Origin of the sequence: Pseudoxanthomonas sp. PXM01 (genome assembly GCF_014851815.1) — a bacterium.
Classification (GTDB): domain Bacteria; phylum Pseudomonadota; class Gammaproteobacteria; order Xanthomonadales; family Xanthomonadaceae; genus Pseudoxanthomonas_A.
Genome location: NZ_JACVAJ010000003.1, coordinates 1 through 114,416, shown reverse-complemented (window position 1 = coordinate 114,416; position 114,416 = coordinate 1). Strand labels below are relative to the sequence as shown.

The 114,416-nt window shown below is 67.0% G+C and carries 105 protein-coding genes and 1 pseudogene (1 of these 106 running past the window's edge); 48 read left to right on the top strand and 58 right to left on the bottom strand.

Going from position 1 to position 114,416, the window contains the following annotated elements:
• On the bottom strand, positions 1–17 hold the start of the coding sequence (locus IB230_RS17090) for an Lrp/AsnC family transcriptional regulator (RefSeq protein ID WP_192274074.1). The gene continues 463 nt to the left of window position 1, outside the view; the window shows 17 of its 480 coding nt (coding positions 1–17); its start codon is at positions 15–17; its stop codon lies beyond the left edge, outside the window.
• A gap of 127 nt (positions 18–144) precedes the next feature.
• Between IB230_RS17090 and phhA the strand changes: the two genes are divergently transcribed.
• The 8 genes from phhA (at position 145) to IB230_RS17050 (ending at position 8,398) form a co-directional block, all read left to right on the top strand.
• Positions 145–1,029, top strand: coding sequence for a phenylalanine 4-monooxygenase (gene phhA / locus IB230_RS17085; protein WP_192274073.1), 885 nt, complete (start codon positions 145–147; stop codon positions 1,027–1,029).
• A 45-nt stretch (positions 1,030–1,074) separates the two neighbouring features.
• Positions 1,075–1,530, top strand: a complete 456-nt coding sequence (gene azu / locus IB230_RS17080; RefSeq protein WP_192274072.1) for an azurin — start codon at positions 1,075–1,077, stop codon at positions 1,528–1,530.
• Positions 1,531–1,682: 152 nt separating this feature from the next.
• Positions 1,683–4,298 carry a Fe/S-dependent 2-methylisocitrate dehydratase AcnD gene (gene acnD / locus IB230_RS17075; protein ID WP_192274071.1) on the top strand — a complete coding sequence of 872 codons (2,616 nt, stop codon included), beginning with the start codon at positions 1,683–1,685 and terminating at the stop codon, positions 4,296–4,298.
• 43 nt (positions 4,299–4,341) lie between these two features.
• A complete protein-coding gene (locus IB230_RS17070; RefSeq protein ID WP_192274070.1) occupies positions 4,342–4,806 on the top strand; it encodes an SRPBCC family protein in 465 nt (154 codons plus the stop codon).
• A gap of 120 nt (positions 4,807–4,926) precedes the next feature.
• Positions 4,927–5,355, top strand: a complete 429-nt coding sequence (locus IB230_RS17065) for a hypothetical protein (protein ID WP_192274069.1) — start codon at positions 4,927–4,929, stop codon at positions 5,353–5,355.
• Between the two features lie 35 nt (positions 5,356–5,390).
• Entirely contained in the window at positions 5,391–6,584 is a 1,194-nt protein-coding gene (gene prpF, locus IB230_RS17060) for a 2-methylaconitate cis-trans isomerase PrpF (RefSeq protein WP_192274068.1), read from the top strand.
• Between the two features lie 81 nt (positions 6,585–6,665).
• Positions 6,666–7,772 carry a histidine kinase gene (locus tag IB230_RS17055; RefSeq protein ID WP_192274067.1) on the top strand — a complete coding sequence of 369 codons (1,107 nt, stop codon included), beginning with the start codon at positions 6,666–6,668 and terminating at the stop codon, positions 7,770–7,772.
• Positions 7,769–8,398: a response regulator transcription factor gene (locus tag IB230_RS17050; protein ID WP_192274066.1), complete on the top strand. Its 630-nt coding sequence runs from the start codon at positions 7,769–7,771 to the stop codon at positions 8,396–8,398. Before IB230_RS17055 ends, IB230_RS17050 begins: the two co-directional genes overlap by 4 nt.
• Positions 8,399–8,503: 105 nt before the next feature.
• On the opposite strand, the gene IB230_RS17045 is transcribed toward IB230_RS17050, so the two are convergent.
• On the bottom strand, positions 8,504–9,739 hold the full coding sequence (locus IB230_RS17045) for a DUF4010 domain-containing protein (protein WP_192274065.1): 1,236 nt from the start codon (positions 9,737–9,739) through the stop codon (positions 8,504–8,506).
• Positions 9,740–9,837: 98 nt separating this feature from the next.
• Here IB230_RS17045 and IB230_RS17040 point away from each other — a divergent pair, with 98 nt between their 5' ends.
• Together IB230_RS17040 and IB230_RS17035 are read left to right on the top strand one after the other, a co-directional pair.
• The gene (locus tag IB230_RS17040) at positions 9,838–10,869 is read left to right on the top strand and encodes a class 1 fructose-bisphosphatase (RefSeq protein WP_192274064.1); all 1,032 of its coding nucleotides are present in this window, start codon (positions 9,838–9,840) and stop codon (positions 10,867–10,869) included.
• Between the two features lie 34 nt (positions 10,870–10,903).
• Positions 10,904–11,611 (top strand): 2OG-Fe(II) oxygenase, encoded by a 708-nt coding sequence (locus IB230_RS17035; protein WP_192274063.1) that lies wholly within the window; start codon positions 10,904–10,906, stop codon positions 11,609–11,611.
• Here the strand turns inward: IB230_RS17035 and IB230_RS17030 are convergent.
• Both IB230_RS17030 and IB230_RS17025 read right to left on the bottom strand, forming a co-directional pair.
• Positions 11,594–12,142 carry a nucleoside 2-deoxyribosyltransferase gene (locus tag IB230_RS17030; protein WP_192274062.1) on the bottom strand — a complete coding sequence of 183 codons (549 nt, stop codon included), beginning with the start codon at positions 12,140–12,142 and terminating at the stop codon, positions 11,594–11,596. The genes IB230_RS17035 and IB230_RS17030 overlap by 18 nt on opposite strands.
• Positions 12,143–12,230: 88 nt before the next feature.
• The gene (locus IB230_RS17025; RefSeq protein WP_192274061.1) at positions 12,231–13,319 is read right to left on the bottom strand and encodes a PA0069 family radical SAM protein; all 1,089 of its coding nucleotides are present in this window, start codon (positions 13,317–13,319) and stop codon (positions 12,231–12,233) included.
• A gap of 66 nt (positions 13,320–13,385) precedes the next feature.
• Between IB230_RS17025 and cls the strand changes: the two genes are divergently transcribed.
• The 3 genes from cls (at position 13,386) to IB230_RS17010 (ending at position 15,931) form a co-directional block, all read left to right on the top strand.
• Positions 13,386–14,831 (top strand): cardiolipin synthase, encoded by a 1,446-nt coding sequence (gene cls, locus IB230_RS17020; RefSeq protein WP_192274435.1) that lies wholly within the window; start codon positions 13,386–13,388, stop codon positions 14,829–14,831.
• A 66-nt stretch (positions 14,832–14,897) separates the two neighbouring features.
• Positions 14,898–15,161 (top strand): hypothetical protein, encoded by a 264-nt coding sequence (locus IB230_RS17015; RefSeq protein WP_192274060.1) that lies wholly within the window; start codon positions 14,898–14,900, stop codon positions 15,159–15,161.
• Positions 15,158–15,931, top strand: a complete 774-nt coding sequence (locus IB230_RS17010) for a pyridoxine 5'-phosphate synthase (protein ID WP_192274059.1) — start codon at positions 15,158–15,160, stop codon at positions 15,929–15,931. The genes IB230_RS17015 and IB230_RS17010 overlap by 4 nt, the downstream gene beginning before the upstream one ends.
• Positions 15,932–15,961: 30 nt before the next feature.
• Here IB230_RS17010 and IB230_RS17005 read toward each other — a convergent pair whose 3' ends face one another.
• From IB230_RS17005 to dnaA, 12 genes are all read right to left on the bottom strand, one after another.
• Positions 15,962–16,363 (bottom strand): biopolymer transporter ExbD, encoded by a 402-nt coding sequence (locus IB230_RS17005; RefSeq protein ID WP_192274058.1) that lies wholly within the window; start codon positions 16,361–16,363, stop codon positions 15,962–15,964.
• A gap of 133 nt (positions 16,364–16,496) precedes the next feature.
• A complete protein-coding gene (locus IB230_RS17000) occupies positions 16,497–16,907 on the bottom strand; it encodes a biopolymer transporter ExbD (RefSeq protein ID WP_192274057.1) in 411 nt (136 codons plus the stop codon).
• Between the two features lie 3 nt (positions 16,908–16,910).
• The gene (locus IB230_RS16995; protein WP_192274056.1) at positions 16,911–17,336 is read right to left on the bottom strand and encodes a biopolymer transporter ExbD; all 426 of its coding nucleotides are present in this window, start codon (positions 17,334–17,336) and stop codon (positions 16,911–16,913) included.
• Positions 17,337–17,382: 46 nt separating this feature from the next.
• Positions 17,383–18,132, bottom strand: coding sequence for a TonB-system energizer ExbB (gene exbB, locus IB230_RS16990; protein WP_192274055.1), 750 nt, complete (start codon positions 18,130–18,132; stop codon positions 17,383–17,385).
• A 73-nt stretch (positions 18,133–18,205) separates the two neighbouring features.
• The gene (locus IB230_RS16985) at positions 18,206–18,883 is read right to left on the bottom strand and encodes an energy transducer TonB (protein WP_192274054.1); all 678 of its coding nucleotides are present in this window, start codon (positions 18,881–18,883) and stop codon (positions 18,206–18,208) included.
• A gap of 159 nt (positions 18,884–19,042) precedes the next feature.
• A complete protein-coding gene (locus IB230_RS16980) occupies positions 19,043–20,233 on the bottom strand; it encodes a tetratricopeptide repeat protein (protein ID WP_192274053.1) in 1,191 nt (396 codons plus the stop codon).
• A gap of 134 nt (positions 20,234–20,367) precedes the next feature.
• A complete protein-coding gene (locus tag IB230_RS16975; RefSeq protein WP_192274052.1) occupies positions 20,368–21,174 on the bottom strand; it encodes a M48 family metallopeptidase in 807 nt (268 codons plus the stop codon).
• Between the two features lie 69 nt (positions 21,175–21,243).
• The gene (locus tag IB230_RS16970; protein ID WP_192274051.1) at positions 21,244–22,080 is read right to left on the bottom strand and encodes a CPBP family intramembrane glutamic endopeptidase; all 837 of its coding nucleotides are present in this window, start codon (positions 22,078–22,080) and stop codon (positions 21,244–21,246) included.
• A gap of 10 nt (positions 22,081–22,090) precedes the next feature.
• On the bottom strand, positions 22,091–24,556 hold the full coding sequence (gyrB, locus tag IB230_RS16965; protein WP_192274050.1) for a DNA topoisomerase (ATP-hydrolyzing) subunit B: 2,466 nt from the start codon (positions 24,554–24,556) through the stop codon (positions 22,091–22,093).
• A 112-nt stretch (positions 24,557–24,668) separates the two neighbouring features.
• Entirely contained in the window at positions 24,669–25,775 is a 1,107-nt protein-coding gene (gene recF, locus IB230_RS16960; RefSeq protein WP_192274049.1) for a DNA replication/repair protein RecF, read from the bottom strand.
• Positions 25,776–25,973: 198 nt separating this feature from the next.
• Positions 25,974–27,074 (bottom strand): DNA polymerase III subunit beta, encoded by a 1,101-nt coding sequence (gene dnaN / locus IB230_RS16955; protein ID WP_192274048.1) that lies wholly within the window; start codon positions 27,072–27,074, stop codon positions 25,974–25,976.
• Between the two features lie 473 nt (positions 27,075–27,547).
• Entirely contained in the window at positions 27,548–28,876 is a 1,329-nt protein-coding gene (gene dnaA, locus IB230_RS16950; protein WP_192274047.1) for a chromosomal replication initiator protein DnaA, read from the bottom strand.
• Positions 28,877–29,146: 270 nt separating this feature from the next.
• Here dnaA and rpmH point away from each other — a divergent pair, with 270 nt between their 5' ends.
• The 6 genes from rpmH (at position 29,147) to IB230_RS16920 (ending at position 34,905) form a co-directional block, all read left to right on the top strand.
• Positions 29,147–29,287, top strand: coding sequence for a 50S ribosomal protein L34 (gene rpmH / locus IB230_RS16945; RefSeq protein WP_027083663.1), 141 nt, complete (start codon positions 29,147–29,149; stop codon positions 29,285–29,287).
• Positions 29,288–29,372: 85 nt separating this feature from the next.
• The gene (rnpA, locus tag IB230_RS16940) at positions 29,373–29,813 is read left to right on the top strand and encodes a ribonuclease P protein component (protein WP_192274046.1); all 441 of its coding nucleotides are present in this window, start codon (positions 29,373–29,375) and stop codon (positions 29,811–29,813) included.
• Between the two features lie 13 nt (positions 29,814–29,826).
• Entirely contained in the window at positions 29,827–31,533 is a 1,707-nt protein-coding gene (gene yidC / locus IB230_RS16935) for a membrane protein insertase YidC (protein ID WP_192274045.1), read from the top strand.
• A gap of 88 nt (positions 31,534–31,621) precedes the next feature.
• The gene (gene mnmE / locus IB230_RS16930; protein ID WP_192274044.1) at positions 31,622–32,962 is read left to right on the top strand and encodes a tRNA uridine-5-carboxymethylaminomethyl(34) synthesis GTPase MnmE; all 1,341 of its coding nucleotides are present in this window, start codon (positions 31,622–31,624) and stop codon (positions 32,960–32,962) included.
• Positions 32,963–33,195: 233 nt separating this feature from the next.
• Positions 33,196–34,185: an energy transducer TonB gene (locus IB230_RS16925; protein WP_192274043.1), complete on the top strand. Its 990-nt coding sequence runs from the start codon at positions 33,196–33,198 to the stop codon at positions 34,183–34,185.
• Between the two features lie 168 nt (positions 34,186–34,353).
• Positions 34,354–34,905 carry a porin family protein gene (locus IB230_RS16920; protein ID WP_192274042.1) on the top strand — a complete coding sequence of 184 codons (552 nt, stop codon included), beginning with the start codon at positions 34,354–34,356 and terminating at the stop codon, positions 34,903–34,905.
• 53 nt (positions 34,906–34,958) lie between these two features.
• Here the strand turns inward: IB230_RS16920 and IB230_RS16915 are convergent, their stop codons facing one another.
• The 4 genes from IB230_RS16915 to IB230_RS16900 form a co-directional block, all read right to left on the bottom strand.
• Positions 34,959–36,140, bottom strand: a complete 1,182-nt coding sequence (locus IB230_RS16915; protein ID WP_192274041.1) for an ABC transporter permease — start codon at positions 36,138–36,140, stop codon at positions 34,959–34,961.
• The gene (locus IB230_RS16910; protein ID WP_192274040.1) at positions 36,137–36,883 is read right to left on the bottom strand and encodes an ATP-binding cassette domain-containing protein; all 747 of its coding nucleotides are present in this window, start codon (positions 36,881–36,883) and stop codon (positions 36,137–36,139) included. Before IB230_RS16910 ends, IB230_RS16915 begins: the two co-directional genes overlap by 4 nt.
• A gap of 42 nt (positions 36,884–36,925) precedes the next feature.
• Positions 36,926–38,431 (bottom strand): alpha/beta fold hydrolase, encoded by a 1,506-nt coding sequence (locus IB230_RS16905; RefSeq protein WP_192274039.1) that lies wholly within the window; start codon positions 38,429–38,431, stop codon positions 36,926–36,928.
• A 91-nt stretch (positions 38,432–38,522) separates the two neighbouring features.
• The gene (locus tag IB230_RS16900) at positions 38,523–39,275 is read right to left on the bottom strand and encodes a ferredoxin--NADP reductase (protein ID WP_192274038.1); all 753 of its coding nucleotides are present in this window, start codon (positions 39,273–39,275) and stop codon (positions 38,523–38,525) included.
• Between the two features lie 99 nt (positions 39,276–39,374).
• On the opposite strand from IB230_RS16900, the gene IB230_RS16895 reads away from it, so the two are divergent.
• The 5 genes from IB230_RS16895 (at position 39,375) to IB230_RS16875 (ending at position 44,244) form a co-directional block, all read left to right on the top strand.
• Positions 39,375–40,343 (top strand): ABC transporter ATP-binding protein, encoded by a 969-nt coding sequence (locus IB230_RS16895; protein ID WP_192274037.1) that lies wholly within the window; start codon positions 39,375–39,377, stop codon positions 40,341–40,343.
• A complete protein-coding gene (locus IB230_RS16890) occupies positions 40,340–41,110 on the top strand; it encodes an ABC transporter permease (protein ID WP_192274036.1) in 771 nt (256 codons plus the stop codon). Before IB230_RS16895 ends, IB230_RS16890 begins: the two co-directional genes overlap by 4 nt.
• Positions 41,110–42,039: a 2-dehydropantoate 2-reductase gene (panE, locus tag IB230_RS16885; RefSeq protein WP_192274035.1), complete on the top strand. Its 930-nt coding sequence runs from the start codon at positions 41,110–41,112 to the stop codon at positions 42,037–42,039. The genes IB230_RS16890 and panE overlap by 1 nt, the downstream gene beginning before the upstream one ends.
• 93 nt (positions 42,040–42,132) lie before the next feature.
• A complete protein-coding gene (locus tag IB230_RS16880; RefSeq protein WP_225589649.1) occupies positions 42,133–43,656 on the top strand; it encodes an OmpA family protein in 1,524 nt (507 codons plus the stop codon).
• 72 nt (positions 43,657–43,728) lie between these two features.
• Positions 43,729–44,244, top strand: coding sequence for a hypothetical protein (locus tag IB230_RS16875; RefSeq protein WP_192274033.1), 516 nt, complete (start codon positions 43,729–43,731; stop codon positions 44,242–44,244).
• Positions 44,245–44,256: 12 nt separating this feature from the next.
• Here IB230_RS16875 and IB230_RS16870 read toward each other — a convergent pair whose 3' ends face one another.
• Positions 44,257–45,054 carry a TatD family hydrolase gene (locus IB230_RS16870; protein WP_192274032.1) on the bottom strand — a complete coding sequence of 266 codons (798 nt, stop codon included), beginning with the start codon at positions 45,052–45,054 and terminating at the stop codon, positions 44,257–44,259.
• Positions 45,055–45,217: 163 nt separating this feature from the next.
• On the opposite strand from IB230_RS16870, the gene hrpB reads away from it, so the two are divergent.
• Positions 45,218–47,704 (top strand): ATP-dependent helicase HrpB, encoded by a 2,487-nt coding sequence (hrpB, locus tag IB230_RS16865; RefSeq protein WP_192274031.1) that lies wholly within the window; start codon positions 45,218–45,220, stop codon positions 47,702–47,704.
• Positions 47,705–47,817: 113 nt separating this feature from the next.
• Positions 47,818–48,192, top strand: a complete 375-nt coding sequence (locus tag IB230_RS16860; RefSeq protein WP_225589648.1) for a hypothetical protein — start codon at positions 47,818–47,820, stop codon at positions 48,190–48,192.
• 23 nt (positions 48,193–48,215) lie between these two features.
• Here the strand turns inward: IB230_RS16860 and IB230_RS16855 are convergent, their stop codons facing one another.
• Together IB230_RS16855 and IB230_RS16850 are read right to left on the bottom strand one after the other, a co-directional pair.
• Positions 48,216–48,752 (bottom strand): pseudouridine synthase, encoded by a 537-nt coding sequence (locus tag IB230_RS16855; RefSeq protein ID WP_192274030.1) that lies wholly within the window; start codon positions 48,750–48,752, stop codon positions 48,216–48,218.
• Positions 48,753–48,814: 62 nt separating this feature from the next.
• Complete coding sequence (locus IB230_RS16850) at positions 48,815–49,678, bottom strand: class I SAM-dependent methyltransferase (RefSeq protein WP_192274029.1); 864 nt, start codon at positions 49,676–49,678, stop codon at positions 48,815–48,817.
• 143 nt (positions 49,679–49,821) lie between these two features.
• On the opposite strand from IB230_RS16850, the gene IB230_RS16845 reads away from it, so the two are divergent.
• Positions 49,822–50,850: an NADP-dependent oxidoreductase gene (locus IB230_RS16845; RefSeq protein ID WP_192274028.1), complete on the top strand. Its 1,029-nt coding sequence runs from the start codon at positions 49,822–49,824 to the stop codon at positions 50,848–50,850.
• 10 nt (positions 50,851–50,860) lie between these two features.
• Here the strand turns inward: IB230_RS16845 and IB230_RS16840 are convergent, their stop codons facing one another.
• From IB230_RS16840 to IB230_RS16825, 4 genes are all read right to left on the bottom strand, one after another.
• On the bottom strand, positions 50,861–51,763 hold the full coding sequence (locus IB230_RS16840) for a hypothetical protein (RefSeq protein WP_192274027.1): 903 nt from the start codon (positions 51,761–51,763) through the stop codon (positions 50,861–50,863).
• Positions 51,764–51,774: 11 nt separating this feature from the next.
• A complete protein-coding gene (locus IB230_RS16835; protein ID WP_192274026.1) occupies positions 51,775–54,480 on the bottom strand; it encodes a bifunctional acetate--CoA ligase family protein/GNAT family N-acetyltransferase in 2,706 nt (901 codons plus the stop codon).
• Positions 54,481–54,547: 67 nt separating this feature from the next.
• Positions 54,548–56,257 carry a bifunctional isocitrate dehydrogenase kinase/phosphatase gene (gene aceK, locus IB230_RS16830; RefSeq protein ID WP_192274025.1) on the bottom strand — a complete coding sequence of 570 codons (1,710 nt, stop codon included), beginning with the start codon at positions 56,255–56,257 and terminating at the stop codon, positions 54,548–54,550.
• Between the two features lie 30 nt (positions 56,258–56,287).
• Positions 56,288–57,166 carry a LysR substrate-binding domain-containing protein gene (locus IB230_RS16825; RefSeq protein WP_192274024.1) on the bottom strand — a complete coding sequence of 293 codons (879 nt, stop codon included), beginning with the start codon at positions 57,164–57,166 and terminating at the stop codon, positions 56,288–56,290.
• Between the two features lie 109 nt (positions 57,167–57,275).
• Between IB230_RS16825 and IB230_RS16820 the strand changes: the two genes are divergently transcribed.
• The gene (locus IB230_RS16820; RefSeq protein ID WP_192274023.1) at positions 57,276–57,515 is read left to right on the top strand and encodes a hypothetical protein; all 240 of its coding nucleotides are present in this window, start codon (positions 57,276–57,278) and stop codon (positions 57,513–57,515) included.
• Between the two features lie 122 nt (positions 57,516–57,637).
• Here IB230_RS16820 and IB230_RS16815 read toward each other — a convergent pair whose 3' ends face one another.
• From IB230_RS16815 to queF, 9 genes are all read right to left on the bottom strand, one after another.
• Positions 57,638–58,012, bottom strand: coding sequence for a gamma-glutamylcyclotransferase family protein (locus IB230_RS16815; protein ID WP_225589647.1), 375 nt, complete (start codon positions 58,010–58,012; stop codon positions 57,638–57,640).
• A 65-nt stretch (positions 58,013–58,077) separates the two neighbouring features.
• Complete coding sequence (locus tag IB230_RS16810) at positions 58,078–58,437, bottom strand: hypothetical protein (protein ID WP_192274022.1); 360 nt, start codon at positions 58,435–58,437, stop codon at positions 58,078–58,080.
• A gap of 54 nt (positions 58,438–58,491) precedes the next feature.
• A complete protein-coding gene (locus IB230_RS16805; protein WP_192274021.1) occupies positions 58,492–58,908 on the bottom strand; it encodes a roadblock/LC7 domain-containing protein in 417 nt (138 codons plus the stop codon).
• Entirely contained in the window at positions 58,901–59,452 is a 552-nt protein-coding gene (locus IB230_RS16800) for an ATP/GTP-binding protein (protein ID WP_225589646.1), read from the bottom strand. Before IB230_RS16800 ends, IB230_RS16805 begins: the two co-directional genes overlap by 8 nt.
• Complete coding sequence (locus tag IB230_RS19800) at positions 59,449–60,144, bottom strand: hypothetical protein (RefSeq protein ID WP_225589645.1); 696 nt, start codon at positions 60,142–60,144, stop codon at positions 59,449–59,451. The genes IB230_RS16800 and IB230_RS19800 overlap by 4 nt, the downstream gene beginning before the upstream one ends.
• Before the next feature lie 233 nt (positions 60,145–60,377).
• On the bottom strand, positions 60,378–62,603 hold the full coding sequence (locus tag IB230_RS16795) for an NADP-dependent isocitrate dehydrogenase (RefSeq protein WP_192274019.1): 2,226 nt from the start codon (positions 62,601–62,603) through the stop codon (positions 60,378–60,380).
• A gap of 255 nt (positions 62,604–62,858) precedes the next feature.
• Positions 62,859–63,341, bottom strand: coding sequence for a hypothetical protein (locus IB230_RS16790; protein ID WP_192274018.1), 483 nt, complete (start codon positions 63,339–63,341; stop codon positions 62,859–62,861).
• A 32-nt stretch (positions 63,342–63,373) separates the two neighbouring features.
• Complete coding sequence (locus tag IB230_RS16785) at positions 63,374–63,673, bottom strand: LysM peptidoglycan-binding domain-containing protein (RefSeq protein WP_192274017.1); 300 nt, start codon at positions 63,671–63,673, stop codon at positions 63,374–63,376.
• Positions 63,674–63,782: 109 nt separating this feature from the next.
• On the bottom strand, positions 63,783–64,601 hold the full coding sequence (gene queF, locus IB230_RS16780; RefSeq protein ID WP_192274016.1) for an NADPH-dependent 7-cyano-7-deazaguanine reductase QueF: 819 nt from the start codon (positions 64,599–64,601) through the stop codon (positions 63,783–63,785).
• A gap of 69 nt (positions 64,602–64,670) precedes the next feature.
• Here queF and IB230_RS16775 point away from each other — a divergent pair, with 69 nt between their 5' ends.
• The 4 genes and pseudogenes from IB230_RS16775 (at position 64,671) to IB230_RS16755 (ending at position 69,494) form a co-directional block, all read left to right on the top strand.
• The gene (locus IB230_RS16775) at positions 64,671–65,093 is read left to right on the top strand and encodes a protease inhibitor I42 family protein (RefSeq protein ID WP_192274015.1); all 423 of its coding nucleotides are present in this window, start codon (positions 64,671–64,673) and stop codon (positions 65,091–65,093) included.
• Positions 65,094–65,098: 5 nt separating this feature from the next.
• A complete protein-coding gene (locus IB230_RS16770; protein WP_192274014.1) occupies positions 65,099–65,770 on the top strand; it encodes a DUF6624 domain-containing protein in 672 nt (223 codons plus the stop codon).
• A gap of 275 nt (positions 65,771–66,045) precedes the next feature.
• Positions 66,046–68,051 (top strand): annotated as a pseudogene (locus IB230_RS19795) (lytic murein transglycosylase).
• Between the two features lie 198 nt (positions 68,052–68,249).
• Positions 68,250–69,494, top strand: coding sequence for a TCR/Tet family MFS transporter (locus IB230_RS16755; RefSeq protein ID WP_343227353.1), 1,245 nt, complete (start codon positions 68,250–68,252; stop codon positions 69,492–69,494).
• A 54-nt stretch (positions 69,495–69,548) separates the two neighbouring features.
• Here IB230_RS16755 and IB230_RS16750 read toward each other — a convergent pair whose 3' ends face one another.
• The 3 genes from IB230_RS16750 to IB230_RS16740 form a co-directional block, all read right to left on the bottom strand.
• Positions 69,549–70,007 carry a PepSY domain-containing protein gene (locus tag IB230_RS16750; RefSeq protein ID WP_192274010.1) on the bottom strand — a complete coding sequence of 153 codons (459 nt, stop codon included), beginning with the start codon at positions 70,005–70,007 and terminating at the stop codon, positions 69,549–69,551.
• Positions 70,008–70,136: 129 nt separating this feature from the next.
• A complete protein-coding gene (locus IB230_RS16745) occupies positions 70,137–71,315 on the bottom strand; it encodes a benzoate/H(+) symporter BenE family transporter (RefSeq protein WP_192274009.1) in 1,179 nt (392 codons plus the stop codon).
• 104 nt (positions 71,316–71,419) lie between these two features.
• Complete coding sequence (locus IB230_RS16740; protein WP_192274008.1) at positions 71,420–72,304, bottom strand: methylglyoxal synthase; 885 nt, start codon at positions 72,302–72,304, stop codon at positions 71,420–71,422.
• A gap of 143 nt (positions 72,305–72,447) precedes the next feature.
• On the opposite strand from IB230_RS16740, the gene IB230_RS16735 reads away from it, so the two are divergent.
• On the top strand, positions 72,448–73,500 hold the full coding sequence (locus IB230_RS16735; protein ID WP_192274007.1) for an NAD(P)-dependent alcohol dehydrogenase: 1,053 nt from the start codon (positions 72,448–72,450) through the stop codon (positions 73,498–73,500).
• A 47-nt stretch (positions 73,501–73,547) separates the two neighbouring features.
• Here the strand turns inward: IB230_RS16735 and IB230_RS16730 are convergent, their stop codons facing one another.
• From IB230_RS16730 to IB230_RS16675, 12 genes are all read right to left on the bottom strand, one after another.
• Positions 73,548–74,996, bottom strand: coding sequence for an FAD-dependent oxidoreductase (locus IB230_RS16730; protein ID WP_192274006.1), 1,449 nt, complete (start codon positions 74,994–74,996; stop codon positions 73,548–73,550).
• Positions 74,993–79,465, bottom strand: coding sequence for a glutamate synthase large subunit (gene gltB / locus IB230_RS16725; protein WP_192274005.1), 4,473 nt, complete (start codon positions 79,463–79,465; stop codon positions 74,993–74,995). Before gltB ends, IB230_RS16730 begins: the two co-directional genes overlap by 4 nt.
• A gap of 239 nt (positions 79,466–79,704) precedes the next feature.
• On the bottom strand, positions 79,705–80,070 hold the full coding sequence (locus IB230_RS16720; protein ID WP_192274004.1) for an I78 family peptidase inhibitor: 366 nt from the start codon (positions 80,068–80,070) through the stop codon (positions 79,705–79,707).
• A gap of 59 nt (positions 80,071–80,129) precedes the next feature.
• The gene (locus IB230_RS16715; protein WP_192274003.1) at positions 80,130–81,953 is read right to left on the bottom strand and encodes a carboxypeptidase regulatory-like domain-containing protein; all 1,824 of its coding nucleotides are present in this window, start codon (positions 81,951–81,953) and stop codon (positions 80,130–80,132) included.
• Positions 81,950–84,121 carry a hypothetical protein gene (locus IB230_RS16710; protein ID WP_192274002.1) on the bottom strand — a complete coding sequence of 724 codons (2,172 nt, stop codon included), beginning with the start codon at positions 84,119–84,121 and terminating at the stop codon, positions 81,950–81,952. Before IB230_RS16710 ends, IB230_RS16715 begins: the two co-directional genes overlap by 4 nt.
• Positions 84,118–85,284: a BatA domain-containing protein gene (locus IB230_RS16705; protein WP_192274001.1), complete on the bottom strand. Its 1,167-nt coding sequence runs from the start codon at positions 85,282–85,284 to the stop codon at positions 84,118–84,120. Before IB230_RS16705 ends, IB230_RS16710 begins: the two co-directional genes overlap by 4 nt.
• Positions 85,281–86,171, bottom strand: coding sequence for a DUF58 domain-containing protein (locus IB230_RS16700; RefSeq protein ID WP_192274000.1), 891 nt, complete (start codon positions 86,169–86,171; stop codon positions 85,281–85,283). The genes IB230_RS16705 and IB230_RS16700 overlap by 4 nt, the downstream gene beginning before the upstream one ends.
• Positions 86,172–86,184: 13 nt before the next feature.
• Positions 86,185–87,177, bottom strand: a complete 993-nt coding sequence (locus IB230_RS16695) for a MoxR family ATPase (protein WP_192273999.1) — start codon at positions 87,175–87,177, stop codon at positions 86,185–86,187.
• 103 nt (positions 87,178–87,280) lie between these two features.
• Positions 87,281–87,958, bottom strand: coding sequence for a DUF4159 domain-containing protein (locus IB230_RS16690; protein ID WP_192274433.1), 678 nt, complete (start codon positions 87,956–87,958; stop codon positions 87,281–87,283).
• A 217-nt stretch (positions 87,959–88,175) separates the two neighbouring features.
• Entirely contained in the window at positions 88,176–89,510 is a 1,335-nt protein-coding gene (locus IB230_RS16685) for a TldD/PmbA family protein (protein ID WP_192273998.1), read from the bottom strand.
• A 23-nt stretch (positions 89,511–89,533) separates the two neighbouring features.
• Positions 89,534–91,168 (bottom strand): TldD/PmbA family protein, encoded by a 1,635-nt coding sequence (locus tag IB230_RS16680; protein ID WP_192273997.1) that lies wholly within the window; start codon positions 91,166–91,168, stop codon positions 89,534–89,536.
• 171 nt (positions 91,169–91,339) lie between these two features.
• Positions 91,340–92,968: a TldD/PmbA family protein gene (locus tag IB230_RS16675; RefSeq protein ID WP_192273996.1), complete on the bottom strand. Its 1,629-nt coding sequence runs from the start codon at positions 92,966–92,968 to the stop codon at positions 91,340–91,342.
• A gap of 124 nt (positions 92,969–93,092) precedes the next feature.
• Between IB230_RS16675 and IB230_RS16670 the strand changes: the two genes are divergently transcribed.
• Together IB230_RS16670 and IB230_RS16665 are read left to right on the top strand one after the other, a co-directional pair.
• Complete coding sequence (locus IB230_RS16670) at positions 93,093–93,929, top strand: NYN domain-containing protein (protein WP_192273995.1); 837 nt, start codon at positions 93,093–93,095, stop codon at positions 93,927–93,929.
• A complete protein-coding gene (locus IB230_RS16665; RefSeq protein WP_192273994.1) occupies positions 93,929–94,528 on the top strand; it encodes a DUF938 domain-containing protein in 600 nt (199 codons plus the stop codon). The genes IB230_RS16670 and IB230_RS16665 overlap by 1 nt, the downstream gene beginning before the upstream one ends.
• Positions 94,529–94,531: 3 nt before the next feature.
• Here IB230_RS16665 and IB230_RS16660 read toward each other — a convergent pair whose 3' ends face one another.
• Both IB230_RS16660 and IB230_RS16655 read right to left on the bottom strand, forming a co-directional pair.
• Complete coding sequence (locus IB230_RS16660; protein WP_343227352.1) at positions 94,532–94,966, bottom strand: VOC family protein; 435 nt, start codon at positions 94,964–94,966, stop codon at positions 94,532–94,534.
• Positions 94,963–95,670: an iron-containing redox enzyme family protein gene (locus IB230_RS16655; RefSeq protein WP_192273993.1), complete on the bottom strand. Its 708-nt coding sequence runs from the start codon at positions 95,668–95,670 to the stop codon at positions 94,963–94,965. The genes IB230_RS16660 and IB230_RS16655 overlap by 4 nt, the downstream gene beginning before the upstream one ends.
• A 221-nt stretch (positions 95,671–95,891) precedes the next feature.
• On the opposite strand from IB230_RS16655, the gene IB230_RS16650 reads away from it, so the two are divergent.
• Complete coding sequence (locus IB230_RS16650) at positions 95,892–96,719, top strand: hypothetical protein (protein ID WP_192273992.1); 828 nt, start codon at positions 95,892–95,894, stop codon at positions 96,717–96,719.
• A gap of 45 nt (positions 96,720–96,764) precedes the next feature.
• Here IB230_RS16650 and IB230_RS16645 read toward each other — a convergent pair whose 3' ends face one another.
• Positions 96,765–100,472, bottom strand: coding sequence for an indolepyruvate ferredoxin oxidoreductase family protein (locus tag IB230_RS16645; protein WP_192273991.1), 3,708 nt, complete (start codon positions 100,470–100,472; stop codon positions 96,765–96,767).
• A 155-nt stretch (positions 100,473–100,627) separates the two neighbouring features.
• Here IB230_RS16645 and IB230_RS16640 point away from each other — a divergent pair, with 155 nt between their 5' ends.
• The 10 genes from IB230_RS16640 to IB230_RS16595 all read left to right on the top strand — a co-directional run bounded on the left by IB230_RS16640 (position 100,628) and on the right by IB230_RS16595 (position 107,407).
• Positions 100,628–101,260, top strand: a complete 633-nt coding sequence (locus tag IB230_RS16640; protein ID WP_343227351.1) for a tetratricopeptide repeat protein — start codon at positions 100,628–100,630, stop codon at positions 101,258–101,260.
• Positions 101,261–101,309: 49 nt separating this feature from the next.
• Positions 101,310–103,043 (top strand): gamma-glutamyltransferase, encoded by a 1,734-nt coding sequence (gene ggt / locus IB230_RS16635; protein ID WP_192274430.1) that lies wholly within the window; start codon positions 101,310–101,312, stop codon positions 103,041–103,043.
• A gap of 165 nt (positions 103,044–103,208) precedes the next feature.
• Positions 103,209–103,700: a hypothetical protein gene (locus IB230_RS16630; RefSeq protein WP_192274429.1), complete on the top strand. Its 492-nt coding sequence runs from the start codon at positions 103,209–103,211 to the stop codon at positions 103,698–103,700.
• Positions 103,701–103,760: 60 nt separating this feature from the next.
• A complete protein-coding gene (locus tag IB230_RS16625; protein ID WP_192273990.1) occupies positions 103,761–104,255 on the top strand; it encodes a hypothetical protein in 495 nt (164 codons plus the stop codon).
• A 129-nt stretch (positions 104,256–104,384) separates the two neighbouring features.
• Complete coding sequence (locus IB230_RS16620) at positions 104,385–104,852, top strand: hypothetical protein (protein WP_192273989.1); 468 nt, start codon at positions 104,385–104,387, stop codon at positions 104,850–104,852.
• 109 nt (positions 104,853–104,961) lie between these two features.
• The gene (locus IB230_RS16615; RefSeq protein ID WP_192273988.1) at positions 104,962–105,678 is read left to right on the top strand and encodes a hypothetical protein; all 717 of its coding nucleotides are present in this window, start codon (positions 104,962–104,964) and stop codon (positions 105,676–105,678) included.
• Between the two features lie 126 nt (positions 105,679–105,804).
• The gene (locus tag IB230_RS16610) at positions 105,805–106,047 is read left to right on the top strand and encodes a DUF1653 domain-containing protein (protein WP_192273987.1); all 243 of its coding nucleotides are present in this window, start codon (positions 105,805–105,807) and stop codon (positions 106,045–106,047) included.
• A gap of 7 nt (positions 106,048–106,054) precedes the next feature.
• Positions 106,055–106,300 (top strand): hypothetical protein, encoded by a 246-nt coding sequence (locus IB230_RS16605; protein WP_192273986.1) that lies wholly within the window; start codon positions 106,055–106,057, stop codon positions 106,298–106,300.
• A gap of 105 nt (positions 106,301–106,405) precedes the next feature.
• The gene (locus IB230_RS16600) at positions 106,406–106,951 is read left to right on the top strand and encodes a DUF1697 domain-containing protein (RefSeq protein ID WP_192273985.1); all 546 of its coding nucleotides are present in this window, start codon (positions 106,406–106,408) and stop codon (positions 106,949–106,951) included.
• A 33-nt stretch (positions 106,952–106,984) separates the two neighbouring features.
• Positions 106,985–107,407, top strand: a complete 423-nt coding sequence (locus IB230_RS16595) for a hypothetical protein (RefSeq protein WP_192273984.1) — start codon at positions 106,985–106,987, stop codon at positions 107,405–107,407.
• A 331-nt stretch (positions 107,408–107,738) separates the two neighbouring features.
• Here IB230_RS16595 and IB230_RS16590 read toward each other — a convergent pair whose 3' ends face one another.
• From IB230_RS16590 to zwf, 4 genes are all read right to left on the bottom strand, one after another.
• The gene (locus IB230_RS16590) at positions 107,739–109,463 is read right to left on the bottom strand and encodes an ExeM/NucH family extracellular endonuclease (RefSeq protein WP_192273983.1); all 1,725 of its coding nucleotides are present in this window, start codon (positions 109,461–109,463) and stop codon (positions 107,739–107,741) included.
• 334 nt (positions 109,464–109,797) lie between these two features.
• On the bottom strand, positions 109,798–110,316 hold the full coding sequence (locus IB230_RS16585; RefSeq protein WP_192273982.1) for a c-type cytochrome: 519 nt from the start codon (positions 110,314–110,316) through the stop codon (positions 109,798–109,800).
• Positions 110,317–110,451: 135 nt separating this feature from the next.
• Positions 110,452–111,165 carry a 6-phosphogluconolactonase gene (gene pgl, locus IB230_RS16580; RefSeq protein WP_192273981.1) on the bottom strand — a complete coding sequence of 238 codons (714 nt, stop codon included), beginning with the start codon at positions 111,163–111,165 and terminating at the stop codon, positions 110,452–110,454.
• 87 nt (positions 111,166–111,252) lie between these two features.
• On the bottom strand, positions 111,253–112,731 hold the full coding sequence (gene zwf / locus IB230_RS16575; protein ID WP_192273980.1) for a glucose-6-phosphate dehydrogenase: 1,479 nt from the start codon (positions 112,729–112,731) through the stop codon (positions 111,253–111,255).
• Between the two features lie 122 nt (positions 112,732–112,853).
• Here zwf and IB230_RS16570 point away from each other — a divergent pair, with 122 nt between their 5' ends.
• Positions 112,854–113,603 (top strand): GntR family transcriptional regulator, encoded by a 750-nt coding sequence (locus tag IB230_RS16570; protein ID WP_192273979.1) that lies wholly within the window; start codon positions 112,854–112,856, stop codon positions 113,601–113,603.
• A 412-nt stretch (positions 113,604–114,015) separates the two neighbouring features.
• Positions 114,016–114,416: putative Ig domain-containing protein (locus IB230_RS16565; protein ID WP_343227350.1), on the top strand; the 401-nt coding region annotated here is incomplete at its 3' end.

Genomic DNA, 114,416 nt, shown 5'->3' with positions numbered 1-114,416 from the left:
GTGGCCGATTCGGTCATATGCTGCACAGGATAGCCTATTCATGCACGATCATTGCGCCACCTGTCGGTATTCGCGCAACTTTGCAAGCCTGTTGCGTGGATCTACGGCTAGCATCGTCCTCTGACCAAGTTTCCGGGGGACCCCATGAACGAGCCGCGCCGCGTCGAGCACCAGCAGACCGACAAGGGCTACGTGCCGGTGTACACGACCGCCCTCGTGGATCAGCCCGCCGACTACCCGACCGACGACCACGCCACCTGGGGCACGCTGTATGAGCGCCAGCGGGCGCTGCTGGTCGGGCGCGCCTGCGACGAGTTCCTGCAGGCGCAGGACGCGATGGGCATGACCCCGGACCGTATCCCCCGCTTCGACGAACTGAACGACGTACTGCGCGCCGCCACGGGCTGGACGCTGGTCGGCGTGGAAGGCCTGCTGCCGGAGCTGGAGTTCTTCGACCACCTGGCCAACCGCCGCTTCCCGGTGACCTGGTGGATCCGCCGGCCGGACCAGATCGACTACATCGCCGAGCCGGACCTGTTCCACGACCTGTTCGGCCATGTGCCGCTGCTGATGAATCCGGTGTTCGCCGACTACATGGAGGCTTACGGCAAGGGCGGCGTGAAGGCGCATGGCATCGGCACGGACGCGCTGCAGCACCTGACGCGGTTGTACTGGTACACGGTGGAATTCGGCCTGATCAACACGAAGGACGGCCTGCGCATCTACGGCGCCGGCATCGTATCGTCGAAGGGCGAGTCGCTGTATTCGCTGGAATCTGACGCGCCCAATCGCATCGGTTTCGACCTGGAGCGGATCATGCGCACGCGCTACCGCATCGACACGTTCCAGAAGACCTACTTCGTCATCGACAGCTTCGAGCAGCTGATGAACGCGACCGCGCCGGACTTCACTCCGATCTACGCGCGACTGGAAAAGCAGGACGCGATCCCGGCCGGTGACGTGCGCGACGGCGACACGGTCTACACGCGCGGCACCGGTGAAGGCTGGGCGGACGGCGGCGACGTCTGACGCAACGCTTACAATCGCAGCATCCCTCGCCTCCGTGGATGCCCGATGCTCCGACGCCTGTTGCCGCTGATCGCGCTTTGCGCGCTGTTCTCCCTTTCCAGCGCCGCGTTCGCCCGCAACTGCGCGGTAACGATCGAGGCGACGGACATGATGACCTTCAACCTGAAGACCATCCGCGTGCCGGGCGACTGTGCGCAGCTGCGGGTGGTGCTGAAGCATGTCGGCCGCATGCCGGCGCAGGCGATGGGGCACAACTGGGTGCTGACGGAGACACGGCACCACCGCGAGGTCGGGCTGGCCGGCGGGCGCATGAAGCTGGCCGACGCCTACGTGCCGCGCAGCGATGCACGCGTGATCGCGCATACGCCGGTGATCGGCGGCGGACAGACGACCGAAGTCGTGTTCCCGACAGCGCGCCTGCGCAAGGGCGGCGACTACACCTTCTTCTGCTCGTTCCCCGGCCACTGGAACATGATGAAAGGCGCGCTGGTCTTCGAATGACCGTCCCACGTTGATGATCTCCATCAACGCATCGACGATTTCTTTCCGACGGTGGGTTGCCGTTCCGCTAGGGCGGGCAGGGGGTCCGGTAGCATAGTGATCACGCGCCGGGCTTGCGCCGCGCGCGCCTCGTTCACAGCTGACGGCACGCCATGAATACCGACTACCGTATCTCGCTCCCGGGCACCAAGCTCGATTACTACGACGCGCGCGCCGCGGTCGATGCCCTGCAACCCGGCGCCTGGGCCACGCTGCCGTACACGGCGCGCGTCCACGCCGAGAACATCGTGCGCCGCGCCGACCCCGCCCGTCGCGACGACTTCCTGCGGCAACTGGTCGAGCGTCGCCGCGACCTGGATTTCCCGTGGTTCCCGGTGCGCGTGGTCTGCCACGACATCCTCGGCCAGACGGCGCTGGTCGACCTGGCTGGCCTGCGCGACGCGATCGCAGACATGGGCGGCGATCCGGCGCAGGTGAACCCGGTGGTGCCTGTGCAGTTGATCGTCGACCATTCGCTGGCGGTGGAATGTGGTGGCTATGACCCGGATGCATTCGCGAAGAACCGCGCCATCGAGGACCGCCGCAACGAAGACCGCTTCCACTTCATCGACTGGACCAAGCTCGCGTTCAAGAACGTCGACGTGATCCCGCCGGGTAACGGGATCATGCATCAGATCAATCTGGAGAAGATGTCGCCGGTGATCTACACCCAGGACGGCGTCGCGTTCCCCGACACCTGCGTCGGCACCGACAGCCACACGCCGCACGTCGATGCGCTCGGCGTCATCGCGATCGGCGTCGGCGGGCTGGAAGCGGAGAACGTCATGCTCGGTCGCGCGTCGTGGATGCGCGCGCCGGACATCGTCGGCGTAGAGCTGAGCGGCAAGCCGCAGCCCGGCATCACTGCGACCGACGTGGTGCTGGCGCTGACCGAATTCCTGCGCCAGTCGAAGGTCGTCGGCGCCTACCTGGAGTTCCGTGGCGAGGGCGCGGCGGCGCTGACCATCGGCGACCGCGCGACGATTTCCAACATGGCGCCCGAGTACGGCGCGACCGCGGCGATGTTCTTCATCGACGACAACACGCTGGACTACCTGCGCCTGACCGGCCGCAGCGACGAGCAGGTCGCCCTGGTCGAAACCTACGCAAAGACCGCCGGCCTGTGGGCCGACGACCTGAAGACCGCGCAGTACGAGCGTACGCTGCAGTTCGACCTGTCCACCGTCGTGCGCAACATGGCCGGCCCGTCGAACCCGCACAAGCGCCTGCCGACCAGCGCGCTGGCCGAGCGCGGCATCGCCGACGAGGCCAAGCTGCAGGCGGGCAGGGGAGAGGAAGCGCAGGGCCTGATGCCGGACGGCGCAGTGATCATCGCCGCCATCACCTCGTGCACCAACACCTCGAATCCACGCAACGTCATCGCCGCCGCGCTGCTCGCGCGCAACGCCAATGCGAAGGGGCTGGTGCGCAAGCCGTGGGTGAAGTCGTCCCTGGCGCCGGGCTCGAAAGCGGTACAGCTGTACCTGGAAGAGTCCGGCCTGCTGCCCGACCTGGAGCAACTCGGCTTCGGCATCGTCGCGTTCGCCTGCACCACCTGCAACGGCATGAGCGGCGCGCTGGATCCTAAGATCCAGCAGGAGATCATCGACCGCGACCTGTATGCGACTGCGGTTCTGTCGGGCAACCGCAACTTCGACGGCCGCATCCATCCCTATGCGAAGCAGGCGTTCCTTGCGTCGCCGCCCCTGGTGATCGCCTACGCCATCGCCGGCACCGTGCGCTTCGATATCGAAAAGGACGCGCTGGGCGTCGATGCCGATGGCAACCCGATTACGCTGAAGGACATCTGGCCGAGCGACGAGGAGATCGACGCCATCGTCAAGGCCAGCGTGAAGCCGGCGCAGTTCCGCAAGGTCTATGAGCCGATGTTCAACGTGCGCGTGGAGCACGGCGGCAAGGTCGATCCGCTGTATGCCTGGCGCCCGCAGAGCACCTACATCCGCCGTCCGCCGTACTGGGAAGGCGTGCTGGCCGGCGAGCGCACGCTGCGCGGCATGCGGCCGCTGGCGGTGCTCGGTGACAACATCACCACCGACCACCTGTCGCCGTCGAACGCGATCCTCGCCTCGAGCGCGGCCGGCGAGTACCTGGCGAAGATGGGCCTGCCGGAAGAGGACTTCAATTCTTACGCCACGCACCGCGGCGACCACCTGACCGCGCAGCGCGCGACGTTCGCCAATCCGCAGCTGCTCAACGAGATGGCGGTGGTCGGTGGCGACGTGAAGAAGGGTTCGCTGGCGCGCATCGAGCCGGACGGGCAGGTCGTGCGCATGTGGGAAGCCATCGAGACCTACATGGACCGCAAGCAGCCGCTGGTGATCATCGCCGGCGCCGACTACGGGCAGGGCAGTTCGCGCGACTGGGCGGCGAAGGGCGTGCGGCTGGCCGGCGTGGAGGCGATCGTGGCGGAAGGCTTCGAGCGCATCCACCGCACCAACCTGATCGGCATGGGCGTACTGCCGCTGGAGTTCAAGCCGGGCGAGACGCGCAAGACCTACGGCATCGATGGCACCGAGACCTTCGACGTGGTCGGTGAGCGCCGGCCGCGCGCCGGGCTGACGCTGGTGATCCATCGCGCCAACGGCGAGACGGTGCAGGTGCCGGTGATCTGCCGCCTCGACTCGGACGAGGAAGTGTCGATCTACGAGGCGGGCGGGGTACTGCAGCGGTTCGCGCAGGATTTCCTCGACGCGTCGAAAGCGGCCTGACCCGTTCGTCGTCTCGGTACACCCACCGCACAGGAATCCGATCATGTCCGACAACAACGCCCCCGGTACCGTCCGCCTGCACCGCGTGCTGCGCGCGCCGCCGTCCCGCGTCTACCGGGCCTTCCTCGATCCGGACGCGATGGTGAAGTGGCTGCCGCCGCACGGCTTCACCGGCAAGATCCATTCGATGGATGCGCGCGTGGGCGGCGGTTATACGATGTCGTTCACCAACTTCGGCACCGGTTCCAGCCATTCCTTCGGCGGCACCTACGTGGAGCTGGTGGAGAACGAACTGCTGCGCTACACGGACCAGTTCGACAACCCCGGCCTGCCGGGCCAGATGCAGGTCACGGTCTCGCTGAAGCAGAGCATCGCCGGCACCGAACTGAACGTCGTGCAGGAGGGCATCCCCGCCGCGATCCCGGTCGACTTCTGCTACCAGGGCTGGCAGGAATCGCTGGAGCTGCTGGCGAAGCTGGTGGAGCCGGAGATCCCCGACGGGGCATGACACATGCGTCCAGGTGAGCTCATGATCATGGCTCGGCTACCCATAGAGATCGCTAGCGACGCACGGGCGGCGATGCACTCGGTGGGACTAAGCGAGGCACCTGAGGGCTCAGTCTGGCCCATGGAGAGCTATCACCAGTCGTTGTCCGTCAACCATCCGTCGGATCGTCGTGACGCGCTCGTTCGTGCACTGGATCGCGTGCGCATCCCTTCGTTCGACTTAGTGTTCAATCGGATCACGAGTAGCGGCACAGGCAGAAATATCCATTGGACGTTGCGCGCTAAAGGTCATCCTCCCGGCTTCGATCTTGCATTGAGAGCGGTGCGCCAGGCCATGCGAGATGAGTCCATCGACGACAGCATTGGACACGAGCCCCACATCACACTGTGCTATCGCGCGCCAAGTTCGTTCACAGGTTCTTTGAGTATCGAGCCGATTCTGTGGCGAGTTGATGCCATCGAACTGGTAACTGCCATTGCTGACCCTTACGGTTATGCGACGGTAGCAACGCGGACACTGCAGCCACCGGCGCAGCGATCGCTTCTGTAGGCCCCCTGTCATCCGTTCAAGAGTCTGAGAATTCCATGTCCCACGCCCCCCAGATCCGCATCCCCGCCACCTACATGCGCGGCGGCACCTCGAAAGGCGTGTTCTTCCGCCTGCAGGATCTTCCGGCGCGCGCACAGGCGCCCGGCCCCGTGCGTGATGCGCTGCTGGGCCGCGTAATCGGCTCGCCCGATCCCTACGGCAAGCACACCGACGGCATGGGCGGGGCGACATCGAGCACCAGCAAGGTGGTGATCATCGCGGCGAGCTCGCAGCCCGGGCATGACGTGGACTACCTGTATGGCCAGGTGCCGATCAACGAGTCCTTCATCGACTGGAGCGGCAACTGCGGAAACCTGTCGTCGGCGGTGGGTCCGTTCGCCATCGCCAACGGCTTCATCGACGCGGACCGCATTCCCGCCAACGGCACGGTCACGGTACGCATCTGGCAGGCCAACATCCACAAGACCATCGTCGCCCACGTGCAGGTGACGAATGGCGAAGTGCAGGAAACCGGCGACTTCGAACTCGACGGCGTGACGTTCCCGGCCGCGGAAGTGCAACTCGAATTCATCGATCCGGCCGACGAGGGCGAAGGCGAGGGTGGCGGTGCGATGTTCCCGACGGGCCATCTGGTCGACGATCTCAACGTGCCGAGCGTAGGCGTGTTCAAGGCCACGATGATCAATGCCGGCGTGCCGGTGGTGTTCGTCGAGGCCGCGGCGCTGGGCTACGACGGCACCGAGCTGCAGGGTGCGATCAACGAAGACAAGGCCGCGCTGGCGAAGCTGGAAGCGATCCGCGCGCACGGTGCGGTCCGCATGGGCCTGGTCGACAGCATCGAGGCCGCAGCGAAGCGGCCGCTGACACCGAAGGTGGCGTTCGTCGCGCCACCGAAGGATTACGTGTCGTCCAGCGGCAAGCCGGTGCAGGCCGGCGACATCGATCTGCTCGCGCGCGCGATGTCGATGGGCAAGCTGCACCACGCGATGATGGGCACCGCCTCGGTCGCCATCGCCACCGCGGCCGCCGTGCCCGGCACCGTGGTGAATGCGGCCGCCGGTGGTGGCACGCGCGAAGTACTGGTGTTCGGGCATCCGTCCGGCACGCTGCGCGTGGGTGCTGACGTGAAGCAGGTCGACGGCAAGTGGGCGGTGACCAAGGCGGTGATGAGCCGCAGCGCGCGCGTGCTGATGGAAGGCGCGGTGCGCGTGCCGGGCGACGCGTTCTGACGATCCCCGGTTGACCTGCCGGAAGTCACCACTTTCGTCCGAACCATTGCCTCGGCGCAGCGCGCACGACAGCATGGGCGCATGTGGACGCCCCTGACCCGACTCCGCGAACCCATGACCCTGGCGGGCGCGTTCACGCTCGCCGCCGTCGCGTTGGGCCTGCGCTTCCTGCCGTCCGACGTGCTGCCGGCCGCGGCAGCGGCGCTGGCCGCGTATGCACTGGGATTCCTTCTGTTCGCCCTGGCGCCAGAGACGTGGGAGCGCCCCCGGCAGTTGGCCTTGGTCGCGATGGCCGGCCTCGCACTGCTGCTGGGCTGGCTGACGCCGCGCATCGGTACCGCACAGGTGTTGCTGGTCGTCTGGGTCGCCTGCGCCACGAACCTCCTGTCGCCGCGCTGGTTGATCGGCGCAACGGCGCTGTTGAATCTCGGCTTCTACCTGATGATGGTGCACCATGAGTTCGGTGCGCCGTTCACGATGGTGCTGATCAACCTCGGCTTCCAGGCGCTCGCCGGGCTGTGCGTGCATTACGCACGGCGTGCCGAGGACTCCCGCGACACGCTCGCGCGCGTCAATGCGGATCTGCTGGCGACACGCGCCCTGCTGGCCGACAGCGCGCGCGATGCCGAGCGCCTGCGCGTCGCACGCGAACTGCATGACGTCGCCGGCCACAAGCTGACCGCGATGAAGCTCAACCTGCGTGCCCTGGCGAGCGATCCGGCGCTGGGGACACGGGAAGAGATCCGCATCGCGCAGCAACTTTCGACGGAATTGCTGGACGACATCCGCAGCGTGGTGCAGGCCATGCGCGACTCGCGCGGACTCGACCTGCAGACGGCGATCCGCGCGCTCGCTGCGCCGCTGCCGCGGCCGGCGCTGGACTTGCGTATCGAGGAGGGCGTGAAGGTCGATGATCCTGCCGTTGCCGAGTCGCTGCTGCGCATCGTCCAGGAGTGCCTGACGAATGCCGCGCGCCATGCCAGTGCGGAGACGCTGACCGTGTCATTGAAGAAGGAGGACGCAGGCATGCACCTGCAGATCGAAGACGATGGCCGCCTCAAAGGGCGTGTGCGCGAAGGCAACGGCCTGTCGGGCATCCGTGAGCGCGTCGCCGCTCTGGGGGGTGACGTGCAGCTGGGCAGCAGCGCCACAGGTGGCCTGCGCATAGACGTGAGGCTGCCCGCATGAGCGTGCGCGTCGCCCTGGCCGACGACCAGGCGCTGGTCCGCGCCGGCCTGCGCGCCCTGCTGAAGGCGCAGCAGGTCGAGGTGGTGTTCGAGGCCGATGACGGCGCCGATCTGCTGGCGAAGCTGGAGTCGCAACCGGTGGACGTGGTGCTCAGCGATATCCGCATGCCCGGCGTGGACGGCATCGACGCGCTGATCAAGCTGCGCGAACGCGGTGATCGCACCCCGTTCCTGCTGCTCACCACCTTCGACGACAGCGACCTGCTGCTGCGCGCCACCGATGCCGGCGCACAAGGCTTCCTGCTGAAGGACGCCGCACCCGAAGACCTGCACGACGCCATCCAGCGCGTCGCGGCCGGCGAGACCCTGCTGCAGCCGGTGAGCACCGATCCCGTGCGCGCACGCTTCCGTTTCCGCGACGAAGCGCCGCCGACCGATACTTTCAGCGAGCGCGAGGTCGCGATCCTGCGCCTGCTCGCCGGCGGCTACTCGAACAAGGAAATCGCGCGCACGCTGTTCCTGGCCGAGGGCACGGTGAAGAACTACGTCTCCACCATCCTCGACAAGCTGGGCACGCGCGACCGCACCCGCGCCGTGCTGAAGGCGATCACGCTGCGGATCATCTGAAGAGCGCCGACCTTGCTTCCTGTGGGAGCGACGTCAGTCGCGATGGACTGCCATGGGAAAAGCATCGCGACTGACGTCGCTCCCACACCCGGCATCACAGGCACCTCAGAACACCCACACCATCGCCGCACCCGCAGCGAGCGCGATCAGCAAACCTGCCGACACGCGCAGGCCATACGCCGCGCCTCCGCTGACCCAGGCGATCACCGACTTGGCAATCAGGCTGGCCGACAGCAGCGCCAGCATCCACCAGCGTGCCTCCGCCGCTTCAAGGCCGCCACGGGCGAACTGGTTGGCCAGTGTCGCCACCGCGGCATGCAGTTCCGCCGCAGCAGACAGCGCAGCCGCCGCCATCGCGCCGCGCGGGCCGATCCACGCCGCCAGCGCGGCCGCAACGAACGTCAGCACCGCGACCAGCAGGGCGAAACCCAGTGCCTGGCCGAAGCGGAACATGCGGCTTTCGGAGGTCGGCGGTTTCACCGTTTCGTCGCGGCCGGCGCGCAGGCCGACGAGGCCACCCGCCAGCAGGACCGCGCCGATCACGCACAGCTCAGGCAGCAGGTCGCGCACCAGCGGCGGCGACACCGCCCACAGGATCGGCACGCACAGCGTCAGCGAGGCGAGATTGGACAGCAGCGCGGCTGCCACGGCAGAACGCAGCAGCGCCGGGGTTTCCTTCGCCCGCTGGCCGAAGCCGATCGTCGCCGCGGTCGACGATACATAGCCGGCGAAGAAGCCGGCCGCTGCCAGTCCCCAGCGATTGCCGACCAGACGCAGCACGATGTGACCCAGCGCGCTGACCGCCATCACCAGCACGACCAGCTTCCAGATCGTCGCCAGGTTGATCGCCTCGAACGGGCCGATGGCGCGGTCCGGCAGGATCGGCAGGATCACCAGCGCCGACGCCAGCAGCAGCAGGCCGTCGAAGACTTCGCGCTCGCTGAAGGTCTCGCGGGTCAGTTCGTGCAGCGGCTGCTTGGCGTACAGCAGCACGGCGACGACGACCGCCAGCCCGGTCGCCAGCGCCGGCGTGCGCATCGCCATCGCGCCGAGCAGAAAGGTCACCACCAGCGTCACCTCGCTGGTCAGGCCGGGGTCGTCCCGGTGGGTCGCCCGGTAGGCCATTGCAGCAAGGACGCCGGTGATGCCCAGGCCGACCAGCAGCACCGGCTGGCCCAGCGAGGCGGCGACCGCCGCACCCAGCGCCACCAGCGCATGCGTGCGCAGGCCGGCGATCCGGTGGCCGCGCCCGCCGCTGCGTTCGCGCACCAACCCGATCAGCAGGCCCAGCCCCAGCGCCGAGGACAGGGCCAGCCAGGTCTGCGGGGTCGCTTCGTCCATCCGATCCTTCCTCGTTCAGGTCCGCAAGCATAGCGACTGGTCTTGCATTGGTCTCATTAACCCGGACAATGCGCGCCACCTTCGCCGTGGACCCCATCATGCCCGCTCCCGCTCCGTCCGCCGTCTCGCTGAGCCGCTACCTGATCGAAGAACAGCGCGCCGGCCGCATCAGCGCCGACCTGCGCCAGCTGATCGCGGTGGTGGCCCGCGCCTGCACCAGCATCTCGATCGCGGTCAGCAAGGGCGCCCTGGGCGGCGTACTGGGCGACGCCGGCACCGGCAACGTGCAGGGCGAGGCGCAGAAGAAGCTGGACGTGCTGAGCAACGACATCCTGCTGGAAGCCAACGCCTGGGGCGGCCACCTGGCCGCGTGCGCCTCGGAGGAAATGGACCACAGCCAGCCGATCCCGGACGCCTATCCGCGCGGCGGCTTCCTGCTGCTGTTCGATCCGCTGGACGGCAGCTCCAACATCGACGTCAACGTCTCGGTCGGCACCATCTTCTCGGTGCTGCGCAGCCCGGACGGCGTGACCAAGCCGGGCGACGAGCACTTCCTGCAGCCGGGTCGCGAGCAGGTCGCCGCCGGCTACTGTATCTACGGGCCCAGCACGATGCTGGTGCTGACCACCGGCAACGGCACCCATGCGTTCACGCTGGACCGCGAGCAGGGCGCCTTCGTGCTGACCCAGCGCGACATGCGCATTCCGGAGGAGACCAAGGAATTCGCCATCAACATGTCGAACCAGCGCCACTGGGAGGCGCCGATGCAGGGCTACGTCAGCGACCTGCTCGCCGGCAAAGAAGGCCCGCGCGGCAAGGATTTCAACATGCGCTGGATCGCCAGCATGGTCGCCGACGTGCACCGCATCCTGACCCGCGGCGGCATCTTCATCTACCCGTGGGACCGCAAGGACCCGGGCAAGGCCGGCAAGCTGCGGCTGATGTACGAGGCCAACCCGATGGGCATGTTGGTCGAGCAAGCCGGCGGCGCCGCCAGCACCGGCCGCGAGGACATCCTGTCGCTGCGCCCGACCCAGCTGCACCAGCGCGTGCCGGTGTTCCTGGGCTCGAAGAAGGAAGTCGAGGCGGCCGTCGGTTACCACCTGGCGCACGACACCGCGGCGGCGTGACGGGAGCGAACGCGTTGGCGGCTAGAATCGGGCGATGAACGCCACGGCCGCCGACTTCATCGAGGTCTACCCGGACGCACTGGACGCGGACACGTGCCGCGCCATCGTCGCCCGCTTCGACAGCAGTGGGCAGGACCGGCCGGGACACGTGGGCGGCGGCCACTATCCCGAGCTGAAGCACAGCCGCGACATCGGCATCAGCGGTGTCGCCGACTGGCGCGACGTGGAACAGCGCCTCAACCTGGCCGTGCTCAGCGGCCTGCAGCAGTACCTGCGCAAGTACCCCTTCAGCCTGATCGCACCGTTGATGCTGCAACAGCCGGATGCGGAGGGCGTGCTACGCCGCCTGCGCTACGACGATGTCGCCGGCATGGACGATGCCGCGCTGATGAAGCTGGTGATGAAGGTCTTCGTGCCCGGCAAGATCAACCTGCAGCGCTACGCCGCGGGCGAGGGCGGGTATCCGTACTGGCACTGCGAACTGTTCCCGAAAGCTGTGGATGCCGAGACCCTGCACCGCCATGTGCTGTGGACGATCTATCTCAACGATGGTTTCGGCGCCGGCGAGACCGAGTTCTTCCACCAGCAACGCAAGATCGTGCCGCGCACGGGCAGCCTGCTGATCGCGCCCACCGCATTCACCCATACCCATCGCGGCAACCGGCCGCTGCACGGCGACAAGTACATCGCGACCAGCTGGGTGCTGTTCCAGCGCGCGGAGCGGCTATACGGCAGCCGCTGACAGGCGCATCAGGCCTGCATCCATGTCGGCACGCATGCGCTGCAGGGCGACTTCCGCACCGCCCACGACGATCACGCTGGGCACGGCCAGCATCAGGTTGACTGGCAGGCCGAACTCCTCGAGCTCCCATCCAGACGCGTCGAGCCCGCCTTCCGCACCGAGATACTGGGGACACCGCTGGCGTATGCGCTCGGCCAGGCCACCACCTTCGGGCACGTAGCCGTAGACGGGCTTGCCGCGCGCGATCGCGTAGCCGACCTCGAAACAGGTGCCGCTGTCCGGCTCGGCGCCACGAAAAAAGTCGAGGTTGGCCAACACGGCGTCGGCGGCATCGAGCAGGCCGAGGTCCGCACGGTAGATCCAGCGTGCGGTCTCGCGCGGATCACCGGTGGCGTGGCCGGCGACCTGCGCGTCCAGCGGGAACAGCCCTTCGAAACCGTAGCGCGCGCACAACGCCTTGAGCCGTTCGCCATGCGCGACGGCATCGGGACGGAAGATGTCGGGACCGGCCAGGTAGAGCGACTGGATCATGGGGCACGCGCACGAACGGAAGCCTGCATTGTCGTCAGGCGCGTGGCGCTTTCGATGTGACCGATCGTCGCAGCGCGACGTCGAAGCCTCAGAACAGCTCGCCCTGCGGCGACGGCTCGCGTGGCGCGACGAAACGCGTGCAATCGAACGGCGGATGGCGCCGACCCTCGAAGCCGGAGCGCTTCAGTGCCAGCGCGAAGCGGCGCGCCAACAGGTTCGCGTACACGCCCTCGCCACGGAGCCGCGTGCCGAAGCGGCTGTCGTAATCCTTGCCACCCCGCAGTTGCTGGATCGTGCTCATCACATGCGCCGCGCGATCCGGCAGGTGCGTCTGCAACCAGTCGCGGAACAGCGGGGCGACTTCATGCGGCAGCCGCAGCAGCACGTAGCCGGCCGCGGTGGCGCCCGCGTCCCGGGCCGCATCGAGCACCGCTTCCAGCTCGTGGTCGTTCACCCACGGAATGACCGGCGCGAACATCACGCCCACCGGTATGCCGGCCTCGCCGAGGCGCTTCACCGCCCGCAGACGACTGTGCGGCGCCGAGGCGCGAGGTTCCAGTCGCGAGGACAGGCCGTTGTCCAACGTGGTGATGGAGAAGTAGACGTGCACCAGGTTCTCCCGCGCCATGGGCGCCAGCAGATCCACATCGCGCTCGATCAGCGCGTTCTTGGTGATCAGCGAGAACGGATGCTTCGTCTCGGCCAGCACCTCGATGATCCGGCGTGTCAGCTGCAGCCTGCGTTCGGTCGGCTGATAGGCGTCGGTGTTGATGCCCAGCGAGATCGGCTTCGGTTCGTAACCCCGCTTCGACAGCTCGCGCCGCAGCACGTCGGCGGCGTTGGTCTTGGCGAAGATCTTCGTTTCGAAGTCCAGCCCCGGCGATAGGTCGAGGTAGGCGTGCGAGGGGCGGGCGAAGCAGTAGGAACAGCCATGCTCACAGCCGCGATACGGGTTCAACGACTGGTCGAACGGGATGTCCGGCGACTGGTTGCGGGTGATGACGCTGCGTGCGACCTCTTCGATCACCTGGGTCTGCGGCGCGGACGCGATGTCGCCCTCGGTGTCGGCGTCATGCCAACCGTCGTCGACCGTCTCCGGCGTGGTCACGGCGAACCGGCCCGGCAGGTAGCCGGTGGAACCCCGTCCCTTGATACCCGGCCGTCCCCTCGTCGTCATGCGGGCAGCCTACGCTACCCCCGTCGCAGGCGCCGCGACACCGAATAGAATCCTCAGATGCACGACATGCTTGCCGCCTTGGGCGACTTCTTCTCTTCGCTGCCCCACCTCCAGTGGTGGGTGACGCTGGCGTGGCTGCTGTACCTGGTGCCGCTGTGCTCGTGGATCATCCTGCAGAAGCGCGAGCCGGTGGCCACGTTGAGCTGGCTGCTCTCGCTGGCGTTGCTGCCTTATGTGGGCTACCTGATCTACTTCCTGCTCGGTCCGCAACGCATCAAGCGGCACCAGCTGCGCCGCACGCGTTCGCGCGAAGGCGTGGAGAGTTACGAGGTCTTCGCGCCGGCGGATGGCAACAGTGCCGAGCTGCCGATGCTGGCCCAGAAGACCACCGGGCTGCCGCCGTCCACGGCGACGTCCGTGCAGCAGCTGGTGGACGGCTGTGCCACGTACCAGGCGATCCTCGACGCCATCGCGGTCGCGGAGAACCACATCCACGTGGAGTACTACATCTTCAACGGCGACCGCACCGGGCAGCGCGTGCTCGACGCGTTGGCGGTGAAGGCACGCGAAGGCGTGAAGGTACGGTTGTTGCTGGATGCGGTGGGCTCCAACCGGCTGAAGAAGCGCGCGTTGAATGCGCTGGTCGCGGCGGGCGGCGAGTATGCCTGGTTCCACCCGACGCGGTTCCGGCCCTTCACCCGGCCCTGGCTCAACCTGCGTACGCATCGCAAGATCGTCGTGGTCGACGGACGCATCGCCTTCACGGGCGGCATCAACGTCACCGACGACGAGGACGAGTCGCTGCGCGAGGATGCCTATCGCGACCTGCACCTGCGGCTGGAAGGCGAGATCGTGCGCAGCATCCAGCAGGTGTTCGTCGAAGATTGGGTCTACGCGACCGGACAGCAGCGCAAGGACTTCCAGGGCACGCGCCTGTGGAGTGCGAACGACGCGAACGTGCGTGGCGGCATCGCCGTGCAGGCGCTGGTCTCGGGACCGGATTCCGCATGGGAGCCGATCCATCGCGCGAAGGTCGCCGCGATCCATGAAGCCAGGCAGCGTGTATGGCTGGTGACACCCTACTTCGTGCCCGGCGAGGCCGCGCGGATGGCGCTGACCTCCGCCGCGCTCGGTGGGCTCGACGTGCGGCTGGTGGTGCCCAAGGTCAGCGACTCGCGTCTGGTCACGCTGGCGGCGCGCTCCTACTTCGAAGAGCTGCTGGCGGCAGGCGTTAAGGTGTACGAGTACGGGCCGCGGATGATGCACAGCAAGGCGCTGCTGTGCGACGACGCGCTGGCCATCATCGGCAGCGCCAACTTCGACCATCGCAGCTTCCGGCTGAACTTCGAGATTTCCATGATGTTTCGCGACCGTGGCGTCGCCGGCACGCTGGCGCAATGGCTGGAAGGCGAGATCGCTGCCAGCGAGCCCGTCCGGCTCCAGCGGCACCGCTCGCTCTGGCGCCACCGGCTGCCCGAGGCGTTGGCGCGTCTGATGTCGCCGCTGCTGTGAAGCACGGCCGTTTTTGCGCTGGAGGGGAAGCGGTAAGATGCGCCCACCAAGCCCCGGGGGTGGACGATGCACTGGCTTTTCCTGTTGATGGCGATCGGCTGCATGTTCATGGCCATGCGCACGACATCGCCGCTGCTGGCGGTCACGTTGCTGCTGGTGTCGCTGGGCCTGTTCGTGGCCTGGATCATGGGCCGGCACGCGCGCCGATTGGGCGAAACGAGCCGTGACCCCTCGATGATGATCGACCCCACCGAACTGCGGAGGCTGCGCGAGCTGGCCGAAGCACGCCGCAATGCAACGCCGCCTCCCACGGAGCCGCCGGCCCCGTGACCCTGCTCAGCGTCAACGTCAACAAGATCGCAGTCCTTAGGAATTCCCGGGGTGGCGCTGAGCCTGACGTGGTGCGCGCGGCGCAGGCCTGCCTGGCGGCCGGCGCGCATGGCATCACCGTCCATCCGCGACCGGATATCCGGCATATCCGGCCGGACGACGTCCGTGCGCTGTCCTCGCTGACGCACGCTCAGGGCGTCGAGCTGAATGTCGAAGGGAATCCTTTCGCGCCGCCTCGGCCGGGGTATCCCGGCTTCCTGGCGCTCTGCGATGAGGTGCGCCCCGCACAGGCCACACTGGTGCCGGATGGCGACGGCCAGATCACCTCCGACCATGGCTTTGATTTTTCCCGCGATACCGAACGCCTGCGACCACTGGTAGCCCAGCTCAAGGCGATGGGCTGCCGCGTCAGCCTGTTCGTCGATGCCGGCTGCGAGGGACTGGAGCATGCAGCGCATATCGGCGCGGACCGGATCGAGATCTACACCGGTCCGTTTGCCGAAGCGGCGCTGGCCGGGGATGCCACCGGAGCGCTTGCGTTATGCCAGCGGACCGCACGGGACGCCCGGGCGTTTGGCCTTGGGGTGAATGCCGGCCACGACCTCAGCCAGGACAATCTGGGTCAGTTCCTCGCCAACGTGCCGGATGTCCTGGAAGTCTCGATCGGCCATGCGCTCATCGGCGAAGCCCTGTATGCCGGACTGGACACCACCGTTCGCCGGTACCTCGAGATCCTGGACGGGCAGGCCGCCACCGGGCGCCGGGACTGACCCGACGCCCGTCCCGGGCTGCGGGACCACTCAGTACCGCATCACGATATTGTCGATACCGCTGGCCTCGGCCTGCGCCAGCGCGCTGACAAGCTGCTGGTAGTCCGCGCCTTCGGCCGCCTCGACGTGCAGGACGGTACGGGGGTCCGTGATGCGGGCGTCCTCGAGCTGCGCGCGCAGTTCGGCCAGCGTGAGCGGACGATCGTCCAAGGTGTAGGTACCTGACAGGCCGACCCGCAGCACCAGGTCATTGAGGGTCTCGACCGGCTTCACCGGGTGGGGCACAGGCTGCGGGAGCAGCGTTTCGATCGGACGCGACAGCACGGGCGCGGTGACCATGAAGATCACCAGCAGGACCAGCATCACGTCGACCAGCGGCGTGATGTTGATCTCGGCCAGTTCGGAACGGCTTGCGGGAGCGGAGAACGCCATGGCACACCTCCTTCTGTCGGGACCGTGCGCCTGACGCTACGCCCGTCCCCGGAACTTCGCAAGCGCACCGCCTCCGCCAAAGAAAAACGCCGCCCTGAAAGGGCGGCGTTCAAAGGTGTGTTACGCGTCAGGATTACTGCACAAAACCGATCTTCAACATCTGCGCGTTCTTGGCAGCGGCCAATACCTTGGCCATCACCTCGTAGTGCGCTTCCGAATTCGCTTCGATGCGCAATTCCGGCTGGTTGGTCGGATCGCGCTGCACTTCATTCTGCATCCGCTCCTGCAACTCGCCCACGTTCACCGGACTGTTGTTCCAGTAAACCGTGCCATCGGCGTTGATCTTGAGCTCGATCGGCGGAGGCGGTTCCTTGACCTGCGGCGGCGGGTTGATCACGCGCTGCGGCAGGGCCACTTCGATCGGGTACGTCATGATCGGGGCGGTCACGATGAAGATGATCAGGAGCACCAGCATCACGTCCACGAGGGGCGTGACGTTGATGTCGGCCATGGGACCCTTGCTACCACCACTACTGAATGCCATGGCTTACTCCCCCTTCACTTTCGTCGCTACGTAGCCGATGTCCAGCATGCCCTGGCCCTGCGCGATCTTGGTGACCTCGGCGATGACGCCCATCTTGGTCGTCCTGTCGCCACGCAGGTTGAGCTTGGGCTGCGGCTGCAGCTGCGCTGCACTCGACAGGCGCGACTCGAGGATTTCCTTGCTGACAGGCTCGTCGCCCCAGTACAGGTCACCATTCTCCTTGACGGAGATCGTGATCGGCGGGGTCTTCGGACCGTCGTCCGCTTCCTTCGCGATCTGGGCCGTTTCCGGCAGATCGATCTTCACCTTGTGCGACATCAGCGGCGCCGTGATGATGAAGATGATCAGCAGCACCAACATCACGTCCACCAGGGGCGTGACGTTGATCTCGGCCATCGGGCCACCGCTATTACCACTACTGAAAGCCATGACGGGCTCCGTCTAGAACGTTGCGTTGACTGCTTGTACCGCCGGCTCAGCGAACGCGCGAGCCGGTGGCGAAGAAGTCGTGCAGGTCGTGCGCGAACGTGTCGAACTTGGCGATGACGGCCGCATTCGTCTTGCTGAAGAAGTTGTAGGCGAACACCGCCGGGATGGCGACGAACAGACCGATGGCGGTCATGATCAGCGCTTCACCCACCGGGCCGGCGACGGCGTCGATCGAGGCCTGGCCGGTCGCACCGATGCGGATCAGGGCGCCGTAGATGCCCCACACCGTACCCAGCAGACCCACGAACGGCGCGGTCGCACCGACGGTGGCGAGCAGCGTCATGCCGCCCTGCAGGTTGGTGCTCTCGCGGGTCACGGCCTGGCGCAGGGCGCGGTCCACGAACTCGGAACGGCTCAGGGTCTCGCCCGAACCTTCCGAACGCTGGTGGTGGGCGGCGGCCTGGGCGGCGTCGAGCGCGATCTTGGAGAAGGGCTCGTTCTTCGGCTGCTCTTCCATCAGGCGGATGGCGTCCTGCGCGTTCGGGGTCTCCCAGAACGAGCTGGTCACGCGATCAGCCTGGCCCTTCAGGCGGGTGCTGCGCAGCACGTTGATGACGGTCCAGTACCAGGACATCGCCGACATGATGACCAGGGTGAGCAGCACGACCCAGGAGACGATGAACTCGCCCGGCTTGCTGATCATCTCGCTCATCATGTGCTCGAAGCCCATCTGCGACAGGGCATTCGCGGCGTTGGTGCCCCCGGCGGCGGCGGCGAAAAGGGTTTCCTGCAGCATGACGCTTACCTTTATATAAGTGTTGATTGAGGGTGTTGCGGGTTACGTTGGCGTCGGTCGATGCCTGGCGGCATCAACCACCGCCCATGTTGAAGTCGACCGGCACGCGGACGCGACCTGCCGCCTTCTGGCCATTGACGACGGACGCGTTGAAGCGCCACTTGCGTGCGGCATCCATGGCAGCGCGATCAAGATCGCGGTTGCGGCTGGACTTCTCCACGGACACGTTGGTCACGTTGCCGTTGGCGTCGACGTCGATGATCAGGATGACCGTGCCTTCGATGCCTGCGCGGATGGCAGCAGGCGGATAGCGCGGCGGGTTCATGTTCTTCGACGAGATGTCCACGCTGGCGCCGATGTCCGGCGTCGGGGACGGCGGGGCCGGCGGCGACGGCGGCGTCACGATGTCGGTCGGTCGCGGTTCGGCGACGTCGACCGGCGGCGCTTCAGGCGGCGGCGGCAGCGGCGTGGTGCGCGGCGGAGCCAGGTTCTTGACCGGCGGCGGCGGCGTGTCCTGCGGCGGCGGCGGCGGCGGCGGCGGGGGAGGCGGGGGCGGTGCGTCGACGATGACGACCGACGTCCGGCGCTCCTTTTCCTTTTCCGCCGGCGGAGCGACCGCCGGGATCAGCAGCGCAAGCAGCGCAGCTGCGTGCAACGCGATCACGAAGGCAATACCGATGATACGGGGCCAGTTGAGGCTGTTGTCCTCTTCCTGTTCCCGGTACCTGTTGATGACCAGTTGTTCAGCCATGCGCCAATTAACTCAAGGTTGATACGGGCGCCGGGGCGCCTCGTTGATTCTGGATCCTGCCGATGGTTTTCATCGGCGGAACCCCCAGCTTATACCAATCCGACACCCCGATGCCATCATCCAAACGGCTTTTTTGGCCTTCGGTGTCAGTGGATCCCGTTACGGCAGCGCGATGATCTTCTTCGCATCTTCCGGCTTCTTGATTCCCTTCTCCAGCGCCGCGCGGGCGGCGGTCTTGGCCTCGGGGATCCGGCCTTCCTGCCAGAACACGCGCGCCAGGTTGAGGTAGGTGTCGCCATTGGGGGCCAACGGAGCGGCCTTCTGCCAGGCATCGATGGCCTGCGGGATCTGCTCGGAGTAGTAGTACGCTTGCGCCAACGCGAGTTGGGTCTGGTAGTCCGGCTTCAGCGCCCCTTTCTGCAGGCCCTCGTTGACGACGGAGATGACTTCCTTCTCCTTGCCGTCCATGTTGGCGTACGTGACATAAAGCTGGCGGTATTCCTTTTCTTCGGTCAGCTGGCCGGCAGCGCGCAGCTTTTCCAGCGTGGCGGCGGCCTTGTCGAACTGGTCCGCCTGCTGGTAGGTGGCCACCAGGTTGAGCTGTGTCTTCTTGTCGCCCGGAGCCTTGGCCGCCATCTGCTCGGCGATCTTCACCGCGTCAGCGGGACGATCCGCACCGATCAGCGAGGCGAGCAGCAGGCTGTACCAGCTGTCCTTGGGCTCCGGCGTGGCCGCGATGGCTTTCTCGAGCACCGGAATGGCGTCGTTGAACTTCTCCATCTGGTACAGGGCCTGGCCCTTCTGGATCAGGTCTTCGGGCTTGCTGGACTTCGTTTCGGCCAGGTAGCGGTCGAGGTTGGCCATGCCCGGCTCGAACTCCTCGTCCTGCAGCTGCAGCTGCGCCAGCATCAGCAGCGACTGATAGTGACCGTTATTGTCGAGCGCGTTGAGGTCCACGGCCTGCTGCAGCAACTGCTTGGCGGTCGGCATGTCGTCGAGGTTGTAGGCGGCCTGCGCGCCCAGCTGCGCCGCCATCGCCTTGTCGTACTCGTTCGCGTTGGAATCGGCCAGCAGTTCCTTTGCCAGGGTGAGGGTCTCGGCCTCGTTGTCTTCCTTTTCGTATGCCTTGAAGAGCTTGCTCAGCTTGCCCTGCGCCTTGCTGGAACCCTTGGCCTTGGGCTCTTCGCGCGTCGCATCGGGATAACGCGCCTCGGGCTTGCTGCTGTTCTTGCGGCCACCACGATCGGCCGAGCGGGCGTCGTACGCCACGGCGTCGGCAACGACGGCGCCGCCGAAAGCGGCCAGCAACATCAGGCTGAGAAGGGTCTTCTTGGGCGTACGGTGCTTCATGTCTGAACCTCGTGGGGCCATGCAGAAGGAAGATCGTTCTTCCCGTCTGCGTGCGGGGCCGGCAAAACTAACAGAAACCTGGGGAAGGCGGATACCGTTTCAGGTGTTGCTTAGCAGCAATACCGTGGCGTGTGTCAGCCGCATTTCGGTGCGTTTCCAGCCTTCCTGGCTGCCTCGTAGGTGGGTACGAGGGAGGGTGCGTCGCGCTCCAGTTCCCGGATGCGGTTCGCTGGATCGGGGTGCGTCGACAACCACTGCGGCGAGCGCCCGCCGCTGGCGGCCATCATGTTCTGCCAGAGTCCGACGGCCTGGCGCGGATCGAAGCCGGCCTGTGCCATCAGCCGCTGGCCAACGACATCGGCTTCGCTTTCCTGCGTGCGCGAACCAGGCAGCAGGAAGGCCGCCTGCGCTGTCATGCCGCCCAACTGGTTGACGGTACTGGCGGCGCCGTCGCCGTAACGGGCACCGGCCAGCGCGCCCAGTACGCCCAGGCCGGCCTGGGCACCCATCTGCCGGGTGATGCGTTCTTCGTGGTGGCGCGCGATCACATGGCCGATCTCGTGGCCCAGCACAGCTGCCAGCTGGTCCTGATTCTTGGCGACGGTGAAAATGCCGGTGTTCACGCCCACCTTGCCTCCGGGCAGGGCGAACGCGTTGGGCTCGTTGTCGGTGAAGACCGCGGTTTCCCAGGCGACGCTGCGTTGTTCCGGCGGCAATTGCCGTACCAGCGCATTGACCACGCAGGTGACGTAGGCGTTCTGTTTCGCGTCCCGGTTGAGGGTTTCCTTCGCCTTGGTCTCGGCGAAGGCCTGTGCGCCCAACTGGTCGAGCTGCGCCTGCGACACACCGCCGACCATCTGCGTGCGGCCGGTGGGCGAGGTGGTGGTGGCGCAGGCCGTCAGGCCCAGCACCATGGCGGTTCCGAGGATCCGGAGTTTCATGCTCGCCCCCTGCGACATTGCGTGACACCAGAGTCTGGGCAAGCGCGTCTTAAACTTTCGTCAATCACATTAGACCGGCGCACCGCCGTAAACCTGCAGGACAGCCAGCGCTATCGCATTGTTCAGGATGTGGGCGGCGATGGGTGCCCACAGGGTGCCGGTCCGGCGGTACACCCAGGCAAAGATGGCGCCCATGCCGGCGTAGACCAGGATCAGGAACACCGTGCTGTCCGCCGGCTTGCCGTTGAGGCCGGGCAGCTCATGGACCAGCGCGAAGACCAGGCTGCTGAGGATCAGCCCGAGGACCGGCCAGCCGCCCTGCCAGAGTCGTCCGAACAGGACGCGGCGGAACAGCAGTTCCTCGTACAAAGGCGCCAGCACCACGGCGAACAGCGCCAGGAACACCGGGAACCGGGCGAATCCTTCCCGGATCAGGTCCAGGTTGCTGGGTTCGAGATCCAACCCCAGCGCGCGCCCACCAGCGCTCATCACTGTGCTGAAAAGAAACGTCGCCAGGCCCGCCACCAGCGCCCAACTCCAGGTCGCGGGAAGACGCAGGCGGTCAAGGGAGTCGCTCCGCTCCGCGGCAGTCGCGCGGCGGCGCCAGAAGTACAGCACAAGCGCCGTACCGCCCGTACTGACCAGCGTAGTGACGATCAGGAAGAGGACGGGCGGCGTACCGAGCTGCGCCTGCAAGGCCTGCGCATCCGGCGCTCCCCCTTGCTGTTGCGCAATCCGGATGCCTTGCCACGCGGCCCATCCGACAAGGCCCAGCATCAGCGTCGAAAACGACAGCGTGATCGCGAGCGCCACGTCGACAGCGAACGCCGACAGCACGCTGCGCAAGGGCAGGGGGGCCGGCTTCGCCCCGACGGCGTCGGGCGGCAGGGAGCGCACCTCGCTCATTCGCGCTGCGTCAGATGTCGAGGTTGGACACCTTCAGCGCGTTGTCTTCGATGAATTCGCGGCGCGGCTCGACGACATCGCCCATCAGCGTGCTGAAGATCTGGTCGGCGGCGACCGCATCCTCGATGCGCACCTGCAGCAGGCGGCGCGTGTCGGGATTGACCGTGGTGTCCCACAACTGTTCCGGATTCATTTCGCCCAGGCCCTTGAAGCGCTGGATGCTGCGGCCCTTCTTGGCCTCCTCCAGCAACCATGCCTGCGCATCCGCGAACGTGGCGACAGGCTGCGCCTTGTTGCCGCGGATGACCTGCGCGCCATCGCGCACCAGACCGTGCAGGAGTGCGGCCGCTTCGCGCAGCGGGCGCAGTTCGCCACTCTCGAAGGCCGACAGCGACAACACCTGCACCAGCTCCTCGCCCATGTGCCGGCGCGTGGCCAGCAGCGCAGCCGGGCGCTGTTCGGTGGCGGGCTGCAGCGTCAGCGCGTAGCGCGCACTGCCCAGGCTGCCACGGTTGAGCTTGGCTTCCAGCGCATCGAGTTCGTGGCGCTCGTCGATGTTCTGCTGCAGGTGTTCCGCATCGAGCGGCGTGAAGTCGATCAGCGATTCCAGCAGCACCGGGTCGTAACGGTGCGCATTGCGCGCGATCACGTCACGGGCGGTGGTGAACACCAGCAGCAACTTCTCCAGCGCCTCGCCGGAGATCGGTGGTTCGCCATCGGCAGGAATCAGCGACGCGCCTTCCACCGCGTTGTTCGCGAGATAGACATTGAGTGCCGCGTCATCCTTCAGGTACAACTCCTGCTTGCCCTGCTTGAGCTTGTACAGCGGCGGCAGGCCGATGTAGACGTGGCCGCGCTCGATGAGTTCGGGCATCTGCCGGTAGAAGAACGTCAGCAGCAGCGTGCGGATGTGCGAGCCGTCGACGTCGGCGTCGGTCATGATGATGATGCGGTGGTAGCGCAGCTTGTCCGGGTTGTACTCGTCCTTGCCGATGCCGGTGCCGAGCGCGGTGATCAGCGTGCCGACTTCGGCGCTGGCCAGCATGCGGTCGAAGCGCGCACGTTCCACGTTGAGGATCTTGCCGCGCAGCGGCAGCACCGCCTGGTTCTTGCGGTTGCGGCCCTGCTTGGCGGAACCGCCTGCGGAGTCACCCTCGACGATGAAGAGTTCCGACAGCGCCGGATCCTTCTCTTGGCAGTCGGCCAGCTTGCCGGGCAGGCCGGCGATATCCAGCGCGCCCTTGCGACGGGTCAGGTCGCGCGCCTTGCGGGCCGCCTCGCGCGCACGGGCGGCATCGACGATCTTGCCCGCGATTGCGCGCGCCTCGTGGGGGTGTTCCTGCAGGAACTCCTCCAAACGTGCACCGAACGTGCTCTCAACGACCGGCCTGACGTCAGAACTGACCAGCTTTTCCTTGGTTTGCGAGGAGAAGCTCGGGTCCGGCACCTTCACCGACAGCACGGCGATCATCCCTTCGCGCATGTCGTCGCCGGACAGGTTGACCTTGGCCTGCTTGGCGATGCCGTTCTGTTCGATGTAGTTCGTCAGCGTGCGCGTCAGCGCCGCACGGAAGCCGATCAGGTGGGTACCGCCATCCTTCTGCGGAATGTTGTTGGTGAAGCAGAACATCGTTTCCTGGTAGGCGTCGGTCCACTGCAGGGCGACTTCCACCGTGATGCCGTTCTGTTCGCCACTGACCGCGATCACGTTCGGATGCAGCGGTGTCTTGAGGTGCGCCAGATGCTCCACGAAGCTGCGGATGCCACCCTCGTAGTGGAAGTCGTCGTGACGGCCTTCGCCGCGTTCGTCGACCAGCACGATCTTGACGCCGGAGTTGAGGAACGACAGTTCGCGCAGGCGACGGGCCAGGATGTCGTAGTGGAACTCGACGTTGCCGTGGAAGGCCGTTACCGACGGCCAGAACCGCAACGTGGTACCGCGCTTCGTGCTGCTTTCAACCTGGTTCAGCGGGCCGAGGGCGGCGCCGTTGCTGTATTCCTGACGGTAGTGGGAACCGCCCTGGAAGATATCCAACTGCAGCTTCTCGGAGAGTGCGTTGACCACGCTCACGCCCACGCCGTGCAGGCCGCCGGACACCTTGTAGCTGTTGTCGTCGAACTTGCCGCCTGCGTGGAGGACGGTCATGACCACTTCGGCCGCAGAGACCTCGCGACCCAGCTTGGCGCTCATCTGCGCATGCTTGCCGACCGGGATACCGCGACCGTTGTCGGAGACCGAGACCGAGCCATCCGCATGGATCGTCACCGCCACGTGGTCGGCATGACCCGCCAGGGCCTCGTCGATCGAGTTGTCGACGACTTCGAACACCATGTGGTGCAGGCCCGTGCCGTCGTGCACGTCGCCGATGTACATGCCGGGGCGCTTGCGGACCGCTTCCAGACCTTCCAGGGCGGTGATGCTGTTCGCGTCGTACGTATTGCCGTTCGGTGCAGAAGAGGTCGTTTCGTCGGTCATTCGCTTCGGGTCGGCTGCATGGCGGACGCCGCGCCACCGGGTCGGTAGGCGCAATGCGCAGGCCAAAGGATCAATGCGGAATTATAGCACCGGTGGGCACTTAGCCCCGGGTTCAGGCACCCGGGACAGGCTGGACGGCCCCTTGTTCCACGTGGAACAGGGTTGGACGGATGCCAGTGTCGGTCAGCCCCATCGGACGCTCGGTCCCCGTGATGAAGACCTGTGCACCGCTGGCGAGCAGGCGTTCCAGGATTCGGCGCTGATGGTGCCGGTCGAGTTCGGACGCCAGATCATCCAGCGCCATGACCGGCCACTCGCCGCGACGACGGGCAAAGTCCTGCGCCTGCGCCAGCAGGCATGAAAGGGCGGTCAGCTTGGCCTGGCCACGTGACAGAGTTTCGCGTTGGGGCAGGGTGGAGTACTCGATACGCCAGTCGGCCCTGTGCGGCCCCACCGTTGTGTAACCGGCGGCACGGTCCCGTTCGCGGGACAGCAGCAACGCATCCGACAGTGAAAGCTCATGGCGGCGCCATCCCGGCAGGAACTGGAGCGTTGCAGCGCCGAGCGACGGGGCAAGTTCACGAACCACGTCCGCCAGATCGTCTTGGAGAGCGTCCAGATAGCGTTGACGGTGGCCGGTCAGCGGTTCGCCGACGTCCGCAAGTTCGTGGTCCCACGCATCCAGCTGCGTACCGCCGATGCCTGCCTTGAGCAGGCTGTTCCGCTGCTTCAATGCACGCGCGTATCGGCGCCACAAGGGGAGAAACCCCCCTTCACGGCCCTGTTCCACGTGGAACAAGCCCCAATCCATGAATCGGCGGCGCGGTTCGCCCCCGCCAGTGACCAGCGCGTGGCTGCCGGGTTCAAAGCTGACGACAGCCAGGGCGGCGCAGAGATCTCCCAGCTGAGCGACGTTCTCGCCGTCCAGCCTGCCGGTCCATGCCTGCCCAGTGTGTCGCAAGCCTGCCCGTCGATGACGGCCCTGGCTCGATTCACGCCATTCGACGAAAACCTCGACCGCCTCCGAGCCTGTCCGCACCAGCCCGTCCCGCACCCGGCCACGGAAGCTCCGGCCATACGCCATCAGATGCAGGGCCTCAAGCAGGCTGGTCTTGCCTGCGCCGTTATCACCGGTGATCAGGTTGAGACCGGCTTCCGGTGTCAGGGAGACTTGCGGAAATCGCCGCAGCCCGCTGGCTTCCAGTCGGGTTACCTGCATCGGAGACGCCTCGCGCAAGACCATGGACGCAGGCTGTCAGGGACCGGAGCAGAAAAAGGGCAGGAGACCACCAGCGTCATGGATCAAATTCTAGCGTGTGAGGTATCCGGGCCGGGCCCACATGAATCCTGCGGAACCCAAACGAAATCGCCCGGCCTGAGCCGGGCGATGCATTGTGTTCCACGTGGAACAGACATGTCAGAGACGCAGCGGCATCACGACGTGCCGCGACTTCTCGCTGCTGGCTTCGCGAACCAGGGCAGAGGAGTTGGCATCGCGCAGCTGCAGGACGATGTGCTCATCGCGTAGCGCCGAGAGCGCATCCAGCAGGTAGTTCACGTTGAAGCCGATCGCCAGGCCGTCGACCTTGGTGTCCGCCTCGATTTCTTCCTGGGCCTCTTCCTGTTCGGGATTGTGGGCGCTGATCTTCAGCTGGCCAGGCGAAACCTCGACACGGACGCCGCGGTACTTCTCGTTCGAGAGGATTGCGGCGCGCTGGAGGGCGGCGCGCAGGACTTCGCGGTCGAGCAGCACTTCACGGTCAGCACCGATCGGAATCACCGCGGCGTAATCCGGGAAGCGCCCGTCGATCAGCTTGGAGGTAAAGGTGACGTCGTCGCGCTTCACCCGGATATGGCTGCGGCCGACTTCCAGTTCCAGCGCACGGTCGCCACCTTCCAGCAGGCGCTGCAGCTCGGTCACGCCCTTGCGCGGCACGATGATCTGGCGCTTGCCGACAGGCGCGCCTTCCAGCTGCGACTCGCACATGGCAAGGCGATGACCATCGGTCGCAACGCAGCGCAGGGTGCGCTCGCTGAGGTCGAACAGCAGGCCATTGAGGTAATAGCGAACGTCCTGCTGGGCCATTGCGAACGAGGTGCGCTCGATAAGCTCCTTAAGCGTCGCTTCCGGCACCTCGATGCGCTCGGTAGCTTCCACTTCGTCGACCGACGGGAAATCGTTGGCAGGTAGCGTCGCCAGCGTGAACCGGCTGCGTCCGGCCTGCACTGTGACCTTGTCGCCCGTCTGACTGACGGTGACTTTGCTGCCGTCGGGCAGGGCACGAATGATGTCGAACAACTTGCGCGCCGGGATCGTGGTCTCGCCGTCCTGTGCGTCATCGACAGCACTGCGGGAAATCATCTCGACTTCCAGGTCCGTGCCCGTCAGCGACAACTGGCCGTTCTGCACCTGCACCAGGAAATTCGCCAGGACCGGCAGCGTCTGCCGGCGTTCTACCACGTTGACCACCTGGGCCAACGGCTTGAGGAAAGCTTCGCGCTGCAGACTGAAACGCATGAGTGTTGGAGCCCCTTAGCTTTGGATTTTTAAGACTAAAAGCTTAAAAGCTGGTGGTGATGGTAGGCCTGAAAATCCGGGAAAACCTACCTAACCCCATGAATTCGCTTTGTTTTTTCTTCCCCCAACCCGGTGGACAGGGTCGGTTGCAGCTGTGTCGGAACCTGTGGACAACTTTTGCCTCTGAAAGCGCGCACATCTTATCCACAGATCGTGCGCCCGGTTGCCCACGAAGTTATGCGTTGCCGTCTCCGAACCACTTGCCTACAGTGCGCTCCAGGTTGGGTAGCACGATCCTGCTGGCGACGTGAAACGGCGCCGCGATCAGCGCGAGCCTTACCGGTCCGGTACCTGCTCTCACTAAAGCCGGGTCCGCGAAAACCCCGTGTACCGCACAGCCACATGTATTGCCTGGACAGATAACGCACCGATCGAAGACTCGCGGATAGCGCAGCCCGATGTGGGGCCCACGCTTACTCGCTGAGTTTCCGGATCAGCTTGTCCCAGTCCTCGCGCAGCTTGCCGTCCGTCTCCATCAGAGTGCGGATCTGGCGACAGGCGTGCAGCACGGTCGTATGGTCGCGACCGGCGAACGCATCGCCGATTTCAGGCAGGCTGTGTTCGGTCAGTTCCTTGGCCAAGGCCATCGCCACCTGCCGCGGGCGCGCGAGTGAACGCGTGCGCCGCTTGGACAGCAGGTCCTTGACTTGCAGACCGTAGTAGTCTGCCACGGTCTTCTGGATATTGGGGATGCTGATGGCCTGCTGCTGCGCGCGCAGCAGGTCGCGCAAGGTTTCCTGCGCGAACTCGGTGGTGATGGCGCGGCCGGTGAAGTTGGCTCGGGCCGCCAGCGTGTTGAGCGCACCCTCCAGGTCGCGCACGTTGCTGCGCATCTTCTTGGCCAGCAGGAACGCCACGTCATCGGGGATCTGCGCGCCCCGCTCGTGCGCCTTGGCGAGCACGATTGCTGCACGCGTCTCGAAGTCCGGCGGATCGATCGCCACGCTCAGACCCCAGGCCAGGCGGGACTTCAGTCGTGGCTCCAGGCCTTCCACTTCACGCGGATACCGATCACAGGTCAGGATGATCTGCTGGCGGCCATCGAACAGCGCGTTGAAGGTGTGGAAGAACTCCTCCTGCGTGCGGTCCTTGCCCGCGAAGAACTGGATGTCGTCGATCAGTAGCGCGTCGACCTGCTGGAAGCGGCGCTTGAACTGGTCCATCGACTTTTCGATCAGCGCCTTGGTCATGGCACTGAAGAACTGCTCGCTGCGCAGGTACAGCACGCGCGCATTCGGATTCTGCCGGCGCATCTCGTTACCGGCGGCGAACATCAGATGGGTCTTGCCCAGGCCGGTGCCGCCGTACAGCAACAGCGGGTTGTGCGACCGGTCGCCCGGCTTCTGGGCGGCCTGCCAGGCGGCGGCGCGACCCAACTGGTTGCTGCGGCCCTCGACGAAGTTGTCGAAGGTGTAGTGCGTATCCATGTTGCCGGCAAACGGTTCGACCGGCGCGACCGCACTGGCGGCCGTGGGCGATGAAACCGGCGCCGCACTGTCCACCGGCTTGCTGCGCGAACCGATCTCCAGCGACACATCGTCATGGCCGGCGAAGTAATCCAGCAGCTCGCGGATGCGGCCGAGGTAACGTTCGCGAACCTGTTCGACGATGAACGCATTGGGTGCGTACAGCACCATCGCGTTGCTGCGCTGCTCGGCCTGCAAGGGCTTCAGCCAGGTATGTACATCCTCGGCCGGCAATTCGGCTTCCAGGCGTTCGAGGCAACGTGGCCAGGCATCCATCAGGTGGAACAACTCGCGTGTGGGGGAGAACAGGCCATCCCGCATTGCCGGGGGCAGCGCGGGGCGGAATCACTGGGGTCGGCCAGACTACCACCGGTGCCGGGACCCGCCAACGATCCTGTGCATAAGATGTGGATGACAGGACGAACGGCATCGCCTGACATGCGGTCTGCGCGGCATGTGTTTCGAAAGCACGCAGGGAGTTGACCCTAACCCGGTGGTTCCTATAGAATTTCCGGTTCTTTCCACCCGAACACGCCCGAGGGCCCCATGGCCACCAAGCGCACTTACCAACCCAGCAACCTCAAGCGCAAGCGCGATCACGGCTTCCGCGCCCGTATGGCCACCGCCGACGGCCGCAAGATCCTGGCCCGTCGCCGTGCCAAGGGCCGCAAGCGCCTGACCGCCTGATGGCTTGGCCGCATCGCGGCCATGCTTCCATGCGTTCCCTGCATCAAAAGGAGCCCGCCCGTTCACGAGCGGGCTTCTTGCTGAGATGAGCACGGCATTCCCGCGCAGCGCGCGGGTACGCGCAAGCGCCGAGTATGCGCGCGTGTTCGAACAGGCCCGCCGCACCTCCGATCCGCTGATGAGCCTGCACTGGCTCCCCGGCGAGGGTTCTGCACGTCTTGGGCTGGCGGTGTCCCGCAAGGTCGATACGCGGGCCGTCGGCCGCAATCGCATCAAGCGTCAGTTGCGCGAACACTTCCGTCGCCTCCGCGCCACGCTGCGGGGTGGCGACTATGTCGTTGTCGCCCGTGCGCCCGCGGCGAAAGCCGATCCCGCCCAGTTGCGCGCGACCTTCGAACGCGTGTTGGCGCGCGCCGGCGCATTGCCCGTATCGGCACCGGGCGGCACAATGCCGCCGGGCTTGAATTCCCCCGCGCCGCTACCCACTCCTTCTTCTTCGACCAAACCGGTTTCCGACGCCGGTTGAGATTGCCTGCCTGATGAACCAGACCCGTGTATTCCTGATCTTCGCCTGGCTGATGGTGGCGACCCTGTTGTGGTTCGAATGGAGCCGGGACAAGGCAGCACCTGCGGCGCCAGCGGTAGCGGCGCAGACCACCACGACCCCGGGCAGCACGGTCCCGACCGCGGTGGCGCCCAGCACCCCAACCTCCGGCAGCGTGCCCAGCGCGCCCACCGTGGCACCGATGCCTGCCACCGCATCCAAGGGCGTCGCGGGTCCACGCGTGACCGTGAACACTGACGTCCTGCGCCTGGTGCTGGACGGCGGCAGCGTGTTGGAAGCCGACCTGCTGCACTATCCGCAGAGCAAGACGCCGGGCAGCGGCCCGGTTCGGCTCTTCAGCGAAGATCCGCAGCATTTCTACACCGCCGAAAGCGGCTGGGTCAGCGCAGGCTCGAAGGCGCCGGACCACCATGCGTTCGTGCCGGAGAACGGGGCAGGCGAGGTTGAACTCGCGAAGGGTGCGGACAGCCTCATCGTGCCCTTCGTCTGGCAGGGCCCGGATGGCGTCACCGTCCGTCGCACCTACACCTTCAAGCGCGCCAGCTACGAAATCGAAGTCCGCGACCAGGTGGTCAATGCCGGTGCCGGCACCTGGCAGGGCACGGTCTATCGCCAGCTGCTGCGCACGCCGCCGCTGGTCAAGAGCGGCATGACCAATCCGGAGTCCTTCAGCTTCAATGGCGCCACCTGGTGGGATGGCAGTTACCAGCGCCGCAAGTTCAACGAGGACTACCTGGAGGACGGTCGCGTCAACCAGCAGGTCAAGGGCGGCTGGATCGCCATCCCGCAACACCACTTCTTCAGTGCGTGGATTCCGCAGGCCGAAGACACAACCACCATCTCGCTCGACAATCCGGACAACGGCACACGTGCGCTGATCCGCGAAATGGGCCCGGGCGTCAATGTCGGTCCCGGTCAACAGGCCACCACCACCGCCCGCCTGTGGGTCGGTCCGAAGCTGGTCGACAAGATCCACGCGATCAACGCGCCGGGTATCGACCGCGTTGTCGACTACAGCCAGTTCTCGGTCCTCGCGCTGCTGGGCCAGGGCCTGTTCTTCGTTCTCAACATGTTGCACGGCTTCATCGGCAACTGGGGCTGGGCGATCATCGGACTGGTGATCCTGGTGAAGCTGGCGCTGTATCCGCTGTCGGCGGCGCAGTACAAGAGCTTCGCGAAGATGCGCAAGTTCCAGCCGCGCATCCAGCAGCTGAAGGAGCGCTACGGCGACGACAAGCAGAAGTTCCAGGTCGCCATGATGGAGCTGTACAAGAAGGAGAAGATCAACCCGATGGGCGGCTGCCTGCCGATCCTCGTGCAGATGCCGGTCTTCCTGGCGCTGTACTGGGTGCTGGTGGAATCGGTCGAACTGCGCCAGGCACCGTGGTTCGCGTGGATCCAGGACCTGACTGCGCGCGATCCTTACTTCATCCTGCCGGTGCTCAACATGCTGGTGATGTGGCTGACGCAGAAGCTGACGCCGGCGCCGGGCATGGACCCGATGCAGCAGAAGATGATGCAGTTCATGCCGCTGGTGTTCGGCGTGATGATGGCCTTCTTCCCGTCGGGCCTGGTGCTGTACTGGGTCACCAACGGCGCGTTGGGCCTGCTGCAGCAGTGGTGGATGACCAAGCGCCACGGCGAATCGGCGACGCCGCCGAAGACCGCGATCGCGAAGTAATCCGCACCCGCCGCAACGCCACGAAGCCCGCCCTCCGGCGGGCTTCGTGTTTCCGCTACCCTGAAAACTCTTCCGCGAACCCGCAGCCATGCCGCCAGCCCAGGACACCATCGTTGCCATCGCCACCGCTCCCGGCGCGGGTGGCGTCGGCATCGTGCGCCTGTCGGGTCCGGCCGCAGCGGCGATCACGAACGCGATCTGCGCCCGCCCGCTGACACCACGCCATGCGCACCACGTGCGCTTCCGCGATACCGAGGGCGGCACGATCGACGATGGCATCGCGCTGTCGTTTCCCGGCCCCGCGAGCTTCACCGGCGAGGACGTCGTCGAACTGCAGGCGCATGGCAGTCCCGTCGTACTGCAGCAGCTCGTCGCGCGCGCCTGCGCACTCGGCGCACGGATGGCGCGTCCCGGCGAATTCTCCGAACGCGCCTTCCTCAACCGCAAGCTCGATCTCGCCCAGGCTGAAGCAATCGCCGACCTGATCGCCGCCGCCGATGCGCGCGCTGCCCGCGCCGCGCGGCGATCCCTCGATGGCGTGTTCTCCGAGCGCGTCGACGGCATCGGCCAGTCGTTGCTCGCCCTGCGGGTGCACGTCGAGGCCGCGATCGACTTCGCCGACGAATCGATCGACACGCTGGGTGGTGAACAGGTGCGCCTTCGCCTGGCCGACGCGCGGCAACGCCTGGACACGCTGATCGTTGACGCCGAACGCGGACGCAAGCTGCGTGACGGCGTGCACGCGGTGATCGTCGGTCCGCCGAACGCCGGCAAGAGCTCGCTGCTCAATGCGCTAGCCGGCAGCGATCGCGCCATCGTCACCGACGTCGCCGGCACCACCCGCGATACGTTGCGGGAGACGATCCGCCTGGACGGACTGGAACTGCACCTGGTGGATACCGCCGGCCTGCGCGACGGTGGCGACGCCATCGAGCGCGAGGGCATGCGGCGCGCGCGCGCCGAGCTCGCCCGCGCCGACGTTGCACTGGCGGTCGTCGACGCGCGTGATCCGGAGGCCGGCCGTGCGGCGGTCGCGGACAGCATCGATGGCGTGAGTACTGTCCTGTGGATCCACAACAAGGTCGATCTGCTGACCCACGTACCTGCGGAGGACGATGATCGTGTGTACGTCTCCGCCGCGCAGGGCTTCGGCCTTGATCGGCTGCACCGGCGCCTGCGTGCGCTGGCGGGTGGATCGGCCAGCGAGGGCGGCGATGGCGAGTTCTCGGCGCGTGCCCGTCACGTGGAGGCGCTGCACCGCGCCGGCGCCCATGCGTCCATGGCCGGCGACCAGCTGCGGCACGAACAGCTGGAACTGGCAGCGGAGGAACTCCGCCTGGCCCACGATGCGCTGGGCGAGATCACGGGTCGCCTCAGCGCGGACGACATGCTGGGGCACATCTTCTCCACGTTCTGCATCGGCAAATGACAGTGCTGCGGCGCAGTCCGCCAAAAGTGTGACAGAGATCAAGTGTGGGCCCAGAGGCGCCGACGTACTCTGGCGTCCGGGTAGGGGTACCCGGAAGGCATCGCGCCATTCCAGCCCGGACGGGGCCTGGCAGGTGGCGGGCCCGTGCTGATTCGCGACACCCGCCACCGCGCTTGCGCGCGGGTCGACGGCGTGTCGACAACATTAGAAACGTACTTGGGGGAGTTGAAACGATGTCCTTGATCCAGACCACCGGGCGCCTGCGCTACGCCGCGCCGCTGCTGCTGATCGTTGCGATGGCGGCGTGCTCCAAGCAGGACGAGGCCGCCGCGCCGGCGACCGCACCCGCGACCACGCCGGCTGCACCGCCGCCGCCGGCCGTGTCCGCCGAAGTCCAGGCAATGGATGCCGACAGCCTGCGCGACGCCGCCACCAAGGCGCTACGCGAGAACCGCATCTATGCGCCGGGCGGCGACAACGCCATGGAGTACTACCTGGCCCTGCGTGACAAACTGCCGAACGATCCGGGCGTCACCAGTGCGCTGACCGACCTGATGCCCTATACCTTGATCGCCGCCGAGCAGAGCATCGCGCGCGAGGAGTTCACCGAGGCCCAGCGCCTGTCGGCGATCATCGAGAAGGCCGATCCGAAGGCGCCCGCCTTGCCGCGCCTGCAGCAGAGCATCGCCGCCGCGCAGCAGGCGGTCGCCCAACGTGCGGTCACCGACGAAGCCGCCAAGACCAAGGCGGCCGAAGATGCGCGCCTGAGGGAACAGCAGCGACTGACGCAGGTGGCGGACCAGCAGCGCGCCAACGAAGCCGCCGCCGCCCAGCAGCTCGTCCAGCAGCAGGAAGCCGCCCGCGCCGAAGCTGCCCGCCAGGAAACCGAACGCCAGGCCGCCGCCCAGCGTGAGGCGGCCGAACGCCAGGCGGCTGCGGCCCGCGCCGCCGCTCCTGCCGCGGCGCCGTCGCAGGCCCTCCGCGCAGTGAGTACGCCCGCCCCGCGCTACCCGCCGGAAGCCCTGCGCTCGGGGACCCAGGGCGAGGTGCTCGTCGAGATCACGGTCGGTACGGATGGCTCGGTCACCAATGCCCGCGTCGTGCGTGCGACACCGGCGCGCGTGTTCGATCGCGAAGCGTTGAACGCCGTGCGTCGCTGGCGCTTCGAACCGGTGGATGCGCCGGTCACCACCCGTCGCACCATAGGCTTCAGCCCGGGCTGATCGCCCCCACAGGAACGTGATGCGAAACGCCGGCATGCAGCCGGCGTTTTTTTGCGCGAAAGGTCTCGCCTAACACTAGAGCGACAACACTGGACGACAACACGGACGACGCTTACTGTGCCGCCGCCCGCACGACGGGCGTACATCACAACAACACGGAAGGATTCCATGAAGCGATTCACCCTTGCCGGCGCCGTTGCGCTGGCGTGCCTCACGCTCTCGTCCACCGCCGCCGCCACCGAGGCCGGCCAATGGTATGGACGCTTCGAAATAGGCCACAGCGACCTGAAGATCGAGGTCGACGGATTCAGCGCCGACGATACCGACACCGTCTACGGCCTGCGCATCGGCCACTACTTCACCCCCAACGTCGCGATGGAAGGCTTCTATTCCATCCTCGGTGACCGCTCGGTCGATGGCGTGTCCCATGACATGGACGTCGCTGGTCTGGGCGTGGTGGGCAAGAAGAACTTCGGCGCCGACAACACCGGCTTCTTCATCGCCGGCCGCGCGGGTGCGCAGAGCGTCAACACCAAGCTGAGCGCGGGCGGCTACCGTCTGCGCGAGCGCTCGACCAAGCCGTACGTCGGCGTGGGCGCGGGCTACGACTTCGATCACCACAACGGCCTGAGCCTCAACTACGACTACAACACGGGCGACCTGTTCAACGCAGACGTCACCGCACACACGCTGACGCTCGGATACGAATACCGCTTCTGAAGAAAAAACGGCCACCGCGAGGTGGCCGTTTCCGTTCCAGGGAGGTGCGACGGTCAGCCGGCGATAGCCAGCTTCTCCTGGTGATAGCGCCGCACCGCCGCGAACCACAGCAACGCCGCTACACCGAACGCGGCAGCGATGTAGATGCCCCACGTCTGCGGCCCGATGTACTCGTTGCGGATCACCTTCAGCAGCAACTGGTTCTGCGCCAGGAACGGCACGGCGAACTGCCACGGCTGGCTCTTCAGCGGATTGGCCATCAGCGCGAACGTCGGGATCATCGGCAGCAGCATCAGCCAGGTCATGTGGCTCTGGGCTTCCTTCATGCTCTTGGCGGAGGCGGCCAAGTAGGTCAGCAGCGACGTGCCGATGAACAGCATCGGCAGCAGGATCAGCAGCATCTTGGCCATCGACAGGAACGACACGTTCAACTGACGACCCAGCGTGCCCGCGAACTGCGCGCTGAACTTGAACGCCAGCAGCGTCAGCAGCAGCGTGGCCAGGCCGATCACGCATGCGGCCGCGATCTTGCCGCTGACCACTGCACTGCGAGGCGCCGGCGTGGCCAGCAACGGCTCCAGCGATTGCCGCTCGCGCTCACCTGCCGTCGCATCGAGGATCAGGTAGGCGCCGCCGATGAAGGACGTCAGGATCAGCAGGTAGGGCAGCAGCACCGACAACAGCATGCCCTGCTTGGCCTCGGGCGTGGCCAGGTCCTGCATGCCCACGTTCACGGGCCGTGCGACCGACGCATCCACACCGCGCGCGAGCAGGCGCAACGCCCCAACCTGCTGGCTGTATGCCGACAGCGCGGCGTTGACGCGCTGGGTGGGAATGTCGGCATCGCGGCGCGTGCTGTCGCGGATGATCTCGACCAGCGCCGGACGGCCGTTGCGCCAGTCGTCGGCGTAGTCGGGGCTGATGCGCAACGCCACATCGATCTCCTGCGAACGGATCGCCGCGTCGAGATTGGCCGGCGCCTTCGCCGTGGTGATGCCGTTGGTGGCAAGGAACTTCACCAGGTTCGGCGCGTGCTCGGCGCCCACCATCGGAATCTCCAGCGTCTTGTCGACCTGGGTGCGGATGCGGTTTTCGGTCAGATAGCCCATGCCGAGCATCAGGGCGGGATACAGCAGCGGTCCGAGGAACAGCGCCAGCGCCAGCGTGCGCCGATCGCGCGACAGGTCGCGCAGTTCCTTGCGCATCACGGTAAAGACGGTACGGAACATGTTCATGCCAGCAGGCCCTCCTCCGAACCGATGACCTTGACGAAGGCATCCTCCAGGTTGTCCTCGCCCGCCTGCTCGCGAAGCTCATCGGCAGTGCCGGCGGCCACGACGGTCCCCTTCGCGATGATGACGATGCGGTCACACAGCGCAGCGACCTCCTGCATGATGTGGCTGGAGAAGATCACGCAGCGGCCTTCCTCGCGCAGCTGGCGCAGGAAGCCGCGCATCGCGCGGGTGGTCATCACGTCCAGGCCATTGGTGGGCTCGTCGAGGATCACGTTGCGCGGGTCGTGGACCAGCGCGCGGGCGATCGCGGTCTTGGTGCGCTGGCCCTGGCTGAAGCCCTCGGTCTGGCGGTCCAGGATGTCGCCCATGTCCAGTGCCTCGGACAACGCCTTCGTCCGTTCGGCGATCTGCTTCGACGACAGTCCGTGCAGCTCGCCGAAGTAGGCGATGTTCTCGCGCGCGGTCAGGCGCTTGTACACGCCGCGCGCGTCGGGCAGCACGCCCAGCGCGCGACGCACGGCGACGGGATCCTGGGTGGTGTCGATGCCATCGACCTTGATCTCGCCGCGGTCGGGCGTCATCAAGGTGTACAGCATGCGCATGGTGGTGGTCTTGCCGGCGCCGTTGGGGCCGAGCAGGCCGGTGATCTGGCCGTCGTGGGCGGTGAAGCTGACGCCATCCACGGCGGTGACCGTTCCGGTCTTGGTCTTGAAGGACTTGTGCAGGTCGTTGGCGATGATCATTCGGTCATGTCCATTGAAAGTGGCGGGCGCGCAAGGCGCGGCTCACGGCTCCCAGCCGTTGAAGCTGGTGAAGGGCGGCACGTAGTCCAGGCTGTCGAGGCACGTGGCGTCGAGATCCTTGGCGTTCGCCGTTTCCAGGAAACGTCCCAGCAGCTTGGGCATGCAGCCGACGGCGAACGTGCCGTGACCCTGGCCCTTCAGCGTGAGGTGTCGGCCGTTGGACAGCGTGCGCAGCACCTGGTCGCCGTAACGTGGCGGCGTCACCGGATCCAGCTCGCCCGAGCTGATCAGCGTGGGAATGTCGGACGTCCACGCCGTGTGGAAATCCGCAGGCCGCTTGCCCGTCGGCCACGCACCGCACTGCGCCTTCAGCGTATCGCCCAGCAGGCTGCCCAGCACCGTGTCGGCATCGCCGGGGTCTGCCTTCAGCAGGTCGGCGTCTTCGGCGCAGATCACCGACAGCTGCATGCCGTGCATGAACTGGTCGCCGACCTGCGTCTCCAACAGCTTGGACAGCGACATCAGCGAGCCGTAGCGGCCCTGCTGCGCTTCGTTCAAGACCAGCGGCAGCAGGGCGGCGCCCTGCGGATAGTACGAGTACATGCGGGTGATGCCGGCGACGGCACCGGCGGTGGCCTCGCCGGTGACGAGTTCACCTGTCGATGGATCGCGATACTCGGTGCTGACGGGCGTGGTCGCCAGACGCGTCATCAGCGTGCGCAGCTGGCCGCGCAGGTCGTCGCCGAAGCGCTGCTTGCAGCTCGGCGTCGCCTGGCAACGCTGGAACTGCAGGGTCAGTGCCGCATCGAGGTTGCGGGCGTGCTCGCTGCCCAGCACCAGTTCATTCGGCACCACGCCATCGATCACCACGGCGCGTGTGCTGTCCGGGTGGCGCATCGCGTACTGCTGGGCAACACGCGTGCCGTAGGAGCCGCCGACCAGGTTGATCTTCGCCGCACCCAGTGCCTTGCGTACGCTGTCCAGATCACGCACGGCATCGGTGGTGGTGTAGAAGCGCGGATCCGCTTTCAGCGAAGCGGCGCAATCGCGAGCGAACGCGATCGCCGCCGTTTCGCTCAGGTCCTCTGCATCGCTGTAGGCATTGCGGCCTTCCCCGTCCTTGCAGGACAGCGGATTCGACTTGCCGGTGCCGCGCTGGTCGACCAGCACGATGTGCCGCGACTTGCGCACGTCACGGAAAGCGGCGTCGATGGCAGGCCACACCTGCACCGCGGACTGGCCGGGGCCGCCGGCGAGGAAGAACACCGGGTCTTCCGTCGCGGAGCCCTCGTTGGTCGCCGGCAGCCACGCGATGTTCAACGCCACCTTGCGACCGTCCGGCTTGGCGGGATCTTCCGCGACGTCGTACGTGGCGCACTGCGCTTCCACCGTGGTCGTCAGGTAGGGCGCGGTGAGCGTGCAGGGCTCGAAGGCGATGTCGCCGTAGTGGCGCACGGCCTGCTGGTCGGGGCCGGTGGCGCTGCCGTTGCAGCCGGCCAGCAGCCCCGCGCCCAGCGCGATTGCAAGTGATCGATGAAGAAGTGCCATGTATCAGTTCCGTTGGAGGCGGGTCCCAGCATGCCATGACGATGCGGCGGGACGGATGTGACCAACGAACTGTACGAAGATGGATCCGGGCCTATTTGCTGGACACGTACTTCTCCCGCCTGATCTGCGGGATCGGCAGGCCATGTCCCTTCAGCGCCTCGAAGCAGGCATCCACCATGTCGGGGTTGCCGCACAGGTACGCGATGTCGCGCGCGGCGTCCGGGACGAACTCGCCCAGGTGCTGCTGCACGTAGCCCTGGCGCACGTCAGGATGGGGATCGGCAGGCAACTCCCGCGACAGGCACGGCACATAGCGGAAGCCGGGGTGCGCGTCGGCGAAGGCGCGGAAGTCCTCGCCGTAGAGCAATTCCGTCGGCGTGCGTGCGCCCTGCAGCAACACGACCTCGACGCCACGCTCGGCCATCAATGCTTCCAGCTGCGGCAGCATCGAGCGGTAGGGCGTCACGCCGGTGCCAGTGGCGATCAGCAGGTAGCGCGCGTTGCGGTCGCCGGGCATCAGGCAGAAGCGGCCGAACGGACCACTGGCTTCCACGTGGCCGCCTTCGGGCAGGCCTTCGAACAGCGCGGTCGCCGCGCCACCCGGGACGTAACTGACCGCGATCTCCACCGCTTCGCCCGGTCCCATCGCATGGTCGTGGATCGTCGCCAGCGAATAGCTGCGCTTGGTCGCCGTGCCGTCGGCGTAGGTGAAATGGACCTGGATGAACTGGCCGGGGATGAAGTCCAGCGGCTGGCCGTCGTCGCGGACGAAGCTGTAGTGGCCCACGCTGGGAGCCAGCATGCGGCGTCCAACGAGCTTCAGGGGGAAATGCGCGATCGCCAAGGCGGCTGGAACACTGTGTGACCCGGGGCGGCCCCGGCGGGACGCCTATAATAAGCGCTCGCCCTCCCACCGCGCCCCCGCGCGCACCGCAAGGCTCCCATGGCGTCTCTTTCCGCGGCATCGGCCGCAACTCCCGCGCTGGCCATTTCCGACCTGCGCAAGGTCTACGACACCGGTGTGCAGGCCCTCAAGGGCGTGTCGCTGCAGGTCGAACCCGGCGATTTCTTCGCCCTGCTCGGCCCCAACGGCGCCGGCAAGTCCACCCTGATCGGCATCGTCAGCTCGCTGGTCAACAAGAGCAGTGGCCAGGTCGGCGTGTTCGGCGTGGACATCGACCGCGACCGCGACGGCGCGATGCGCCTGCTCGGTCTCGTCCCGCAGGAAATCAACTTCAACATGTTCGAGAAGCCGCTCGACATCTGCGTGAACTACGCGGGCTTCTACGGCATCCCGCGCGCCGAAGCACTGGTGCGCGCCGAGGAGGAACTCAAGCGCGCGCAGCTGTGGGAGAAGGCCAACGTCATGAGCCGCACGCTGTCCGGCGGCATGAAGCGCCGCCTGATGATCGCCCGCGCCATGATGACCCGGCCGAAGCTGCTGATCCTCGACGAACCCACTGCCGGCGTCGACATCGAGATCCGCCGCGGCATGTGGAAGACGCTGAAGGAGATCAACGCGGCCGGCACCACCATCATCCTGACCACGCACTACCTGGAAGAGGCCGAAAGCCTCTGCCGCAACCTCGCCATCATCGACCACGGCATGATCGTCGAGCAGGGCCCGATGCGCGCGCTGCTCGCAAAGCTGGACGTGGAAGGCTTCCTGTTCGACATCGACGGCGACCTGCCGGCGCAGCTGCCGGTCATCGAGGGCACCACCCTCGTCGCTACCGACGCGCATACGCTGGACCTGGACATGCCGCGCGCGATGGACCTCAACCGCGTGTTCGCCGCGCTCAACGACGCCGGCATCCGCGTGCGCTCGATGCGCACCAAGAGCAACCGCCTGGAGGAGCTGTTCGTGCGCATGACGGGCAATGGCGACGCCAACAAGGAGAAGGCGGCATGAGCCACCCGAACATGGTCGCGCTGGGCACGATCGTCCGCCGCGAAGTCGCCCGCATCCTGCGCATCTGGGGCCAGACCCTGGTACCGCCGGCGATCACGATGACGCTGTACTTCCTGATCTTCGGCGGCCTGATCGGCAGCCAGATCCGCAACATGGGCGGCTACAGCTACATGGAGTTCATCGTGCCGGGCCTGGTGATGATGAGCATCATCCAGAACAGTTACGGGAACATCTCGTCCTCGTTCTTCGGCGCCAAGTTCGGCCGCCATGTCGAGGAGCTGCTGGTCAGCCCGATGCCGAACTGGGTGATCCTGCTCGGCTACGTGGCCGGCGCCGTGCTGCGCGGCCTGATGGTGGGCGCCATCGTGCTGGTCATCGCGATGTTCTTCACCAAGGTGCGCATCCCGCATCCGCTGGTGACCATCAGCACCGTGCTGCTGGGCGCGACGATCTTCTCGCTGGCGGGCTTCGTCAACGCAGCCTATGCGAAGAAGTTCGACGATATCGCCATCGTGCCGACCTTCATCCTCACGCCGCTGACCTACCTGGGCGGCGTGTTCTATTCGGTGACGCTGCTGCCGCCCTGGGCGGAAGCACTGACCCACGCCAACCCGATCTTCTACATGGTCAACGCGTTCCGCTACGGCCTGCTGGGTACCAGCGACGTGTCGCTCGGGGTGTCGTACGCACTGATGATCGGCTTCGTCGTCGCCCTGGCCGCGCTCGGCCTGTGGCTGTTGAAGAAAGGCGTGGGGCTGCGCAGCTGATGCGCCTGCTCGTGCTCGGCGCCGGCGGCACCGGCGGTTACTTCGGCGGACGCCTCGTGCAGGCGGGTATCGACGTCAGCTTCCTGGTGCGTCCCGCGCGCGCGGCGCTGCTGCGCGAGCGTGGGCTGCGCATCCGCAGTCCGCTCGGCGACGCCGACGTGCCGGTGCAGGTGCTGACCGCGGACGAACTGGCCGACGCCGCCCTGTTCGACCTGGTGCTGCTGAGCGCCAAGGCCTACGACCTGGACAGCGCGCTGGACGCCATCGCGCCCGCCGTCGATACAGGCGCCCGCGTGCTGCCGCTGCTCAACGGCCTGCGCCACTACGATGCGCTGGATGCGCGCTTCGGGTTCCAGCACGTGTTGGGTGGGCTGTGCTTCATCAGCGCAGCGCTGGGCGCGGACGGTGAAATCCTGCACCTGGGCAAGCCGGCATCGATGACGTTCGGCGAACGCGCGGGCCAGCCGCCGGACGCACGGCTGCAGGCGCTGGCTGCGGCCTGTGCGCAGGCGGGCATCGATCACGTGCACACACCGGACATCGCCCAGGCGCAGTGGGTGAAGTACAGCTTCCTCACCGCGCTGGCGGCCGGCACCTGCGCGATGCGCGCGCCGATCGGCACGATCGTGGCGGGCGAGGGCGGTGCGGACCACATGGCCGCGCTGCACGAAGAGTGCCTTGCCGTGGCCGCCGCGTCCGGCCAGCCCGTGCCCAACGCGGCGCAGGTGACCGCGCGCGAGACGCTGACGGCGGCCGGCTCGCCGATGAAAGCCTCGATGCTGCGCGATCTCGAAGCCGGCCAACGGGTCGAGGCCGCCCATATCGTCGGCGACATGGTCCATCGCGCGGGCCTGCACGGCATTGCCGTTCCCCGTCTGCACGCGGCCTGGGTGCACCTGCAGGCCTACGAAGCGCAACGCGCCGGCTGATCGTCGTCCTGGCGCGTTTCCACGAACGCTGAACATCCATCGGTTACGCTCGCCGCTCCCACAGAAACTCAGGAGCGAGGACGAATGCGGAGCATGATGCTGGCCACAGCCTGCGCCACGGTGCTGGTGCTGTCGGCATGCGGTAGCAAGGACACGGAAACCCCGCCGGCGGCGACCGACGCCGCACCGACGGAAACGCCCGCAATGCCTGCGCCCGATGCACCGACGTCCGCCAGCGGGACGGCCGACGGTCAGCTGCGGGACAAGCAAGGCAATCCGATCCCGCTCGTCCCGTTCGATCTCGCCAGCGTGCCCGTCAGCACGCAACCGCTCGGCAGCGAGCTGCCATTCTTCTCGATGCCGACCGGTTACGGTCCGGTCAATCGTGTGGAGAAGCGGGCGTACGCGCGCTTCCCGTTCCGCCTGGGCGACGGCCTGCACTGGGTCGAAGGCCCAAGCTGGAGCACCCGCATCGGCATCGACGACGATGTGGCGCCGGACAAGGAGTACTCGGCCCTTGAGTTGCGCCGCAATCTGGAGGCGGTGCTGGAACAGGCCGGTGCCAGGAAAGTGTTCGAAGGTCCGTTGAAGCGTGATCTCTACTACGGAGAACAGCTGGAAGACGAGATCGGCGGCGGCTTCATCGATGCGGTCAACATGGGCGAGGACACGCCGACGCTGGTCTACGTGCTGCGCCAGGCGGATCGTACCGTCTGGATCCAGATGGCGATGGACGGCTACTCCACCGGCATGGCGATCGTCGAAGAGCGACCGTTCGTCGCGACCGCGCGCTGGCAGGACGCGTTCCCGCACCTGGTGCCGCCGACGAACTACGAGGATGGCAACCGGCCGAAGCAGCGCGACTTCGACGCCTATCCGTTCTGGACAGGCACCGCGTTCGAGAACGTGGAAGGCAAGACCTACGTCGCGTCGATCAAGGCGAAGGAAGGCCAGCACTCGATGCACGAGGTGCGCCGCAACCTGGAAGCGATGATGGCCGAGGCCGGCGCGACCAAGGTCTTCGACGGCCGCATCCCGAAAGAGGCGGCCGAGAGCATCACCTTCGAACAGAAGAGCCCGTACAGCGATGGCACCAGCTTCGGCTGGGAAGGTTACGACTCGCTGATCTACCGCGCCGACCTGCCGGATGGTCGCCAGGTGTGGGTGCATGCGCGGCTGGAATACCTCAGCGCGGGCTGGGTCGTCGTCGAGCGCAAGGGCCTGGTGCAGACCGCCGCGCTGCTGCCGGCCGACGCGCTGAAGAAGCAGCTCGATACCAGTGGCCGTGTCGCGATCCAGGTGAACTTCGCCACCGACAAGGCCGACATCCTGCCGGATTCCAAGCCGCAGCTGGACCAGGTGCTCGCGCTGCTGAAGCAGGATCCGTCGCTGTCGTTGTCGGTCGAAGGCCATACCGACAACACCGGGACTGTCGAGCGCAACCGCACGCTGTCGACGGCGCGCGCGACGTCGGTCGTCTCGGCGCTGACCGGCCAGGGCATCGAGGCGAAGCGGCTGACGCCGGCCGGCTTCGGCCAGGACAAGCCGGTGGCCGACAACGGCACCGACGCAGGCCGTGCGAAGAACCGGCGTGTGGAGCTGGTCAAGAAATCCTGACCCCGACGGGCTTCACGCGGTACCGACGGGGAGGATCGCCATGCTGCGCCACCTTCCCCGTCCGAGGCGTCCATGAAGCATCTCAGCGCGGTGTTCCTGGTCGGTCATGTCGTCATCGTCGCGCTGTTCTTCGTGTGCGCGCTGTCGCTGGTGGTGCTGGCCGGTGGCGAGCTCTGGCACGGCATGCTGGCCGCGGGCCAGGACGTCGGCCTGCGCCAGCGCTTCGACAGCCTGCTCGAGAGCATCGGCATGCTGACCATCGCGCTGGTGGCGCTGGAACTGGCGCAGACGGTGTTCGAGGAAGAGGTGCAGCGCGACGTCAAGGTCAGCGGGCCGACCCGCGTGCGCCGCTACCTGTCGCGCTTCCTCGTGGTCATCGTCATCGCGCTGTCGATCGAGACGCTGGTCGCGACGTTCGAACTGATGCATGAGGATCCGCGCCAGCTGCCGTACGTCATCGCCATCGGCGGCTCGGCGGCGCTGCTGCTGGTGGCGTGGGGCGTGTTCGTCCGCCTCAACCGCAGCGCGGAAGAACTCGAACCCGAGGCGATGCAGCAGGCCAAGTCCGAGGACAGCAAGGTCGAGTGAGCCGTCGCTGTCTTACGCCGGCGTCGGCAGCCGGAAGAACGCACGCGCCGTCGCCGTGGTCGCGGCGGCGGTGACCTCGATGTCCTCGCCACGGTCGCGCGCCAGCTCGGCGACGATGTGGGCGAGGTACATCGGTTCATTGCGCCGGTGCGAGGGCTGCGGCTTCACGGTACGCGGCAGCAGGTAGGGCGCATCGGTCTCGATCATCAACCGGTTCGCCGGGATGTTCTTCACCAGCTCGCGCAGGTGCAGGCCGCGGCGCTCGTCGCACAGCCAGCCCGTGATGCCGATATGCCAGTCCTGGTCCAGGCAGTCGAACAGTTCCCTCTTCGTGCCGGTGAAGCAATGCACGACTGCCGGTCCCAGCTTGCCCTCGAAGTTCTTCATCATCGCCACGAAGTCGTCGTGCGCGTCGCGCTGGTGCAGGAACAGCGGCTTTCCGGTGTCGACCGCGATCTGCAGCTGCCGCTCGAACGCCTTGCGTTGCGCCGGACGCGGCGAGAAGTCGCGGAAGTAGTCCAGCCCGCATTCGCCGACAGCCACGACTTCGGGATGCGCATGCAAAGCACGCATCTCGGCGTCGCATTCGTCGGTGTACTCGGTGGCGTGGTGCGGATGCACGCCGGCGGTGGCGAACAGCTCGCCCGCGTGCGCCTGCGCCAAGCGCAGCGCCGTCGGCGAGTGCTCACGGCTGGCGCCGGTCACCACCTGCTGCACCACGCCGGCCTCGCGCGCGCGCTGGAGCACCGCGTTGCGGTCGTGGTCGAAGCTCTCGTGGGTAAGGTTGGCGCCGATGTCGATGAGATCCATGGCGCCCATTTTAAGCCCCCCGGACCGTTGGTTGGGCTCGCGATGTCAGGTGTGGGAGCGACGTCAGTCGCGAAAGACCGCCGGTAAACCTCCATCACGACTGACGTCGCTCCCACACCGATTTTCATGGATCGATCCGCGCAGGCCTTATCCTTTCCTCCGCATGCCGTCGCCCACCTTCCCGATCACCCCGCTGCTGCCGGACATCGTCCGCAGCCTGTCCGAGCACCCGCGCCTGGTGCTGGAGGCGCCACCGGGCGCCGGCAAGACCACGCAGGTGCCGCTGGCGCTGCTCGACCAGCCGTGGCTGCAGGGCCGCAAGATCGTGATGCTGGAACCGCGCCGCGTGGCCGCGCGCGCCGCCGCCGGCTTCATGGCGAAGCAGCGTGGCGAAGCCGTCGGTGGGACGGTGGGCTACCGGATCCGCTTCGAGAACAAGGTCGGTCCCGGTACCCGCATCGAAGTGGTCACCGAGGGCATCCTGACCCGGATGATCCAGGACGACCCGATGCTCGAGGACGTCGGCGCGATCCTGTTCGACGAATTCCATGAGCGTCACCTCGCCGGCGATCTCGGCCTGGCGCTGGCGCTGGACGTACAGACGCAGCTGCGCGAGGACCTGCGCCTGGTGGTGATGTCGGCCACGCTGGATGGGGAGAAGCTGGCGCGTTTCCTCGATGCGCCGCGGTTGAGCAGCGAGGGACGCAGCTATCCGGTCCAGGTCGCGCACTTCCCGCCACGCCGCGACGAGTCGCTTGAGGTGCAGATCCGTCGCGCGATCGAACATGCGGTGCAGTCGCATCCCGGCGACGTGCTGGTGTTCCTGCCGGGTCAGCGCGAGATCGCGCGCGTCGAGGCGATGCTGGCTGACGTGCTGCCGCGCGACGTGGTGGTGCTGGCGCTGCACGGCGAGCTACCGGTCGAGAAGCAGTCCGAAGCGCTGCAGCCCGATCCGCAAGGCCGCCGCCGCGTGGTGCTGGCGACCAACGTGGCCGAATCCTCGGTGACCCTGCCTGGCGTGCGCGTGGTGATCGACAGCGGTCTCGCACGCGAACCCTCGTACGATCCCAACAGCGGATTCTCGCGGCTGGAAGTGGCCAGCATCTCGCAGGCGTCCGCCGACCAGCGCGCGGGTCGCGCCGGCCGCGTCGCCGACGGCTGGGCCTACCGGCTCTGGCCGCAGTCGCAGCGGCTGGATCCGCAGCGGCGGCCGGAAATCGCGCTGGTCGAGCTCGGCGCGCTGGCGCTGGAACTGGCCGCGTGGGGCAGCGACGCGTTGCGCTTCGTCGACGCACCGCCCCCGGGCGCGATGAGTGCAGCGCGCGACCTGCTGCGCCGACTGGGTGCGCTCACCCCGGCGAACGCCATCACGCCGCTCGGCAAACGGATGCTGGCATTGGGCACGCATCCGCGACTGGCGGCGATGCTGCTGTCGGCGGGCGAGGGCGATGACCGCGCGCTTGCGTGCGACCTGGCGGCGCTGGTCGAGGCACGCGATCCGCTGCGCATGGGTGGCGACGCGCTGGCGGCGCGCTGGCGGGCGCTGGCGGCGTTCCGCACGGGACGTACGCCGGGTGAGGCCAATCGTTCGGGACTGGCGGTCATCGATGCCGCCGCCAAGCAGTGGCGTCGCCGCGTCCGCGAGAACGCGACACCGCCCGGCACGGTCGAAGCGCATCGCCTCGGCGACGTGCTGATGCATGCGTTTCCCGACCGCATCGGTTTCCAGCATCCGCAGGACGCACGCCGTTACCTGCTGGCAAACGGCCGCAGCGCGAAGCTGTTCGACGACAGCGCGCTGTTCGGCGAACCGTGGATCGTCGTCAGCGAGCTGCGCCATGAGGCGCGCGATGCGCTGGTGCAGCGCGGTGCGCCGGTGGATGAGCAGCGATTGCGCCGCGAGTTCGCCGATCGCTTCGTCACCGAGGACACCGTGCGCTGGGATCCGGCGCGCCGGGCATTGTCCGCCCAGCGCGAATCGCGCTTCGACCAGATCGTGTTCGACGCGCGCCCTGCGGGCCGCGTGGATCCGGTGCTCGCTGCCGCGGCGCTGACCGACGCGGTGCGCGATCTCGGCCTGGAGGCACTCGCGTGGCCGGAGTCGCTTCAACAGTGGCGCGAGCGCGTGCGCTGCCTGCGCGACTGGATGCCGGACTTCGGCCTGCCTGACCTGTCGAACGACGCGCTGATGGCGACCCTGGACGACTGGCTCAAGCCCGCGTTCGCCGGCAAGACCCGGCTGGACGCACTGGGAGAAGACGATCTGGCGAACGCGCTGAAATCCGGTATGGAGTGGGCGCTGCGCCAGCGCGTCGATCAACTTGCGCCGACCCGAATCACCGTGCCCTCGGGCATGGAGCGGCGCATCGAGTACGCGCACGGGCAGCCGCCGGTGCTGGCGGTGAAGCTGCAGGAGCTGTTCGGCCTGGCCGACACCCCGCGCGTCGCCGACGGCCGCGTGCCGGTGCTGCTGCACCTGCTGTCGCCCGGCGGCAAGCCGCTGCAGGTCACCTCGGACCTGCGCAACTTCTGGAACTCGACCTACGCCGAGGTGAAGAAGGAAATGAAGGGGCGCTACCCGAAGCATCCGTGGCCGGACGACCCGTGGAGTGCCCAGGCGACCCATCGGGCGAAACCTCGCGGTACCTGATCTCTCGTCGAGCTTCGTTCAGCGCACGGCCAGCGCCGGTCTACCGAACTAACACCGCGTAAACATCCCCGCCCCGACACTGGCTACCTACCCATCTTTCAGGGAAGACCCCCATGAGCAAGCTGACCACCATCACCGACCGCGCACTCGAACTCGCCAGCCAGGCGGGCAGCAGCCTCAAGCATGCCGTGCCGAGCGCAGACAAGCTGCTGCAGACCGGCGCCGCGCTGGGTGTCGCCAAGACCGGTGGCAAGCTGGCGGTGAACTTCGTCCGGCGCAATCCCGCGGTCGCGGTCGCCACGGGCATCGGTGTCGGCCTGCTGGCGCTGGTGGCCTACCGCAAGCGCAAGAGCGATCAGGCGAATGGTCCGATCGAAGGCAAGTCGCGCCGCGTGGAAGCGCGCAAGGTCAACGGCAAGGCCTCCACGGCGCGCAAGACGGGCACGCCGCGCAAGCCGCGCAGCACCGCACGTTCCGCCGAAAGTTGATCTGATCCGGGTGGCGCAGCGCGTCAGAGCGCGCGCCACGCCCCGGGGACGAGGTCGCCCAGGCGCGCCTCGCCCATGGCCGTGCGCACCAGTCGCAACGTCGGTAAACCGACCGCCGCGGTCATGCGGCGGACCTGTCGGTTGCGACCTTCGGTGATCGTCACCGACAGCCACGCGTCCGGCACCGTCTTGCGGAAGCGCACCGGCGGGTCGCGTGGCCAAAGAGCGGGTGCAGGCTCGAGCCGTTCAACCAGCGCGGCCCGTGTCGGGCCATCGTTCAACATCACGCCACGACACAGCGCATCGAGCTGCTCGTCCGTTGGCGATCCTTCCACCTGCACCCAGTAGGTCTTGGGCTGCTTGTGGCGCGGATCGGTCAGCCGGTTCGCCAGCGCACCGTCGTCGGTGAGCAGCAGCAAACCCTCGCTGTCGTAGTCCAGTCGACCCGCCGCATACACGTCACGCGGCAGGCCGAACTCCGCCAGCGTCCGCCGCGGCGGATCGCTGCGGTCGGTGAACTGGCAGAGCACGTTGAATGGCTTGTTGAACGCGATCAGCATGGAAGCCCGGGAAACGGCAACGCCACACCCCGGTGGAGTGTGGCGTCATCCGAACGGCATGATCAGTGGTGCGGCTTCACGAACCGCAGCGTCATGCGGTCGCTCTCGCCGATGGCCTGGTACTTCGCGCGTTCGGCTTCAGGATGGTTGTTGGACGGTGGCAGCGTCCACACGCCGTTCGCGTAGTCCTTGGTGTCCTTCGGATTCGCGTTGACCTCGCTCTTCGCGTCGAGGCGGAAACCCGCGGCCTCAGCCAGTGCGATGACCTGCGCTTCGCTGACATAGCCGGTGTCGTCGTCGGCCGCCACGTCCTTGTTCGCACGATGCTCGACCACGCCGAGCACGCCGCCCGGCTTCAGCACGGCGAAGAAGCCCTTGAACATGCCGCCGGCCTGGTCGGCCTTGCGCCAGTTGTGCACGTTGCGGAACGTCAGCACCACGTCCGCGGAGGCCGGCGCTCCGAACACCGGCGCCGCGGGGTCGTACTTCACCGTCGTCGCCTTGTCGTATTGCGCGGCACCGTCCGTGAACTTCTTCTGCAGGCCGTCGGCGCTGCGCTGGTAGTAGTTGCGGCTCTTCTCGGCGACGCTGGCCGGATCGACCACGGCGGCGACATAGGTGCCGCCGGCTTTCAGGTAGGGCGCGAGGACTTCGGCGTACCAGCCGCCACCGGGAGTGATCTCGACCACGGTCTGCGTCGGCTTCACGCCGAAGAACGACAGCGTTTCCTTCGGATGGCGGTAGATGTCGCGCGCGGCATTCTTCGGATCGCGCCATTCGCCCTTCAACGCAGTGTCGAGCGCCGCCGCATCGGCGGCGGGCAGGGCCTGCGTGGCGGGCGCGGGCTTGACCGGCGATGCGGCGAACGCCGGTTGTGCGGCGGCGAGTGCGGCCACGATGGCCAAAGAAAGCGAAATGCGGGTCATGCGTCAGCCCTCCAGAAAGGTGCGCGGAGCCTAGCATGCGGCATGTTCACCCCGCATGGCGGCTGCCGCAGGTCCTGCACGCTTCACCGCATGGATGTGTACCGTGGCTAGACTGCAGGCATCGACGGCATCGGAGACCAGGCATGAGCAGCCACGACGCAGACCACAACACCCGCATCGTGCTGGCCGCGCGCCCGCAGGGCGAGCCGAAAGCGGAAGATTTCCGTCGGGAGCAGGCGCCGCTGCCGACGCCCGCCGATGGCCAGGTGCTGCTGCGCAATCGCTACCTGTCGCTGGACCCGTACATGCGTGGCCGCATGAATGCAGGGCGTTCGTATGCCAAGCCGGTCGAGATCGGCGAGGTGATGGACGGCGGCACGGTGTCGGAGGTGATCGAATCGCGCCATCCCGGTCTGCAGGTCGGTGACCTTGTGCTCGCGCACGGCGGATGGCAGACGCATGCCATCGCCGATGGCGGAACGCTGAAGCGCAAGCTCGATACCAGCCTCGCGCCGCTGACGACGGCGCTCGGCGTCTACGGCATGCCCGGCTTCACCGCTTACGCCGGCCTGCACGAAATCGGTCAGCCGAAGCCGGGCGAGACCGTGGTGGTCGCCGCGGCCAGCGGACCGGTCGGCGCGACCGTCGGCCAGATCGCGAAACTGCAGGGCACCCGCACCGTCGGCATTGCCGGTGGCGAGCGCAAGCGCGCGTACTTGCAGGACGAACTTGGCTTCGACGTCGCGCTGGACCATCGCGCGACGGATTTCGTCGAGCAGCTTCGCGCGGCCTGTCCTGAAGGCATCGACGTCTACTTCGAGAACGTCGGCGGCGCCGTGTTCGACGCGGTGGTTCCGCTGCTCAACGATTTCGCCCGCATCCCGGTCTGTGGTCTGGTCGCGCACTACAACGACAAGGCGCTGCCGTCCGGACCCGACCGCATGCCGTGGCTGATGAGCCAGATCCTGACCCGCCACCTGACCGTGCGCGGTTTCATCCAGCACGATTTCATCGCGCTGTATCCGCAGTTCCTGCGCGAGATGGGTGGCTGGCTGGCGGACGGAAAGATCCGCTACCGCGAGGATCTGGTCGAAGGACTGGAGAACGCACCACGCGCGCTGATCGGCCTGCTGCGCGGCGAGAACTTCGGCAAGGTGGTGGTGAAGCTCTGAAGGCCGCTACTCAGCGCTCGATGCCGTTCTCGGCTTCGTACTTCTGCATCGTCGCGATGGCGTCCAGCAGGTACGCGTACCAGGCTTTCTCGACGTCCTCGATGGGACCCACCAGGCGCTCGAAGTCGGGCGTCGACGCGCCAAGCGAAAGCAGTTGTTTGTAGGCGTTCGCATACCTGCCGTTCTCGTAATGGAACAGGAAGTGCGTCAGGCCCCAATAGTGCAGGTAGTAGAGATTCACGTGCTGGTTGATGTCCGGCCCATGACCCTCCAGCAGGTCGCGCAACGGGATGAAGCGGACGGCGGCGACGTCCGCCTGCAGGCTTCCCGTCAGCTTCATCCGCGACAGCCACCAGATCGGGTACGTGTCGGGATCACTGCGACCCGGCGTCAGTACACCGTCCTCCAGCCAGCTCGCGCCAAGATAGCCTGCGACCCCTTCATTGGCCCACGCAGGCAGGCGCCAGCCGGCGACTTCGGTGTTCAACTGGTGCACGGCCTCATGGAGCATCCAGTGGTGCGGGTTCGCCTTGCCGCCGCCGTAATAGGCGTAGCACGCAGGTCGCAGGTAGTACGCCTCCGCCCAGGGCCGGCTGCGGTTGTTGCGCTGGAACTCGTCGCGGTCTGCATACAGCACCAGCGTGAGCGGTCGCGAAGAAGGGCGGACCTTGTCGGCGAACAAGGCCATGTACGCGGCGTGGAGGCTTTCGACCGCGTCCGCCACCTGTCGAGTCTGCTCCGGGGCGGCGGTACTGTGGATGCGATAGTGCGGCGTTTGCAGCAGTGTGGCCGTTGCGGGAATGCGCGCGGCGGGTGCCGGGACGGGTACTGGCGCAGGCGCAGGGCGCGCATGCTGCCATCCGATGATGCCGCCGACCAGCGCCAGGGACGCCAGGACTGCGGCGATGAGCAAGCTACGCCGCGTCATGCCACCGGCGGTACCGGCAGGCTGACATTCATCAGCGTGGGATCGTCGGGGTCGAGTTTCACCGCGAAGCCCAGGCTTTCGCACATCGCCAGCATGGTGCGGTTCTCGCGCAGCACCTGGCCTTCGATGATCTTCAGGCCCTGCCACTGCGCGTACTCGATCATGATCTGCATCAGCTTCCAGCCGATGCCGTGGCCCTTCAGGTCGGAACGCACGAGGATGCCGTACTCGCCCTTCTCGTAGTTGGCATCGGCGTGCAGGCGCACCGCGCCGAGCATCTCGTGCGTGCCGGGATGCACGGCCACCAGCGCGATCGAGCGCGCGTAGTCGAGCTGGGTGAGGCGGGCGATGAACTCGTGGCTGAAGTGGCGGACCGACTGGAAGAAGCGCAGGCGCAGGTCTTCGTCGGTGATGTGGGTGAAGAATTCGCGGAACATCGCGTCATCCTCCGGTCGCACCGGCCGCACCAGCGCGGGCTGGCCGTCGGCCAGCAGGATCGTGCGCTCCCATTCGGTCGGATACGGGAAGATCGCGAAGCGTGGATGGCCGCGGCCCTTGTGCAGCGCACGGCCGCGCGCGACGGCGATGCGCGCGTCCACCGCGACCACGCCGTCGCGGTCGGCCAGCAGCGGATTGATGTCGAGCTGCTGGATCTCAGGGATGTCGGCGGCCAGCTGCGCCAGCTTCACCAGCACCAGGGCGACGGCGCGCTCGTCCGCGGCCGGCACGTCGCGATAGGCCTTCAGCACACGCGAGACGCGCGTGCGTGCGATCAGTTCGTGCGCCAGCCGCAGGTCCAGCGGCGGCAGTGCCACGGCCTGGTCGTTGATCACTTCGACGGCGGTGCCACCACGTCCGAACGCGATGACCGGACCGAACACCGGATCGTCGGCGATACCGGCGATCAGTTCGCGCGCTTTCGGCCGCAGCAGCGTGGGCTGCACCAGCACGCCTTCGATGCGCGCTTCCGGCCGGCGTTCGCGCGCGCGCTGCAGGATGCCGGCGGCCGCTTCGCGCACGGCGTTGGCATTGGGCAGGTTGAGGCGCACGCCGTCGACGTCGGACTTGTGCGGGATGTCGGGCGACAGGATCTTCACCGCCACCGTTGCGCCTTCGGCCAGCAACGCGGCGGCGATACGGGCGGCATCGTCGGCGTCTTCCGCGCGCCACACCGGTGCCATCGGGATGCCGTAAGCCGCCAGCAGCTGCGTGGTGGCGAGCGGATCCAGCCACGTCTGGCCGGCATCGAGCGCGGCGTGGACCAGCGCGCGGGCGGTGGCGACGTCCGGACTGAAATCCTCGGGCAGGCTGGGCGGCGTCTCCATCAACGCGGCCTGCACCTCGCGGTGGCGGACCAGATGCATGAAGCCGGCGACGGCATCGGACTCGTTCGGATAGCGCGGGATCTGCGCGGCATCGAGCACCGCTTCGGCCTGCGGATCGTTGCCCAGCCAGACGGTGAAGACGGGCTTGCGCGCGCTGTGCGCCGGCCGCTGCGACAGCACGCGGGTCACGGCATGCGCGGCTTCCGACGACGACGACAGTACGGTCGGCACGTTGACCGCCAGCAGGGCGTCGTTCTCCGGATCGGCGAGCAGTGCCTCGATGGTGGCCGCATAACGGTCGGCGTCGATGTCGGTCAGCAGGTCGACCGGATTGGTCCGCGACCAGCCCACGGGCAGGGTGCGGTCCAGCACATCGCGCGTGGCGTCCGATAGCGTTGCCAGCGTGCCGCCCTGTTCGTACAGGTGGTCGACGGACAGCGCACCGACGCCACCGCCGTTGGTCAGGATCGCGAGGCGGCGGCCGTTGAACGGACGGACCTGGCCCAGGGTGCGTGCGGCGGCGAACAGTTCGTGCAGCGAGCGCACGCGCAGTAGGCCGGCACGCCGGAATGCGGCGCCATACACCGCGTTCGGTTTCGCCAGATTCTGGGTATGCGTGCTGCCTGCCGGCGTGGAACGGGCAGGCACGCCATGGCCGGACTTCACCACGACGACGGGTTTGGTGCGCGCCGCGGCGCGCGCGGCCGACATGAATTTGCGCGCATCGCGGATGGCCTCCACGTACAGCAGGATTGCGCGCGTGCGATGGTCGGTGGCGAAGTAGTCGAGCAGGTCGGCGAAGTCGACGTCCAATGCATCGCCCAGCGACACCACCGCCGAAAAGCCGACCGGCTGGCTCATGCTCCACTCGACCAGTCCGCCGGAGATGGCGCCCGATTGCGAAATCAGCGCGAGGTCACCGGCCTTCGGGAAGCGGCTGGCGAGGCTGGCGTTGAGGCGCGCATGCGGCGCGATCACGCCCAGGCAGTTCGGGCCGAGCACGCGCAGGCCCTTCTCGCGCGTCAGGGTTTCGAGCTGCGCCGCGGGCGAACCCGGTCCGCTGCCCATCGCCGCAGTCAGCACGACGATGGCGGCTGCACCTTTCTCCGCCGCCTCGGCGGCGAGATGCGGCACGGTCGCCGCCGGCGTGGCGATGACCACCAGGTCCGGTGTCCACGGCAGGTCGCGCAACTGGCGCGCAATGGTGACGCCGTCCATTGGGGTCGGATGCTTGTTCACCAGCCCGATCTGTCCGTCGAAACCCGCCGCCAGCAGGTTCTCGATCACGGCGCGGCCGACCGAGCGCGGCCGCGACTGGCTGCCCACCACCGCGACGGCGCGCGGCCGGAAGATGGAATCGAGGCGGTAGGTGCTCATGACGGGACAGCGTTCTCCGGATGGCGGCAAGGGTAGCGCGATGCGCATTGCGTCCGCATGCGCGCGATCACGCCAGCTTCAACGCATCCGGATACGGTGCAGTATCCGGGTATTCGCCCGCGGCGAGATGCGACTGGAGGTCGCGCCACCATACGGGCCGGAACAGCTCGCCATGTGCGGCCTTCAGCGCCTTTGCCAGCGCATCGGGCAGGCCGAGGAACTGGGGGAAGCGTTCGGGGAAGACATCGCCCGCGTCCACGTGGAACCATGGGCCATCGGCCATCTGTTCTTCGTACGTCGTCGGCTGTGGCCAGTCGCGGAACCGGCAATCGGCCACCAGCCGCAGTTCGTCGTAGTCGTAGAACACCACCCGGCCATGGCGTGATACGCCGAAGTTCTTCAAGAGCATGTCGCCCGGAAAGATGTTGTTGCGCGCCATGTCCTTGATCGCCTGCCCGTAATCGAGCGCGGCGGTGCGCGCCGCGTCGGCCTTCTGCTCGCGCAGGTACAGGTTCAGCGGCCGCAGGCGTCGCTGCACGTAGCAGAGGTGGATGACCAGGTCGTCGCCATCTTCGCTGAGGCTTTGCCCGCAGCTCTCGCGCAGTTCCTGCAGCAGCTCGGGCGAGAAGCGTGCGCGCGGGAAGCGCAGGAAACGGAACGCCTGCGTGTCCAGCAAGCGACCGACGCGGTCGAGGTGGAACACCAGATCGTACTTGTCCTCCACATCCTGCCGGGTCATCGCCTTGGGATACGCGAAGCGGTCGCGGATCACCTTGAACACCAGCGGATAGCTGGGCAGGGTGAACACCGCCATCACCATGCCGGGCGTGCCCTCGGCATGGACCAGCCGTTCGTCCGGATGCGCGTGGAAGTGGTGGAAGAACGTGCGGTAGCGCTCGGTCTTGCCCTGCTTGGCGCGGCCGAGCACGGTGTAGATCTCGTCGATCGGCTTGCCGGGCAGCAGCGAGCGCAGGAATACCACCGCATCGCCGACCGTCGTCAGGTCGGCATGGAAGTAGCTGCGCGAGGTCCCGAACAGGTGCGCCACGTCGCCCCGGTGCGTCAGTACGGCTTCCGCTTTCAGCCGGCCGCCGTCGTTGACCAGCGCGATAACGCAGGGCGAGAACCGGTGCTCACCGAACACGCGCCCCACCAGATAGGCGCGCCGCTCGCGGTAGAACACCGTGTCCAGCAGTTCGATGCCGCGGACCGGATGGGCGCCCCAGTGCGCCAGGTCGTCCTGCAGCCGCACCGCGATCGCCGCAGCGCAGCGGGTACGGTGGGCGTAGGGCACGTCGAACCCGTAGTCGCCGAGCACGCGCGCGAAGGTATCGGTCGGCCGCTGTTCCGACACGGCATAGCTGTGGCGGGCGACCGGATGGGTGATCGCATCGGTGGGTTCGACATCGAGCGCCACGAATTCCAGTGCGGGATCGACGCCGCGGATACGAAGGAAGCGGCGGCAGAGCGTGTTGTAGAACGTCTTGTAGAGCTCGCGGTCGATCTGTCCCGCGACCAGCGCCTCGAACGCGGCGCGCGCGGTGATCCACAGCGTCCGGTCATGGGCTTGGCCCAGGAGCGCCGATTGCAGGCGCAGCGCGCATTCGGCAATGCACTGGTCGTACAACTCGATGCGTTCGACCGCGTCGGCACGCGCACCGGCCCAGTCCATCGTTTCGAACCGGCGTTTCGCGCGCTGCGTGATCTCCGCGAACCGTGCGTGGTAGTCCGCGAACGCGTCGTGGATCAGGCGGGCGATGGCATCGTCGTGGACCATGCGACCGATGTTAGCCGGCGCGCGCTGGAGTCATCGCTCCACCGCGATGCCGGCCTGCTCCAGCAACCAGCCGCGCACCTTGCGGAAGCCGGGATGCGAGAGGCTGCGCTCGGGATAGACCAGGTAATGCGCGAAGTCGGCCTGCAGCCGCTTCTTCGTCAGCGTGACCAGCCGGCCCGCTTTCACCAGCGGCTCGGCCAGCGTCCAGCGCGCCAGCGCCACGCCCACGCCCTGCGCCGCGGCCTGGTGCAGCGTCTCGGTGTCGTCGAACTGCGCCACGTAGCGCGCCGGCGCTTGCCCGCCGAAATGCTCGAACCAGTCCTTCCAGCGGTTGGCCGGATCGCCGAGCAGCGGCAGCTTCGCCATCTGGTCCGGCGCCGGCTTGCCGTGCTGCTTCACCAGCGCGGGACTGGCCACCGGCGTGATCCATTCGTGGAACAGGAACTCCGCATGCACGTTCGGCCAGCGTCCGCCGCCGAGGCGCAGCGCCAGATCGACCGGCTCGCGTTCGAAATCGACCACGTGCGTGCTCGACTGCAGGTTGAGGCCCAACTCCGGATGCGCGGCGAGAAATGCGGGCAGCCGCGGCACCAGCCAGGCCGTGGCCATCGACGGGATGAGGCTCAGCGTGACCGTGTGGTCGTTGCGCAGCGTTGCGCGCCGCAGTGCGTGGTCGATGGTATCCAGCGGACCCGAAATAGCATCGAACAGGCGCTGGCCGTCCGGCGTGAGTTCCACTCCGCGCGGGCCGCGCGCCAGGAGCTTGTGGCCGAGCCGCTGTTCCAGCAGCCGCATGCGGTGGCTCAACGCACTGACGGTGAGGTGCATGGCCTCCGCCGCACGCGTCAGGTTGCGCAGGCGCGCGGCCGTAACGAAGGCATCCACCTGGTCCAGCGGCAGCCGGCTCATCTTGAATCCACCTCAAGGTAGGTTTGCGGAGCTTTCGCTTTTTCAGGGCTGATGATGCGCCTAGCTTGGTAACCCTTCAAGCCGGATACCGGCGCCGCGGAGCAGTCCCATGCAGACCGAAGCCAAGAAGCAGTGGTGGCAGCAACTGGGTGGCATGAGCCAGGGCATGTTGTTCCTGCATGGCCATGTGGTCCCTCCCGTCGAGGTGGCGCAGATGCAGGAAGAGCGCCGTCACCATGTGCACGACGCGAGGGGCAAGGTGAGGCATCAGCGTGCGGTGCAGCGGCTGAGCGCGCGACGCCTGGGCATGATCGTCGCGTTGCTGTCGGCCGAGCGGCCTGTGCCCTGAAGGGATTCTCCTTTGTAGGAGCGACGTCAGTCGCGACCGCAAGCGTCGAGCGTCTGGATGTCGCGGTTCATGCGAGCTCTTGTCGTGCGGTCGCGACTGACGTCGCTCCTACAGCGTCTCCGTCAAGCCTTCACGTACACCCAGGCATCGCGCCCGGACTTCAGGCGCACTTGCACCCGCGTGTAGTCGGCGACTTCATAGCGGTCCGCGGCAGCGAGTTCATCGGCACTGATGTGGAAGACCGTGCCGGTCACTTCGTCGGCAGGATCGCCGCTGGGGCTGACGATCGGATGGAAGCGCTCGCCGCTGGCAGCCAGCACCTCCGGGTCGGTGATCTCCACCATCGTCCGTGCATAGCCCGTCATCGCATCGGGCTCACCGTCCAGGCGGCGGCCGAACGAGGACACCTGCACGCTTTCCAGCTGCAACGTGCCATACGAGAAGAGCAGGATGCTGTGGTCGGTCATGGTCGGGCGCTCGGCGGGGAACCACAGCATGCGGTTCCCGCACCGCTGCCGCAACGCGGGATGGCCGGGTGACGTGCGTCGCCTGGCTTGTCCTGTCAGATCGAGAGCTGGCTTTCCACGTCGAGCACCTTGCGGCGCGCCAGCGCCAGGTTCGACTTGTTGCGGTCGAGCACCACGTAGAAGAACAGGCCCGGCTTGGCCGCCACCGGACGCATGATGTGGTACGCCTTGCCCAGCGAGATCAGGATGTCCTCGATGGTGTCGTTGAGCTTCAGCGCACCGGCGGTCTTCATCTTGGCGCGGATCACTTCGGTGTTGCCCGCCGCCGCCACTTCCATGTCCATGCCGCCCCCGGCCTCGCCCAGCAGCATGCCGCTCTCGTAATCCACCAGGGCGACGGCCTGCGCGCCGTCGATGGTCATCAGTTCGTTCAACGAATCGCCAAGTCCCGCCATGTCGCACCCCTGTCGTTGGAAGTAAGAGCCATGCATGCCTCGGTACGGGCCGGCTCAGGACCCGTCGAGTTCGGCCAGGACGTTCCGGCCGCATTCCTTCGCGCTCCACAAGACGTTGCCGATCACGCTGCGGTGGTCGCAGGCGGCCATCAGCAGGAACGGCTCGCGTTCCGTGCGCAACGACAGCATCAACACCTTGCCGTGCTCCGATTCCAGCATCAGCACGCCCAGCTGGCCCAGCGACAGCTCGCGGCCGATCGCCGCGGCCAAGGCCAGCATCGCGCTGGTCATCGCCGCCAGGCGCTCGCCGTTCGCCGAGGCGGGGTTGGACTGCGCCAGCGCGAAGCCATCGACACTGGCGACCACGGCGGTGCGGACACCGTCGACTGCGTCGGAGAACTCGCGCAGGCAGCGCTCCACCTTGGCGCGCTCCTGTTCGCCGAGTCCGCGATGACGCTGTCCGTCAGCCATGCGCAGCGACCAGGTCGAAGGCTTCGATCTCCGACATCAGCACATCCATCAGCAGCATCACCGACGCGTCGGAGCGCGGATCGAACGGCACGACCGGCAATGCACGCAGCAGTTCGCTGGCGCGCGTCGCGAGCGCGTCGATGTCTACGTGCGGGGCGAGATCCAGTTTCGACAGTCCGATGGCCGTCGGAGCGTCGGGCGCGTGATCGTGCAGCGCCAGCAGGTAGCGATCCAGCTCGTCCACGACGGCGCGTGCGCTTGCGTCGGCCAGGACCAGTACGCCGCTGGCGCCCTGCAGCAGCACCGGCCAGATGAAGTCGAAGCGCGCCTGGCCCGGCGTGCCGTACAGGCGCAGGCGGTCGCCATTGGGCAGGTCGATATCGGCATAGTCCATCGCCACGGTGGTCGACAGCTTGTCGGAGGCACTGTCGGTATTGGCGACGTCGGTATCGACGACCCGGTCACCCGCCAGCGCCCGTACCAGCGTGGACTTGCCGGCACCCATGGCGCCGAGCACGACGATCTTGTGCTCGCGCGGGCTCAAGCAGTCTTGCTCCGCAGGCCGCGCCACATCCGTGCCAGCAACGAACCGGTGATGGCCGGACGTGATGCGGGCGCGTCCGCCACGACCGCGTCGGGCGTCTCCACCATCGCGTAACCGCACAGATAGGCCGAACGGACGAAGGCCAGCACGGTGGCGGCATCGAGATCGAGCAACTGCTGGCATTCGTCCACCGAACATGCGCGCTTGAGCAGCAGCGAGCACAGGCGGAAGCCGTCGTGCTGGTGTGCCAGCAGGCGGAAGTCCGGCCAGCGCAGCAAGCGGATGCGCGCATGCCGGAACAGCCGGTGATCGAGGTCCTGCCAGTCGCCGCCGTGCTGTGCGATCTGCCACAGGATCGGCCGCAAGGGTTGATGGAACTGGTGCCTGGCAAGCGTCTCGAAGCGTTCGGCAGGCAATGCCTGAAAGACGATGCGGCCGAAGCCTTCGCCCAGCACATGCGCCAATGACGCCGGCGATGCCGCGATGTTCGCCGAGAGCGGTACGCCGTGATCGTGCGCGAAATCGAGCAACAGGCGCGGTTGTCCATCCAGCGAGAGCAGCGCGTGGCCGCTTTTCGCCCACAACTGTTGTCGCAGGCGACGCGTCAGCGGCTTGCTGCCGGTGATAGCCGGCGACGATGCGGAATCCAGCCGCTCCCGATACTCCGGTGCGGCAACAGAAATACTGGCCATGCTCTTTCCCCTGCCAGAAAGCACTGCCGCTGCGTGGACGTGGTGTGCGACCTACGGTATGCAAACCTCCGCGCACGATTCGTGCGGAGAACCACAGAACCGCGCGCTGCACGCCACGTATCTGCATGAACCTGACGCGCGGCACGCACGCAAAGAAAAACCCGCGCCGGAGCGCGGGTTTTTCCTGACAGGGAAAACCGTACAGCGATGCCGTTACGGCATCGCCGCCGCGATTACAGCGCAGCCAATGCGTCGTTGAACGTCTTGCTGGGCCGCATGGCAGCGGAGGTCTTGGCGATGTCGGGATGGTAGTAACCGCCGATATCCAGCGCCTTGCCCTGCGCGCCGTTCAACTCGCCGAGGATGGTCGACTCGTTGTCGACCAGTGCCTTCGCCAGCGGCGCGAACTTCGCCTTCAGTTCAGCGTTCTCGTCCTGCTCGGCCAGGGCCTGCGCCCAGTACTGCGCCAGGTAGAAGTGGCTGCCGCGGTTGTCGAGTTCACCGACCTTGCGCGCGGGCGAGCGGTTCTCATCGAGGATGCGGCCGTTGGCCATGTCCAGCGCGTTGGCCAGCACTTTGGCCGGCGTGTTGAGGTAACGCTGGCCCAGGTGTTCCAGCGACGCCGCCAGCGCGAGGAACTCGCCCAGCGAATCCCAGCGCAGGTAGTCCTCTTCCAGGAACTGCTGCACGTGCTTCGGCGCGGAACCGCCGGCGCCGGTCTCGAACAGGCCGCCACCGGCCATCAGCGGCACGATCGACAGCATCTTGGCGCTGGTGCCCAGCTCCATGATCGGGAACAGGTCGGTCAGGTAGTCGCGCAGCACGTTGCCGGTCACCGAAATGGTGTCCTCGCCCTTGCGGGTGCGCTCCAGCGACACCTTCATCGCCTCGACCGGCGGCAGGATGCGGATGTCCAGCGCGTCGATGGTGTAGTCCTTCAGGTACTGCTCGACCTTGGCGATCACCTGCGCGTCGTGCGCGCGCGCCTTGTCCAGCCAGAAGATGGCCGGTGTCTTGCTGAGGCGCGCGCGGCCGACGGCCAGCTTCACCCAGTCCTGGATCGGCGCGTCCTTGGTCTGGCACATGCGCCAGATGTCGCCGGCTTCCACCTTGCTTTCGAACACCACCTTGCCGGCATCGTCGCTGACGCGCACGGTGCCATCCGCCGGGATCTGGAAGGTCTTGTCGTGGCTGCCGTACTCCTCGGCCTTCTGCGCCATCAGGCCGACGTTGGGCACGCTGCCCATGGTGGCCGGATCGAACGCGCCGTTCGCACGGCAGTCGTCGATCACCGCCTGGTAGATGCCGGCGTAGCAGCGGTCCGGGATCACCGCCTTGGTATCCTGCAGCTTGCCCTCGGCGTTCCACATCTTGCCGGAGTCGCGGATCATCGCCGGCATCGAGGCGTCGACGATGACGTCGCTCGGCACGTGCAGATTGGTGATGCCCTTGTCCGAGTTCACCATCGCCACCGCGGCGCTGTCGGCATACACGGCCTGCAGGTCGGCCTTGATCGCCTCCTGCTGGTCGGCAGGCAGCGAACCCAGGCGGCCGTACAGATCGCCGATGCCGTTGTTGGCGTCGAAGCCGATCTGCTCCAGCACGGCGGCGTGCTTGGCCAGCGCGGCCTTGTAGAACTCGTTGACCACCACGCCGAACATGATCGGGTCGGAGACCTTCATCATCGTGGCCTTCAGGTGCAGCGAAAACAGCACGCCCTGGGCCTTGGCATCGGCGATCTCGGCAGCGACGAACGCGGCCAGCGCCTTGCGACTCATCGAAGCGGCATCGACGATCTCGCCAGCCTTCACCTTCACCTTGTCCTTGAGCACGGTGACCGTGCCGTCGTTGGCGACCAGTTCGATCTTCAGCGCGCCGTCGGCGGCCAGCGTGGCGGACTGCTCGCTGCCGAAGAAGTCGCCGGCGGCCATGTGGGCGACGTGCGACTTAGATTCCGTGCTCCACGCGCCCATGCGGTGCGGGTGCTTGCGGGCGAAGTTCTTGACCGACAGCGGCGCGCGGCGGTCGGAGTTGCCTTCGCGCAGCACCGGGTTCACCGCGCTGCCCTTGACCTTGTCGTAGCGGGCCTTGGCGTCCTTCTCCTTGTCGTCCTTCGGCTCATCCGGGTAGTCCGGCAGCGGATAGCCCTGCGCCTGCAGTTCCTTGATCGCGGCCTTCAGCTGCGGCACCGACGCGCTGATGTTCGGCAGCTTGATGATGTTGGCTTCCGGCTGCGTCGCCAGCTGGCCCAGCTCGGCCAGGTCGTCGCTGATCTTCTGCGCGTCGCTCAGGTATTCGGGGAACTGCGACAGCAGGCGGCCGGCGAGCGAGATGTCGCGGGTCTCCACGGCGATGCCGGCCGGCGCGGTGAACGCTTCGACGATCGGCAGCAGCGACTGGGTGGCGAGGAACGGGGCTTCATCGGTGAGGGTGTAGATGATGCGGGGCGTATCCGACATGGGGATCAGGACTCTCGACAAGGGGGCGATGGGGAATTCAGCGCGCCATTGTCGCGCGCCAGCGCACGCAGGGCAAAACGAGGGGGTATGGATCGCAGTGTGTCGCAGGGTCATGTCCCGGGACACGGCGGCGAGCGCGACATCGTTGCAACGGGAACGACCAGAGTCAGGAAACGCGCAAAAAAAGCGGGCGTGGATCACTCCACGCCCGAGCTTGCCCCACACACGTGGGAGAGAGCCTTGGTCTTGCGGGGATTACTTGACTTCGATTTCCTGCGTGATGCCGACCGGCTGGCCGTTCAAGGTCACGTCGACCTTGTACTTGCCGGCGGGCCAGTCGGTCGCCTTGGTGAATTCGACGTTGGTGGTGTCGACGCCGCCGGCGACGACGTTGGCCGTCTGCTGACCGGCCACCTGACCGTCCTGGAACGTCAGCTTGGCGTCGATCACGGCATTGGCCGGCGTCGCAGCGTCGGTCTTCACCGACACGATGATCTTGTCCTTCACGCCGAACATGCCGACAGCGGCCACGGACTTGTCGGCTGCAGCCGTGTTGCCCACGGTGACGCTGGTCGCGCTGACAGGTGCCGGCGCGGGAACAGGCTCGACAGGCGCGGGCGCGGGTTCGACAGCGGCCGGCGGCGCGACGACGGGTTCTTCCTTCTTCTTGCAGCCGACCAGCGCGACGGTGCCGACCAGCGCGGCGGCCAGGGCATAGGAGATGCGGTTGTGCTTCATGGGTTCGGTCCTTGTAATGAAGTGGGAGGCGATCAGGCTTCGGCAGGCTTCGGCGGCAGCTTGATGACCTGCCCCGGGAAAATGCGATCCGGATCGTCGATGACGTCGCGGTTGGCTTCGAAGATCTGCTTCCACGCATTGGCACTGCCGTAGTGCGTCTTGGCGATCTTCGAGAGCGTGTCGCCCTTCTCGATGGTGTAGCTTTGTTCGCCGACGATTTCAGCAGTACTGTCGACGCGTGCGGTCACGTCGGAGAAATCCGCTGCTTTCTCAGCAGTGGAGTCCACCTTGGCGGTGACGTCCGAGAAATCCGCTTTCTTTTCTGTGCTCATTGCAACCACCCTTCCTGGCGGGCCGTTGGGATGCGCAAAGCGTTGCACGCGCTCTGTTAAGAATCCATAGCGCGCACGTGAAACGGGCTCTATTGTTACGTGAGTAACCTTACTGTCGTACGTCGCGCTTCATGAGCGGGACATTCATGTCGGCGGTGGCGCGCCAGGGATTGATATCCAGGCCGCCACGCCGCGTGTACCGCGCTTCGACCGACAGCGAGGCTGGACGGCAATGCGCCAGCAGATCGTGAAAAATCCGTTCGACGCACTGCTCGTGGAACTCGGCGTGGTCGCGGAAGCTCACCAGGTAACGCAGCAGCTCGACGCGGTCGATACGCGGACCGGCGTAGAGGATGACGACGGTCGCCCAGTCCGGTTGGCCGGTGACCGGGCAGTTCGATTTCAGCAGCTCGGACGACAGTACTTCCTCGACCTGCTCTTCCGGATCGGCGGCCAGGAACTCGGCGCGCGGCGGACCGTAATGGTCGATCTCGACGTCCAGGCCGTCGATCGATTCGCCCTCCGGCGCATCCGCCATCGGCGGCAGGCCGAACACCACCTGCACGTCCGCGCCCGCGCGCGCCGACAGGTCGGTGGCGATGCGTTCGAGCACGGCGGCATCGCTGTTGAAGCGGGTGCTGTTGAGCGAGTTGAGGTAGAGCTTGAGCGACTTCGATTCGATCAGGCACGGCGAGGTGCACGGCACCGTCAGCGTGGCCGTCGCCACGCGCGGCTTGCCGCGCGCGTCGAGCCAGCTCAGTTCATAGCCATGCCAGCGGTCGTGGCCGACGAAGGGCAGGGCATCGGCGGCGATGCCGATCTCGTCGCGCGCGCCCTGGCGCGGGATCGGGAACAGCAGGGTCGGGTCGTAGTGCGCGGGATACGCGACCTCGCGACCCAGCGAGGAGTCCTGGGGGGTGTTGTTCATGCCGCCATTTTACGGACGCGCCCTAAAGCCGGGGTGTATAACGGCGGCGTCTCCAGGGAGGACGCGACCATGCGATCACTGCTGCTGCCCGGCCTGTGCGTCCTGCTGTCCGCCTGTGCGAGTAGCCCCGCGACCGGTAGTGGTCCGCCTCCGGCCGCCCCGCCGGACGACGGCCTGGTCCGCCCCGAGGGCAAGGGACCGGTCTCGATGCGGGTGGGCCAGGTGCTGGAGATCGCGTTGATGGCAAACGCGAGCACGGGCTACCAATGGGAGTTCACTTCGGACGGCGCCCCGGTACTGTCGCGCACCACCGGCCCCGCCACGCCGCCGCCGATGGATACCCAGCCGCCGATGCCGGGCGCGCCCTCGATGGCACGTTGGTGGTTCCGTGCGGACAAGGCGGGGGAGACAAAGGTGCGGATGGTGTACCGGCGCTCGTGGGAGACGGTGCCGCCGGTGGAGGTGGTGGAGTACGTTGTCCTGGTGAAGTAAGGAGCATGATCGCGATGGGTGCAAGAAAAGGACTTCTCTCGGCAGGCTGGCTTCTGCTCACGGTGCCGGTGTCTGCGTCCGCCGGCTCCGGCGCCCCGGTCGACTGTGCGCCAGCGGCACTGCGGCACGAACTGCTGCAGCGCCGCGATGGAGACCAAGCAGCGCGCAACGCATTGACCGCGTCACCAGAATCGAAGGTGGCACTGGACAAGGTACTGGACATCGACGCGGACAACGCCAAATTCATGCGGGGTGTCGTCGGCTCGTGTGGCTGGCCGAAGCGTTCGGCCATCGGCGAGGAGGCGGCGAAGGCGGCGTGGCTGCTGACCCAGCATGCCGACATGGATCCGCAGTACCAGGCATCGGCCGCCCAGCAGATGAAGCAGGCTGTCCTGGCAGACGAAGCCGACGGCAGGCAACTGGCATCGTTGGTCGACAGGAATCGTCGCCTCACCGACCAGGCCCAGGTGTACGGCATGCAGTACTTCAGGAATGGCCAGGGTGTCGTCGAGTTCTACGACATCGTGACGCCCACGAAGCTGGACGAGCGCAGACAGGAGATTGGGCTGGAAAGCTTCTACTGCTGGGCGCAGCGGGTTTCGTCATCCACTGGGACGGCCGCTCTGGTCTGGCCGGAGGACGTGCTGTTCCAGCCTTCATCGTGTCCGGCTGACTGAGGCGGTTCTGGTTTGACCTTGCGAGCCGCATCTCGCGCTGTCTTCCCGAAGGATTCCGCGCGATGCCCGCCTGCGACTTGGCTTCGATGGCGTCGCGAGGCAAAGTGAGCCCTCCCCCGAAGGCCAGGGAGGCCGTCATGATCTCGCGCGCATCCATTCTCTGGCTTACGTTGATGGCTGCAACTCCTGTCGTGGCACAGACCCTGCCCGCGGTGCCATCGCCCGTCGCGCCGCCAGCTACTGCTCCCGCTGCCGACCCGGTTTTCATCGCCTGCATGGCCAGCCTGCGCAGCGTCGCCGAGAAGCAGGGCATCACCGCGACCACGTTCGATACCTACACGAAGGACCTGGTCGCCGACATGAGCGTGCTGGACCTGCTGGATGCGCAGCCGGAATTCACCACGCCGCTTTGGGACTACCTGGCGGCGCTGGTCGACGACCAGCGCGTCAGCGATGGGCAGGCGATGCTGACCACGCATGCCGAGCTGCTGGGTCGGGTGTCGCAGGCCTATGCCGTGGATCCCGCCACCGTCGTCGCGGTCTGGGGCGTGGAGAGCGATTACGGCCGCGTGTTCGGCAAGCGGCCGCTGCTGGTGTCGCTGTCCACGCTGTCGTGTTTCGGCCGGCGGCAGGCGTTCTTCCGCGGCGAGTTCCTGACCACGCTGAAGCTGTTGCAGGCGGGCGACGTGCGGGTGGATGGCTTGAACGGCTCCTGGGCCGGCGCGTTCGGGCATACCCAGTTCATGCCCAGCACCTACCAGCGCATCGCGGTCGACTTCGATGGCGATGGGCGACGCAACCTGATCGACAGCATTCCCGATGCGCTCGCATCGACCGCCAACTACCTGGTGAAGTCCGGCTGGAGTACCGGCGAACCGTGGGGCTACGAGGTGAAGCTGCCCGCCGGCTTCGACATCGCCCAGGTCGGGCGCACCAGCCGCAAACCGCTGACCCAATGGGTGGCACAAGGCATCGCCCGCGTCGACGGCCAACCGTTGCCGGCCGACGACCGCAACGCCGCGGTGCTGGTGCCGACCGGCGTCAATGGCCCGGCCTTTGTGGTGTTCAAGAACTACGACGCGATCTATTCCTACAACGCCGCCGAGAGCTACGCCCTGGCCATCGCGCTGCTGGCGGACCGCCTGCGTGGCGGCACGGGGCTGGTCACGGCCTGGCCGACCGACGATCCCGGGATCGGGCGTCCGCAGCGACGCGAACTGCAAACCCTGCTGCTCGCCCGTGGCCATGCCATCGGCACCGCCGACGGCATGATCGGTACGCAGACACGGCGGGCCATCGTGGTTGAACAGCAGCGCCTGGGCCTGCTGCCGGCGGACGGCCGCGCAGGCACCAAGATCCTCGCGGCGCTCAAGGCGGAAGGGCCGCCGGTCGCGCCACCTGCGGCGGTCAAACCATGAACGCGCTCCCCGAAGGCGTCGTCCGCGAAACCTGGCAGGACATCGACGTGCTGCGCGTGGAGACGCCGTTCTCCGTCGCGCGCATCAGCCTGCACGGCGGCCAGCTGCTGTCGTTCGTGCCGGCCGGCTTCGACGACCTGCTGTGGGTGTCGCCGACGACGTCGCGGCCACCGAAGGCGATCCGCGGCGGCGTGCCGGTCTGCTGGCCGTACTTCGGCAAGCAGGGGCAGCTGGACGATGCCATCCAGCACGGCCATGCACGCATCTCGCGGTGGCCGCTGACCGAGGTGAAGCGCGAAGCGGATGGCACTGCCGTGCTGAAGCTGGCGCTTCCGCTGCGCGATGGCGTGCCACTGGAACTGCACATGTCGATCCATGTGGGTCGCGAACTGCGACAAAGCATCGACACGCTGCATCGTGGCGATGCGGCCTACCGGCTGACACAGGCCCTGCACACCTACTTCCGTGTCGCCGACGCGGCGCAGGTACGGGTCACCGGCCTGGATGGGCTGCGCTACGACGACAAGTACGACGGTGGCACGCATGTGCAGTCCGGCGAGTGGTCGCTGCACGATCCGCGCGATCCCGGCCGCAGCGACCGTATCTATGCCGGCACCGGGCACCGCTTCGATCTGCTCGATCCCGCCGGTGGTCGCCGTATCCGCCTGGACACCTTCGGCAGCCGTTCGCTGGTGGTGTGGAATCCGGGTGAGGCCGGTGCGGCCGCCATCGCCGACATGCCCGACGACGGCTGGCGGGCGTTCGTCTGCCTGGAGGCGGCGAACGCCAGCGACGATGCCATCGAGCTGGAACCGGGCCAGCGTCACCGGCTGAGCCAGGTGATCTCGGTGAGCACACTGTAGGAGCGACGTCAGTCGCGACCGCAGGCTCGCCCCGTACGTGGTGCCGGATGTGTCGAAGTGCATCCTGGCGGTGACCATCGAACAGCACGGACCGCCCTGGTCCGCGGTGGCGACTGACGTCGCTCCTACAGGGGTTGGCAGGGCGCCGGACGCGTCGGCGATGCCCTACACTTGCGCACCTTTTCGCCGGTTCCTTCCGTGAACGCCGAAGCTCCCGCACACGCCGGCCGTCGCGCCGCCCTGGTCTTCATCTTCATCACGGTGCTGATCGACATCCTGTCGTTCGGCGTGATCATTCCGGTGCTGCCGGATCTGGTGAAGCAGTTCACGGGCGGTGACGCGGCGCGCGCAGCGATCTGGGTCGGGGTCTTCGGTACCGTCTTCTACGCCATCCAGTTCATCAGCTCACCCGTGCAGGGTGCGCTGTCCGACCGTTTCGGACGCAGGCCGGTGATCCTCTTTTCCTGCCTGGGACTTGGCGCCGATTTCGTCCTGATGGCGGTCGCCGGCACGTTGCCGTTGCTCCTGCTGGCGCGGGTTTTCTCGGGCGTCTTCTCGGCAAGCTTCACCACGGCGAATGCGTACATCGCGGACGTCACCCCGCCCGAGCGGCGCGCGCAGGCGTTCGGCATGATCGGCGCGGCATTCGGCGTGGGATTCGTGATCGGTCCCCTGATCGGTGGCGCACTCGGCGACATCGACCTGCGTCTCCCGTTCTGGTTCGCTGCCGCGTTGGCGACACTGAACTTCCTTTATGGCTGGTTCGTGCTGCCTGAATCGCTCGCGCCGGAGAAGCGGACCCCACGCATCGACTGGAAGCACGCCAATCCCTTCGGTTCGCTGGTATTGCTGAGGCGCTACCCGCAGGTGTATGGCCTCGTCGCAGTCGTCTTCATCGCCAACCTCGCGCACTTCGTGTACCCGAGCGTGTTCGTGCTGTTCGCCGGCTACCGCTTCCAGTGGGGACCGAAGGAGGTCGGCTGGGTGCTCGCAGCGGTCGGCGTCCTGAGCGTGATCGTGAACGCCCTGCTGATCGGCCGCGTGGTGAAACGACTCGGCGAACGCAGGACGTTGCTGTTCGGGCTGGCGTGCGGCGCGCTCGGTTTCGTCGTCTACGGTTGGGCGCCGGTCGGCACGGCATTCCTGCTCGGATTGCCGATCAGCGCGTTGTGGGCACTGGCGACACCTGCAACACAGTCGCTGATCACGCGCGAGGTGGATGAGCGTGAACAAGGGCGCATGCAGGGTGCGCTGATGAGCCTCGCGAGTCTGGCGGGCATCATCGGCCCACTGCTGTTCGCCGGTACCTTCGCGCTGTTCATCGGCAAGGAAGCGCCTGCCCATGTCCCTGGCGCGCCCTGGTACCTGGCGGCGCTTCTGCTGGCCTGCGGGTTCCTGGTGGGCTGGCGCTTCGCACGGCCTCCGGCGCGTCAGGCGTCCTGAACGAGGAAGGCCGTCCGAGGACGGCCTTCCGGGTGCGCCACTTGGCGTGACCGATCAGTCGTTCTCGACGTGGATGATCTCACCGGTGTTGGCGGCCAGGTGGATCTCCACATCGTTGCCGTCGGCACGCTCGGCCTCGGCCTTCCACACGCCGTCATCGAAATCCACGTCGTGGATCTTGGAGTAGCCGGCGGCGGCCAGCTTGGCCTTGACGTCGTTCTCGCTCAGGTTCGACACCAGCTTCTCGGCGACGATATCGCCGGTGGCCGGGTTGATGCGTACGTCGACGCGCTCACCGTTGGCGCTGGTCGCATCGGTCTCCCACTGGCCATCCTCGAAGTCGAGATCATCGACCTTGGTGTAGCCCTTCTCGGTCAGCAGTGCGCGCACCTGCGGTTCCTTCAGCGCGTCCTTGCCCGTCGTCGGCGAGGGCGCCTGCGCGAACGCGGCGCCGGACAGGGCGGCGAGCGTGGCCAGGGTCAACAGGCGATGGCGGAGGCGGATGGTCTGCATGGGGGAAATCTCCTGCGAGGGTGGAGCGCCGATCCTGACGACGCCCGCATCACCTGCAAGTGAATCCCGCGCGCTGGAACTGAACGCTCCACATCGCGTTCACCTGCATGAGCCATAGAGGAATGCCGCTCAGCGGCGACGCAGTACCAGCAGAGTGACGACGCCGGCCACCAGCCCCCAGAACGCCGACCCGATGCCGCCCAGCGACAGCCCCGATGCAGTGACGAGGAAGGTCACCAGCGCCGGTTCGCGATCCGCTTCCTCGCGCAGCGCGGCGGCCAGGCTGTTGCCGATGGTGCCGAGCAGGGCGATGCCGGCGATGGCGAGGATCAGTTCCTTCGGGAACGCCGCGAACAATGCGGCCACCGTCGCACCGAACAGGCCGACGAGCAGATAGAACACGCCGGCCGCGATGGCCGCGACGTAACGGCGCGACGCGTCCTCGTGCGCTTCGCGCCCCATGCAGATCGCCGCAGTGATCGCCGCCAAGTTCAGTGCGAACGCACCGAACGGCGCCAGCAACAGGTTGGTCACGCCGGTCCAGCCGACGACAGGCGAGATCGGAATCGCATAGCCGGACGCGCGGATCACCGCCACGCCGGGCACGTTCTGCGACGCCATCGTGACGATGAACAGCGGCAGCGCGATGCCGACGATGGCGGCGAACGAGAACGTCGGCGTCGTGAAGATCGGTTTCGCCAGCTGCAGCGACAGCCCCTCCACGTGCAACAGACCAAGGCCTGCCGCGAACGCGATGCCCACCAGCAACGTCAGAATCACCGCGTAACGTGGCAACAGGCGGCGTGCGAGCAGGTACACCGCGAACATCGTCAGCACCATGCCGAGCTGGGTTTTCATGGCCGCGAACGCATCGATGCCGAACCGCAACAGCACCCCCGCGAGCATCCCGGACGCCAGCGACACGGGGATGCGGCTGATCATCCGCTCGAAGAAGCCCGAGAAACCGCAGATCGCGATCAGCAGCGCCGACAGCAGGAACGCACCGATGGCGTCCGACAGCGGCAACCCGGCCGCGCTGCTGATCAGCATGGCCGCGCCCGGCGTCGACCACGCGGTCACCACCGGCATGCGGTAGCGCAGCGACAGGCCGATACAGGTCAGGCCCATGCCCAGGCCGAGCGCCCACATCCACGAACTGATCTCTTCCGGCGTTGCGCCCAGCGACTGCGCCGCCTGGAACACGATCACCGCCGAGCTGGCGAAACCGACCAGCACGGTGACGAAGCCCGCGGCGATGGCGGAGAGGGAGAGGTCTTTGAGCAGGTGGCGGGGTGCGTTGGAGTTCATGAGCTCATCTGTCCTGTGGGAGCGACGTAAGTCGCGAACGCTTCTTCACCCGTTCCTTGTCACCGATGCCACTTCGCTTTCGATGGTTACCGCGCTTTCGCGACTTACGTCGCTCCCACAACGGCGAGGCGCTTGTTTACCGCCTCGCACCATCGCTTCGCCACTGCCAGTGACGTCGTGCAGACGGCTTCGTCGGTGACGGTAGTCACCGCGCGCTCCAGCAGCTGGATGTCGGCTTCGTGCTGGCGTGCGACATGCGGGTCCTCGAAGAAGATCACGCGCTGGCAACGATGCTCCAGCACGCGATCTGCGATCTGCGCGTCGCCGCCCAGCGGACCACTCTGGAAACGCTCGACCCATGGCGTGTCCTGCGGCCAGCCGCGGCTCCAGGCCAGTTCATTGAGGCGCTGGCCGGTGGTGCCGGTCGCCATGCGGTGAGCGAAGCGCGACAGCACGTCGAAATGGGTGTCGGCGAAGGCGAGCATCTGCGGCTTCACCGCATCGTGCGCGATCAGCGCCAGCGTCTGCGATTCCAGGGCGTGGAAGCGGTCCGCGCCGCGGTCCGGCGCGAAACCGGCGTGGATGCGTTCCATCTCCACCCAGTCGCGTGCCGACGCCACCGTCGACAGGAACGGCTTGCCGTGGATCACGCACTGGCGTTTCAGTGCGGTCGCTTCCGGGAAGATCGACGACGGATCGACCGGATCGATGAAGTAGATCGCGCCATCGAGGCTGCGCTCCGCCCCTTCCAGCCCGACGACCTCCGCCACCAGCTTCATCAGCCCGCCATCGCGGCCGTAGGGATAGCGCCTGAGGCCGTCGTAGCCGCGCAGCATGCCGGCGGCGGCAATCGCATCGTGCGTGCGGCCCACTGCATGCAAGGCGAGCTGCAGTTCGCGAATGCCGGGTTCGCAGGCGCGCAGCCAGCGGAACAGCGCGGCGTCTTCGGTGTGGTGATGCAGGCGGTTGGCGGCCAGGCCCAGGCGCATGACGGAGCGTAAGTCGTGGGTGGAACGACAGTCTAAGCGAGGGTCGAGGTCGATTGGGACAGTGAAACCCATGAGCGACGGGTTGTGCCGTCATCGACGGCGTCTAGAATTTCCGCCTCGTTCCATCCCCCGGAGAATCCCCCATGAGCCAGGCCTACGGCTATGCCGCGCTGTCGTCCGACCAACCGCTGACCGCGTTCGCATTCGAGCGTCGCGAACCCGGTCCGGACGACGTCCGCATCGAGATCCTCTACTGCGGCGTCTGCCATTCCGACTTGCACACCGCGCGCAACGAATGGCAGAACACCCTGTATCCGTCCGTGCCCGGCCACGAGATCGTCGGTCGCGTCACCGCCGTCGGCGGCAACGTCAAGGACTTCAAGGTCGGTGACCTAGCCGGCGTCGGCTGCATCGTCGACAGCTGCCGCAGCTGCGCTTCCTGTAAGGAAGGCGAGGAGCAGTACTGCGAGAACGGCTTCACCGGCACCTACAACGGACCGCTGTTCGGCGGCGAGAATACCTACGGCGGCTACTCCGACCAGATCGTCGTTGATGCCAAGTACGTGCTGCAGATCCGCCATGACGAGGCCCAGCTTGCCGCGGTGGCGCCGCTGCTGTGCGCCGGCATCACCACCTACTCGCCGCTGGCGCACTGGAAGGTCGGGCCGGGCAGCAAGGTCGGTGTCGTCGGCCTGGGTGGCCTGGGCCACATGGCGGTGAAGATCGCCAAGGCGATGGGCGCGCACGTGGTGCTGTTCACCACCTCGCCGAACAAGCGCGACGACGCCTTGCGCCTGGGTGCCGACGAGGTGGTGGTATCGAAGGACGAGGCGCAGATGGCCGCGCAGGGCAGCACGCTCGACTTCATCGTCAATACGGTGGCCGCGCCGCACAACCTGGATCCGTTCCTCAACGCCCTGAAGCGCGACGGCACGATGGCTCTGGTCGGCGCGCCGGACCAGCCGCATCCGTCGCCGGGCGTGTTCAACCTGATCCTCAAGCGGCGTTCGATCGCCGGCTCGCTGATCGGCGGTATCCGCGAGACGCAGGAGATGCTCGATTTCTGCGCCAGGCACGGCATCGTGTCCGACATCGAGACGATCCGCATGGACGCGATCAACGACGCCTACGAGCGCATGCTGAAGGGCGACGTGAAGTATCGCTTCGTCATCGACATGGCGACGCTGAAGGCCTGAGCGACAAGGCCACAGAAAAGAGCCGGGCATCGCCCGGCTCTTTTCGTTTACGGCGTCAGCAGGAGCTGCGCGATGCTTCCCGCCGCGTCGCGGCCTTCGGCCACGGCGGTGACCACCAGATCCGCACCGCGTACCGCATCGCCACCGGCGAACAGCTTCGGGTGTGTCGTCTGGAACGGCAGGCGGTCGCCACCCCCGGCCACGATGCGGCCGTTCGGCGTGCCTTCGACGCCGACATCGGCCAGCCACTCCGGCAGGGTGGGCGAGAAGCCGAACGCGATGATCACCACGTCCGCTTCCAGCACCGACTCGCTGCCCTCGATCGCCACGGCGTTCTGGCGGCCGCGTTCGTCGGGTTCGCCCAGCTTCGTTTCCACCACCTGCACGCCGGCGACGGTGCCGTCGTCACCCGCCACGATGGCGAGCGGCTGGCGGTTGAACAGGAAGCGCACGCCCTCCTCGCGCGCATTCGCGACTTCGCGTGCGGAGCCGGGCATGTTGGCTTCATCGCGGCGGTAGGCGCAGGTGACCTTGGCGGCGCCCAGGCGGATCGCGCTGCGCACGCAGTCCATGCCGGTGTCGCCACCGCCCAGCACGACCACGCGCTTGCCCTGCAGGTCAGGCAGTTGCAGCTTGTCTTCCCAGCCGGCGATGGGACGGCCCCACGGATCGTTGCCACCGACGATGCGGCCGTTCTGCACCAGGAAGGGCAGGGCCGGCAGTACGCCGTCCAGGTCCTGGCCGGGCAGGCCGCCATCGGTATAGCGATAGGCGCCGGTGCCGAGGAAGACGGCGTCGTATTCCTCCAGCAGCTGCGCCAGGGTGATGTCGCGGCCGACCTCCACGCCGAGGCGGAACTCGATGCCCATGCCTTCCAGCACCTCGCGGCGCGTGGCGATGACGCTCTTGTCGAGCTTGAAGCTGGGGATGCCGAACTGCAGCAGGCCGCCGATCTGTTCGTAGCGGTCGTAGACCACCGCCTGGATGCCGGCACGCGCCAGGCGATCCGCGCAGCCGATGCCGGCTGGTCCCGCGCCGATCACCGCGACGCGCTTGCCGGTCGGCTGCACGTCGCTGAGGTCGGGGCGCCAGCCGTTGGCCAGTGCGGTGTCGACGATGTACTTCTCCACCGCGCCGATGGTGACCGCGCCGAATTCCTCCAGCGTGCAGCTGCCTTCGCACAGGCGGTCCTGCGGGCACACGCGGCCGCAGACTTCCGGCAGCGGGTTGGTGGAATGGCAGAGCGTCGCGGCTTCCTCGATGCGGTTCTCCTGCACCAGCTGCAGCCACTGCGGGATGGCGTTGTGTACCGGGCACTTCCAGCTGCAGTAGGGATTGCCGCAGTCGAGGCAACGACCGGCCTGGTACTGCGCATCGTCCTTGCCGAACTTGCCGTACAGCTCGCCCCAGTCGCCACCCGTGCGCAGCTCCAGCGGGATGCGCTGCGGCATCGTCCGCGGCAGGTCGAGGAACTGGAATACCTGCTTCTTGCTCATGCGGCCCTCCGCAGGGTCTCGTTCAACGAGTCGATGCTCGCGGCCTTCGGCTTCACCAGCCAGAACTTGCCCACGTAGTCGCGGAACTCGTCGAGGATCTGCTGCGCCCAGATACTGCCGGTCAGTTCGCGGTGGCGGCTGATCAGCGTGTGCAGGTGCTGGCGGTGGCTCTCGAAGCCTTCCGGGCTGATGCGATGGATGTCGATCAGCTCGTGGTTGTAGCGGTCGACGAAATCGCGGTCCAGGTCGAGCACATAGGCCAGTCCGCCGGTGAAGCCGGCGCCGAAGTTCAGGCCCACCTTGCCCAGCACCAGCACGATGCCGTCGGTCATGTACTCGCAGCAGTGGTCGCCGGCGCCTTCGATGACGGCCAGCGCGCCGGAGTTGCGCACGCCGAAGCGCTCGCCCGCGCGGCCGGCGGCGAACAGTTCGCCCCCCGTCGCGCCGTACAGGCAGGTGTTGCCGATGATCGGCGTGTTGCGGGCCTCGAAGCGCGCGCCGCGTGGCGGACGCACCACCAGCCGGCCGCCGGCCATGCCCTTGCCGACGTAGTCGTTGGCTTCGCCCTCCAGCTCCATCTGCAGGCCGCCGGCGTTGAACGCGCCGAAGCTCTGCCCGGCGGTGCCGCGGAAGCGCAGGTTCAACGGCGCGTCGGCCATGCCCAGGTTGCCGTGCTGGCGCGCGATGGCGCCGGACAGGCGGGTACCGATGCTGCGGTCGGTGTTGTGGATCAGGAAGCGATGGTCGCCACCGCTCTTCTTGCGGATCGGTTCGGCCAGCAGGCCGTCGAGCTGGGTGGCCAGGCTGTCCGGCGATTCGTACAAGCGCTGCGCCGCGCAGGTGCTGCTGTCGAACTGCGCGCCCTTCAGCAGGCGCGACAGGTCGACCTTCACGCCTTCGCGCGGCGAGGCGTCGATCTGCTGCAGCAGGTCGGTGCGGCCGACGATCTCGTCCAGCGAACGCGCCCCCAGGTAGGACAGCCATTGCCGCACTTCCTCGGACAGCAGGCGGAAGAAATTCTCCACGCGCTCCGGCAGGCCGGTGAAGTACTGCGTGCGCAGGCGATCGTCCTGAGTGGCGACGCCGGTGGCGCAGTTGTTGAGGTGGCAGATGCGCAGGTACTTGCAGCCCAGCACGATCATCGGGCCGGTGCCGAAGCCGAAGCTGTCGGCGCCGAGCAGCGCCGCCTTGACCACGTCGAGGCCGGTCTTCAGGCCGCCATCGGTCTGCAGCACGGTGCGGTCGCGCAGCTGGTTGACCACCAGCGCATGGTGCGCCTCGGCCACGCCGAGTTCCCACGGCACGCCGGCGTAACGGATCGAGCTGACCGGACTGGCGCCGGTGCCGCCGTCATGGCCGGAAATGGTGATCAGGTCCGCACCGGCCTTCACCACGCCGGCGGCAATCGTGCCCACGCCCGCATGGCTGACCAGCTTCACCGAGACCAAGGCCTTCGGATTGACCTGCTTCAGGTCGTAGATCAGCTGCGCGAGGTCTTCGATCGAATAGATGTCGTGGTGCGGCGGTGGCGAGATCAGGCCGATGCCGGGCTTGGCGTAGCGCAGTCGCGCGATCAGGTCGTTGACCTTGTGGCCGGGCAGCTGGCCGCCTTCGCCGGGCTTGGCGCCCTGCGCGACCTTGATCTGCAGCACTTCGGCGTTGACCAGGTATTCCGGGGTCACGCCGAAGCGGCCCGAGGCGACCTGCTTGATCTTGCTGCGCTTCTCGGTGCCATAGCGCGCAGGGTCTTCGCCGCCTTCGCCGGAGTTGCTGCGGCCGCCGAGGCGGTTCATCGCGATGGCGAGCGCTTCATGCGCCTCGGGCGACAGCGCGCCGAGCGAGATCGCCGCGGTGTCGAAACGGCGCAGCAGGTCGGATGCGTCGGCCACGTCGTCCAGCGGCGTCGGTGTGTCGGCCTTCTTCAACTGCAACAGGTCGCGCAGCGCGGACGGCGGCCGCGAGTTCACCGCGTCCGCGTAGGCCTGCCAGTCGCGGGCGTCGCCGGTGCGCGTCGCGCGCTGCAGCGTCATCACCACGTCCGGGTTGTACATGTGGTACTCGCCGCCATGCACGTACTTCAGCAAGCCGCCGACTTCCGGGGCCTCGCGGTCGTTCCAGGCGCGCGCATCCAGCTGGCGCGCTTCCAGGTCGAGCCGTTCGAAGCCGACGCCGCCGATGCGCGACGGGGTTTCGGCGAAGCACAGGTCCACCACGTCCGGGTCGAGGCCGACGATCTCGAACAGCTGCGCGCCGCGGTAGCTGCTGATGGTGCAGATGCCCATCTTCGAGATGATCTTGGACAGCCCCTTGTAGACACCCTTGCGGTAACTGCGGCCGATCTGCGCCTGTTCGCCGCCCTTCTTGATCTGCAGGATGCCGCGGCGGCCCAGGTCGAACAGCGTCTGGTAGGCGAGGTACGGATACACCGCCGTCGCGCCGACGCCGATCAGGCACGCCATGTGGTGCGGGTCGCGCGCGGTGCCGGTCTCGACGATCAGGTTGGCGTCGCAGCGCAGGCCCACGCGGCACAGGTGGTGGTGCACCGCGCCGGTGGCGAGCAGCGCGTGGGCCATCGGCCGGCCCGGCTGCGGGTAGCGGTCCGACAGCAGCAGCATGACGTCGCCGTCGCGCGCGGCCTGCTCGGCTTCGCGGCAGATCCGTTCCAGGCCCGCCTTGAGGCCTTCCTCGGGCGCGTACGACAGGTCAATCAGGCGGTTCTTCTCGACGTACTGCGGCATCTTCAGCAGCTGCCGCAGCTTGCGCTGGCTCAGCACCGGCGAGTTGAGGATGACGTGGTTCACCGTCTCCGCGCCGGCGTGGAAGATGTTGGTCTCCCGGCCCAGCTGCGTGGTCAGCGACATCACGCAGTCTTCGCGCAGCGGGTCGATCGGCGGGTTGGTGACCTGCGCGAACGCCTGGCGGAAATAATCGTACAGCGGCCGCGTCTGCCGGCTGAGGACCGCCATCGGCGTGTCGTCGCCCATCGAGCCGGTGGCTTCCTGTTCGGTTTCCGCGAGCGGGCGCAGCACCTGCTCGACTTCCTCGTTCGTCAGCTGGAACAGCTTGTGGTAACCGCGCAGCGTCTTCTCGTCGAACGGCTCCTCGACCAGCGACGGGTCGATCAGCTCGGTCTGCAGGTAGGTGACGCCCTGCTGCAGCCACTGCTTGTACGGCGCGCGTCCGCGGTTGATGCGGTCCACCGCCTCGCTGTCGAGCAGGTCGCCGCGACGCAGGTCGATCGCCATCATTTCGCCCGGACCGAGCTTGCCCTTGCGGGTCACGCGCTCGGCCGGCACTTCCCACACGCCGGCTTCGCTGGCGACGATGAAGTGGCGGTCGCTGGTCAGCATCCAGCGGGCGGGGCGCAGGCCGTTGCGGTCCAGCGTGCACGCGGCGTAGCGTGCGTCCATCGAGACGATGCCGGCCGGACCGTCCCACGGTTCGGTGTTGAGCCCGTAGAACTCGTAGAAGGCAGCGAGGTCGGCGTCCTTGAACTCCAGCGACTGCGTCGCGGGCGGTACCAGGATGCGCAGCGCCTGGATCAGCTCCATGCCGCCGGCGACCAGCAGCTCCAGCATGTTGTCCAGGCTCTGCGAGTCGGAGCCATGCATCGAGATGACCGGGTCGAACTCGGCGATGTCGAAGCGCGGCGTCTTCCACACCTTGCTGCGCGCCTGCGCCCAGCGGCGATTGCCTTCTATGGTGTTGATCTCGCCGTTGTGCGCGAGCAAACGGAACGGATGCGCCAGCGGCCAGCGCGGCAGCGTGTTGGTCGAGAAGCGCTGGTGGAAGACCACCGCGCTGCTGGCCAGGTCGGCGCGTTGCAGATCGGGGAAGAACACCGCCAGCTTGTCCGGCAGCACCATGCCCTTGTAGCCGATCGCGTGCGGCGACAGCGTGACCACATAGAAATCGGGCACCGACACGCGCAGCTGCTGTTCGCTGCGGCGGCGCGCGAGGAACAGGGCCAGCCCGAAGGCTTCATCCTTCTGGTTTTCGCCCGCCTCGACGAACACCTGCTCGATGCGCGGCAGTGTGTCCTTCGCCAGCTGGCCGCAGACGCTGTCATTGGTCGGCGGCACGCGCCAGCCCTTCAGCGTGGCGCCGGCGCGGAACAGTTCGGCTTCCAGCGTGGCGCGGCACTGCGCGGCCTGGGCTTCGTCGTGCGGCAGGAACACCAGGCCGGCGGCGAAGCGCGCACCGACCGCGATATTGGCTTCCGCGGCGAGTGCGCGGAGGAAGACGTCCGGTTTGCGGATCAGCAGGCCGCAGCCATCGCCGGTGAGACCGTCGGCGGCAACACCGCCACGGTGGGTCATGCGCGAGAGCGCGGCGATGGCGGTATCGACCAGCGCGCGCGAGGGCTGGTCGTCGAGTTGCGCGATCATGCCGAAACCGCAGGCGTCGCGTTCGTCGTTCGGGTCGTACAGACCGTTGTCAAAGCCGCCTTGGCGATTGCGAGGGGCCATGTGTTGCCTCAAACCGGAGTGACGGCGACACCGTGCCCTGCCCACGCAGCGGCACTTCGAAATGTCACCGGAAACCCGACTAAATCACAGTTGTTGCGATGCCGCAACAACACCTATTCCACGCCAGTGGTTGGTTGCAACGGCAACTTTTTCGGCGGTGTCGGCATGCGATCACCGCGCATGAAAAAGCCGCCTGTGCAGGCACAGGCGGCTCGTCTTCGAAACCTGTCGTGACGCGGTCAGCCGCAGTTGACCGAAGCCGCCGCGCCCTTGTCGTCGAGGATGATGTTCAGACGGTTCGGATTGAAGTCCATCGTCGCCGCGTCGCCTGGCTTGAGCGCGCGCACGGCCTCGGACTTGCTGTCCGTCTTCGCCTGCTCGATGTCCTTCTCGGTCGCGGTCTTGCCGATGATCCACTGCGCCTGGGTGTCGTCGCAGGTGCCGGCGAGTTCGGTCGATGCCGGTTCCGCGGGCGCCGGTTCGGCGGCTTCGGTGGCGGCAGCCTGGGACTGTTCGGCGGCGGCGGTCTGCTCGTCGGCATCGGGCGCGGAGCACGCGGCCAGCGACAGGGTCAGCAGCAGGGCGGGGATCGCGGTTCGGATCATGCGGAACTCCGGAAGAAGGGGACTGAAGGAAGAATTACGCATCGGACATTCGGGACTCGTTAACCGGCGGCCGGACGACGACGCTCCAGCCACCACAGCAGGCCGGCGGCAGCCAGGAAACCGAGGAACCACGGCCATGCCGGCCAGCGTGTGCCTTCCTTGGTGGATGTGGCGGCGCCGGTCGGACGTCGCGACGCCAGCTGCTGCGTCTGCTCGCGCACGGCCATGGCGTGGAGCGTCGGTGCGTCGTCCGCTGCCCGCACGTGGAACGGCGCCGTCGTCTCGCCGATGCCCAGCTGATGCCAGCCGGCGGCGCGCGGCCAGAAGCCGGCGCACTGCGCGGCGCCGCTCGCCGAATCACGCTGCAACCGGGTAACGTCGCCATCCGGTGCGGTAACGCGGGCTTCGTCGGCGAGATCGCAGAGCACGACCCGCTGCGCGACGCGTGCATCGTCCGCCAGGGAATGCGACGCCTCCGCCGTCGTACGCGCGAGCATGCCGACCGCCTGCGACCACAGGGCGGCATGGGCATCGGGGTGTCCGGCCAGCACCAGCGCATAGGTATCGGTCGGCGTCCACGCGCCGATCCGTCCGCGGCCTTCGGCGCGCCGCCAGGCGACCGCGGTGCCATCCGCATCGCGCAACAGCGGGATCGCATCCGTCGACGCCGTGCGCAGCGCACGACGCGACAGGGTTGGCAGGCCTGCCGGTACGGCGTCGGCGTCGACTGGCGTGTCGGTCGTACCGGCGCCGCGGCGGGCGCGCCATGCGTCGTCATCAGGCGCCGGACGCGGCAGGTGGAATTCGGCTTCGTCATTGCCCGCCAGTGACAGGCCCAGCATCCGCTGCACGGCCGGCGACAGCGCGCCGTCGGTGCGGACCAGCACGCCCAGGCCATCGCGCACCGCGGCGGCGAGCGCCGCGCGCTGCCCGTCTCCCAGCGCCGCCGCGCTGCGCGCGTCCAGCAGCACCAGGTCGAAGCGGCGCAGCGTGTCGGCCGTCATCGGCAGCGGCGCGTCGCCGAGCTGCAGGCCGCCGCCCAGGCTGACCTGCAGGTGCAGCGGAACCCCGGCATCGGTAGCCCAGCGGCGCAAGTACTTCCACTCCGCGTTCGGCGCACCGGCCAGGGCCCAGACGCGCGGCGGCGCGTCTGCCTGCGTCCATACCGGCACCGTGGCCGTGTCGACGACACTGCGCGCCGCATCCAGCACCTCGAGGCGGAACACCGCGGGTCCCGGCAGGCGGGCGAGTCCGGTGACGCGGAAGCCGCCCTGGGCATCAGGCACCGACGCCGCAATGCGTTGGCCGGCAGGATCACGCAACACCACGGTCGCGCTCGGCACGCCCTGCACGCGACCGCTGACGTCGAACGGCGCGCCCGGTGTCGCGGTCGCGACCGGCGACAGCTGCACCAGCCCGCGCGGCAACGGCGTCGGAGAAAACGCGAGTCCGCGATCGCCGACGGCATCGCGGTCACGCGCTTCCAGACCGGCGCCGACGACATGGATGCGGTGGATCTCCGGATGCCGGCGCAGCGCGGTGCCGAGGTCCGGCACGCGCTCGGCATCGGCCATCGCAGGGGCTTCCGGCAGTGCCACGCGCGGTTGGCCCTGAAGGTCGGCGGGGAGCGCCACACGATCCGCTTGCGCCGTCATCACCACCAGCGTGCCGGTGGTCGCCGCCTGCCGCGGCGGCAGCAGGGTGAAGTAGAGCAGCCCTGCGACCACCGGTTGCAGCAGGCAAAGCAGGGCGAAGCGCACGGGTGACCCGCGTCGGTCATGTGGCGCACGACCACGCCATAGCGCCAGCCGCACCCACGCCATCACGACCGCGAGCGCGAGCAGCCCGGCCAACAGCGACGGCAGCGCCGCGGTGAGGGTCATCGCGCGGGCTCCTGCCGCAAGGCGTCGAGGTAACGACGACCGGCCGCATCCGCTGCACCACGGCGCGGGACCTGCGCCGGCGGTTGCGGCGAGGCCGACCACAGCAGCGACCGCAGGCGCTGCCGGCAGCCCGTGCAGGCGGGGTTGCCGCGCACCTCGTCGATCGCGGCGAACAGGTCCAGGGCGTCCGGCACGCGCGCCTCGTTGGTCCGCAGCCAGACCTGCAAGGCATCGAGATCGGCGGTGTCCGCGGGTGAGGTGTCGTTGGCCAGCGCTGCCCAGACGCGTGCCGGTGCGGCATCGTCGTCTTTCGATGAAGCGAGCGCGCCCAGCGCGCGCGGCGCGATGCCCTTGCGGTCACCGCCGAGCCGGCGGGTTTCGTCGATCGGCGGCAGCTCCGGTCCCACGCGCGCCAGGTAGATGCGCGTGGCCTGCTGCACCTGCTTGATGTACTCCAGCGCCTTGTAGGCGAATGGCAGTGCCTGGTCGGGATGACCCTGGCGCAGGTGCAGTTCCGACTGCCACATCTGGTCCAGCGCCTTCTTCAGCGTGGCGCGTGTTTCCGGGTCGAGCAGGGTCGCCGCTTCGGCATGGTCGTGCGTGTGGCCGTACGCCTCAAGCACGTCGGCCTCGCGACCGAAGCTGGCGCCGGTCGCGCTGGTCGCTTCGCCGTGACCATGGCCATCGTCGGCCTGAGCGGTTTCGCCGGCATGGTCGTGGCCATCGCCTTCCGCATGATCGTCGTCGGCATCGTTGGTCGGCGGGGGCTGCGGCTCCCCTTCGGCTTCCTCGCCGAGGAACTGCCCGTAGCGCAGCCGCAGAATGCGCTGGTCCACGCCGATCGCGTCGGAGCGGGTGACGAATGTATCGGCCGCCAGGTTGCGCTTCTGCTTCTGCAGCGCTTCGGCGTCGATGATGATCTGGCGCTGGCTGCGGAAGTAGGCTGGCATCACCTTCTTCACCAGTCCCTCAAGCCCGGTGCTTTCCTGGCCGAGGTCCGCCGGCCATCGCAGGATCAGGCCGGGACTCTGCGCGCGCTGCGGCGACGGCGAGCGGTTGTCCTGCACGGTCAGCTGCGCGATCAAATCGTCGCCCACGGCCATGCCCAGCGCCTTCAGGTCCAGCGAGGCGGTGAAGCGGCGCGCCTTTGCCGGACCGGTGCCGCGCAGTGTCATCACCTGTTCCTTGAACGCGATGTTCTCGCCGCTGCCCTGTGCCAGCGTCAGCTTCAGCGTCGCGGTCGGAGCGATGCCGTAATCGTCGCGTGCCTCGAACGTGAGCGCCCAACGCGTCTGCCCGACCGTCACCAGGCTGAGCCCCCGGTCCGGCGCCAGCACCTTCACCTCCGGTGCGCGATCGGGAATCGCGTCGAGCCGTCGCAGCTTGGTCGGCGGTTGGCCTTCGGTGCCGGCGGCGACCACGCGATACAGCGTCGACTTCGCCAGTACATGCGTCGCTTGCCAGGTGTCACCGTCCCGCGACAGCGCGATGCGCTGGCCGTCGTGGAAGACGAGCGCGGCGGCGACCGGTTGCGGCTCGAAGCGCAGCGTCCACGCCAGCCGCGAGCCGACCGGCGCCTTCGCGTCGAGCGTGGCTTCGTCGTGTGCGGCGATGCCGGTGTAGGCGGGCGGTGCGACATGCAGGCGCTGGGCGACCAGATGCGGGATGCCGGGCGCCGTCGGCACCGGTTCGTCGGAAGGCGTGAGCGCGCCGGGTTCGTCGGTGCGTGAGGGCCAAAGCATCGTGGTCGCGATCACGAGCGCCGCGGCGATCCACAGGGCGACGATGCGCGCCCACGGCCAGGGCGTACGCAGGTCTGGCGCGGGTTGCGTGCGCAGGCGCTCGCGCACGCGGGCCTGTTGCAACTGCTGCAATGGCGTCAGAGACGCCGGCGGCGCCAGCAGCAGGTCGGCGCTGTCGTCGAGATCCTTGCGTCGTGCATCGAGTTCGCGGATCAGCCACGGCGTATCGAAGGCGCGCGTCCGTCGCCAGGCGAGGAACGCGAGCAGTGCGATACCCGTGACGGTAATGGCGATCGCGGCGCCGGGCGAGGTCACTCGCCACAGTACGGCGCCCACCGCCACCGGGATCGCCGCGCCCAGCAACAGCTGGCCGAGCCCTGCGTGCCGGCGTACCTGTGCGAGACGTTCCGTTGCCGACAGGGTCATGGCGCCACGTTCCGTGTGCGTCGCGTCGCCATCCAACGCTCGACCAGCACCAGCAGCGCGATCAGCAGCGCGAGCCAGGGCTGCAGGTCGCGCGGCGCGACGGGATAGGTCGCACCACCGGTCATCGGGGCGTAGTCCTTGGCAAGTACGCGGGCAGGCAATACTGCGGGTGTGTCGAACAGCGCACGCAGGTGTTGCGGGAAATCGGCTTCGACCAGCGCCGGCATTACGTCCGGGCGCAGCGGACGGGTGAAGCGCAGCACGCGGCCTTCGCCGCGCGTGCCTGCCTCGACCAGCGTGGTGCCGTCGTCGTCGCGCCATGGCGTCGAGGTCGGCGCGAAGCCGTCGAGCGTGCTGTCGTTGGCCAACAGGATCGTGCCGCCGGACTCGATCCACTGCATGACCTGCGCCGGCACCGGCCCCGGCACCAGCCATACCGACGCTGTCGTCGTGGCAGGCAGGGGCTGGTCCTGGGTGCCGACCTGCTGGGTCGACGACGACGACGACGAAGCCGTTTGCCATGCCAAGGCGGCGGCGCGCAGGTAGCGCAGGCCCATGTCGTTGCCCGCGGCGTGGCGGACGACGAGCGCGGGTGGCGGCGGCACAGGAGAAGACACCGACGCCATCGCGCCGTCGACCACCGTCCATGACACCGCGCGGGACAGTACCGGGCGTTCGGCATCCGCACCCTGCAGCGTTGCCGGCACGACGACGGTCAATGGGATTCCCGACGGCAGCTCGGCATCCAGCTGACGCAGCAGGCTGCCGATGGCAGGGGCGTCCGCAGGCGAGGGTACGTCCAGTGACGGGAAATCGGTCGCCAGCCAGTGCAGTCGTGCGTGCGTGTCGCCCGCCTGCTCGCGCACCGTCGCGGCATCGACGCCGGGCACGGCGACGATCCACGGGCGTGCGTCGTCCGCGCCGGACAGCACCGGCTTCGCCAGCCACAGCGCGATCAGCGCCAGCAGCAGCAGGCGAAGCAGCAGCAGCGGCCATTCGTCGAAGCGGATGCGGTGGCGCGGCTTCGGCTTCTGCCGCAGCCAGCGCAGCGCGGCGAAGTCGGTCGGTGTCTGCTCGTGGCGGCGCGCGAGATGCAGCAGCAGCGGCAGCAGCGCGGCGGCGAGCGCGGCCAACCCGGCGGGCAACAGCAGAGCCAGATTCATGCGTACTCCGCCGCGTCGCGCGCACCGAACAGCCGCCGCAGCGGCAGATCCAGCGGCTGGTCGGTGTAGTAGCGCGCGTGGCGGATGCCGCTGGCATCCAGTCGCGCATCGAGCAGGCGTTGCGCCTCGGCGAAACGTTGCAGGTAATCGGCGCGCAGCGCGACGGCGTCGCCGAGCAGCTCCTCACCGGTCTCCGGATCGCGGAAGCGATGGCCGCCGGTGAACGGAAAGTCGCGTTCCTCGGCGGTGAGCAGCTGGATCGCCAACACTTCGCGGCGTGCCGAGGCCAGGCGTTCGATCAACGCGACCATCGCCTCGTCGAACCCGTCGCTCAACGCCAGCACCAGGTCGCCGGCGCCGATGCGTTCCCAGACCGGAGAGAGCTTCTCGGCGGCGGGAAACATGCCGCCTGCTGTCAGTCCACGCAGTGCCAACAGCAGCTGATCGCGCTGGCGCGCGCCGTTGCCGGGCGACACCAGCCGCACGCCATCGCCATGCAGCACCAGCAGGCCGAAGCGGTCGCCCTGCCGCAGCGCCAGTTCGGCGATGCAGGCGGTCAACCGCCGCGCCGCATCGAAGCGGGTGCCGCGTTCGCCATCGCGCTGCGTCATTGACGCAGTTGCATCGAGCACGATCCACACCGTCAGCGGACTCTCGCGTTCGGCCTCGCGGACAAAGAAGCGGTCCGAGCGCGCGTACAGCTTCCAGTCGATCTGCCGCAGTTCGTCGCCGGGTTCGTAGGCGCGGTACTGGGCGAACTCCAGTCCGGCGCCGCGGCTGCGGCTGTGGTGCACGCCGATCCCCTGCGCGCCGATGGCGCGGCGCGCGGTCAGCCGCAGGTCCTTCAACCGGCTGCGGACGTCGGCGGGGATCAGGTCGTGCGCCACGGCGTGTGAACGGTCAGGCGGCGAACGGCACGCCGCGCAGCAGCGCGGCGATCACGTCGTCCGCACTGACGTGCTCGGCCTCGGCAGCGAACGACAGCAGCAGGCGATGGCGCATCACCGGCTTGGCCAGCGCGAGGATATCCTCGCGCGTCGCCGCCAGACGGCCGTGCAGCAACGCGCGTGCCTTCGCCGCCAGCACCAGCGACTGGCCGGCGCGCGGGCCCGCGCCCCAGCGCACGTACTTGCGGATCTCCTCGGGCACGCCGTCGCCGGGCCGGCTGGCGCGCACCAGCCGGGTGATCCAGCGCAGCAGGTCGTCGCTGACGTGCACGTCGCGCACGTGCTTCTGCAGTGCCAGCACGGCCTCGCCTTCCATCACGCGTGGCACGTCGCCGCCGGCACGGCCGGTGGTCTGCGTCAGGATGTCGTGTTCTTCCTGCTCGGTCGGATAGTCGACGCGGATGTGCAGCAGGAAGCGGTCGAGCTGCGCTTCCGGCAGCGGATACGTGCCGGCCTGCTCCAGCGGGTTCTGCGTGGCCAACACGAAGAACGGCGACGGCAGTTCATGCGTGGTGCCGGCGTAGCTGACGGTGCGTTCCTGCATCGCCTCCAGCAGCGCGGCCTGCGTCTTCGGCGGCGTGCGGTTCAGTTCGTCGGCCAGCAGCAGATTGGTGAAGATCGGGCCGGGCTGGAAGCGGAAATGGCGGTGGCCGGTGCCGTGGTCCTCTTCCAGCAGCTCGGTGCCGAGGATGTCGCTGGGCATCAGGTCGGGCGTGAACTGCACACGGCGGAACTGCAGGTGCAACGCCTGGCCCAGTGACCGTACCAGCAGCGTCTTGCCCAGGCCGGGTACGCCTTCCAGCAGACAGTGGCCGCCGGCAAGCAGGCCGATCAGCAACTGCTCCACCACGTCCTGCTGGCCGACGATGGCCTGGCCGATGGCGGCGCGGAGGTCGCCCAGCTTCGCGAGCTGCTGCTGGAGGTCGGATTCGGTGATGGCGTTCATGCGGTTTCCGTGGAGGTCGTAGAGCGGAGCTTGCTCCGCTGCGGTATCGATGGTGCTAGCCGGAAGAGCAGCGGAGCAAGCTCCGCTCTACGGAGAAGAGAGATCATGTCGTCAGCGCGTAGATCACGAGGTTGACCGCGAACTTGGTGTTGTCCTCGGCCAGGAAGCGCTTGTTGCGCCAGTCGTAGTCCCACTCGCAGCCGTAGTCCTTGTTGCTGTAGAGCACGCCGAGGCGGCCGTTGATCTCGATGCCATGCAGGTATTCGTGCACGAGGTCGTCGCCCCAGCCGTTGAGTTCGAAGCTGGTGGCCGGCGGCCCGTCGAATTTGAAGAACGAGGAATAGATGCCGTGCGTGTTCGGCAGCTTCTTCATCGCCTTCGCGCCGAAGATCGCCGCCATCTGCGCTTCGAACGACTTGGCGAACAGACCGTCGATGTCGTGGTTGCAGTCGTCGACGAAGATGAAGCCGCCGTTGCGCACATAGCGCTCGAAGTTGCGCCGCTCGGCGGGATTGAAGTCCACCAGCTTGTGCCCGGCCAGGTAGCAGAACGGCGCGGCCAGCATGCGTGGGTCGGACAGGGCCAGCACGTGTTCCTTCGGGTCGACGCGCAGGCTGGTGTAGTCGATCAGCGAAGTGATGACGTTGGACGGCATGCGCGCATCCACGTCCCAGTCGCCGGAGTCGTACTTCAGGCGGGTGAACCAGAAGTCGTAGTTGCCCGCCGCACGCGCGTTGCGCGGCGCACCGGCCAGCAGCGCGCCGGCCAGGCCGCCGGTCATCAGGCGGAGGAACTCGTTCCGGGTCACGGCGCCAGCAGACCGCCCCTTCCCCCGCGTGCGGGGGAAGGCTGGGATGGGGGCAAGGGCAGAAGGGGTTTCATCGAAAGGCGTCGAGAGAAAGAGCGGGCGTCGGTGCGATCCGTGGCGCGGAACGCAGGCGGCTTCGTCGGGCCCCCACCCCAGCCCTCCCCCGCAGGCGGGGGAGGGGGCAGAACACTTACACCGCGTCCGACAGCGAGGTGAAGGTGAAGTCGCGAAGCTTCATCGGCGGGATCATCATCACGAAGCTGGACTCGTCGCCGGCCACGCGGACGGGCCTGCCGAGTTCCTCGATGTTGTTGAGCATGATCACCGGCGATTCGTTGAAGCGGAAATTCTTCACCGGGTGCTTGATCTGGCCGTTCTCGATGTAGAAGGTGCCATCGCGGGTCAGGCCGGTCAGCAGCACGGTCTGCGGATCGACCATGCGGATGTACCAGGTGCGCGTGACCAGGATGCCCTTCTGCGTGCCGGCGACCAGCTCGGCGGTGGACTTGGTGCCGCCGGCGAACAGCAGGTTGCCCGGCGAACCGATCGCGCGCTTGCCCTGCTTCTGCGCCCAGAAGCGCGAGTACTCCAGGTTGACCACCTTGCCGTTCTCGACGATGGCCATCTTCTCGCGTGGCAGGCCTTCGTTGTCCCACGGCATCACTTCGGCGCCCGGGTGCCACGGGTCGGCGCTGATGTTCACGCGCGGGTCGTAGACCTGTTCGCCCAGCTTGTTGCCGCCGCCCTTCTTGGACAGGAAGCTGCGGCCTTCGTCGGCCTGGCGCGCGTCGAAGAAGTTCATCATGAAGGAGATCAGGCCGGCGGCCGCGGCCGGTTCCAGGATGACCGTGTACTTGCCCGGTTCCAGCGCCTTGGCCTCGGCCGATTCGCTGGCCTTGCGCATCGCGGTGCGGATGTCGCTGTCGGCCTTGAATGCGCTGGCATCCTTCAGGTTGCGGCCGACCCAGCCGGAACCGCGACCATCCTCGGTGCGTACCGTGCAGGTGTAGTTGAACGCGGTGGCCTTCTGGTAGCCGAAGTTGCCCTTGCTGTTGGCGAAGGCGACGAAGCTCTGGCCGTCTTCCAGGAAGCCGGCGGCGATCAGCTTCTCGGCCTTGCACGGGCCGATCGAATCGGCGGCCACCTGCGCGCGGAACTCCGGCGTGATGGCGGCGGTGGAGTCGCTGAAGGTCGGTGACGCCTTGTAGGCCTGCTTCTCGACGGCCGGCATGAACTCCGGATTCTCCGGGGCCAGGCGGGCGAGGTCTTCGGCGCGTCGCACGACACGTTCCAGTGAGGCGTCGTCGAACTCGTTGATCGTCGCCACGCCGGTGCGCTTGCCGAACGCGACCTGCACGGCGAGGTCGGTGTTGCTGACGATGCCGCTGGTGGAGACGTTATTCAGCGCGAAACGGATGTTGCCTTCGATCGAGCCGGTGAGGGATGCGGTGCACTCGTCCGCCTTGGACAGCGCAAGGACCTTGTCCAGGATGGCCTTGGCCTGCGCTTCGGTGAGGATGCTCATGTTCTAGGGTCTCCTTGCGCCGGTCAGCCGAGCGAGCGGGCGGTGTTGATGACGTTCATGCCGTTGAAGCGCGCGGTGGACGACCCGTGCGACACCGCGGATACCTGGCCGGGCTGGCCCTTGCCGTCGAAGAACGAACCGCCCAGGCGGTAGTCGCTCTCGTCGCAGATCGCGGTGCAGGCGTTCCAGAATTCCGGCGTGCGGATCTGGTAGGCCACGTCCTCGAGCTGCTGGGTGATCTTGCCGTTCTTGATCTCGTAGAACAGCTGGCCGCCGAACTGCGCGTTGTAGCGCTGCTGGTCGATCGAGAACGAGCCGTCGCCGATGATGTAGATGCCGTTCTCGACGTCCTTGATCATGTCGGCCACCGACAGCTTGGTCTTGCCCGGGGCCAGCGAGACGTTGGCCATGCGCTGGAACTGCACGCTGCTCCACGAGTCGGCGTAGCAGCAGCCGTCGGATTCGTCCTTGCCCAGGATGTGGGCCTGGTCGCGGATGGTCTGGTAGTCGACCAGCTTGCCTTCCTTCACCAGGTCCCAGCGCTTGGTCTTGACGCCCTCGTCGTCGTAACCGACCGCGCCCAGGCTGCCGGTCTGCACCTTGTCCGCGAACAGGTTGACGATGCCGCTGCCGTACTGGAACGCGTCCTTGCGCTTGTCCAGCGTGGCGAAGCTGGTGCCGGCGTAGTTGGCCTCGTAGCCGAGCACGCGGTCCAGTTCGAGCGGGTGGCCGACGTTCTCGTGGATGGTCAGCCAGGTATGCGACGGGTCCAGCACCAGGTCGTACTTGCCGGGCTTCACCGACGGGGCGGTCAGCTTGGCGCGCGCCTGCTTGGCGGACGCGATGGCGTCCTCCTTCATGTCGTACGACAGGCCGTAGTTGATCACGCCGTTCGGCGTGGCGTACTTCTGCGAGGCGTCGCCGTCGAGGTACTCATAGCCCATGCCGACCGGCGAGGACAGGCCGTCGCGGGTGCGGAACTTGCCGCTGGCCTTGTCGATGGCGGTGACCGTCATCGGCACCCAGATGCGGTGCACGTCCTGGTCGATGTAGGAGCCGTCGGTGCTGGCGAAGTATTTCTGCTCGTTGACCACGAACATCATCGAGTTGACGAAGTCGGCGCCGGCGTTGATCGCCGCCGCGTTGACGCCCAGCAGCAGGTCGACCTTGTCCTTGATCGGAACTTCCATCGCGTTCTTCTTGATCGGCGTCTTCCACGACACCTCGCCGAAGCCCGGCGCCTTGGCCAGCTGCACCGGCGCGGTCTGGGTCTTGCTGTTGGCGGTGGCGATCGCGGCGGCCTGGCGCGCGGCGGCGGCCACGCCCTCGGCGGTCAGCGTGTTGGTGGCGGCGAAGCCCCAGGCGCCGTTGGCGATCACGCGGATGCCGGCGCCGGTGGACTCGGTGTTCACCACGTTCTGCACCTTGTCTTCGCGGGTGATCACGAACTGGCGCAGGTAGCGGCCGATGCGCACGTCGCAGTACGTGGCGCCGGCCTGCTTGGCGGCGGCCAGCGCGGCGTCGGCGAGGCGCTTCTTGAACGCGACATCGAGGGTGGACTGGAGTTGCTCGGCGGCGATCGCCTTGCCGAAGTAGGACGGCACCATCAGGCCGCCCACGGTGAGGCCGGTCAGGGCCAGGAAGTCACGACGTTGCAAGGCTGTTCTCCACCATTGGGCCTGCGCGGGGCAGGCGGGGGACTGCGACGGACGCGTTGTGGCCCGCGCCATGTCCACCGCGCGGGTCGTCCCCGATTCTTGCGCCGCGGTGGAGACAGCGTCAAATGACTTTCGGCATACACACCGCGTCGCGATGCCCGGATCGCGCGATCAACCCAGGCTGCGGGCCGTGTTGATGATGTTGATGCCGTTGAAGCGCGTGGTCGCCGAGCCGTGCGAGACCGCAGAGACCTGGCTGGGCTGGCCCTTGCCGTCGAAGAACGAACCGCCGAGGCGGAAGTCGCGCGCGTCGCAGATGGCGGTGCAGGCGTTCCAGAACTCCGGCGTGCGGATCTGGTAGGCGGCGTCCTCGATCTGTCGCGTCACCTGGCCGTTCCTGATCTCGAAATACAGCTGGCCGCCGAACTGGGCGTTGTAGCGCTGCTGGTCGATGGAATACGAACCACGGCCATGGATGTAGATGCCGTTCTCCACGTCCTTGACCATCTCTGCCACGGTCAGCGGCGTCTTGCCCGGCGCCAGCGAGACATTGGCCATGCGCTGGAACTGCACGCTGCTCCACGAGTCCGCATAGCTGCAGCCGTGCGAGGCGTCCTCGCCCAAGATATGGACCTCGTCCCGCGTGGCCTGGTAATTGACCAGCACGCCGTCCTTCACCAGGTCCCAGCGCCGAGTCTTGACGCCTTCGTCGTCGTAGCCGACCGCGCCGAGGCTGTGCGGCTCGGTCTTGTCGGCGGTGAAGGTCACGATCGGGCTGCCCCACTGGAAGCGCTGCTCGCGCTTGTCCAGTGTGGCGAAGCTGGTGCCGGCGTAGTTGGCTTCATAGCCGAGCACACGGTCGAGCTCCAGCGGATGGCCGACGTTCTCGTGGATGGTCAGGAACAGGTTGGACGGGTCCAGCACCAGGTCGTACTTGCCGGGTTTCACCGACGGCGCGGTCAGCTTGGCCCGCGCCTGTTTCGCCGCGGCTACGATGTCGTCGCGCAGGTCGTACGAGGCGCCGTACGCCACCACGCCACCGGGCAGCGCGATCTTGTCGGCCGGGTTGGCGTCCAGGTATTCGTAGCCCATGCCCATCGGCGCGGACAGGCCGTCGCGCGTCTTGAACCTGCCGGTCGCCTTGTCCACCACGGTCACGGTGAAGGGCACCCAGATGCGGTGCACGTCCTGGTCGATGTAGGAGCCGTCGGTGCTGGCGAAGTACTTCTGCTCGTTGATGACGAACATGCGCGAGGCCGCGAAGCTGGCGCCGGCCGACAGCGCGGTGGCGTTGGCGCCCAGCAGCAGGTCGACCTTGTCCTTCACCGGCACCGCCATCGCGTTCTTGACGATCGGCGTCTTCCACGCCACCTCGCCGGTGCCGGTCAGTGGCGCGAGCTGCACCGGCTTGCCCTGGATGCGCGCATTGGCGCGGGCGATGGCAACGGCCTGCCGCGCGGCGGCCGCGACGCCGTCCGGCGTCTGGTCGTTGGTCGCGGCGAAGCCCCAGGCGCCCTGCGCGATCACGCGCACGCCGATGCCGGAGGACTCCGTGTTCACCACGTTCTGCACCTTGTCCTCGCGGGTGATCAGCGACTGCCGCAGGTAGCGCCCGATGCGCACGTCGCAGTAGGTCGCGCCCGCGGCGGTCGCCGCTGCCAGCGCGGCATCGGCCAGGCGCTTCTTCTTCGCCACGTCACCGGGTTCCAGCAGGGCTTCGGCGGCGATGACGCGCGTGCCGGGCAGTGCGAGCCCCGCGAGGGTGAGGCCACCGAGGGCGAGGAAGTCGCGTCGTTGCATCGATCGGGTCCTGGAGCGGAAGCCTCCGGACTGTCGTCGGCACACGCGGCAACGTCAAGTGACGCCGGTCATGCCGCGGCGACGTGGTGCACAATGCACCCGATCCTGCACAGGAATGGCGCACATGAAATCCCGTCCGGTCGCCCGGCCCGAAAACGACGACGAACAGCCGCGGCTGGCCGTGCTGATCGACGCCGACAACGCGCAGCCCGCCGTCATCGAAGGCCTGCTGGCGGAAACCGCCAAGTACGGCGTCGCCAGCGTCAAGCGCATCTACGGCGACTTCACCAGCACGCGCATGACCCAGTGGAAGCAGGCGCTGCTGAAGCATTCGATCAACCCGGTGCAGCAGTTCGCCTACACCAGCGGCAAGAACGCCACCGACAGCTCGCTGATCATCGATGCGATGGACCTGATGTACACACGCCGGTTCGACGGCGTCTGCCTGGTCTCCAGCGACAGCGACTTCACCCGCCTGGCGCAGCGCCTGCGCGAGGAAGGGCTGACCGTGTACGGTTTCGGCGAGCGCAAGACGCCGGACGCCTTCGTGCAGGCCTGCGACAAGTTCATCTACGTCGAGGTGTTGCGCAGCGAAGTACCGGCACCGCCTGCGCCGCCGTCGCCACCGAAACCCGCGAAGAAGGCGGCCAAGCCGGCCGCGAAGAAGCCTGCCGCGCAGGCGGAACCGACCGCCGCACCCGTGGTGGAGGCAGGCAGGCACGAATCGTTGCCGCTGCGGCTGATCCGTCAGGCCATCGAAGAGGCCAGCGATGACCAGGGCTGGGCCTTCCTCGGCAGCGTCGGCAGTTACCTCAACAAAGTGCGCCCCGATTTCGACACCCGGCTGTACGGGCACAAGAAACTCAGCGACCTGCTGAAGGCGCATCCGCGCCACTTCACCGTCGAGGAGCGCGGCGGCGACAATGGCCTGAAGCGCATCTACGTGCGTTCTGCCGGCTGATGGCGGCGGAGAAACCATTCGCGCCCTCGTGCGAACGCAACCAGGGACCGATCCTCGACGTCCTGCAGCGCCATCTAGGCGACACGCGCCGCGTGCTCGAGGTCGGCAGCGGCACCGGCCAGCATGCCGTGCACTTCGCGGCGGCGATGCCGTGGCTGACTTGGCAAACCAGCGATCGCGCCGATAATCTCCCGGGCATCACGGCCTGGCTCGACGACATGGCGTTGCCGAACACGCCGCCCACGATCGAACTCGATGTCGACGGCCCGTGGCCTGACGCGACCTTCGATGCGGTGTTCACCGCCAATAGCCTGCACATCATGGGCTGGCCCCAGGTCGAGGCATTCTTCGCCGGCGTCGGCGAGGTGCTTGCGAAGAACGGCCTGCTGATCGTCTACGGCCCCTTCAACTACGACGGCGACTTCACCAGCGACAGCAACCGCGCTTTCGAGCAGTGGCTGAAGGATCGCGATCCCGCGTCCGGCATCCGCGATTTCGAGGCCGTCGATGCGCTGGCGCGGGGCATCGGCTTGGTGCTGATCAAGGACAACGCGATGCCGGCGAACAACCGCTGCCTGGTCTGGCGACGCGGCGGCTGACGCTCAGGGAATGAAGGTCTGCTCGGGATCGTCGAAAGACTTGAATTCGAGCGCGTTGCCGGAGGGGTCGAACAGGAACATGGTGACGTGCTGGCCGGGCTTGCCCTTCAGGCGCAGGTGCGGCTCCTCATGGAACGGAATGCCGGCGGCCTTGAGCCGCATGGCCAGCGCCTCCCACGCAGCACGGTCCAGGTTCATGCCGAAATGCGGTACCGGTACCGCCTCGCCGTCGAAGCGTCCGTTGTGCAGCGGCCGGCCGTCGGCGCCGATGTGCGCGACCAGGTGGTGACCGAAGAAATCGAAGTCCTGGTACGAGGTATCGCGGCGGCCCATCGTGCAGCCCATCACGCCGCCATAGAACCCGCGCGCCTCGTCCAGGTCGCGGACCGGGAACGCGAGATGGAACTGGGCGATCGATGCCTCTGCCACCGCGTTCACGACGCGACCTCCAGCGGCGGTGCATACGCGTCCAGGATGTTCTGCCAGAACAGGTTCCAGGCGGTGATGCTGCGCTCGTAGCCGCGTGCCAGCTCGGGCAGCACGCTGGGGTCGTCGCGCAGGTATTCGTCGATGGCGGCGCGGGTCAGCTCGCCGTGGATGATGTCCTCCTCGCCGGTGTGGATGGTCCAGAACTCCCAGTCGATCGTGTCGGCGTTCGCCTGCAGGTAGGGGTGCGTGCGCATGTGCTCGAACATCACCGACAGGTAGGTCTGGCAAAGGCATTCGCCTCCCATTCCGCGCAGGCCCACGCCGTAGGCGACGGGGTGGCGGGTCATGTCGCGCGTCAGTCCCTGCAGGATGCGCTCGTTGGCGGGCAGCACGTTCGACAGGTCCTGGCGGTCCACGCCGATGCTGGTGAGGAAGCGGTCGTACACCGTCGGATGCGCGCGTGCAGGATCGCCTTCGCCCAGCTCCTCGGTCAGGATCTGGCCGAGCAGGCTGCGCAGGCCGCCGAACGGCAGGCGTGCGACCAGCAGTGCGAGGTCGCTGATGTAGTCGATGGTGAAGAAGCGGTACTGGATGCAGAAGCCGCGCAGCGCCTCGACATCGAGCTCCGGCAGGATCTTCATGCGCTGGGCGGCCAGCGCTTCGGTGGATTCCTTGGCGGCGTCGGCGAAACGCCAGAATTGCTCCCGGTTCATGGGCTGCGCATGCATCGATGGACTCCTGCGGATGGGGCGCGACGCATCACCAGCACTCATGCGCACGAGCGCGCCGTTCCTCCGGATGATGGTGAGCGCAGGCGTGAGCAGCGCGTGCAAAGAGGGAATGAACAGGACGTGCCGCTGCGCGATTAATGCAATGCGAAGCAATGTGAAGAGAAGCTGCGGCCACCTGCGCGTGCGCTTGCTAGCATCCGGCCATGACGTCGCTACACCACGTGTCCCTGCTCGAACGCGCATCGCCCGTCGTCGACGAAGGCGTACGCCTGTTGTGGACCAGCGGTTGGGATTCGACGTTCCAGCTGCTTCGTCTGCTGCTGAAGCACCGGCTGGTGGTGACGCCCTATTACCTGGAGGATCCGACGCGGCCCTCCACGGCCACGGAACTGCAGAGCCTGCAGCGGATCACCGAGGCATTGCATGCCCGGCATCCGCATACGCGCGACCTGCTGCGGCCGCTGCGGCGGTTCCGCGTTGCGGAACTGGATCACGATGCCGACATTGCAGACGCATTGCGCAGGGTGCGACGGCACATGTACATCGGCAGCCAGTACGCCTGGCTTCCGCAATTCTGCATACAGCACGGCATCGACGGCATCGAGCTGAGCGTGCACGTGGACGACAAGGTGCAGGCACTGCTGTCGTCGAAGGTGGAGGCGTTCGAACAGGCCGGCACCTACCGCAGCTTCCGGCTGTCCGTGCGCCATGCGGGCACGCCGGAGTACACCTTGTTCCGCCACTTCAGCTTCCCGCTGTTCCCGATCGACAAGCGCGCGATGCAGGACGAGGCCGCGCGCGAAGGCTGGAGCGCGCTGATGGACATGACGTGGTTCTGCCATCGTCCGTTGCGTGGCCGACCCTGCGGCGCTTGTGCGCCATGCGTGTACACGATCGAGGAAGGCCTCGCGTGGCGCGTGCCGCGGACGCGCCGCGCGCTGTCCTTCGTCTACCGGACACTGGCGTTGCCGCTGAAGCCGCCGTTGCGCAGCGCACTGGCCACGCTCGGGTTAAGAGGCGCGCGCTCCTAGCCCGCACACAGGAAAAACCCCGCCGGAGCGGGGTCTTCTGTCTGCTTACGCCGCCTGCACGATGTGCAGCGCCTTCGGATTGCGCCACAAGCCCAGCAGCTCCGCTTCACGCGCCTTGGCGGCGTGCTGGTGCTTTTCCTTGACGTGGCCGTAGCCGCGGATGTGCTCGGGGATGCTCGCGATCTCCACGGCCAGGCCCAGCTTGCCGGCATCCAGCGCGGCCAGCAGCTCGCCGATGGTCTTCTCGTAGTCCGCGATCAGCTGGCGCTCCCCCTTGCGCTCGTCGGTGTAGCCGAACACGTCGAAGGTGCCGCCGCGCAGGAAGCGCAGCTTCGCCAGCAGGCCGAACGCCTTGAACACCCACGGACCGTATTCCTTCTTCATCAGGCGGCCGTGCGCGTCCTTCTTGGCGAACAGCGGCGGCGCGAGGTGGAAGTGCACCTCGTAGTCGCCGTCGAACTGCTGTTGCAGGCGCCGCTGGAACTCGCCGCTGGTGTACAGGCGCGCGACTTCGTACTCGTCCTTGTACGCCATCAGCTTGAAGAAGTAGCGGGCCACCGCCTCGGTCAGCGCGGTCGAACCGGGCGCCCGGGTGTTCTCGGCGCTGCGCACCTGCGTCACCAGATCGGTGTAGCGGCGGGCGTAGGCGGCGTCCTGGTACTCGGTCAGGAACGTGGTGCGGCGTGCGATCAACTCGTCCAGCGAACGCGACAGGCGCAGGTCGTCCAGCGGCAGGAAGGCGACGTCCGCGTCGCCCGCGCCGTCTTCCGGCAGGCCGCGCAGCTCGCTCTCGTTGCCGGGATTGCGCGGTGCCGCGTTGGCACCCCATTCGGTGCTTTCCCACTCGCCCGGCGGCAGCACCTGCAGGGCACGCGGCGTGCGTTCGCTCTCGGTCTGCGTATTGCGGATCAGGCCGGCGGCTTCCTGCACCGCCTGCGGATTCACCACGGCCAGTCGGCCCCAGGCGAAGGCGGTCTTGTTCATCTCGATGGCGGCGCCATTGAGCTCGACCGCACGCATGATCGCGTCGAACGAGATCGGTACCAGGCCCTGCTGCCAGGCATAGCCCAGCATGAAGAGGTTGCTGCCGATGGCGTCGCCGATCAGCGCGGTCGCGATCTGCGTGGCATCGACCAGCAGCGGGTCGCGGCCGCCCAGGGCGACCTTCACGCCGGCCACGATGTCGGTGGCGGGGAACTGCATGTCCGGATGGGTGGTGAACGTGCCCGGCATCGCCTCGTAGGTGTTCAGCACTACCTGCGAACGTTCGCCGCGCACCTTCGACAGCACCCAGTAGTCGTTGACCACCACCATGTCGCAGCCCAGCACCAGGTCGGCTTCGCCGGCGGCGATGCGCACGGCGTGGATGTCTTCCGGCGTGCGTGCGATGCGGATGTGCGTGGTCACCGCGCCGCCCTTCTGCGCCAGGCCGGTCTGGTCGAGCACGCTGGCGCCCTTGCCTTCCAGATGGCCGGCCATGCCGAGCAGCGCGCCGATGGTCACCACGCCGGTGCCGCCGACGCCGGTGATCAGGATGTTCCAGGGTTCATTGAGGTCCGACTTGAATGCAGGCGCCGGCAGCGCGGCGAGCAGGTCGGCGGCGTTGGCCTTCTTGCCCTTGCGCGGCGTGCCGCCGTGCACGGTGACGAAGCTGGGGCAGAAGCCGTCGACGCAGCGGAAGTCCTTGTTGCAGTTCGACTGGTCGATCTCGCGCTTGCGACCGAATTCGGTTTCCTTCGGCAGTACCGACACGCAGAAGCTCTTCACGCCGCAGTCGCCGCAGCCTTCGCAGACCAGCGTGTTGACCATCGTGCGCTTGGCCGGGTCCGGCAGCTTGCCGCGCTTGCGGCGGCGGCGCTTCTCGGTGGCGCAGACCTGGTCGTAGATCAGGATGGAGACGCCCTTCACTTCGCGCAGGCGGCGCTGCACGTCGTCCAGTTCGGCACGGTCGAAGAACTCCACGCCGCTTGGGAACAGCTCGCGCTTGCTCCACTTGCGGATGTCGTCACTGACCAGGACGATCGTGTCCACGCCCTCGGCGCGCATCATGTGTGCGATCTGCGGCACCGACAGCGTGCCGTCCACCGGCTGGCCGCCGGTCATCGCCACCGCGTCGTTGTAGAGGATCTTGTAGGTGATGTTCACCCCGGTGGCGACCGACTGGCGCACCGCCAGCGAACCGGAGTGGAAGAACGTGCCGTCGCCCAGGTTCTGGAAGACGTGCTCGGTCTCGGTGAACGGCGCCTGGCCCGACCACGTCACGCCTTCGCCGCCCATGTGGGTGAAGGTGTCGGTGTCGCGGTCCATCCACGTCACCATGTAGTGGCAGCCGATGCCGCCGAGTGCGCGCGAACCTTCCGGCACCACCGTCGAGGTGTTGTGCGGGCAGCCGCTGCAGTAGTGCGGCACGCGCGGGAAGTTGGCGCGCGGCAGCGCCATCTCGGCTTCCTTCTCTTCCATCCAGCGCAGGCGCTGTTCGATGGATTCCGTGGTGAAGAAGCGCTGGATGCGGCGGCCGATCACGCCGGCGATCGTCGCCGGGGTCAGCTCGCCGGTGGACGGCAGGATCCACTCGCCGCCCTCGTCGTACTTGCCGACGATGGACGGGCGCGTGCCCGCGCTGGCGGGCCAGTTGTAGAAATACTCCTTCATCTGCCGCTCGATGAAGGCGCGCTTCTCCTCCACCACGACGATGTCTTCCAGCCCCTTGGCGAACTCGGTGATGCCGACCGGTTCCAGCGGCCAGGTCATGCCGACCTTGTAGACGCGGATACCGATGTCGGCGCAGGCCTGCTCGTCCAGGCCCAGGTATTCCAGCGCCTGCAGCACGTCCAGGTAGCTCTTGCCGGTGGTGACGATGCCGAGGCGCGCGCGCGGCGAATCCAGCACGATGCGGTCCACCTTGTTCGCCCGTGCGAACGCCTGCGCCGCGGCGACCGCGTACTTGTGCAGGCGCATCTCCTGGTCGAGCGGCGGATTCGGCCAGCGGATGTTCAAGCCGCCCGCCGGCATCGCGAAGTCTTCCGGCAGGATGATCTCGCGCGCGAACGGATCCACCTGCACCGAGGCCGACGACTCCACGGTCTCGGCGATCGTCTTGAAGCCGATCCAGCGGCCCGTGTAACGGCTCATCGCCCAGCCGACCAGACCCAGGTCGAGGATGTCCTGCACGCCGGCCGGGTTCAGCACCGGCATCATCGCGCTGACGAATTCGTCTTCCGAGCCGTGCGGCAGCGTCGAGCTGCGGCAGTTGTGGTCGTCCGCCGCCAGCGCGAGCACGCCGCCGAACTTCGAAGTGCCTGCGGCGTTGCCGTGCTTGAACACGTCGCCGCAGCGGTCCACGCCGGGGCCCTTGCCGTACCACATCGAGTACACGCCATCGACGGTGGCGCCGGGGAACAGGTTGGTCTGCTGCGTGCCCCACACCATGGTCGCGCCCAGGTCCTCGTTGAGGCCCGGGGTGAACTTCACGCCGGCGGACTCGAGATGCTTGCGTGCGCGCCACAGCTCCAGGTCGAAGCCGCCCAGCGGCGAGCCGCGGTAGCCACTGATGAAGCCCGCGGTGTTCAGACCGGCGGCCTGGTCGCGCAGCCGCTGCATCAACGGCAACCGCACCAGCGCCTGCACGCCACTCAGGTAGATGCGGCCGTCGGTGCGCGTGTACTTGTGTTCCAGCGTGTAGTCGCTGTCGATCACCCCGATCTGCGGCGTATTGGCGGACGAGGGCGAGGTGAGTTCGGCGGTGCTGGTCATGGCGGGCCCAAAGCGGCTGGCGAGGCCCGATAACCCCTCGGGCGTGAAGGCGCGCATTGTAACAGCGGCATTTTCTGTGACGCGCATCACTGCGTCGTTGTGCGTTGCAGCGGTTAGGATGCGCCGGGGGGCTGTTGTAGTCCGGGGGAAACGTAGTGAAAGCAGGCAAGTGCACACTGCTGGCCATCGTGCTGGCATCGGCGGTCTTTTCCGCGCAGGCACAGTCGGTGCCGAAGCCGAAGGAATTCTATTTCGACGAGGACCGCGCGGCCGTGCCGGTGGTCGCCATCACCGGCGTGGAAGGGGCTGCGCTGGTGGACCAGCTGGTGAAGGCGCGCGAGCGTGGCCGCAAGATGGTCGAAGCCACTGCGCAACTGGGGCACATCGCGCTGAACGATGGCCGTGCCGACCTGGGACGGCAGCTGTACCAGCAGGCCCTGAGCAGCACGCAGTCCGGCGGCAACCTGTGGCGTTCGATCAGCTGGAACTACGGCTGGGACCTGTATCGCCTGGGCGAACACGAGGCGGCGTTGCAGCAGTGGACGCCGCTGGTCAGCGCGGTCCGCGGCCCCTCGTGGGTGCCGCCCACCCTCGCGCTGGCACTGTGGAAGCAGGGCCGCAAGGAAGACGCGGTGCAATGGTACGGCGCGGCCGTGCGCACCGAGCCCCTGCTGTGGACCGATGCGCGCAACTACGCCACGCTGCTGCCCGGCTGGCGACAGGAAGATCGCGACACGCTGGCCGAAGTGCTCGGCGCCTGGCAGGCCAATCCGCCGGTCTGGCCGTAACGCGTAAGATCGGCGGATGAAGGCGCGCACCGTGCGCCATCCTCCGTCCATGATGCGCACCCTTGCTTCGCTGTGCCTAGCGACGGCGTTGACCGCCGCCGCCGGTATCCCCGCTTCCGCCGCCGACCGCATCACCGGTCGCGCCTTCGCCACCCGCTCCGATGTCATCGCGCCACACGCGATGGCGGCCACCTCGCATCCGCTCGCCACCCAGATCGCGCTGGACGTGATGAAGCAGGGCGGCACCGCGATGGACGCGGCCATCGCCGCCAACGCGGCGCTGGGCCTGATGGAACCCACCGGCAACGGCATCGGCGGCGACCTGTTCGCCATCGTCTGGGATCCGAAGACGAAGAAGCTGCACGGCTACAACGGCTCGGGCCGTTCGCCGAAGTCGCTGACGCTGGACCATTTCAAACAGCAGGGCATCGCCGACATTCCCGCGCACGGGCCGTTGCCGGTCAGCGTGCCCGGCGCCGTCGATGGCTGGTTCGCTCTGCACGAGCGTTTCGGCAAGCTGCCGATGCGCGACGTGCTGGCGCCGACCATCCGCTACGCGCGCGACGGCCATCCGGTGCACCAGACGATCGCGTATTACTGGCAGCGCTCGGTGCCGCGGCTGTCGAAGTTCCCAGGCTTCACCGAGCAGTTCACGATCGACGGCCGTGCGCCGCGCACCGGCGAGATGTGGAAGAACCCTTACCTGGCCGACACGCTGCAGAAAATCGCCGATGGCGGCCGCGACGCGTTCTACAAGGGCGATATCGCGCGCACCATCGATGCCTACTTCAAGGCGAACGGCGGCTTCCTCTCGTACGAGGACATGGCTGCGCACCATGGCGAATGGGTCACGCCGGTCAGCACCAACTACCGCGGCTACGACGTGTGGGAACTGCCGCCGAACGGGCAGGGCATCGCCGCGCTGCAGATGCTCAACGTACTGGAAGGCTACGACTTCAGCAGGATCCCCTATGGCAGCCCCGAACACGTGCACCTGCTGGTGGAGGCCAAGAAGCTGGCCTTCGCCGACCGCGCGCGCTGGTACGCCGACCCCGCCTTCCAGCCGTTGCCCGTCGCGCGCATGATCTCCAAGCCGTACGCGCGCGAGCGCGCCAAGCTGATCTCGCCCGACAAGGTGCTGCGCGAAGTGCAGCCGGGCACGCCGAAGGAACTGGAAGAGGGCGACACCATCTACATGACCGTCGCCGACAAGGACGGCATGATGGTCTCGCTGATCCAGTCCAACTACCGCGGCATGGGCAGCGGCATGACGCCGACCGGCTTGGGCTTCATCCTGCAGGACCGTGGCGAGATGTTCGTGCTGAAGGACTGCGACGGCGCCACGCCGCATCCGAACTGCTACGCGCCGGGCAAGCGTCCGTTCCAGACCATCATCCCGGCCTTCATCACCAAGGACGGCAAGCCGTGGGTCAGCTTCGGCGTGATGGGCGGCGCGATGCAGCCGCAGGGCCACGTGCAGATCGTGATGAACCTGGTCGACTTCGGCATGACGCTGCAGGAAGCCGGCGACGCGCCGCGCGTGCAGCACGACGGTTCCACCGAACCGGTCGGCAGCGCCACCGTCATGAGCGACGGCGGCGTGGTGCAGCTGGAATCCGGCTTCCCGTACGAAACCGTGCGCGCACTGATGGACAAGGGCCATCACGTCGAATGGGCGCTGGGTCCGTATGGCGGTTACCAGGCCATCCAGCGCGATCCGGAGACCGGTGTGTACTACGGTGCCAGCGAGAGCCGCAAGGATGGGCAGGCGGCGGGGTATTGAGGGCGGCGCGCGAAGGCTGTCATAGGTTGGAGTGAACGGAGTGAACCCCAACATCGCAGCGGTGCAGGGTCAGTGTGTTGGGGTTCGCAGGCTCACCCCAACCTATGGGGCTGGTCGAGCCAGCGTCCTCTGTAATGTCGGAGAAGGAGCAATGCGTTGAAGAACGTGTTCAAGTGCCTGCTCGCATTGCTGAGCATCGTTAGCCCTATTGGACTCTGTCGTGAATCTCCAGACCAAGTCGTGAAGGACTTCTATCGATGGGCGATCAGGCCTTCCCCAGCCGAGATTGGGCGGGGATATGCGCCGATTCAAGTGCTTCTTGGCAAAGAGCTTTACGCGGCACTCGAAGCGCAGAAGGGCTATGAGCGAGCCTGTGCTGCGCTGGTGCCTCCAGACGTCAAGCCTTACATGCTAGATCAGAGTCCGTTCTTTCTTTGGCCGGACAAAGCGAAAACGCTGAGATCGACGGATGCGCTGGTTTCGGGGGACCAAGCGATGGTGCGAGCGACACTGGTGTATGACGACCTTGTTTGGACGGACGCGGTTGCGTTGAGATTCAAGGATGGCCGATGGGTCATACAGAATATCGAGTGGGAGGAAGGCCGTTCACTGCTGGAACGGCTTGTTAGCTTTGCATCCCATCGCTGCACGAAGTAAGCGCTCAACCCGTCCTGCGGACGCGGAATCCTGTCTCAGGAATTCCAGGGGAAACTCGTAATGAAATGGCTGCTGCTCTTCTTGATGATGCTCGTTGCACCGGTGGCGATGGCGTGCGAATGCGGGGAGGAACTTACCTCCGAGATGGCCAGGAAAGCGCCCAATGTCTTCGTGTTTCGGGTCATCAGCCTCGAGGTTGGCGAGGTCGATGGCACTCGTTACGCTGTTGGAAAGATCAGGGTGATCGCCAACGTGCGAGGAAAGACGGTGGCGCGTGCGATTTACTACCGGACGGGTTGGTGCTGTGGTATCAGCATGTCGCCGGGGCTTGACTACATTGGATTCCTTCCGAGTGATTCCGAGCGATTTGAGGTCACCACTGCGACCGTTATCCGAATCTTCATGGGACAGTTCGACAGGCGTGAAGCTGACGAGCTGGAAGCACTGCTGCGGGGCAGGAAGACGCTAACGGATGCATTCCCGCTAGGGCCGCGCGCGATCACACGGGACTGGCCTCTCGCTCCGCCATGTTCGGTGGCCGAGCAACGGCAGTGATACTACCGTGCAAGCAGTACGTAGCACGGGGGTCGCGAAGCGATAGCCGTCGTTTTGCAGTTGGTATCGTTTGGGAGGCGTCCTTGGCTCAACCCATCGCAAGAACTCCGCATCGAGGAAGGCGAATCCATGAAGACATGGCTCATGCTTGTGGTGTTTGCGCAGGGCGTCGTAGAACCGCCGCGTTCACCTGCGGCACACCGGCCGCTGGAAGAGCGTGCCTTCTGTACTGCGAGCGTGGGAACTGAGGCCAGGACAGTGGAGAGCTTGCAGGGCGACTACCGCATCGTCGGGCTGACGCCGAAGGATCGCGCGCCTTATTCGGGCACGATGAAGATCGTGGCCTCCACCGCCACCGAGATCCGCCTCGAATCAAGGATCGGCACCAGGACCCGGCACGCCACAGCGCGCTACATGCGTTGTGGTGAAGGCGTCAAACAGCTGTATGTCACCGTCGATCACCCTGGCACACCGCGGCAGCTGTACTGCGTGGTGCACAACGACTATGACAACCTGCATCGGGCCACCTGCAGCGGGCAGGCCAGCGACGGCGACGGGGACAAGGGCCTGGAGGCATGGTTCGAGATCGTGCCGTAAGCGTTACGTGGTCGAGCCAAACACGTAGGATGGATTGAGTGTAGCGATACTCATCACTCTACTCTTCACCTGATCCTACGAAATGACCCGCCAGTGAGGGCATCGCATCGTGAAGACAAAGTTCAGCGGCAGAAACGTTGCTCTGATGGTTGTCCCTGCTGCGCTCGTGATAGGTGCTGTTGTCGTGACGCCTGTTGTTTCTGATCATCTCGCTGAGAAGCGGGAGAACTTCGACCGTGTCCGGGCTCAGAAAGAGGCGTTGTACAACGCTCGACTTCAGCCGTGTCCGGAGGGCATCTACCATCCAGGGGAGGAAGCCATCGTGCTGAATCCGGGAGAGATAGGCGTCGACATTTTCCCGGCATTCGATCCGCCGGAAGGCTTCAGACTCTCAAGCACAGCATTGTCGGGCTACAGCGGAATAACGGGTGTTTCCTATCCCCCACCTCCACCACCTCCACCAGGAGTCAAGGCAGTTCCCGGATCGCCAACGGACACTACGCTCCGATTCAAGCAACGTCCGCCTGTCGCGCTCGATCAAGAGGTGGCTGATCGCGTACACAGGGTCTTGAAGACGGAGATTGTCGAGGCGGATGCGGAGCGCAATCTGGGACTGGATGGCATCGGCTACGTCTTGAGGCATGACGACAAGTGCGCTACCACGTGGTCGCCCGAGCCGGGTACGCGAGCACACAAAATCGTCGGATTGGTCCATGCGCTCAACGAGTTGAGCACAAAGAAATCCGACGAGATCGGAGTGCTGCAGGAAGAAGTCATTCGCCTGACCAACGAACTGGACGCCGATAGACGCGAGCTTCTTGATTGATGTGTAGGATGGGTCGAGCGAGGCGACGTTCAACGGAAGAGCCGGTCTACCCATTGCTTGACTCTCAAACAGACCACGATGGGTATAGCCTGCGGCTCAACCCATCCTACGAATCTGGATACCGACATGGCCACATTGCCCACGCTTCCCGACCTCGCCACCGGCCTCTACCGCCACTACAAGGGCAACGATTACGAAGTGGTCGCGGTGGCGCGGCACAGCGAGACGCTGGAGCCGTTGGTGGTGTACCGCGCGCTGTACGGTGAAGGCGGCCTGTGGGTACGGCCGTACGTGATGTTCTGTGAGGACGTGGTGGTGGATGGGCGTACCGTGCGCCGCTTCGCACCAATCAAGCACGCACAGCAGTGAGGGGCGCATGGGAAAGCTGTCGAAACTGAGGGCGTGGATCAATCGCGATGATGGGCGATTCTACCGGGTGGGTAATGCACCCATCGGTCCCTTGAGCATCATCGGTGGCCTCTTCGTCGCCGCCGCGTTGATCCTGTCGCAACTGCATCGGCATGCAGCACTACATGTGGCCTGGCCGACTGCCGCGGGGATCATCGGTGTGGCGCTGCTGTTCTTGGGTGGCTACAGGGACGATCGTCGCGATGACATCTGACTATCCTTTGGCATGATCTGAACGCCCTGGCCTCAACTGCCGGATACTTACTCGGCCATCCGTGCCGTATCAGCCGTCGCTGACATCAATCAACCAGGCATCCCCGTGTCCATATGCATAGCCCTTCTCCGTGGCATCAACGTCGGCAAGGCCAAGCGCATCGCGATGGCGGACCTGCGCGCGTTGCTGGAAAGCCTCGGTTACACCGATGTCGCCACGCTGCTCAACAGCGGCAATGTCGTCTTCAAGGCCGGCAAGGGAACGCCGAAGAAGCTCGCTGCCGACATCTCGGCCGCCATCGTGGCGCGGCTGGGTATCGAGGTACCCGTCATCGTGGTGTCGGCGAAGGACTTCGCGCTGATCGCGAAAGAAAACCCCTTCGCGAAGACGGCCCCCGATCCCTCGCGCCTGCTGATCGCCTTCGTGCCGGACGCCAGCGCGCTGTCCGCCGTCTCCAGCATTGCGCCGCTGGTGACGCCGCCCGAACAGTTCCATGTCGGCGCGCACGCCGCATACCTGCACTGCGCCAGTGGCATTCTTGAGAGCAAGGCGGGGGAAGCGCTGGTGGGCAAGGCAGGCAAGGCGGCCACCACCCGCAACTGGGGCACCGTGCAGAAGCTGCAGGCGCTGGTGGACAAGATCGATGCCTGACGTCCGTCCCTTTCCCTGCCGACACCTTCGCCCATGACGATCGCGCGCTTCCGCCTGTTCCTGACCGCTTCCGTGATCCTTTCCCTCGCAACGATCGCGACGGTCTTCCTGCCCGACGGTTACTCGCAGGCGCTGGCCGATGCCTATGCCAGCGAGCCGCCGCCGTGGTTGTTCGAACACGAAGGGCTGATGATCGGGGTGGGGGGCGTGGCGCTGGCGCTCATGATCGCGGGCTACGTGGGCCTCTTTCTGTTGACGCGCTGGGGCCGCGCCCTGTCGCTGGCGCTCACCGGGCTCACCTTTCCCCTGTATCTGTTGACGGGTCCCACGCTGTCGTCGCCGCTCGAGTCGATGTTGACCGATGCGTCGAACCTGCTCTGGGGCGCGTGCCTGGCGCTGGCGTACTTCTCACCGATCGCGGCGCGCATCGAGGCAGGTACGGAATCCGGCTCGTAAGGTCGTCGATGTTCTTTTGTTCCCTGACGAGGCGTTTTCCTTCGACATGGGAAGCCCGGAACATCGTGCGCGAGGCTTTTTTGTTCGTCATGGAACAGAAAAGCCTCGTCATCTCACCCCAAGGCTTCGTCATCGAACAAAAGAAGCATCGAAGTCCGCACCTCCGAGGTGCGGCATCTCACTTGAAAGCCTTGTCGACACACTTCAATGCCTCGTCATGGCACTCAAGTGCTTCGACGTCGAAGAAAAAAGCTTCGCCAGCGGACTTCTGAGCCTTGATGCGGCCCTGCAGGACGGGTGAGGGAACACTGCGCCCGTCGTCGGCGCTGACTTAAAGATCGAACCCCAGCAGCAGCGGATCATGGTCGGAGCTGCGGAACGGGACGCTGGCGTCGCCATCGGCGTAGCCCTGGGCATCCTGTTCATCGGCGTTGATATGCCACTCGGCCGCGCCGCGCAGCTGCTTCGCCAGCGAGGGGGTGAGCAGGGCGTGGTCGAGGCGGCCGGTCAGGCCGTTGTAGACGTAGCTGTAAGGCTGCTCGACGCCCGCCTGCTTGAACGCGTCGATCCAGCCGGCGTCGTCGCGCAGCCAGCGCACCGGATCTTCCATCGCGTAGGCGTTGAAGTCGCCCAGCATCACCACGCGGTCGCTGCGCGTGCGCGTGGGATCGGTCTTCAGCCACGCGTCCAGGCGCTTGGACGAATCCAGGCGCAGCGCATTCCAACAACCGGCGCCATCCTTCTGGTCGGTGTCCAGGCCGGTGGCTTCGGAGCAGCCCTTCGACTTCAGGTGATTGGCGACCACGACGAAGGGCTTTCCATTGCCGCGCACGAAGGCCTGCGCCAGCGGGCTGCGGCTGCGCTCGCCGAACGGACCTTCCTCCAGCGTGGCGGGCTTGCCGGTCGGCTTCACCTTGTCGCTGCGGTAGATGATGCCGACGCGGATGGTGTCCGGGCCCGGACCTCGCTTCGCATCGACGAAGCGCCACGTGCCGCCGTTCGTGTTCAGGGCGGCGACCAGCTGCGCCAGGCTGGAATCGGCGCCATAGCCGTCGTTCTCCAGTTCCATCAGCGCGGCGATGTCGGGGTTGAGGCCGCGGATGGTGGCGACCAGCTTCGCCATCTGCGACTTCAACTGCTCGGGTGTCTTGGCGCCGCGTTCAGTGGGAAAGCCGCCGCCCTTGCCGTCGCCGTTGAACAGGTTCTCCAGGTTGAACGCGGCGACGCGCACATCGCCGGCGACCTGCGGCGCGGCTGGACGCTCTGGCGCGGCGATCGTCGGTGCGGCGGTGAGCTGCAGGCGCCAGCCGCCCATGCGTGGTTCGACGATGCCCTGCACGCCGGTCAGCACGGTGCCGGTGCGCAGCGGCTGGCCGTCCTTCACGTACCAGACGGTGGAGGGGTCGCGCTGCGTGCTGCCGTCGTCGAGCAGCAACGTGCGGCGCGCGTTGTCGGCGGCCAGCTGTTTCGCTTCCGCGCTGCCGGGCGTGGCGAGTTCGCTGGTCTGCCACAAGCGGCCGCCGAAGCTGGTGATCAGTTCGCCAAAGCGTTCGAGCGTGTGCGTGCCGCTGAGCGTGAGCGGGGTGTCGATGCGCACCAGCATGCCTTCGTAGCGTTCCCAGTCGTCGGGTTGCGAGGCCAGTATGGTCGGGGCGACCTCGCCTTTGCCGCGGGGCTGGATCACCGGCGCATGCAGCGCGGTCAGCGTGTCATCGCCACCTGCCTTGCGCTCACCGACGATGCCGCGCACGCGGACACGATCGCCTGCGGAGAGAGCCGGGGGCGTCGCGCCTTCGTCCAGCGCAACGAACAGGGCATCGGAGGTCTTCGGACTGCCATCGCCGGCGTCCTGCACGAAGAAGCCGCCGAGGCCTTCGAGGAATGCGCCGGTGACGACACCTTCGATGGTGACGGTCTGGCCGTCGAGCGCGCTGCGTTTGCCTTCGCCCTGCACCTGGCCGATGGGAATGACACGCTCCTTCGGCGTGGCCGCGCAGGCGGGCAGCGCGAGGGAGGCGAGCAGGGCGAGGGTAAGCAGCGAGCGGGCAGACGTCATCGGGAGGCGACCGGGAAGCGAGGCGGCAAGGGTAAACGGATTGGGTGACGGGCGATGCGGTGCCCGCGTGTTCCCCTCCCCCCGCGTGCGGGGAGAAGGTGCCCGGAGGGTGGGTGAGGGGCGACGGCGCCCCCGCATCATCGCGATCGTGATGTCTCGAACGTTACGGGGGCAGCCTTCGACCGTGGGAATGGGATTTCGTTCGCCCCCTCATCCGGCCTTCGGCCCCCTTCTCCCCCGTGGCGGGGGAGAAGGGGCATCTCCGACATGCGCTTATGGACCGCACAAACAAAAACGCCGCCCGGAGGCGGCGTTCTCTGGAAGGCGGTGCGCCTTACTTGCTGTTGGCCAGCATCCAGTCGACCGTGGCGTGGATCTGTTCCTCGGTGATGGCCGGGTTGCCGCCCTTCGGGGGCATGATGCCGCCGTCCGGACCGGTGAAGCCCTCGATGGCGTGCTTGTACAGCGTGTCCACACCCTTGCTGGCACGTGCGCCCATGCCGGCGGCCGTCAGCATCGGGGCCTTGCCCACGCCGTTGGTGTGGCAGGCGCCGCAGAGGTTCTTGTAGATCTCGCCGCCATCCAGCGTGCCGCCGTAGGCGACCTGGGAAGCAGCGGCGGCGGCCGCGGCGGCCGCGGCAGCGGCCTGCGCGGCGGCGCCGGTTTCGCCGGCATAGACCGCACCGGCCGGCGCGATGCGCGCCTCGGTGATCTGCACGGTCTTCGGGTTCACTTCCGGCGGCAGGCTGTCGTGCAGGAAGTAGGCGCCGACGATCAGGCCCGCGGTGACCAGCATCAGGAAGCCGATCACCATCGAGAAATGCTTGAGGAATTCGAGGTCGTAGTTACGCACTTTCCACCTTTGGCAGCACGGCCGGGGGCCGCGCATGGCTACGAAAACGGGGGTCGGCGGGCACCGTGGCGCCGCAGACAAGACCGCATTATAAGCAGGGCAGCCGGTTTTGCCTCAACACCGGCCTGCGGCGGCTCACGCGGTCAGGTAGACCTGCAGCGGGGCGCGCAGGGCCTGCAGTACGTGGTGCATCGGGTACTGCGCCCCGGCGCCGTGTCCCGACAGGGCCTGCTGGAGCACCTGCCGCTTCTCGCCGCCTTCGATGTGCAGGTAGAGATGGCCGGCATCGCGCAGGACGGGCAGGGTCAGGGTGATGCGGGGCTCGCCGGCGCCAGGCGCACGCATCGGCAGCACGGTGGCAGGGGTCGCTGGATCCATCGCCTCGGCCAGGCGGTCGCCGCCCGGGAAGAACGAGGCGGTGTGCCCGTCGCCGCCCATGCCCAGCACGGCGACATCCAGTGTGGACGGCAGTGCGGCCGCGACGTCGGCCAGGGCGTCGTCCGGCGTGGCGGTGGGGCGATAGAGCGGGACGAAGCGGGCTGCGGCGGCTTCGTGCTGCAGCAGGTGCTCCTTCACCAGTCGCGCATTAGAGCGCTCATGGTCGTCGGCAACCCAGCGCTCGTCGACCAGGGTGACGGTGACGTTCGCCCAGTCCAGCGGCTGCTGCGACAGCGCCTGCAGGAAGCGGCGCGGGGTGGTGCCGCCCGACAGCGCCACGCTGGCGTGGCCGTGCAGGGCCAGTGCCGTGCGCAGGTCGTCGGCCACGGCCTGGGCCAGCGCGGCGGCGACGGCGTCGCCATCGGGGAACGGGTGCAGTTGGATCTGCAGCGAGAGATCGGTGGGGGGCATGGCGGGTCTCGGGAGTGGGGGCTTCCCGGGGGAAGACAGGCCGGCGGTGCGCCGGGAGAAGGCCCCGCGGGTGAGGGGCCGGGCGCATCAGACGGTGTCTTCGTGCCAGGTGCGGCCGTCGCGTTCGACCAGGGCCACGGCGGCGCTGGGACCCCATGAGCCGGCCGTGTACGGCTTGGGTGCGTCGCGCTGGGTTTCCCAGGCGGCGAGGATCGGATCGATCCACGCCCATGCGGCTTCGACTTCATCACGGCGCATGAAGAGCGTCTGGTTGCCGCGCACCACGTCCATCAGCAGGCGCTCGTAGGCTTCCGGCTGGTGCACGCCGAAGGCCTCGGCGAAGCTCATGTCCAGCGGCACATGCTGCAGGCGCAGGCCGCCGGGGCCCGGGTCCTTGATCATCAGCCACAGCTTGACGCCTTCGTCCGGCTGCAGGCGCAGCACCAGCTTGTTGCCCATCACCGGGCCGGCGCTGTCCTCGAAGATGGAATGCGGGATCTGCTTGAAGGCGATGACGATCTCGGACACGCGCTCGGACAGGCGCTTGCCGGTGCGCAGGTAGAACGGCACGCCGGCCCAGCGCCAGTTGTCGACTTCGGCCTTCAGGGCCACGAAAGTCTCGGTGCGCGAATCGGGCTTGCCCAGTTCTTCCAGGTAACCCGGCACCGCGGCGCCGCTGCTGGCGCCGGCGCGGTACTGGCCGCGCACGGACAGGTGGGCGACGTCTTCGCCGCGCATCGGCTTGAGCGAGCGCAGCACCTTCAGCTTCTCGTCGCGCACGGCATCGGCCTGCAGCGCGGCCGGGGGTTCCATCGCCACCATGCAGAGCAGCTGCAGCAGGTGGTTCTGCACCATGTCGCGCAGGGCGCCGGAGGTGTCGTAATAGCCGGCGCGCTTCTCCAGGCCGACGGTCTCGGCCACGGTGATCTGCACGTGGTCGATGCGGCTGGCGTTCCACAGCGGCTCGAACAGGATGTTGGCGAAGCGCAGGGCCAACAGGTTCTGGACGGTCTCTTTGCCCAGGTAGTGGTCGATGCGGAAGATCTGGTTCTCCGCGAAGGCGCTGCCGACGGCGTCGTTGATGACCGCGGCGCTGGCCGAGTCGTGGCCGATCGGCTTCTCGATGACGACGCGGGCGTTGCCGGTGTTCAGGCCATGCGCGCGCAGGCGATCGCAGATGGCGACGAACAGGGTGGGGCTGGTCGACAGGTAGAACACGCGAATGCGATCGCCGGTGGACTGCAGGCGGGTGGCGAACTCGTCCCAGCCTTCGTCCTTGGTCGCGTCCAGCGCGAGGTAGCCGAGCTTCTGCAGGAAGGCGGGCAGCTTGGCCTTCAGCGTCTCGTCGCTGGCGGCGATGCGGGCGAGAGCCTCACCGACCTTGGCCTGGTATTCGGCGTCGCCCTGCTTGTCGCGGGCCACGCCGATGATGCGGCTGTCCTCGGGGATCTGGCCGTCGGCATAGCGGCGCAGCAGGCCCGGCAGCAGCTTGCGCAGCGCCAGATCGCCGGTGCCGCCGAAGATGACGAGATCGAAGGTGTCGACGGGCAGGGTCTTCGCGGTCACGGGCGTCTCGGTGCAGCTGAAGTGAGAGGCAACAATACCACCGGGGTACCACGGGATGCCAACAGGTCCGCTTTGTAAAAGGATTGTTGCGGTATTGGTACGGCACTGGTATCGTGATTCACATGCAAACGAACCTGCTCGAGGAATACCAGCGGCTGCAGACCGGTGAGTCCACCCGGGCCGTGGCCTACCTGCGCCTGCGTCGCGCGTTGCAGAACCTGATGGATGCCGGTGTGCTGCGGCCCGGGCAGGCGCTGCCGAGCGAGCGCGACCTGGCCCAACTGCTGGACCTGTCGCGGGTGACCATTCGCAAGGCGCTGGCAGGATTGATCGAAAGTGGTCTGCTCGTGCAACGCCAGGGCGCTGGTACCTTCGTCGCCGAACGTATCCTGCGCCAGTTCTCCCGCCTGACCAGCTTCACCGACGACCTGCGCGAGCGCGGGCTGAATCCGCAGGTGAAGTTCCTCGAGCGCTCGGTCGGCGAAGTGACGCCGGAAGAATCGATGGCGCTCAACCTGTCGCCAGGCAGTGGCGTGGTCCGCATGTATCGGCTACGGCACGTGGATGGTTCGCCGATCGCGATCGAGCGGACGCTGGTGCCGTATGCCCTCCTGCCTGATCCGGAGAGCGTGACCACTTCTTTATATGAGGCACTGGATGCTTACGGCCATCGGCCTCGCCGGGCCCTCCAGCGCCTGCGCGCCGTAGCCCTAGACGAAGAGGCGGCCCGCCACCTCGAACTGCCCGTCGGCGCCCCGGGCCTGCTGGTCGAACGCCGCGCCTTCCTAGAGGACGGCCGGGTGGTCGAATCCACCCGCTCGTACTACCGCGGCGACGCCTACGACTTCGTCGCCGAGCTGCAGAGCGACTGAGCCGCCTGTCGGCCCTGGCCGACCGTTCCTGAGTTTTCCGCCCCCTGCCAGTCCTGATCCGGACCGGCGGGGCGAGTTTTGTATTGCCTGCAAAAAAGCTCCGCTGATCCGTCAGGAAAAGCCTTCTGTCGGCCCCGGCGGCATTCTGACGCCGTCCTGATGCACTTCTGTGATGAAGTTCACGCGCTTACCTATTGACGTCAATGAGTTGACGTTAATTTAAAGTAAATGTGTAATAGACATCTCACTTCTCTGTGAGAGATGTCCGCTTTACGAAGTGAAGTGCGATGTGTGTCGTATGTCCGTTCAGGCAGGCCGATCGAGCCGCCGAAGGGCAATGCGACTTTCAAGACAGCCTTGGGGGAGGCAGTCCCGGCTGGCCGTTCTCCCGATCCAGCCGTAAGGGACCACCGTGTACGTCTCCACTCACTTCCGTCGTTTGGCCCAGAAGAGCCGCTCTGTCCTCGCTTTTGGAGCGTTGGCTCTCTATGGCGCGTTCGCGGCACCGGTGCTGGCGCAAACCCAGGTCGTCAACAACGCCAGCGTGACGGTCCCCGCCGGCGTGGTGGACACGAACCTGTCCAACAACACGGCAAGCGTGACGGTCAGTGTGGTGGCACCGAACCTGGTGATTGCCAAGACCGGTCCTGCGAATGCGGTGGTGGGCACGGCCTACAACTATGTGATCACGGTGACCAACAACGGCACGGCGCCGACGACGGCCATCGCGACGGTGACCGATGCGGTGCCGGCGGGCCTGACGATCAACTCGGCGACCGGCTGCTCAATCAGTGGCCAGACCGTGACCTGTTC

Bases quoted from the DNA above. Each gene is read 5' to 3' on its own strand.
- IB230_RS16850 (WP_192274029.1), bottom strand. From the start codon at position 49,678: ATGACCCGCATTTCGCTTTCTTTGGCCATCGTGGCCGCACTCGCCGCC.
- IB230_RS16815 (WP_225589647.1), bottom strand. From the start codon at position 58,012: ATGCTGTGGTTCCCCGCCGAGCGCCCGACCATGACCGACCACAGCATC.
- IB230_RS16825 (WP_192274024.1), bottom strand. From the start codon at position 57,166: ATGAGCCGGCTGCCGCTGGACCAGGTGGATGCCTTCGTTACGGCCGCG.
- IB230_RS16675 (WP_192273996.1), bottom strand. From the start codon at position 92,968: ATGCAACGACGCGACTTCCTCGCCCTCGGTGGCCTCACCCTCGCGGGG.
- mnmE (WP_192274044.1), top strand. From the start codon at position 31,622: ATGCCGCCAGCCCAGGACACCATCGTTGCCATCGCCACCGCTCCCGGC.
- recF (WP_192274049.1), bottom strand. From the start codon at position 25,775: ATGCAGGTAACCCGACTGGAAGCCAGCGGGCTGCGGCGATTTCCGCAA.
- IB230_RS16915 (WP_192274041.1), bottom strand. From the start codon at position 36,140: ATGAACATGTTCCGTACCGTCTTTACCGTGATGCGCAAGGAACTGCGC.
- IB230_RS16690 (WP_192274433.1), bottom strand. From the start codon at position 87,958: ATGACCGGCGGCCTGGCCGGCGCGCTGCTGGCCGGTGCGCCGCGCAAC.
- IB230_RS17005 (WP_192274058.1), bottom strand. From the start codon at position 16,363: ATGGCGTTCTCCGCTCCCGCAAGCCGTTCCGAACTGGCCGAGATCAAC.
- IB230_RS16970 (WP_192274051.1), bottom strand. From the start codon at position 22,080: ATGAGCGAGGTGCGCTCCCTGCCGCCCGACGCCGTCGGGGCGAAGCCG.
- exbB (WP_192274055.1), bottom strand. From the start codon at position 18,132: ATGCTGCAGGAAACCCTTTTCGCCGCCGCCGCCGGGGGCACCAACGCC.
- IB230_RS16870 (WP_192274032.1), bottom strand. From the start codon at position 45,054: ATGGATCTCATCGACATCGGCGCCAACCTTACCCACGAGAGCTTCGAC.
- phhA (WP_192274073.1), top strand. From the start codon at position 145: ATGAACGAGCCGCGCCGCGTCGAGCACCAGCAGACCGACAAGGGCTAC.
- IB230_RS16880 (WP_225589649.1), top strand. From the start codon at position 42,133: ATGATGCTGGCCACAGCCTGCGCCACGGTGCTGGTGCTGTCGGCATGC.
- IB230_RS16925 (WP_192274043.1), top strand. From the start codon at position 33,196: ATGTCCTTGATCCAGACCACCGGGCGCCTGCGCTACGCCGCGCCGCTG.
- queF (WP_192274016.1), bottom strand. From the start codon at position 64,601: ATGAACAACACCCCCCAGGACTCCTCGCTGGGTCGCGAGGTCGCGTAT.
- IB230_RS16655 (WP_192273993.1), bottom strand. From the start codon at position 95,670: ATGAACCGGGAGCAATTCTGGCGTTTCGCCGACGCCGCCAAGGAATCC.
- IB230_RS16770 (WP_192274014.1), top strand. From the start codon at position 65,099: ATGATCGCGATGGGTGCAAGAAAAGGACTTCTCTCGGCAGGCTGGCTT.
- IB230_RS16785 (WP_192274017.1), bottom strand. From the start codon at position 63,673: ATGAGCACAGAAAAGAAAGCGGATTTCTCGGACGTCACCGCCAAGGTG.
- IB230_RS16625 (WP_192273990.1), top strand. From the start codon at position 103,761: ATGAAATGGCTGCTGCTCTTCTTGATGATGCTCGTTGCACCGGTGGCG.
- dnaA (WP_192274047.1), bottom strand. From the start codon at position 28,876: ATGGATGCCTGGCCACGTTGCCTCGAACGCCTGGAAGCCGAATTGCCG.
- IB230_RS16890 (WP_192274036.1), top strand. From the start codon at position 40,340: ATGAGCCACCCGAACATGGTCGCGCTGGGCACGATCGTCCGCCGCGAA.
- IB230_RS16695 (WP_192273999.1), bottom strand. From the start codon at position 87,177: ATGAACGCCATCACCGAATCCGACCTCCAGCAGCAGCTCGCGAAGCTG.
- IB230_RS17040 (WP_192274064.1), top strand. From the start codon at position 9,838: ATGCCCGCTCCCGCTCCGTCCGCCGTCTCGCTGAGCCGCTACCTGATC.
- IB230_RS16720 (WP_192274004.1), bottom strand. From the start codon at position 80,070: ATGATCCGAACCGCGATCCCCGCCCTGCTGCTGACCCTGTCGCTGGCC.
- IB230_RS16745 (WP_192274009.1), bottom strand. From the start codon at position 71,315: ATGAACTCCAACGCACCCCGCCACCTGCTCAAAGACCTCTCCCTCTCC.
- IB230_RS17055 (WP_192274067.1), top strand. From the start codon at position 6,666: ATGTGGACGCCCCTGACCCGACTCCGCGAACCCATGACCCTGGCGGGC.
- azu (WP_192274072.1), top strand. From the start codon at position 1,075: ATGCTCCGACGCCTGTTGCCGCTGATCGCGCTTTGCGCGCTGTTCTCC.
- IB230_RS16620 (WP_192273989.1), top strand. From the start codon at position 104,385: ATGAAGACATGGCTCATGCTTGTGGTGTTTGCGCAGGGCGTCGTAGAA.
- IB230_RS16790 (WP_192274018.1), bottom strand. From the start codon at position 63,341: ATGAAGCACAACCGCATCTCCTATGCCCTGGCCGCCGCGCTGGTCGGC.
- IB230_RS19800 (WP_225589645.1), bottom strand. From the start codon at position 60,144: ATGGCCAGTATTTCTGTTGCCGCACCGGAGTATCGGGAGCGGCTGGAT.
- dnaN (WP_192274048.1), bottom strand. From the start codon at position 27,074: ATGCGTTTCAGTCTGCAGCGCGAAGCTTTCCTCAAGCCGTTGGCCCAG.
- IB230_RS16810 (WP_192274022.1), bottom strand. From the start codon at position 58,437: ATGGCGGGACTTGGCGATTCGTTGAACGAACTGATGACCATCGACGGC.
- IB230_RS16980 (WP_192274053.1), bottom strand. From the start codon at position 20,233: ATGAAGCACCGTACGCCCAAGAAGACCCTTCTCAGCCTGATGTTGCTG.
- IB230_RS17000 (WP_192274057.1), bottom strand. From the start codon at position 16,907: ATGGCATTCAGTAGTGGTGGTAGCAAGGGTCCCATGGCCGACATCAAC.
- IB230_RS16860 (WP_225589648.1), top strand. From the start codon at position 47,818: ATGAGCAAGCTGACCACCATCACCGACCGCGCACTCGAACTCGCCAGC.
- IB230_RS16905 (WP_192274039.1), bottom strand. From the start codon at position 38,431: ATGGCACTTCTTCATCGATCACTTGCAATCGCGCTGGGCGCGGGGCTG.
- IB230_RS16750 (WP_192274010.1), bottom strand. From the start codon at position 70,007: ATGCAGACCATCCGCCTCCGCCATCGCCTGTTGACCCTGGCCACGCTC.
- rnpA (WP_192274046.1), top strand. From the start codon at position 29,373: ATGAGCACGGCATTCCCGCGCAGCGCGCGGGTACGCGCAAGCGCCGAG.
- IB230_RS16715 (WP_192274003.1), bottom strand. From the start codon at position 81,953: ATGACCCTCACCGCGGCGCTGCCGTCGCTGTTGGCCGGGCTGCTCGCG.
- IB230_RS17050 (WP_192274066.1), top strand. From the start codon at position 7,769: ATGAGCGTGCGCGTCGCCCTGGCCGACGACCAGGCGCTGGTCCGCGCC.
- prpF (WP_192274068.1), top strand. From the start codon at position 5,391: ATGTCCCACGCCCCCCAGATCCGCATCCCCGCCACCTACATGCGCGGC.
- IB230_RS17035 (WP_192274063.1), top strand. From the start codon at position 10,904: ATGAACGCCACGGCCGCCGACTTCATCGAGGTCTACCCGGACGCACTG.
- IB230_RS16835 (WP_192274026.1), bottom strand. From the start codon at position 54,480: ATGAGCACCTACCGCCTCGATTCCATCTTCCGGCCGCGCGCCGTCGCG.
- acnD (WP_192274071.1), top strand. From the start codon at position 1,683: ATGAATACCGACTACCGTATCTCGCTCCCGGGCACCAAGCTCGATTAC.
- panE (WP_192274035.1), top strand. From the start codon at position 41,110: ATGCGCCTGCTCGTGCTCGGCGCCGGCGGCACCGGCGGTTACTTCGGC.
- IB230_RS16735 (WP_192274007.1), top strand. From the start codon at position 72,448: ATGAGCCAGGCCTACGGCTATGCCGCGCTGTCGTCCGACCAACCGCTG.
- IB230_RS16645 (WP_192273991.1), bottom strand. From the start codon at position 100,472: ATGACCAGCACCGCCGAACTCACCTCGCCCTCGTCCGCCAATACGCCG.
- IB230_RS16895 (WP_192274037.1), top strand. From the start codon at position 39,375: ATGGCGTCTCTTTCCGCGGCATCGGCCGCAACTCCCGCGCTGGCCATT.
- IB230_RS17045 (WP_192274065.1), bottom strand. From the start codon at position 9,739: ATGGACGAAGCGACCCCGCAGACCTGGCTGGCCCTGTCCTCGGCGCTG.
- IB230_RS16605 (WP_192273986.1), top strand. From the start codon at position 106,055: ATGGGAAAGCTGTCGAAACTGAGGGCGTGGATCAATCGCGATGATGGG.
- IB230_RS16705 (WP_192274001.1), bottom strand. From the start codon at position 85,284: ATGAATCTGGCTCTGCTGTTGCCCGCCGGGTTGGCCGCGCTCGCCGCC.
- IB230_RS17065 (WP_192274069.1), top strand. From the start codon at position 4,927: ATGGAGAGCTATCACCAGTCGTTGTCCGTCAACCATCCGTCGGATCGT.
- IB230_RS16875 (WP_192274033.1), top strand. From the start codon at position 43,729: ATGAAGCATCTCAGCGCGGTGTTCCTGGTCGGTCATGTCGTCATCGTC.
- gltB (WP_192274005.1), bottom strand. From the start codon at position 79,465: ATGGCCCCTCGCAATCGCCAAGGCGGCTTTGACAACGGTCTGTACGAC.
- IB230_RS16775 (WP_192274015.1), top strand. From the start codon at position 64,671: ATGCGATCACTGCTGCTGCCCGGCCTGTGCGTCCTGCTGTCCGCCTGT.
- IB230_RS16670 (WP_192273995.1), top strand. From the start codon at position 93,093: ATGAAATCCCGTCCGGTCGCCCGGCCCGAAAACGACGACGAACAGCCG.
- IB230_RS17030 (WP_192274062.1), bottom strand. From the start codon at position 12,142: ATGATCCAGTCGCTCTACCTGGCCGGTCCCGACATCTTCCGTCCCGAT.
- IB230_RS16590 (WP_192273983.1), bottom strand. From the start codon at position 109,463: ATGACGTCTGCCCGCTCGCTGCTTACCCTCGCCCTGCTCGCCTCCCTC.
- cls (WP_192274435.1), top strand. From the start codon at position 13,386: ATGCTTGCCGCCTTGGGCGACTTCTTCTCTTCGCTGCCCCACCTCCAG.
- IB230_RS16740 (WP_192274008.1), bottom strand. From the start codon at position 72,304: ATGCGCCTGGGCCTGGCCGCCAACCGCCTGCATCACCACACCGAAGAC.
- aceK (WP_192274025.1), bottom strand. From the start codon at position 56,257: ATGGTCCACGACGATGCCATCGCCCGCCTGATCCACGACGCGTTCGCG.
- IB230_RS16805 (WP_192274021.1), bottom strand. From the start codon at position 58,908: ATGGCTGACGGACAGCGTCATCGCGGACTCGGCGAACAGGAGCGCGCC.
- IB230_RS16710 (WP_192274002.1), bottom strand. From the start codon at position 84,121: ATGACCCTGTCGGCAACGGAACGTCTCGCACAGGTACGCCGGCACGCA.
- IB230_RS16995 (WP_192274056.1), bottom strand. From the start codon at position 17,336: ATGGCTTTCAGTAGTGGTAATAGCGGTGGCCCGATGGCCGAGATCAAC.
- IB230_RS16610 (WP_192273987.1), top strand. From the start codon at position 105,805: ATGGCCACATTGCCCACGCTTCCCGACCTCGCCACCGGCCTCTACCGC.
- IB230_RS16650 (WP_192273992.1), top strand. From the start codon at position 95,892: ATGACGTCGCTACACCACGTGTCCCTGCTCGAACGCGCATCGCCCGTC.
- IB230_RS16595 (WP_192273984.1), top strand. From the start codon at position 106,985: ATGACGATCGCGCGCTTCCGCCTGTTCCTGACCGCTTCCGTGATCCTT.
- IB230_RS16985 (WP_192274054.1), bottom strand. From the start codon at position 18,883: ATGGCTGAACAACTGGTCATCAACAGGTACCGGGAACAGGAAGAGGAC.
- IB230_RS16570 (WP_192273979.1), top strand. From the start codon at position 112,854: ATGCAAACGAACCTGCTCGAGGAATACCAGCGGCTGCAGACCGGTGAG.
- IB230_RS16975 (WP_192274052.1), bottom strand. From the start codon at position 21,174: ATGAAACTCCGGATCCTCGGAACCGCCATGGTGCTGGGCCTGACGGCC.
- IB230_RS16910 (WP_192274040.1), bottom strand. From the start codon at position 36,883: ATGATCATCGCCAACGACCTGCACAAGTCCTTCAAGACCAAGACCGGA.
- IB230_RS16845 (WP_192274028.1), top strand. From the start codon at position 49,822: ATGAGCAGCCACGACGCAGACCACAACACCCGCATCGTGCTGGCCGCG.
- pgl (WP_192273981.1), bottom strand. From the start codon at position 111,165: ATGCCCCCCACCGATCTCTCGCTGCAGATCCAACTGCACCCGTTCCCC.
- IB230_RS16920 (WP_192274042.1), top strand. From the start codon at position 34,354: ATGAAGCGATTCACCCTTGCCGGCGCCGTTGCGCTGGCGTGCCTCACG.
- rpmH (WP_027083663.1), top strand. From the start codon at position 29,147: ATGGCCACCAAGCGCACTTACCAACCCAGCAACCTCAAGCGCAAGCGC.
- IB230_RS17070 (WP_192274070.1), top strand. From the start codon at position 4,342: ATGTCCGACAACAACGCCCCCGGTACCGTCCGCCTGCACCGCGTGCTG.
- IB230_RS16795 (WP_192274019.1), bottom strand. From the start codon at position 62,603: ATGTCGGATACGCCCCGCATCATCTACACCCTCACCGATGAAGCCCCG.
- IB230_RS16820 (WP_192274023.1), top strand. From the start codon at position 57,276: ATGCAGACCGAAGCCAAGAAGCAGTGGTGGCAGCAACTGGGTGGCATG.
- IB230_RS16685 (WP_192273998.1), bottom strand. From the start codon at position 89,510: ATGAGCATCCTCACCGAAGCGCAGGCCAAGGCCATCCTGGACAAGGTC.
- yidC (WP_192274045.1), top strand. From the start codon at position 29,827: ATGAACCAGACCCGTGTATTCCTGATCTTCGCCTGGCTGATGGTGGCG.
- IB230_RS17025 (WP_192274061.1), bottom strand. From the start codon at position 13,319: ATGACGACGAGGGGACGGCCGGGTATCAAGGGACGGGGTTCCACCGGC.
- IB230_RS16855 (WP_192274030.1), bottom strand. From the start codon at position 48,752: ATGCTGATCGCGTTCAACAAGCCATTCAACGTGCTCTGCCAGTTCACC.
- IB230_RS17015 (WP_192274060.1), top strand. From the start codon at position 14,898: ATGCACTGGCTTTTCCTGTTGATGGCGATCGGCTGCATGTTCATGGCC.
- ggt (WP_192274430.1), top strand. From the start codon at position 101,310: ATGATGCGCACCCTTGCTTCGCTGTGCCTAGCGACGGCGTTGACCGCC.
- hrpB (WP_192274031.1), top strand. From the start codon at position 45,218: ATGCCGTCGCCCACCTTCCCGATCACCCCGCTGCTGCCGGACATCGTC.
- IB230_RS16665 (WP_192273994.1), top strand. From the start codon at position 93,929: ATGGCGGCGGAGAAACCATTCGCGCCCTCGTGCGAACGCAACCAGGGA.
- IB230_RS16730 (WP_192274006.1), bottom strand. From the start codon at position 74,996: ATGAGCAAGAAGCAGGTATTCCAGTTCCTCGACCTGCCGCGGACGATG.
- gyrB (WP_192274050.1), bottom strand. From the start codon at position 24,556: ATGACCGACGAAACGACCTCTTCTGCACCGAACGGCAATACGTACGAC.